This window comes from Acinetobacter genomosp. 15BJ (assembly GCF_000400715.1).
In the GTDB taxonomy this organism is placed as follows: Bacteria; Pseudomonadota; Gammaproteobacteria; order Pseudomonadales; family Moraxellaceae; genus Acinetobacter.
Map to the genome: position 1 here is coordinate 173015 of NZ_KE007346.1, position 115343 is coordinate 288357.

The following is a 115343-nucleotide window of genomic DNA, read 5'->3' on the forward strand; positions in this document are numbered from 1 at the left end:
GCCTTGGCAGCACTTCAAGTTGTTGTTGGTGGTCACTTGAAACCTGCTGCTGCTCCAGTAGTAGAAGTTGCTCCAGTTGAGCCAACTCCAGTTGCTCCACAACCACAAGAGTTGACTGAAGATCTTAACATGGAACTTCGTGTATTCTTTGATACAAACAAATCTGTTATCAAACCACAATACAAAACTGAAATCGCTAAAGTTGCTGAGAAGTTAGCTGAGTTCCCGAATGCGACAGCTCGTATTGAAGGTCACACAGATAACACTGGTCCACGTAAGTTGAACGAACGTTTATCTTTAGCGCGTGCTAACTCTGTTAAGTCTGCACTTGTGAATGAATACAACGTGAATGCAACTCGTTTGACAACTCAAGGTTTCGCTTGGGATCAACCGATTGCTGACAACAAAACTAAAGAAGGTCGTGCTATGAACCGTCGCGTATTCGCTGCGATTTCTGGTAGCCGTACTGTTTTAGTACAACCAGGTCAACAAGCTCAGTAATTTGAGTTTATGAACTGAAAAAAAGCGACTCGTCAGAGTCGCTTTTTTTATATGAGGGATTTAAGTCATAAAACATTGGGATTCTCCTTTCTATTTAATGGGTTTTAGGTATTTCAATCACTATCAATTATTTACCATATCTCTTTTTTTAACTGCTGCTTAGTATTTTGTCTTTCACGCCGATGCTGTGCTCGAGGCTTCTCAGTTTCATGAATTCCGCCTTTGTGTAATAAAGGTGAAAGCACTACAGGGTTACGGACTTTAATTTTTGGCATTTCTTTGAGTTTCATTTGATTATCCTTTGATACATAAAATTTGTTTAAGTGTATGTATGATTTCAATCAAGTCAGATTGGTTTGCCATGACTTGATCAATATCTTTATAAGCAGCTGGAATTTCATCAATCACTGCACTGTCCTTTCGACATTCGATGCCTTGGGTCTGCTGAATCAGATCATCTTGGCTAAACAGCAGTTTTGCCTTACTGCGGCTCATTTTTCTTCCTGCACCATGTGAACATGAGCAGAAGGACTCTGGATTCGCTTTACCTTTAACGATATAAGAACGAGCTCCCATTGAACCAGGGATAATGCCTAATTCATCCTGTCCTGCCCGAATGGCTCCTTTACGGGTGATCAGTAGTTCCTCACCGAAATGAGTTTCTTGACTGACGTAATTATGGTGGCAATTAATCGCTTCTTTGGTCATTTGAAAAGGAGGGAGTAATGGTCGTATTGCCTCTAAAATCAGACGCATCATTTCACGTCTATTTTCAAAAGCATATTCTTGCGCCCATTGCACAGCTTCAACATAATCATTAAGACTATTTGAACCTTCAGCAAAATAACTCAAATCTTTATCTGGCACATGTCCAAACCGATGTTGTGCTTCTTTCTTTGCCAGTTCAATGAAGTAGGTTCCAATCACATTGCCTAAACCACGACTGCCAGAATGCAGCATCACCCAAACATCCTGATTTTCATCAAGGCAGAGTTCGATGAAGTGATTACCACCCCCTAAAGTACCGAGTTGTTTTTGCCAAGTGGCATCAAACTTTCTGAGCATCCGAACCAAGCCGGGGTGCTTTTTGATGATTGGTTGTAAGCGCTTTTCTAGTGGAATAATGCTAGATGCTTTTGCTTTCACTTGTTTGTGTAACTCAAAGCCGACAGGGACCTTACGTTCAATGGCATGACGTAATGGCGCAAGGTTGTCTGGTAGCTGTGATGCTTTGAGGTTGAGTCGAATCGCATTCATACCACAGCCGATATCAACACCTACAGCGGCAGGAATGATTGCGTGCTTGGTCGGAATTACACTGCCTACAGTGGCACCTTTGCCAACGTGTACATCAGGCATGACAGCAATATGTGAATAAACAAATTGCAGTTGTGCCATCTTTTTGAGTTGTTCAATGCTTTCGCTATCAATATCGGTTGTGAAAATTTTCACTGGAACACCATATTGCGCATCGGCATTGAGTATTTTTTGTATGCCCATTTTTTTGTCTCGGGATATTTTAATATTTCGTCCGAATAGGCATAAAAAAACCTAGCGAATGCTAGGTTGAATAGAGCATTCGGACAAGTGATCAATCGATTTGTACACTTGTCCGTGAGTCGACAGTGCCAAATCTTATGGTGTGGATCCTAGTTGTAATGGCATGTTGTCGTCCTCCTATCATGTGGTGCCGTTGAAAATATGAGCGAGATTTTACTCATATTTTCAATTGGGTCAAGTAAAAAGCGGTTTTTTATTCGCCTTCTTTCACATTCATATCTTTATATGCAATCAGTTTGGTCTTGTGTTTCCACTTATAACCCAGCCAGATCGCCAAGAATAATGGAATACTAATATAGGTTGAAATTAAACCTAACCAGTCAATTTTTCCGCCAAGTAAAGCTTGGTAGTTTTGACCTAAGATGATGATTGAACAAAGAATAAATGCAAACCAAGGTGCAAATGGGAAGAATTTGGCACGGTAAGCCAGATCTTCAACTTTATAACCTTGAGCAATATAACCTTTACGGAAACGGTAATGTGAAATCGCAATACCTAGCCAGACAATGAAACCACACATCCCTGACATGTTGAGTAACCAGTTAAAGACTTGTTTCTCGCCAATAAAAGTGGTCAGGAAGCACAGTGCAGCAACCGCAGTGGTCGCATAGAGTGCATTCATGGGTACGCCACGGCCATCCAGTCTTGAGAACCACTTAGGTGCACGACCTTGTTTCGCCATATCAAATAGCATACGGGTAGAAGAATACATGCCCGAGTTACCTGCCGATAAGATCGCACTCAGAATAACCGCATTCATCAAACTTGCTGCAAAGGCAAAACCTGCTTTTTCATATAAAAGCGTGAATGGAGAGAGTGCAATATCTTCGCTCTGAGCTGCTTTTAATAGCAGTGGATCGTCATAGCTGACCAATGTACCGATGATGAAAATACATAGGATATAGAACAGTAAAATACGCCAGAAGATTTGTTTAATTGCTAATGGAATGGTCTTTTTAGGATCTTTAGATTCACCCGCTGCGACCCCTACCATCTCAGTTCCCTGAAAAGAGAATCCGGCAATCATGGCCACACCGATTAAGGCTTGCAAACCACCGACAAAAGGCGCTTCTTTATAAGTCCAGTGCTGAAATACCGATACATTGGGTGTCATCATGATTTTAAAAATCATCCAGATACCAATGATGATAAACACGATAATCGCAATCACTTTGATCAAAGAGAATAAGAATTCACTTTCACCAAACCCTTTTACGGTTAATGCGTTAATTCCAAAAATAATGGCAAGGAAAATGGCACTCCAGTAGAAGCCTGGAATATCAGGAAACCAAAACTTCATGATGAACTGAACAGCAACCAATTCAAAGGCAACAGTAATCGCCCAGTTATACCAATAGTTCCAACCTAAGGCGAAACCAAAGCCATCTTCGACATAGCGGCTACCATAGGTAAAGAATGCACCTGATGTTGGGTTGTGCGTGGCTAACTCACCTAAGCTGGTCATCAAGAAATAAATCATGATACCGATGAGAGCATAGGCCAATAACGCACCACCTGGACCTGCAGTGGCAATGGTTGAACCTGAAGCAAGGAATAAGCCTGTGCCGATCGATCCACCAATGGCAATCATGTTCAGGTGACGTGCCCCGAGCTTACGCTGTAGGTGTTGAGGAGCAGATGTATCGCTCATAAAAATTCCTTAAAATGTTTATTTTGCACAGGCATATAACACCTTGAATCCTTGTTGATCGGCTTTCACCAGACATTCACCAAAACTCTGTTCAATCAGAGGAGGGTAGTTTAGAAAACGATTTGCCACGATCCATAATTCACCTGAATTTTTCAGATGTTTTTTCGCACGTTGGCAAAGTTCCTCACTCGCATCGTAATTGGTATGAATTCCCTGATGAAAAGGCGGATTGCTGACGATCGCATCTAAATCATTCGGTGCATCTACAAAACCAGTGACAGCTTGGAGATTTAACTGAGTTAAATTCAGACCATTTCGTTGAAAGGTCAGCTCAGTAGACCGTAATGCAAATGCATCAACATCAAGTGCAAAAATTTGCCGATTAGAATCTAGTTTGGCCAAATAAGCACTAATAATTCCAGCGCCACAACCAAAGTCGGCAATCTTACCTGATTTTACTTGACTAAGGTAAGGGACTAATACGGCTGTTCCGACATCTAAATGATCTTGACTAAATACACCAGGCAAGGCACAGATATTTAACTGTTCTTGATCTATTTGAACTGTATAAGTTTTTAACCAATGTTCAAGTGGTTTTAACTGCTCGGTTTTTTCGATCTTCATTTGCCAAAGTTGGCAGTGACGTGCACTGTCAAGTTTCAGTGTTTTGCCATATTGCAATAATTGTTTTGCTGCCCGCTCAACGCCGCCCTTTTTTTCGCCAACCAGAAAAATATTTTGATCAAGTTTTAAATGGCTAACCACAGCGTGCAGAATATAATTCAGCAGTTCTTTTGACTTGGGAACGAAAATAACAACCTGATCAAACGGTGCTTGTGGGAATTCCACGGAAAAATGAGAGCGAATCCCAGAGCTGATAAAACCTTGATGATCAGCATAATTCCAAGTCCATACTGAGGCTTGGACTTTATTGGGTAAATTTTTGGCGAGTTGGTCATTTGGGGCATTAATCAGTAAAACTTGCCCGCTTAAATAATCTTGCTGTCTGATGACAACTTCACTACGTGGATCCATTTTGATCTCTCATCAAAAACAAAGCCCAGTCGTGAAACTGGGCACTTGTCATGGTTGGATGATTATTTATGTGTTTCAGGTAAAACAATATTTAAAATAAGTGCAGCGATACCGCCTGTTGCGACACCAGAACTGAAAATATTTTTAAATAGTTCAGGTAGATGCTCAAGAATCTGTGGTACTTGTGCAACACCGAGTCCGAGTGCGAGCGAAATTGCAATAATTAGCAAAGCGCGACGGTCGAGGTGAATACTGGAAAGAATATTGATACCAGAAGCAGCAACAGCCCCAAACATCACCATCACTGCGCCACCAAGTACCGCTTGCGGTACGGCTTGAATCACGGCGGCAACAGCAGGGAATAAGCCTAAAATCACCAAGAGTACGGCAATCCAAATCCCGACATAACGACTAGCCACACCAGTCAATTGAATCACGCCATTGTTTTGTGCAAATACAGAACTTGGGAAGGTGTTGAAGATACCAGCTAAGAAAGAGTTAGCACCGTTGACGAGTACGCCGCCTTTAATGCGTTGCATCCAAACAGGACCATCCACAGGCTGATTTGAAATTTTACTGGTTGCCGTAACATCACCAATTGCTTCAAGTGAAGTGACGAGATAGATAAATGCCATTGGAATGAATAAGCTCCACGAGAAGCTGAGTCCAAAATGCATCGGTGTTGGAATTTGAATTAAAGGCGCATCATTGAGTACTGAAAAGTTTAAATGCCCCATGAATCCAGCAAGAATATAGCCAATCACGAGTGCGATTAAAATTGCTGAACTTTTCACCCAAATAATTTTGATACGATTCAATAGAATAATAATGCCAAGTACGGTACATGACATAATGAGGTTGTCTGCATTGGCAAAGGTGTTGTCCTGCATTGCAGTATAACCACCGCCCATACTAATCAAGCCTTCTTTAATCAAAGTAAGACCAATCAATAGCACCACAATACCTGTAACTAACGGCGTAATCAGCTTTTTCACCCATGGCAAAATTCGAGAAACGCCCATTTCAATAAATGAACCTGCAATCACCACACCAAAAATGGCACCCATCACTTGCTCAACTGGCGTACCTGCAGCAACCATTGCGCTTCCAATACCAATAATTGGACCAATAAAGTTAAAACTTGTACCTTGGACAATGAGCAGTCCTGCACCAAAGGGACCAACCTTTTTACACTGTAAAAAGGTTGCAATTCCTGAAATGATTAAAGACATCGAAAGGATCATATTTGTGTCTTCACGAGAGACGCCAAGTGCCAAACAAATCAGTAATCCAGGGGTGACAATCGGGACTAAAATCGCCAAAAGATGCTGTAAAGCGGCTAAAAATGCAACAAAAGGTTTCGGTCGATCATTGAGTCCGTAAACCAGATCAAGCTGCTGCTGAGGTTGTGAATTCGACATGGGAGTATAAAAAGCGAGAGGCATTAGTGGAATATTCTAATAGAGTTAGCTCGCTTTACCAACGATTCTATGACACTTCGTCAGAAAAAAAGTGCACTGTCAATAAACTGTCACTACTAAAGTTTAGTATTTTTCTGTATAATTTGCCCTCAAATTTAAAGCGTATCGAATTTTACATGTCAGATATTAAAACTCTCCGTAACATTGCCATTATTGCGCACGTCGATCATGGTAAGACGACTCTAGTCGACAAACTTTTACAACAATCAGGTGCTCTTGGTGATCGCGCAGGCGAGATTGAACGTGTTATGGATTCTAACGCGCTTGAGTCTGAACGTGGTATTACCATTCTTGCAAAAAACACTGCAATCAAATGGTTAGACGCACGTACAAACACCGAATACCGCATTAACATTGTGGACACCCCGGGACACGCCGACTTCGGTGGTGAAGTGGAACGTGTAATGTCGATGGTTGACTGCGTATTGCTTCTTGTAGACTCTCAAGAAGGTCCAATGCCGCAAACTCGTTTCGTAACGCAAAAAGCGTTCGCGCGTGGTTTGAAGCCAATCGTGATTATCAACAAAGTCGACAAGCCAAGCGCGCGTCCAGACTGGGTAATCGATCAAGTATTTGATTTGTTTGATAACCTTGGTGGTACTGACGAACAGTTAGACTTCCCAATCGTTTATGCTTCAGGCTTACGTGGTGTTGCTGGTCCTTCACCAGAAGAATTAGCGGAAGACATGACGCCGTTGTTCCAAACCATCGTAGATATCGTTGAACCACCAGCAGTTGATGTTGATGGTCCATTCCAAATGCAGATTTCATCACTTGACTATAACAGTTTCGTAGGTGTAATCGGTGTTGGTCGTATCCAACGCGGTTCAGTAAAATTGAACACTCAAGTGACTGTAATTGATAAAGAAGGTAAGACTCGTAACGGTCGTATCTTAAAAATCATGGGTTACCACGGTTTAGAGCGTGTTGATGTAGAATCTGCATCAGCAGGTGACATTATCTGTATTACAGGTATTGATGCATTAAACATTTCTGACACGATTTGTGATCCGAAAAATGTAGAAGCTTTACCGCCATTGTCTGTAGATGAACCTACAGTTTCGATGACATTCCAAGTGAATAACTCACCGTTCGCTGGTAAAGAAGGTAAATTTGTTACTTCACGTAACATCCGTGAACGTCTTGATCGCGAATTGATTCACAACGTGGCATTACGTGTTGAAGATACTGACAGCCCAGACCGTTTCAAGGTTTCTGGTCGTGGTGAACTTCACCTTTCAGTATTAATTGAAAACATGCGTCGTGAAGGCTTTGAAATGGGCGTATCACGTCCACAAGTAATCATGAAAGAAATCGATGGCGAAAAACAAGAGCCATTTGAAAATGTAACTTTTGACGTTGAAGAACAACACCAAGGTTCTGTAATGGAACAAATGGGCTTCCGTAAAGGCGAAATGACCAATATGGAAGTTGACGGTAAAGGCCGTATCCGTATTGAAGCAACTGTACCTTCACGTGGTTTGATTGGTTTCCGTTCTGAATTCTTGACCATGACTTCTGGTACAGGAATCATGACTTCTAGCTTCTCGCATTACGGTCCAGCAAAAGCAGGTACTGTTGCGAAGCGTCAAAATGGTGTATTGATCTCTATGGTTCAAGGTACTTGCTTGGGCTATGCACTCTTCACACTTCAAGACCGTGGTCGTTTATTCGCTAAACCACAGTTAGAAGTATATGAAGGTATGATCATCGGTATTAACTCTCGTTCTGATGATATGGTTGTTAACCCAACTAAAGCGAAGCAGTTAACTAACGTTCGTGCATCAGGTACTGATGAAGCTTTGACTTTGACACCTGCAATGGAATACACGCTTGAACAAGCGCTTGAATTCATTGAAGATGATGAATTAGTTGAAGTAACTCCAAAATCGATTCGTATTCGTAAGCGTTACTTAACTGAAAACGAACGTAAGCGTAACCGCGATAAATAATTTTTCTTCACTGAAAAATGAAAAAACCGCTAAATTTATTTAGCGGTTTTTTATTGCATAAATCAGAGGGGAGGGACATGCTTAAACACATATTTTTATTAAAATAAAAAGTGTTGTTAAAGTGTGAAATAACTTTCTTTTTTTGATAAAAATATTAAATTAACAACATTATGTGAATAACTGCGGCTGTGTAATAAACAATGCAAAAACAGACCGCGATCAAGTTCAACTCTGGAGAGTTATAGATGAGTATTATTAAAGAATTTAAAGAATTTGCCATCAAAGGCAACATGATGGATTTAGCGATTGGTGTCATCATTGGTGGCGCTTTCGGTAAAATCATTGATTCATTAGTGAAAGATATCGTCATGCCAGTGATTTCATGGATCTTGGGTGGTGATGTTGATTATAGTAATTGGTTCCTTGTATTGGGAGACAATCCGAACAATGTGACGACTTTGAAAGCAGCACAGGATGCGGGACTTAATATCTTTGCCTATGGTAACTTCTTAACCATCCTGATTAACTTCTTATTATTAGCATGGGTTGTATTCTTGTTGGTGAAAGTCATGAACCGTATTCGTAAACAAGAGGCTGCTGCTCCTGAGCCAGAAGCAACACCAGAAGATGTTCAATTGTTACGTGAAATTCGTGATGAGTTGAAAAAACAAGGTTAATTTATCTTGAATAAAAAGCGGCATTTTATATGCCGTTTTTTATTGTCTAGTGGAATAGGATATTGCTGAATAATGATGTGAAAATAATTGTTATTACATAGAAAAGTTGCTGCTTTCATTTTAAGATGCTTTGCATATCGCGAGGGAATCAACAATATGAACCGATTATTTGTATATGGCACTTTATGCCCAAATCGAGAAAATGCACATATCCTAGAGGGAATTGGTGGAGGTTGGCAGCAGGCTTCGGTGCATGGAAGCATTCATATTCTCGATTGGGGGCCAGATCAAGGTTTGCCTGCGATTGTTTTGAATGACCAAGACCCGTTAGTTGAGGGGTATGTGTTTAGTACAGATAAATTAGAACAAAACTGGCAAATGTTAGATGACTTTGAAGGGATGCAATATCAAAGAACCGTTGTAGAAGTCAAATTGTCTTCAGGCGAAACAACCCAAGCATGGACGTATGTGATGAAAGAATAGCTCTAAGTTTTTGATCGGGATATTCATAAGTTATTTAATGTCATACCATTTATATTCATATTCTTCACCAATATAATCTTCTTTATCGTTCCATATTAGGTAACTATCCTTTAATTCGGAAAGCTTCCTAAAAAGGTTTCCTAAACGATTGATATCACTTGGTAGAGTGTGAATGTAAAACTCTGAGTTAGATGTATGAGGTGAAAGTAAGTTGTTACAAAATTTTATATGTATAGCCGATTGGCCAAAAGGGCTTGTTAAAAAAGCACGTAACAGAAAATAGTATGCAAAGTTATCTTCTTTCTTTTCAGAACCAATTTCATATAAGAAGAGATCGTTGGAATGGCGTGGAAAATTTTCTAGTCCTGACGCAATAGTAAGAAGATCATTCGAGTTATGGTATAACTCGAATTTTAAGCTTTGAATGTTGTTTGAAATGTCCCAATGAAGTTCCAAATGATAAGGTTCTTCATAGGGAATTCTTTTAATTTTGATATGATATGTCATCAAGCTCCTCCATGAGATTAAAACTGAAAAGAATTTATCTCAAACCATCCATACGGAATTTTACTTCGACCAGATGGAAGCCAAACTGACTTTTAATCGGACCATGTAAAATACGCTCTGCTGCGCTAAAGACCAGTTTATCGATCACAGGGACCAGCTGACCTTTTTTCACTTCACCGAGTTCACCACCACGTTTTGCTGAATTACAGGTTGAATATTGTTTGGCGACCTTACTGAAATCCGCACCCGACTGAATGCGTTTTTTCAGCTGCTCGGCCAAGTCTTTGTCTTTCACTAGAATATGTCGAACAATCGCAGTTTGCATGATGTGTTCCCCTTCGTACATCTCATAAGCTTACGCTTTTTTTAACTTCAGTGGCTGGCATTGTGGACAGAATACACTGGCACGCTGACCTAATTTCATGTTTTCCAATGTAGTTTCACAATTCACACACATTTCACCTGCACGACCATAGGCCAAAAGCGTTTGCTGAAAATAACCATTTTCACCCATGGCATTGCTATAGTCTCGTAAAGTTGACCCACCTAAATCAATTGCTTGTTTTAAGATGCGTTTAACCTCAATGACCAACTTTTCCACTTGTGTTTTGCTCAGCGTCGAAGCAGGTTGTGCTGGATGAACCCCGATGTTGAATAAACTTTCAGTCGCATAAATATTGCCGACACCAACCACCACATGATTATCCATTAAAGCAATTTTAATGCCGACATTCTTTTTACTCAGTTTTTCACAGAGATAAGCTGCATTAAAATCTTCGCTTAATGGTTCGGGGCCAAGTGTGTCGATCAGTTTGCTTTGATTCTGTTGGTCTAACCACAAAATACAGCCAAAGCGACGTGGGTCGTGGTAGCGTAATTGCAGATCTTCAAAATCAATCACCAGATGATCATGCTTTCTGAGTGCTTCATTGGGTTCACATAAACGAAAGCTGCCAGACATGCCCAGATGCCAGAGCATATGGTCTTGTTCAAATTCAGCTAAAATGTATTTAGAGCGACGTTTAAGTTGAGTTAAACGTTGTCCAACCAGTTTTTCGAGATCGTTCGGAATCGGCCAACGTAAACTTGCATTCAAGACTTTGACTGCTTGAACACGTTGTTGCAACAGCGGCAGCAGGCTGGTTTTGGTGGTTTCAACTTCAGGAAGTTCGGGCATAGAAAGCTCAAGTTGTTTCAACAACAATACAATGAGGGCAAATGTTTCACTTACAATTATGACGGTATTTAATTTTATTTACCAATGCCGATCAGTAACCAGATTATTGATGGTTTCGGCTAAAGTTAATGATGTAAGACAAATATAAAATAATCAGATGCTTACTTTTAAAAATCATCCTTTCGAAATTTTTGAGAAATAAGGAATCTTCATGCCTTCACTGAAAATTAACCTTTTATACGGTTGCGTCGCAATGTGTATGGGGGCGGGTAGTAGTGCTGTCTGGGCAGTTGAATCAGATGCAGATCAAGCAGTGCAGCTTCCAACGATCAAAGTTGAAGCGACACGAACCAATACCACTTATATGCAAACCCCTGCATCGATCTTTAGAGTAGATATGCCTCAAAATGATCAATCTGCGCAGGTGAACTTAACCGAAGTGGTGAAAGGGATTCCAAGTGTTCAATTACGCAATCGCGAGAATTATGCGCAGGACTTGCAGCTTTCGATGCGTGGTTTTGGTGCGCGTTCTACCTTTGGTGTGCGTGGGATCCGCTTATATACCGATGGTATTCCAGCAACAATGCCAGATGGGCAGGGCCAAACCTCAAATATTGATTTAAGTAGCCTCAGTCATCTTGAAGTATTAACCGGTCCATTTTCATCACTGTATGGCAACTCATCAGGTGGAGCAATTTTGGCGACAACTAGAGAGGGACAGGGTAAAGATTCGATTGAGATGAGTTATGCGGGTGGCAGCCATAACAAGAATCGTGCAGGTTTGGTACTACAGGGCGGTGCAAAACATCAAAATGAACCGAGCTATATCATCAGTTCCTCGTATTTTGATACCGATGGCTATCGTGAGCATAGCAGTGCAGAAAAAGTCTTAAATAATGCGAAACTGACGTGGAACTTGGATGATGGCAGTAAAATTAATTGGATCACCAACTATGTCAAGATTCATGCCGATGATCCCCAAGGCTTAAATAGAACTCAATGGCAGCAAAACCCGCGTCAGGTGAATGATGCGAATAATGTATATAACGTTCGTAAAGATATTGAACAAACACAAACGGGTGTGACTTGGTCTAAACCAATTAATGATCAGCATGAGCTGTATGCCATGGCTTATTTGGGCAATCGTCAGGTGACTCAATATCAATCAATTCCCCAATCCGCGCAAAGAAATCCTAATCATGCAGGTGGTGTGATTGATTTTGAACGTAATTATTACGGTGCTGATTTTCGCTGGACAGGCAAAGAACTGTTGCCGAATACCACTTTTAGTGCAGGGCTTGCTGTTGATAGCATGGATGAAGACCGTAAAGGTTATGAAAACTTTAATCTTATTAATGGCTCGCCGTCTTATGGGGTAAAAGGCTCATTGCGTCGTAATGAAGATAATACTTTGTGGAATGTTGATCCCTATTTGCAAGCCTCTTGGCAGTTTTTACCGACTTGGCGCTTAGATGCGGGTGTACGCTATAGTAATGTACATTACAAATCCAAGGATCACTATTTAAGTAACGGTAATGATAGTGATAAAACGGATTATAACAAGGTGTTGCCATCAGCTGCTTTAAGTTGGCAAATTGCACCTGAGTTATTGGCCTATGCTAGCTATGCCAAAGGCTTTGAAACACCGACTTTCACAGAAATGGCTTATCAAGCTGATCCTAAAAAGTCTGGGTTTAACTTTGATCTAAAACCATCGACCAGCGATAACTATGAACTCGGCGTAAAATCACAAAACCAGCTCGGCGATTTTACTTTGGCTATTTTCCAGAGCAAAACCAAAGATGATATTGTTTCAGCAGGTACTTCTGATGGTCGTTCAACTTTTAGAAATGCTGATAAAACAACACGTCAAGGTGCTGAATTCGCATGGAATAAAAAGCTCTGGAAAGACTTAGAAATGAATGCCAGTTATGGTTATTTGGATGCCAAATTTGATGCTGCTATTCCAGCGATCGGTGCTGTAAAGGCTGTTGAAAAGGGCAATGCAATCCCTGGTGTGGCTAAAAACCAAGCCTTTGTGGGATTGGCGTGGAAACCAGAGCAAGGTTTCTATGCAGGTATTGATGCTCAGTATCTAGACAAGGTCTATGTTGATGACATCAATAGTGATGCAGCACCAAGTTATACCGTTGCATCAGTCTACACGGGATATGCATGGAAATACGTAGATTGGGGTATTAATGGCTTTGCACGTGTCGATAACCTGTTTGATAAAAACTATGCGGGTTCTGTGATTGTGAATGATAGCAATAGCCGTTTCTTCGAACCTGCGGATGGGCGGAACTGGAGTGCGGGGATTAAAGTCAGCAAACAATTCTAAGTGAAAAGAGCAGCATTTATTATGCTGCTCTTTGTTTTCTACTTTTTAGTTGCTGCTTTTTTTGCTGCCATTGCTTCTTCAACCTTGGCTAAAGATTCTTTCGCATTGGGGTAGTTTGCTTCAGCTAAACGAGAAAAAATATTTTTTGCCTGCTCTAAATCTTGATCAATAATATTGCCATTAGCAAGCATGTTTCCCAAAATCATCAGAGATGGCGCATAACCTTTCTTGGACAGGTCTTTTAAGCTCTCAACAGCTTGTTGTTGCATGAATGGATTTTTATTCTTTACGCCAATGCCAAGGTCATATACTGCTTTTAAATTCTTCGCTGGATAATAGTCCTTTCGAAGTAAAGGGAGTAACCTCTGAATGGCAATTTGGTCATATTCAGGTTTTCCTTGTCTGAATAATAAATCAGCAAACTCAACAGTTGCTTCATCTGAGCCTTGAGTCGAGGCCTTATCTAAATACTCTTTATATTTTTGCGGATTTTTAGCAAGGCCAAGTGTACCTTTGTGATAGGCTTGAGCTAGGCTGAAGCTGGCTGGTCCATAACCTTTATTAGATGCATCTTGATAATATTGAATGGCTTTCTTTTCATCTTTTGCAGTACCTTGGCCCATTTGAGTCATATAACCAAGATTATAGACAGCTTGTTGATTACCCGTTGTGGCTAAGCGTTGCATTTCCTGAAAGGCAGCAGGGTAATCCTTTGCATCGTAGAGTTGAGTCGCTTTAGTAAATGCAGGATCCGGTTTAATCGTTGACGTTTTAGGGTCAGCTGCAAATGTTGTGTAGCTTGCAATCGTCATTAAACTTGCGATAAGCAATTTTTTCATGTTTATTTTTCCTTTCATGTTGATCTGCTTTCATCCTTTGCATAGCAGAACTCAATATGCTGTTCCCATCATAAAAGTTTGGTTAAAAATGTAAATAAGGATTTTGTATAAATCTTAGCAAATGGAAGAGACGGAACTGGAACTTTATTTTTATTTAGTTGTTTAAAGTTAATGTCTTACGTTGAAAAATATGAAAGAAGGCTTGAGGTTTTTTGTGGCAAAAAAGTCAACAAGCCTTCATATTTAATCTTTATTTTTGGGGGCTGGCTTCTTGTAAAAGTTGCTCAATCTGTTCTGCATTTTGAGGGCTACCTGAGAGTCGCATCCCATTTTGCAAAAATAAAGTTGGTGTTCCATCGATTTGTAATTTTTGACCTAGGGCGAGATTCTTCTGTATTGGAGTCTCACATTGTGCAGCATTTTTAGGTGCCTTACGGTGCAGCATATAATCTTCCCAAGCTTCATACGGATTTTTCGAACACCAAATTTTATTCGCAATCGTTTCTGCTTGAGGATGTAGTCTCTTTAACGGGAACAAGAACAGATACACGGTGACATTATCAACTGAAGTCATGTGTTGCTCGAGCTTTTGGCAATAAGGACAATCAGGGTCGCTAAAGACATAGAGGATACGTTCCCCATTACCTTTTACGTATTTAATTGCCTGATCGAGTGGCAGTTGTTTGACATCAATTTTACCAAATTCAGCTAAGCGCTCTTCGGTTAGATTCTTCTTATTTTTGACATCGAGGAGGTTACCAAAGAATAGGTATTTGGCTGTTTCATCGGTATAGATAATTTTACCCGCGGCATAGACTTCATAAATACCCGGTAAAGGAGAGGGACTGACTGATTTGACTGGAATTTCAGGGTAATTCTGTTTGAAGTTTCGTTCCAGTGTTTTGCTATCGGCATGCAGGCTTTGTACGCAGAGAAGGCTCAGGCTGAGTACAGATAACCATGTTTTGATCATTATTTTCATGAGAAATCGGTTGTATTGAGAATAGGTGAACAATAACCTTCATTTTGATTCTCGACAAGAATGATCGCTAAACTTTATTTCAAATAAGGCTGCATTGCCAATTGCAGCAATTCGATTAGTTCAGCATCCATGTAGTGATAGTCATCTGGAATATCGAGCACAAACACTTTCTTATGCATAAGTTGTTTGGAATATTGTTCTTTGATCTGTTGCTTGTGTCGAGACTCCATCACAAAGATTTGTTCCGCCCAAGCAATATCTTTTAACGAGAGGGTATGTTTGGCGTGACGGCTGGTTCCCGCTGAACGGGTACTTAGACCGTACCCTTGAGCGAAAATACGTTCGGCTGTAGGACTGCGCCATTGATTGCGGCTACAAATGAAAAGAGTGTTCAGTATGTTAAATCCAATAGTTGAAATCAGCTTCACGTAAATATTTTGCTTTGGAAATTCGAGGATATTCAATTCTTAATTGTCTGGCACGTGCAAGTTTGTCTTGTCGCGTATACAGATATTTCCATTGTTTAGGAGGCTTCCAACAGAAAGAACTATGCCTACAGTCTCGACCACGAAATAGAAATTTTTGTTTACGTCGCCACGCTCGATTACGTGGTTGTGGTACTTCATCCATATTAAAAAACTCATGAGTTGATCGGATTCAGCAACCGCGATAACACATGAGTTTTTAATATAAAATCAAGGCCTGATTTTTACAAGTATTTAGCTTGGTCTTGCTACATCACCATTAAGCGTTTCTGGTAAATCTAAAACGGTTACGCCGAGTTCTTCTAAAGCAGCGGGTTTTGCAATGACCAATGCTAAATAGCCTTCTTCATATCCAATACTATTCACCACCTCAACATCTTTATTAAGTTGAGTTGCAGAGGCAGGAAGATCACCTTTGGCTTGGATTAAATGAAGCCAGTGTTTTGGTTTGGCTTTAAACCAAAGACGTGCCACGATTTCCTGACCAAGGTAACAGCCTTTATCGAAATGCACACCGTCACGTTGATGTAAACGTAATTCTTGAGGTTGGAATAAATGTTCTGTTGTTTGGGTAATCCAAGCCTGTCCAGACTGGATTGCTTGAATTTGCCAAGTCGTGATATCTGTAGCTGTTGCAGAGAACTCGGTTTGTGTGTCGACAACAGTTGGATAAACTGTTCCAACTTCTTCTAACTTCATTTTAGAAAAAGCACCAAACTTTTTAATGTGTTTAGAAAACTCTTCAGCCTGATCTTGAGTAGTCACAAGTTCAAAACTTTCTGGATTTAATCTTTTAATCCATAAACCAAAATGAATACGTCCTTTTAAATCACAAATAGCAGTATAGCGACTTTCATTTTCAGGCAAGCGTTCTACATGAACCGTCACTTGACCTTGTAAAAATTTTTGTGCATCGACACCATTTAAACTAAAAGCAGTAAAACCAAGCTGACTCATAGATCAATCCTAAATCTGTGTTCTGAACACTAAAATATGGATTGTTATTTTGCGCCATTTTTCACAAAAAAGCAGCTTGAGATTCTCGATATTCGTGCTCAAATGAGCGATTGAAGGCATAGCTTTTGTACAATAAATCGCTATGATGAATCGATCCAACAGAATAATAGTGATATTGGAGAATAATAATGACAGGTACAGTTCGATTACATCGCGTATTTAATGCGCCACCTGCACGTGTGTATAACGCATTTCTTGATGCTGATGCATTGGTTAAATGGCTACCACCGCATGGATTTACCGCGAAAGTTCATCATTTAGATCCACAACAAGGTGGAACCTATAAAATGTCATTTACCAATTTCTCAACTGGGAGTTCGCATTCTTTTGGTGGAACCTATGTTGAGCTGGTACCCAATGAACTTCTACGTTATACCGATCGCTTTGACGATCCGAATTTACTGGGTGACATTCAAGTCACAATTCAATTGAAGCAAGTGCTTGTCGGTACAGAAATACAGATTACACAAGAGGGAATCCCTGATGTGATTCCTGTAGAGGCCTGTTATCTGGGTTGGCAAGAGTCACTTTATTTATTGGGCTTATTGGTGCAAGCAGATATACCAGATCAATAAGGAAAACAGCTTAAATCTTAAATACAGAGTTTTGATGATCATTACATCGGGGGATGCTATGTCAGAACAAGCGATTGTTGAACGCCGTGAACAACTTGCGCGTATTGCTATGCGTGAAGCTTTGGAAAATCAACAAGCCGAAGATAGTGTGGAGTTGTTTATTCAACACCATCTGGAGGAAGTGGAGCCAACATATTGGAAAAAGCATTTTGCAACTTCAACGCCATCACCTATACAGGTGTTAGAGTTTTTGGTGCTTGCTCATCAGTGGGAAGATGGGGACTTAGACAGTTATGATATGCTGGATTTTACCTTACCAGACGAAATCACCAACTATGTGATCTGTGTGAGCTTTGATGCAAAAGGGCAGGTCGTAGATATATCAATGGAAAGTTGAACGGATAAGGTGCTGGAGAGTCATGTGCAAATCGAGATCAAACGTATTTATGATCCTGTAGAGTCAAGCGATGGGCAGCGTGTACTGGTTGATCGTTTGTGGCCAAGAGGAATCTCTAAAGAGCGTGCGCATTTGGATGTATGGCTGAAGGAAATTGCACCTTCTACAGAATTGCGGCAAGCATTTTGTCATAAAGCTGAGCACTGGCTCAGCTTTCAAGAGGGGTATTATCAAGAGCTTAAAGATAATCCGTATGTGCACCAACTCCGAGAAATGGCAGCACAACAGCAATTGACACTGATTTATGCAGCGAAAGATCCTGAGCTGAATCATGCTTTGGTACTTAAAAATTATTTACTTGGCAAAGCGATTCAAGCCTAAATTTTGAAAAACTGCGTCTATCCATCATAATAGTCGTTTTGAGTTTCTTTTATGTCTTTTCCACGTTGTCCACAATGCCAATCAGAATATACTTACCAAGATGGCGACTTATTGATTTGTCCTGAATGTTCACATGAATGGCAGGAAGGGGAAGCATCGGCTTCGGAATTGCAAGACATTATTAAAGATGCCAACGGGAATGTATTGGCCGATGGTGATAGCGTTACGGTTGTTAAAGATTTAAAAATTAAAGGTTCATCATCTGTCGTTAAAGTGGGAACGAAGGTAAAAAGTATTCGTTTAGTGCCTGATGCCAGCGATGGCCATAACATTGATTGTAAAATTGATGGGGTAGGTGCCATGAAATTAAAATCTGAATTTGTGAAAAAAGTTTAAATTTTTATTTAGGAGCATGAAAATGCTCCTTTTTTATTAATTACATAAATTACCAAAAATGAACAAAATTTAATCTTCTTAAACGGCAATTGCTGATCTATATTGATGATATAACAAACAACAGTAACTCCAAAAATAGAGGTCTTTATGTCAGGATGGTTTGAAGTCAGTCAGGCGAGTGATGGGCAATATCGCTTCGTATTAAAAGCAGGAAATAGTGAGACTGTTTTAACAAGTGAATTATATAAAACCAAAGCTGCTGCATTGAATGGGATTGCATCAGTACAAAAAAATAGTCCTGATGATGGTCGTTATGAACGATTAACGTCTAAAAATGATAAACCATACTTTAATTTGAAAGCTGCAAACCATCAGGTGATTGGTAACAGCCAGTTGTACTCAAGTGAGCAATCGCGTGATAAAGGCATTGAGTCTGTGAAAAAGAATGGACCATCAGAAACCATTAAAGATTTAACTGCTTAAACTCAATAAAAAAGCCGTTTCAATGAAACGGCTTTTTTATGTTTAGAATTTAGATTAGCGAACAAGTTTTGCTAATAATTCTTCTTTATTGAGATTACTTGATTCAGCATCGCGACGACCTTTGTACTCGAAAGTACCAGCATCCAAACCTTTTTCACCAATCACGATACGGTGTGGAATACCCATCAACTCGAGATCAGAGAATTTCACGCCTGGGCGTTCGTTGCGATCATCTAGTAATACGTCATAGCCTTGTGCTTGTAATTCAGCATAGAGTGCTTCAGCTGCTTCAAGTGTACGAGGTGATTTATGCGCATTCATTGGCACAATTGCAACTTCAAAAGGTGCAATGGCTTGTGGCCAAATAATACCTTTATCATCAAAGTTTTGTTCAATTGCCGCAGCGACAACACGAGTGACGCCGATGCCATAACAACCCATGGTCACGGTAAATGGCTTGCCATCTTCACCTAAGACTTTACAGCCCAAAGCTTCCGAATACTTTGTACCGAGTTGGAAAATATGACCAACTTCAATACCACGTTTAATTTGGATCGTACCTTTACCATCTGGAGAAGGGTCACCTTCAACCACATTGCGCAGATCAAACACTTCTGTGAACTTCGCATCGCGGTCCCAGTTTACACCCGTTGCATGCTTATCGACTTCATTTGCACCCGCCACAAAGTCAGACAATACCGATGCAGCACGATCCACAATCACTGTTAAGCCTTTTTCAAGCAGACCTTGTGGACCACAGAAACCAGCTGTTAGACCGTGTTGTTGCAATTGTTCTTCAGTTGCAAATGCTAAAGGTGCTGCAATCAATGGATGCTTTTCAGCTTTAATATCATTGAGTTCATGGTCGCCACGGAGGAACAACGCAACAACTGGGGTATTGCCTTTGTCGTCAGTTGGACCTTGTACTAGTAATGCCTTAACAGACTGTTTTGCATCAGTATTTAAGTACTGGCAAACATCAGCAATGGTTTTTTGATTTGGTGTATCAACTAAGGTTAATGTCTGAGTTGCTGCAGCACGCTCACCCACTAAAAGTGCTTCTGCCATTTCAACGTTCGCGGCAAAGTCAGATTCTGTCGAGAATGCGATGTCATCTTCACCACTTGACGCAAGTACATGGAATTCATGCGATGCTGAACCACCAATTGAACCAGTGTCTGCTTGTACTGGACGGAAGTCCAAACCTAGACGGGTAAAGATACGGCTATAGGTGTCATACATGACATCATAGGTTTCTTGTAGTGATGCTTGATCCGCATGGAAAGAATAAGCATCTTTCATGATGAATTCACGCGAGCGCATCACACCAAACCGTGGGCGAATTTCGTCACGGAATTTGGTTTGAATTTGATAAAAATTCAATGGCAGTTGCTTATAGCTTTTCAGCTCGTTACGCGCCAAGTCGGTAATCACTTCTTCGTGAGTTGGACCAAGCACGAAAGGATTGTCATGACGATCTTTAAAACGTAATAACTCAGGGCCGTATTGTTCGAAACGACCAGATTCTTCCCAAAGCGCAGCAGGTTGCGTGACAGGCATGAACACTTCTAATGCGCCAGAACGGTTCATTTCTTCGCGAACAATGGCATCCACTTTCTTTAAAACGCGCGTTCCCATGGGCAACCAAGAGTATAAGCCAGAAGCTAATTTACGAATCATCCCCGCACGTAACATGAGCTGGTGTGAAATCACTTCAGCATCATTTGGGGTTTCTCTTAACGTTGCAAATAAAAAGCGGCTTGCGCGCATGGAAACTGTCCTAAAGTTAAGTGTTATTTAAAAGGTGCTATAAAATGAGCAAAATAATGCGCTTAGTTTTAAGCAATGAGCATTATGACATGAAACAGTCAATTTCGCGCAGTATATAGCACTGGCATACGGTTAAATATTGAAATTGTTTAAAAATTAATATTGAGATGGTAAGGGATTTATAGCAGATTTAGAGATTAGGTTGAGCCGAGTGTATTTAAGCGATTGATAATATCGCTATATTCAACTTCAGTCTTGTGATAGGCATTGCGTAGGCTTTCAACTGTTTTTTTGACGTTTTCAATATTTTGAGCATTGTTCTCAAGATTGCTTTTAAGCTGTGCTGGTAGCATTTCACCTTTGCGGTGATATTCCATTTCTTGACGCTTAAAACCAATCTTGTCTTTTTGCAATTGTTGTAATTGCTCTTGTTGGTAGTTTAGCTGTTTTTTCAAGTTGGCTAAAATTTGATCACGTTTTGCTGCTGCAATTTGCGGACTACCATAGGCACGTTTTAGCCTTAAGTCCTGTTCACGACGACGTGCGAGAGACTCGCGTTGAGCAGATTGCTGAACATCGGCAGCTGCATTATAAGCCCGATTGCGTTTAATCACTTGCATATTGCGGTCGAGAGCTTCATAGCCATATCGAATATGTTCAGGGCTGACAGAGGTACTGACATTAGCTACGCCGTTTTTGTCATAATAACGATACCAAACGGGTTTAACCTGTTCAGTTGCGGCAAAAGTGGAACTGCTGACAAAGAGCAATAGAAAAAAACAACAAATGTAACTACGAGTAATCGTTGTAAAGTGACGAATGCGGAAACCGCACTTTAACGAACCAGTCATTACATTCCCCGTAAAAAAGTTAATTAAATCACTTATTTTTAAATAATAATCAGTTGTATATTAGTGCTAATTTAGACATTTAAAAATAGTTATTCAGCAAAAAAAATAGGAATTTAATCAAAAGTGTGAACTGTTTGTGATTGTTAAGCGAAACTGATAGGTTGGTTCAAAAAACTTCATTGATAATGCAAGTAAAGATATGTTAAAAATATCAACTAATCTGTATAAAACAAATTAAACCAACCATAGTTTGTATTGAGTATTGGGGCAGGACAATAAATGGACGATAAATTTCAAAATTTAAAGGTGATGGTGATTGACGATTCAAAAACGATTCGCCGTACAGCTGAGACCTTATTACAACGTGAAGGTTGTGAAGTGATCACTGCGGTTGATGGCTTTGAAGCATTGTCAAAAATTGCAGAAGCCAATCCAGATATCGTTTTTGTAGACATCATGATGCCTCGTTTAGACGGTTATCAAACCTGTGCATTAATCAAAAACTCTCTAAAGTATCAAAATATTCCAGTAATTATGTTGTCAAGCAAAGACGGTTTGTTTGATCAAGCGAAAGGGCGTGTTGTGGGGTCGGATGAATATTTAACCAAGCCATTTAGTAAAGATGAATTGTTAAATGCGATTCGCAACCACGTTAGCGCATAAAATTTAAGATTGAGGAAAAAATGGCTCGTATACTTATTGTAGATGATTCACCTACTGAAACATTTCGCTTTAGAGAAATTTTGACGAAGCACGGTTATGACGTTATTGAAGCGACCAATGGTGCTGACGGGGTCACTATGGCTCAAGCAGAATTGCCTGACTTGGTGTTGATGGATGTCGTGATGCCAGGGATGAATGGCTTTCAGGCAACACGCCAGATTAGTAAGGGCAAAGACACACAGCATATTCCTGTTGTAATCGTGAGTACCAAAGATCAGGCAACAGACCGTGTATGGGGTAAACGTCAAGGGGCTTGCGATTATTTGACTAAGCCGATTGATGAACAGCAGCTTATTGATGTAATTAAACAATTATTAAGTTAATTTTTTGCTCAAGATGAGCCTTCTCAATACGGGATAGGGTATGGCAGCAAATGGATTTATCGAATTGCTTCGTTTATCCAAGCGAGGCAATAAACAATACACTTCAACTCAAAATGAAGTCAGCCGTTGGTCTGGTATCGCATTTGAGATGTTAGGGCAATATTTTGTTGCGCCTTTAGGGGAAATTTCGGAGGTAATTTATCCTCCGAAATATACACCAGTACCAAATACTCAGGCGTGGGTGCGTGGTTTGGCCAATATTCGTGGACGACTACTTTCAGTTTCTGATTTAACACATTTTATTTCAGGACAACGAAGTCAGTTTTCCCCAACGCAAAAAGTGATTTGTATTAGCCATCAAGACCATTATGTGGGGTTGGTCGTCGATCAGGTTTTGGGGATTCAACACTTTAATAAAAAGAGTTTTTTCTCTCAAAATAATGAGCTGGATAATAAATTGAAAGATTATTGCCAAGGTCATTTCCATCAACATAATCAACAATGGCACGTGTTTTTATTGAGTCGATTGCTCAGCAATCCACAATACATGAATGCATCAATAAAATTTATAAACTAATTTATACGCTACGGAACATAAACGCGTATTCAGGGGAGAAGCTGATATGGGCTTTAAACTTAAAAAAAAGAACGGCAATGGCGATAGTGCAGGGCTGAAAAAAGGTGGTGCGTTTTTAGATAATATTAAAGCGCAACTTGACCAGTTTTCACGCTTATTCGGTGAAACAGAGAAATCGAAACCGATTATCTATCGTGCTTTAATTGCTTTGGCCCTTGCAGTTATCCTCTTAATTTACTTATTCGTGAGTGTTCCGCGTTCAAACCAGTTGACCCGTAGTTTGGGTGAATTGCGTTTGTTATCGCAAACGATTTCGCGTCAAGCAACTGAAGCAACTGCATCTGGTACGCCAGAAGCGATGAAAAAATTGGTCGAGTCAGAGAAGCAGTTTGCTGAAAACCTAGACACTGTTGAGAGTGTGTACGGTAAAGGCTCTGATGAGTACAAGAAGGTCAGTGGCCTTTGGGATACTGTTGCCAAGAATATTGACCTGATTGCATCGCAACAAAAAGTTATTAACCAGCTTTACGATACCAACATCTCGATCAGTGAAACCATTCCTGAGATTCAGGCGGAATATAACTTGATGGTCGACCAGATGGTTCGTGAAAACATGCCGAGTAGTCAGGTAATTATCACCAAGAACCAAGTGTTCATTGCAGAACGTATTTTACGTTCGATCAACTCGGTATTGGTCGGTACGGACAACTCAAACGTGTCAGCGAATGACTTTGGTGCCGATATTGATACCTTTGGTGTGTATTTAAATGCACAGTTAAATGGTAGCTCAGAGCTTGGTGTAGACCGCATCAGTTCAGCAGCATTGCGCGAATCTGTAGACAGCATTAAATCTGATTATGACGCCGTATTGAAATCTGCGGCAGCAACGGTATTGCAAAACGCCAACCAGATTGTTCGTGTACGTCAGGCATCTTCACAAATTTTCTCTCAGTCCGATGAACTTTTAACTTCACTCAATGATTTATCAAATAAAGCCGAAGGCGGTTGGGATAACGTTGTTGCAGGTATTGTACTGATTGGCGCTTTGGGCTTACTTGTATTCTCAGCATTACAATTACTTGCATTACGTAGTAATACAGATAAAGAACGTGTAACGCGTCTACAAGACGAATATGACCGTAACCAAAACGCGATTTTACGTTTACTGGATGAGATCGCCGACTTAGCGGATGGTGATTTACGTTCTTACGCAACAGTATCGGAAGACTTTACCGGTGCGATTGCCGACTCGATTAACTTCGCGATTGACCAGTTACGTGACCTTGTATCTCGAATTACAGATACCTCGCAAGAAGTTGCACGTTATACCCAAGATACTCAGAGTATTACCAACCAGTTAGCAGAAGCTTCTGAACATCAGGCGCAAGAAATTGCAGGTGCATCAGCGGCGATGAACGAAATGGCATTGTCAATTGACCAAGTATCTGCCAACGCATCTGAATCTGCTGACGTAGCACAACGTTCGGTGCAAATTGCAACCAATGGTGCGCAAGTGGTAAACCGTTCGATCGAAGGTATGGATCATATTCGTGAACAGATCCAAGAGACTTCAAAACGTATTAAACGTTTGGGTGAATCTTCTCAAGAAATTGGTAACATTGTCTCGTTGATTAACGATATTGCCGACCAAACTAACATCTTGGCATTAAACGCAGCGATCCAAGCATCGATGGCAGGTGAAGCAGGTCGTGGTTTCGCGGTCGTAGCCGATGAAGTACAGCGTCTTGCAGAACGTTCTGCATCAGCAACCAAGCAGATTGAGAGCTTAGTAAAAACCATTCAAACAGATACCAACGAAGCCGTAATTTCGATGGAACAAACCACGTCGGAAGTTGTACGTGGTGCGAACTTGGCAAAAGATGCGGGAATTGCACTGGATGAGATTCAGACTGTATCCGGCGACTTGGCAAAACTGATTGAAAGCATTTCGGATGCAGCAAAACTTCAGTCTGCATCTGCCAGTCATATTGCAACTACGATGAATGTCGTACAGGAAATTACTTCACAAACAACAACTGCAACGTTTGATACAGCGCGCTCAGTTTCTGAGTTGGCAAACATGGCTGAATCATTACGTGAATCGGTAACTGACTTTAAGTTACCTGAGTAAACCGAATTGGAAAGGCAGATGGGGGTGTCTGTCTTTCCATTTTTAGAGATGTTGGATATCTCAACAAGGTGATGGCGAAATGTAACTACATCTTGTGTGATAGATAGGCGTAATTTTTACCCACGTTGGTGGATAAAAACGAAAGAAGCAGCTATGAAACAAATATTAAAAACGTTAGTTGAAACGATGACGCTTCCTGAAGACAGTTATCTTGAACAAGATGCAGAGATTCTTGAAATTTTTATTGAAGAATTAGATGAGATCTTTGTTGAGTTAGAACCATTATTAGTTCAATGGACGGAACAACCACATCAGCAAGATGTGCTCACCGATATTCGTCGCCATTTCCATACACTGAAAGGGTCTGGAAGAATGGTGGGGGCGAAGTCGTCTGGAGAGTTGGCGTGGACGGTTGAAGATACTTTAAATCGTGTGATTGCGGGTACGATTACCTTAAATACCGATATCCAACGCTATATACAAGCAGTTTTCAATCTTTACCGTTTTAAACTGATTCATGATTTTAAAGCAGTTCGAAGTCATCTCATCGATTTCAGACCACTGGTTTTATTGGGACAACAATTACAACAACAGCAAAGTCCTGAGCCAGCATTGGCCGAGTTATTTAAGCTTGCTACTGATCTGGCGCATGATGATGTACTGACAGGCCTTGAATGGGCTGATGCCGAATCAGTTGAAGAAACTGTTCCTGAAACTATCGCAGTCGAATCTCTTGCAACTGAGACAACAGTTCATACCGATGATGAGGTTCTTGCGAAGGAAACTTTGGCCATCTTCTTGGAAGAAGCCGAAGAACATCTTGCCACGATTGATCAATTCTTGATAAATGACCGCCCAAGTAATGATCACTATAATACATTGATTCGAGCATTACATACCTTACGTGGTAGCTCTGCCATGGCGCAGGTTGATCATGTGTTTGAGGCCAGCTCAAAAGTTGAGAATCTGTTTAAAACATTATTACAAGAAGAGCTGGATTCAAGCTCAGATGAAACGGCTCTGCTGACACATTATGCTCAATTTGTACGTGACTATTTACACACTTTGAAACAGCAAGCTCCACAGCGGAAATTTGATGAAATCTACCAGACCTTCAATGTTGCTTGGGATAGCTACGATTTCCAACTTGAAGAAAAGAATGGGAACACCGTTCGACCACAAGGTTTAGTCTCTGAGTTACTTGAACTCAATATTAATGATCTCTTAGACGTTGAGTTTGATTTTGAAAAACGTGCACGTCATGAGTTCCCTCAATATATTCAGTTACTCAGCCAGCAAGCTGAAACCTTGTTACAGCATACTCATCACCATGCAACGATTGGGATGTATCAATACACCAGTCAGTTGCGTTCTAGCTATCAAGATATTCTCTTTAAACCAAGTCTACTTAATCTTGATTATGCATTTGAGCTTTATCACCAAGTCCATCAACAGTTTATCCAACTGTTTGATACTTTGGCTGCAGGACAGCGTGTTACCTTAAGCAAAGCGCATGAGCTTGTTTTAAATGAATTAAGTTCATTCACTCAACAAAATGTTGAGTCTCTGGAAACACCTATTGTTGAAGTGACTGAGGCTGTTGAAGATACAAATACGGTCGGATTCCAAGAAGCAACTACGCCTGTTATTGCGAGTACCGATTTAGCCGCTCAATTTGCTTTAGATAAGCAGCAGTTACAATCAGATGATGCGAATCGAGATTTTGATCCTGACGTATTGGATATCTTCCTTGAAGAAGCCGACGAATTACTGGGTGGGATTGATACTGACCTGAATACATGGGCTGCGGACCATCAAAACGTCAATGCTTTAAAGAATTTGATGCGCTATTTGCACACTTTAAAAGGTGGTTCAAATATGATTCAAGCGCGTCATATTGGTTTGATTGCGCATGAATTAGAAACGATTTATGAAAAGCTGATCAACCAACAGATTCAAGCAACGCCACAGTTGATTACTGCGATTCGTTCAGTCCAAGATGATATTGCCGATCGTATTCAAACCATTCGTGATCAGCAGGTGGATTATCCATCGACACACACTTTGGTTGTGCTTGCCGATTTATCGAAAACAGCTACTGTGGCAGATCCAGTTGAAACTGAATCGGTACCAGCAACGCTACAAGATCCATCAGCTGTAATTGAAGATGTTGCTGAGTCATCAGATTCGATTATGACGGTTGTGCCAGTCCAAACTGAGTCTGTGTCAGCAACGATTGATGTCACCACATTCGCTGCTCAGTTGGCTCTGGATAAGCAACAGTTACAATCAAGTGATTCAAACCGCGACTTTGATCCTGACTTGTTGGATATCTTCCTGGAAGAAGCAGATGAGTTGATGGGTGGGATTGATGCTGATCTAATTACATGGACTGCCGATCACCAAAATATTAATGCTTTAAAGAACTTGATGCGTTATTTGCACACCTTAAAAGGTGGTTCAAATATGATTCAAGCGCGTCATATTGGCTTGATTGCACATGAGTTGGAAACGATTTATGAAAAACTGATCAACCAGCAGATTCAGGCAACGCCACAACTGATTGCGATCATTCGTTTAGTCCAAGATGATATTGCAGATCGTATTCAAACCATACGTGATCAGCAAACAGATTATCCATCAACGCATGTGGTACAACTACTGCAACAGGCCGATCAAACAGTTGCTCCTGCAACGTTTGAAACAGCTGCTGAGGATACGCCTGTAGATGAAGTAAATGAAACTGAGCGTGTTGATACTCAGGCAGAAGTACTTGAACTTGTCGAAGCTGAAATTGATGTGCAGCCAATAGCACTTGAAGAGCAAGTTAGCAATGTTGAAGTCGAAGACGAAGTGCTGGAAGATACTACAGCAGCCCAAACCATTGAGACTGAGACCGTATCGGCAGATGATGATGTTCGCTCTCTGGTTGAACAGACTTTCCTTGAAGAAGCGGAAGAATTAATAGAGCAGGCACAAGGCTTATTAAAACAATGGTTTGATCAACGCAGTAACCGTAGTTTACTGTTGCAGTTACAGCGTAATGCCCACAGTCTCAAAGGTGGTGCACGTATGGCAGAAATGGATGCGATTGCCATTATTGCCTACCACTTAGAAAATGCATTCGAGCAATTTGGTGTACATCATTTCAACTCGAATGTGTACGACAACCTACTCAACACTGCATTTGCATGGCTTGAGGATGCAATTTCTAAACGTCAATATGCAAACTTTGATGGTTTAAAACAAAGTTTAGAGAAGATGGAGTTTGTGGACGTTTCGGCACAACTTCCACAGAAACTCTCTGCCAAAGACATCTTTACTCCTGAATATACGATGGAGTTTGTTCAAGGGGATGGCACTGAGCCGCCATCAATGCTGGGTGAGTGGGAAACCGCTGAACGCATTGAACAGAATAATGAAATGATCCGTGTTTCTGCTGACGTTATTGAGAAGATGATTGATTTGTCAGGGGAAAACGCGATCAACCGTTCACGTATCGAGATGGACTTAGGTCAGTTGGGTGGTACGTTGACGGAAATGGAACTGGCGATCAAACGTTTGGCGGATCAGTTACGCCGAATGGAAGGTGAGTTAGAAAGTCAGATTATTGCACGACATGGTGGTGAAAACTCGCGTTATGCCGACTTTGACCCACTGGAAATGGACCAATATTCATCGTTGAACCAATTGTCCAAGTCTTTGGCAGAATCTGCATCGGATTTGGTTGACTTCAAAACTACGCTGTCTGAAAAGATTCGTGATACTGAAGGCTTGCTGCTACAACAGTCTCGTATTCAAGCGGAAATTCAAGAAAGCTTGATGCGTACCCGTTTGGTACCATTCTCTCGTCTATTGCCACGTTTACAACGTATTGTGCGTCAAACAGCATCGACCTTAAACCGCCCAACAGAACTGGTGGTGAATAATACTGAAGGTGAATTAGACCGCAGTATTCTTGAACGTTTGGTTGCGCCGTTTGAACATATGTTACGTAATGCGATTGACCACGGTATTGAAGACCGCGAACAGCGTTTACAAGCACAAAAGCCAGAAACTGGGCATATCGTGCTGAACATTGGTCGTCAAGGCACGGATGTTGTTGTGACCTTTAGTGATGATGGTAAAGGGATTGATGTTAAGCGCATCAAGGAAAAAGCGTTACAAACAGGTCTGATGACCAAAGATCAGAAACTGGATCAGGAAGAAATTCTACAATTTATCTTCCATCCAGGCTTTAGTACTGCGGCTCAAGTCACTCAAATTTCTGGGCGTGGTGTAGGTCTCGACGTTGTACAAAGTGATATTAAGGCATTAGGTGGTCACGTCAGTGTTGATTCTACTTTAGGTAAGGGCACAACCTTTACCATTCGCGTACCAACCACGGTGGCGGTGAGCGATGCCTTGATGGTAAAAGCAGGTGATCAACAGTTCGCGTTCCCATTGGCACAGATTGATCGTATTGTGCGCATCTCACCAATGGCCTTAGAACAGTACTTTGAAAGTCAGGATGATTACTTCAGCATTGATCAAGAGCGCTATCGTTTACGTTACTTGTCTGAGTTTGTTGCAGGACAGCCAATTCCACGATTGAGTGGTGTGGTGCATTCCTTACCTGTGCTGCTGATTAAAGGTGCTCAAGGTCAGACCACGGCATTACTGGTTGATCAGTTGATTGGTTCGCGTGGGCAAATTGTTGTAAAACCGGTGGGGCAACAGTTCTCAAGTATTGGTGTGATTGCGGGTGCAACGATTCTCGGTGATGGTCAAGTGTGTTTGATCTTGGATGGCCAAAATATTGCGCGACAAGCGCAGTCAACAGCACGCAGTAAGCAAGCGGATGAGACTTATACCAAGCAGCGCTATGATGAGCGTCGCTTGATTATGATTGTCGATGACTCGGTGACGGTACGTAAGGTGACTTCACGTCTGTTAGAGCGTCAAGGTTATGATGTTGTAACCGCGAAAGATGGTGTGGATGCAATTGAACAGCTTGAGACGGTTAAGCCAGACCTGATGTTGTTGGATATCGAGATGCCACGTATGGATGGTTTCGAGGTGTCGAATTTGGTACGACATCATGAAATTCACCGTGACTTGCCAATTATCATGATTACATCACGTACCGGTGAGAAGCATCGTGAACGTGCATTATCGCTCGGTGTAAACCAGTATATGGGTAAACCATTCCAAGAAGAGGCGCTCTTGGAAAATATTGAAAGCTTACTTGCGGTGCGCTAAGAGGTGAAAAATAATGGCTAAGAAAAGCGCAAACTCAGCACTGGGGCAGATTGACCAGCAAGAGTTACAACATTTAATTACGGTCTCAACGGGATTTATTGATGCATATATTATCCAATGTCATCAAAAAGTACCGATGCTGTTACCACAAAATATTGTGTTATCAGCAATGGATACCCAAACCAATATTGATCATATTGAATGGCATGATCTAAAACTTCCAGTCTATGCCGTGAATGATCCCAAACAGAAACAAGGGGTTGCATTGGTGATTGAAGGGGATGACGTTTCTGAACGATTTGCACTGGTCTGCGATGAAATGCCTGAATCGATTCGTGTGCGTATTTCAGAGATTGTGGATGAAGAGCGCGAAACCGATGACGACAAAGTCTTTAAATATGTAAAAATGGGAGAGCATGAGTTTTATGTTCCCCATTTGCAAAATATACAAACCCAGCTTGGGCTGTAATAAAAAAGGAACTCATTTGAGTTCCTTTTTTTGTATGTTTTTTTGGGTTAAGCCAGTAATTCAACCAAAATCTGTTCATAGATTTCAGCCAATGGTTCTAATTCAGCGACATTGACATGCTCATTGATCTGATGGATGGTTGCATTCAATACGCCTAACTCAAGTACTTGCGCACCTGTAGGAGCAATAAAGCGGCCATCTGAAGTACCGCCGCTGGTTGAGAGCACAGTATCGACACCTGTGACATTTTTAATCGCTGTTTTTGCAGCATTCACTAACTCACCAACAGGCGTAAGGAAGGGTAAGCCAGATAAAGTCCACTGGATGTCGTAATTGAGTTTATGTTGATCTAAAGTCTTAAGCACGCGCTGTTTCAGGATATCGGCAGTGACTTCAGTAGAGTAACGGAAGTTAAAGGTCACTTTTAATGTGCCTGGAATCACATTGGTCGCACCAGTACCTGCTTGGATATTGGAAATTTGGAATGAGGTTGCAGGGAAGTATTCATTACCATTGTCCCAAACGGTTTCACAAAGCTCATTCAGTGCTTTAGAGGCGGAATGAATTGGATTCTCAGCCAAATGTGGATAGGCAACATGACCTTGCTTGCCATGAACAGTGAGTACGGCATTTAAAGAGCCACGACGGCCATTCTTAACAATATCACCCAGCTGATTGGTACTTGATGGTTCGCCAACCAAGCACCACGTCATTTTTTCATTACGCGCTTCTAATGTTTCAACGACCTTAACTGTACCATTAATCGATGGACCTTCTTCGTCCGAGGTGATCAGGTAGGCGATTGAACCTTTATGATTAGGATGTTTTGCGACAAAACGCTCAGACGCAACCACCATTGCAGCCAAAGCTGTTTTCATATCTGCAGAACCACGACCATACAACTTACCATCGCGAATACTTGGTAAAAATGGATCTGAATTCCATGCATCTAAATGGCCAGTTGGTACAACATCGGTATGTCCTGCAAAACAGAATACTGGATTTTCAGTACCGCGGCGTGCCCATAAATTATCAACATCTTCAAAACGCATGTGTTCGATATTAAAGCCAATCTTTGCCAAGCGTTCTGCCATGATGTTTTGACAATCATGATCTACAGGCGTTACAGAAGGCTGACGAAGGAGTTGTAAACTAAGTTCAAGCGTATCGGAATGGTTCATGCGAGATGTAGCTAAATCTGGTGAAATGTGAACCGATATAATAGGGGAATATGCAGCAGAAAGGTATGGGAAAATAAACCTTATCTAGGTTTAGATAAGGTTTTGGTAAGTTGTTTTCAGTGATTACATTTTATCTTGTGTTTTCTCCGCAGTTTGTGTGACTTTATCACCTGCCTTAGACACATCTTTACCAATACCTTTAAATGTATTACAGCCAGTTAAAACAAAAGCAGTCATGATTGAAGCAACTAAAATTTTTTTCATCATCGTCTCCATTTCAATTTAATTATGATGTACTTAAGAGGCTAAAAAAGTTAACAGTAAATGACTATGTGGGTTTGATGGTAGATGTGTTATAAAATGTTAATTTGTAGAATAATAATTCACTTTATTTCATAAATAAAAGTGAAGGTTGGCGAAACATATAATAAGAAGGTGTTGGCTGGTTCTGATAATACAAGCCATTGCTCCACCAGACTGCTGTTTGTGATGATGGTTCTAAATCAGGGCAGAGCCATTCATGACGTTGTAGGCGGTAATAAGGCGTTTGTGGGATATAGGTTCCCCAATGTCCTAAACGCCGTGATGCATTGATCCAAGACGGTAAATTTAAGTTATTTTGTTCTTCAGGCAGATAGAGCTGGCCTTTCATTACTGCAAATTTTCTTTGAATTTGATGGTGATTGGCTTCTGAAAACTGAAATTGACGTTCAGTAAAATGTTTTAACTTTCGATGCAAGGTATCTTCTCGGTTTAGGCCGTACCATTGCGCTAAATCTAATTCGTTTTCACCCAGATAATATTTTAATGCAACTTCCCAATGCTCAATTTCATTTGTTCGTGTATTGAGTACAACAAAATCGAGTTCACCTAAGGTGATTGAACCTGTAATTTTTTGAATACTATGTCCCAGCAGTTGGTAGGGATGATAGTCATGATCCAATAACCAGAACCAGAGTAAATTCTCAAAACGTAAACCGAGACGAGTACTTTTGAGTTGTGCCAGAAAATCAATCAGTGGCTGAGGCTGTTGATCCAGCTGCTTTAATCGCTGTTCATAGTTTTGATAATGAGTGTACCAAATCGAATCGTGATGAAGCTCAAAATGATGTTTTACATCAAGATCATTGGGAATTTGAGCCAATATATTAGGGCTGGCAACACAAAATGCTAAATGTCGTACGATTGGGTTGTTAAACTGTAACCACGGTTCAAAATAACTGGAAGTGGTAATCAGGTTAGGCATGAATTAACTCAATCATTGAAATAATAAGTGAAGTTTAAGAAAGAACGATAAAAACACTTTATACTAGCACGGTTGTAAATCGGTGTTGGTTAATTGCTCAATGAAAACATTATTCTGGCGTAGTTTAGTCGTGATTTTTATTACGTTAGGAATTATTGGGGCAATTCTGCCTGGGATGCCAACGACAGTATTTTTGATTCTTGCAGCATGGGCTGCTTCGAAAGGCTGGCCTGAAATGGATGCATGGTTATTAAATCATCCTAAATATGGTCCGACCTTACGGAATTGGCGTGAGCATGGCACAGTCCCGCGTAAGGCGAAATGGATTGCCAGTATCATGATGCTGATCAGTGGTATTTTGATGCTATTTACCAATGCACCATTTTGGGTAAAAGTCTTTACCGATGTCACCATGTTTATCGTGGCTGTGTGGTTGTGGTTACGCCCCGAGCCTGAGCGAGGATAAACAAAGCAACGCTTTGTCCGAGCGCAAGACGAGCAGCTATGCTGCGAGTGGCGAGTTAAGCAAACTTAAAGCATCGCTTTAAGGCTTTGTCCGAGCGCAAGACCTTGCGCCAAATATGGCTCATATGCTGCGAATAGCGAAGATAAACAAAGCCTCATGTTCTAGCCTATCTAAATGATCAGAATAAAATCATACTGTTCTTTTATATTTAAAATACACCAATCATTAAAACTACTGAAAAGTACAAGAAAAAGCCGATAGTCTATGTTGAAATAAAGAGGTTCTATCAGTTATCGAGATAAAAATGAGCTATACCTTAGATCAGGCAGACATTGTCATTGACTTGGCACAACAGACCTTAAGTTTGCCAAAACATAATAAATTCTATGTGATCTCTTCTGGTAAGAATGGCATTGGTGAACAAGAGAATAGTGGCAAGACTCCAAGAGGTTGGCATCAGGTTGCACAAAAGATTGGTGGTGATGCGCCTAAAAATGCCGTCTTTATTGCACGCCAACCCACGGGTGAAGTGTATGACCAACAATTAGCACAGCAATTTCCACAACGTGATTGGATTTTGTCACGAATTTTGTGGTTGGATGGCTTGGAAGAAGGCTTTAATCATGGGGAAGGGCACGATACATTTAAACGTTATATCTATATTCATGGTACTCCTGATACAGAACCGATGGGAATTCCGATGTCACATGGGTGTGTTCGTATGAGAAATGATGAAATTCTTGAACTGTTTGAGCTCGTCTCTGAGCAAGCTTTGGTTTATATTTCTGAACAAGCCTTAGAAAATAAAGCGTGAAAATGCAAATAAGTGCTTAAATAAAATACGAAAATATCATTTTTTTGATAGAATTACTTATTTTTTAATCATTCGTACGGTTTTTTCGGAAAAGAGTGGCAAAAGCGTTTGACAGGCTGTAAAGATTCTCTATAATGCACCTCACAAACGATGAAGACGTTAAGGGCGCTTAGCTCAGTTGGTAGAGCGTCTGCCTTACAAGCAGAATGTCGGCGGTTCGATCCCGTCAGCGCCCACCAAGCCTTTACGTTAAAACTCAAGTGCAGCGGTAGTTCAGTTGGTTAGAATATCGGCCTGTCACGCCGAGGGTCGCGGGTTCGAGCCCCGTCCGCTGCGCCACTTAAGTTTTAATAATTGTTTGTCATGATTGCAAAATTATCGTGCAGCGGTAGTTCAGTTGGTTAGAATATCGGCCTGTCACGCCGAGGGTCGCGGGTTCGAGTCCCGTCCGCTGCGCCACTTAAATTTGCAAGAATGAACACCTTGGGATACAAGATGATAATTTTTATCTTGCGTCATAAAGATTGATAGTTAATCAGTTTTTATTCCTTAGGGCGCTTAGCTCAGTTGGTAGAGCGTCTGCCTTACAAGCAGAATGTCGGCGGTTCGATCCCGTCAGCGCCCACCATAATTTGTGACATTTACTTCTCATTATGAAGTAATACAGTGCAGCGGTAGTTCAGTTGGTTAGAATATCGGCCTGTCACGCCGAGGGTCGCGGGTTCGAGCCCCGTCCGCTGCGCCATTCTCTTGATATCAGTTTAAGAGAATGTTAGTTTTAACAAGTATCTTTATACTTGATCTCTGATTCGAGATGCCATTAGAAAAATCGAAGATTTTTCTCTTGCGCTCAGACAAAGCTTTGCTTTGTTTATCCTCGCTCAGGGCGCTTAGCTCAGTTGGTAGAGCGTCTGCCTTACAAGCAGAATGTCGGCGGTTCGATCCCGTCAGCGCCCACCATATATCTCCCTAAATCTCATATCATTGTAATCCATACAAAGTTATTCTATGATTAGCGTCAATAATGATTCTAATATTGAAGTACTTTATGAGAAACCCTTATCAACGCAAGGCTGCGTCGAAATCTCAAACTACACCTTCTGGTTCTTCACTCAAAGACGCTTACCGTCAGTTCATTCAAAATATTGTTATGCAACGTCATGTGATTGCACTGTATCACGATGGTTGGGCCTTATGCTCAACACCATCTGGACAGCATGCTTTATCAGTGTGGCAGAATAAAAGTTTGGCAAAACTGCTGATTAAAGACAATTGGGCGCAATACGAAATTCAGGAAGTACCATTACTGGCTTTTATTGAAAAATTGATTCCATTTTTAAAAGAAAATAATACGATTTTATCTCTAGATTTAACCCCAGAGGGAAATAATTTATTGGTTTCCCCTGATTCTTTGTTATTGGATATTAAGAATTTTTTATACCAAATATATTTACAACGTCCTGATGTCTTTGCTGAGTTAAAACTTCCTTTACCGCGCGATATTCGTTTGCATAACTCAGCTTCATCGTAGTATTGAAGGGTGAAGTCTTTAATAATCAATATTCATTTAAGATCCAACCACTGGCATAAGCAAAATATTCTCTTAACCATGCATTATAACGTGTTGCTAGAGGTGTGGTTGCTCCTAGCATGGTGATATTGCGATACCCCTGTTTCTTGGCAATTGCTGAGGCACGTAGGGTATGGAAATCACTGGTCACAATTGCAATTGGCTGTTGAATATTGATGTGTTGTGCTTGCAATAAGGTTTGGCTATTTTTGAGATTTAGCTCAGTGCTGGTACTTTTGTCTTCCAGAATGATTTGTGATGCAGGAATGTGATAGTGTTGTTGTACATAATGCGACATCACGATAGCTTCGCTGTCTGTTTCACCAAAATCAATACCACCTGTCATGACTAATTTTGCTTGAGGCTGAGCTAAAGCAACAGGTGCAGCACGATCTAAACGTTTTGCGAGCGTTGCAGATGGTTGTCCTTTCTCCACACCACTACCTAATACAATAATCGCTTTAACCGCAGGGATATTTTGAGTTTTGGTATTGTTATCTGAAAGATAATCAAAGAAATAGCCTAAGCTAACTAACCAAATCCAGAAACAGAGCCAGCCAAAGCGCCAGATTGAATGCAAACGGAAATGGTAGAAAAAGAAACGTTCAATATGATAATAGAAATAAGCATAGAGACAGAAAAATAGTCCAAGTAGCAGCGGCAGTACTGTTCCGATATGAATCTTTTTAAAAGCGATCAGAATTGCGCCATCTAAGAATAGAACTGAACCGATAAGGGCTAAAATAATACGAACCCACGAACTTATTTGCATAATCTTAATTGTGTCGATTTGAACCGTGCTAAGTGTATGCAAAATTCAGAGAAAGGCAAATCCTCTTATTGTCTTATAAAAAAACGAGTGGCTGGCACTCGTTTTTTTATAGAAAAGAATTAATAAACGTCTCGACGATAACGACCAGTTTGTCTTAACTCATCCAGTTTTTCTTCGCTGAGAATATCCATCAATGCCTGATCGACACCTGAAGCCATACCTTCAATGCTACCACAGACATAAATCACCGCGCCTTGCTCAATCCATTTGATCAGTTCATCAGCATTGTTGCGCAATACGTCCTGAACATAGATACGCTGTTCTTGATCGCGAGAAAAGGCGAGGTCTAAACGTTGTAATGTTCCCATGTTTAACCAGGCTTGAATGGTTTCTTGATAGAAGAAGTCATGTTCACGTTGACGTTCACCAAAGATCAGCCAGTTGGCAGTATAGTTTTGTCGATTACGTTGCTGTAACAAGCTCATCAGACCTGCGATACCAGTACCATTACCAATACAGATAATAGGGCGGTTATCGTCAATTAAATGAAATGATTCATTGGTCCGAATACGCAGGGCGATGCTTTGTTTCGGTTGTGCAAATTCGGTTAGCCAGCCAGAACCAAGACCGAGTTGATCATTTTCATCGCGTTTTTGGCGAATCACTAGTCGTAGTACTTGTTGAGATGGAATGCTGGCAATCGAATACTCACGTGCGGGTAGGGGGGGTAACTGCTCCAGTAAGTCTTCAAGTGTACTAAACGGCTGGATTTCAACCCGAAGATTTCTATCCCAAAGTGCTTGTTCAATATTTTGCTTCAATGATTCAACGATACTATGTGCTGGTGTTTGATACTTGATCAAGAAATTCTGAATATCAGTCAAACTATTGGCAGGTTGAATTTCTGCAATATCGCCAGCATGCCATGTCATATCTGAAGTCGTGCAAAGCTCAATATTATAGGCTGCTTGCCCTAAGCTGTCTGGATTGAGCAGGGTGCGTTCGCTTAGCGTCCATTGATCAAACACTTTCTCAATATTCATTGCATGTAGTTCATGCTTGGTCACTATCGAAAGAGCTTGATTCCATTGCTGAATGTCGTTGCTATTGGCGTTATCTACTTCGATCAAGTCGAATAATGGTTGCGCATGACATTGCTTTAACCATGCATCAACTGCATAACCGAAGCTGCAATAACTATCAGGGTATTCTTTAGAGCCTAGCGCGAGTACAGCATATTGCATTTGGCTAAGATCAAGCTTTTGTTGCATCAGTTTCTTGCTGAAACTTGCGGCCAGATCAGGTGCCTCACCTGTACCATAGGTACTGACGACGAATAAAACCTGTGGTGCCTGCAATAGCTCTTGCTCAGTCAGTTGTTGAATTGGTTTAACCGTGGTTGGCTGTTGTGCTTCTTGCAAGCTGGTCGCTGTACGCCAAGCCAGTTGTTCAGCCACACCAGTTTGCGTTGCATAAGTAATCAGCCAAGGCTTAGCATTTGGATCAATTTGCTGTGCGCTGAGTGACTGACGTGCCGCTTGAGTTAATTTCTTCTGTTTACGACGTTTTAGATACAGCATCCAACCTGTTACAAAAAACAGTGGCATGGCCAATGAAGCTAGCATGGCAATAAATTGATAGGTTGAACCAAAGAAACTACCGCGATGTACTGGCAGCATACTGCTCATGATTTTTTCATTGAGCTTTTTGTCTTCATAGAGTTCAAATTTTTCGAATTTATTGTCTTGATAATTATAGACTGCTTGGTTACGTGCGCGCTCATGTTGTGGAATAGCATCGACAAATGAAAGTTCAACTTTGGCATCATCACGTTTAGGAATATTTAAGGTCAGGCTAGAATATTCACGCCCAATCTGTGCATTTACCCCTGTCCATGTTTGCGTCAGGATGGTATTGACCTGCGTTTTTTCTAGCTCTGGTTGTTTATCTTTACCACGGTCATTATTTTGTTGATTACGTTGTGGTTGTTCAACTCCCATGACTTTGAACATGCCCGCACGCCACCAGTCATATGACCAATATAAGCCTGTACATGCAAACAGTAGATAGAACACAACCACCCAGGTTCCCACCACTGCATGTAGATCCCAAATAAAATTACGACCTTTCAGTTTAGGTTTAATAAAAAACCATTGTTTAAAGCTATGCTTCTTTGGAAAGCGCAGATAGATGCCACTCAATACAAAGAAAATCAGCATCAGGGTCGATGCCCCAGTAATCTGTGCGCCAAACTCACCCGCAGTTAAATTACGGTGTAAACGCTGAATAAATTGCAGCGTATCACGACCTTTAACTTCAGGTAATACGGCCGCTGTATAGGGGTTGACCATCATATTATAGCCACGACGCGCACCTTCTTTTTTAATATTGACGGTTGACGATTCGGTTGGATCAGCGGCGATAGTAATGCTGTTAATTTCAATTTCGGGTTGTTGTTGATTGAAATGTTGATACAGTTGGGCAGGGGTGAGTTTCGGTGTTTGGGCAACCTCAACGACATAGCTGTCTTGGTTGATCCATTTTAGGATCTGTGGTTCGTATGAATAGATTGCACCTGTTACCCCCATCAAAGAGAGAATAAGCCCCGCGGTAATCCCTAAAAACCAATGGATTTGGAAGAAAACTTTTTTAAACATGGTCAAAGAATGGAAAGATAATGGAATTCATGTAAAAAATTATAACCCAAGAATAAGAACATAATATGGATTTTGCAGGTAATATTGATTTTGATTCTCATTTATTTAATGGGTATTAAAAAACCTCCCATGTAGGGAGGTCTTTAAGTCAGAGACTAAAACTTAAATTGATTTAGGTGCACCTACTGTTTCATTCAGGTGTCTACGTACGGTATTGAAAGAGAAATTTTTCGAGTCCATACGCTTTGGCAAAATATAGGCGCCTTGTTGTTCTTCGCCTTTTGTTTTTACCTTAAAGTTCACCAAAATAAAGTCAGGCGAACTATACCATTCGTAAATGTCTTTCCAACCAATCGTTGCTGTACCTTCTTGCAAGCCCATCTTTTGGCGCATCACGATACCGTGGGGTTGTACACCTAAACGTAGACCTTTAATTTCCTGTACTGGGAATTCAGTCATCTTGCGTTTAACGTACCACTCCAGACCAAAACGTTTGATCAAATAGAACAGTACCACACTCACAATCACCACCCAACAAATCACGGTTGAGTAAGTGGAGTAATATTTAATAAGTCCTGCAGCAACCAATGAAAGCACAACCAGTGCAATCATAATCATCCATGCTTTGCGGCTGAATTTGTTGGTACTACGCCAAATCATCAGTTGAGCTTGACGTTGTTCAGCTTCAGAAACTTCGTAAGGAACAGGTTGTAGCGTATAAGCGTATAGCGTTTTGGCGGTCATAGTATAAAAAACGAGTATATAACGGGGTTAAGTTTAACACCTATTGGCATGCAAAGATATTATGCCAATGGCGAATCATGGGCGGCTATTGCAATCACAACAGCCATTAAAGTGAAGCAAATTCGGTACCATCTTCATTAGGCTCATGACTGAGGCTTTGTTTTAACATACTTAAACGTGTTAACACACTCAGCATCAGTGAAAGTTGCTGCAAAATAATCAGCGATTCTGGATCATTATCTTCATTGCGGCTGAGCCGATCACGGATGGTTTGCATTAGATTTTGTGCTGATAAATCAGGAACTTCATCTCTGAGCAACGCACCTTGAATGTCATCCAAAGCTTGATCGAGTAAACCCAATACTTCCTGATCTTGGATTTGCTCACGGTGCGCACCTAATGCCGCGATATAGCTTAAAAAAGTATGGCTCAGGCATAAAAATTCAAAAGCTAAACTTTTTTGATTTACATCAATATTTGGTTCGGTTGCAATGGTTGAAATCAGGGAAGCCACTTCGGCATCAGTATTGTGTGCAGCACGTCGAACCACGCGATAATTCAAGGCATTATTACGACCTTGATGATACTGCTCTACAACTTCGGCAAGATATTTACATTGCGCCTGTAGAGAACGTTGAATCGAGCGCGGTAATCTGCGGAATTTCCAGTCTGGCCAGATAAAGCTGACACCAAACCATGCCAAGGCACAGCCAATAACCGTATCAATAAAACGTGGCAAACCTGCTGCAAATGCAGAGCCGTCCAGATTAAAGTTGATTAAAGCAAGGATGGTAATGAATGCAGTGGCTTGCGCATATTGCTTACTGCGTAGCTCCAGAAACAGTACACCGCTCAGGATCAACATCACCAATTGACCTTCGATTGAAGGAATAAAGTAGATGATGGCGAGACCCACGATAATACCGACCAATGTTCCGACGATACGTAAATACAAGCGTCGTTTGGTGGCATTGAAGTTGGGTTGGCATACAAATAATGCAGTGAGTAAAATCCAGTAACCATACGCGATATTGGTGAGCTGGATAAACAGATAGCCAATAAAGAGGACGATGGATAAACGCACGGCATGACGGAATAACACTGACTCTGGTGTGAGATGCTGTTTCACCCTCACCATAATGTCATTCCAACCTTTTAGATCATCATCTTTTAATTGGCTTTCGGTATGTTGTGCATTGATCTTTTGCAGATTTCGTTCTGTTTCTAGGTTTTGTAATTGTGCATCAATCGATTTGAGGTTTTGATAAAGTGCAAATAAGGCATTAATCCTGACTTGATCATAGTGTCCATCTTTGCGCAGTTTTTCTAATGATAAACGCAAGTTCTCAAAACTATGCTTAAAGCGCTTGTTATGCACATAACGGGTACGACTTAAAATAGATTGAGCTAAATCCTGACAGGCTTTACCTTGGATCGATAAGATCCTTTGAAAGCGAAATAAAATATCACTATGTTGAAAGACCTTAGCTAGTTTTTGATAGTCAATATGTGCTGAATCGGCACGCTCATGAATATCTTGAGCGACAAAATAGTATTGCAGACTTCGTCGAGTTCCTTTCTGTCCGCGGTCACCTTTGAGGCGTGTCAACAGTGACATCCGCATATCGTTAAAGATTGCGACCAACTTGCCATTTTCCATGGCGATATCAATCATACTTTGTTGATAGCTAGAGGGTGTCATATCCACATCAAATAAGTTTGATTTAGCGAATAAGAAACTCCCTAAGGCGGTGTAGGATGCAGCCAGTTGATCTTGAACTTTACGTACGGGGAACAGCAGAAAGCTGATGGTTGAAAGTAAACCATACCAAGCCGCACCGACAACAAGAAGAGCGGGTTGCAGATACCATTGTTCAAATAAATGTACGCCCAACATGGAATAGACCGAAATGACGAGGCAACCATAGGAAATGGTGGCATAGCGACGACCTAAGGAACCCAATAAGATCCAGCCGATACAAGAGGCAATTAATCCAATTGCAAAGGCGATCGGATAGGGGAATAGCAGTTGAACCGAAGCCGCTGTAATGAAGAAACCGATATAGGTATAAATCAGGTTCATGATGCGCACAGAAAAGCGGTCATCAATATCACTAATGGCTGCTGCAACGACACCGAGTGTCAAGGGAATCGTTGCCAATTGATAATCTAAAAGATAGGGAACAAAAGCAGTCCCCGTAAAGGCGATTAACATACGCACGTTATACATAAACGTGGTGTTATAGGTTGCTTGTCTTAAACGTCCGAACCAAGGATTCAAAGTTTGTCCTTTTTGTATTCTGCAATCAATTTTCTGATTCTTATTATGCACAAATATGTTGAGGATGCTAAGCTTAGAATGGTGATTAACATGAAAAGTAGAGCATTATGCAGGCAGAGCAAACCAATCAGCGTCAATATTCAACAGCATGGATTTTGTTGCTTGCTTTGTTAACCGCATTAGGGCCGTTGTCGATCGATATGTATTTACCCGCTTTGCCGCAAATGGCAGATGAGTTCGGGGTCAGTACACAAATGGTTGCCAATACCTTACCCGCTTATTTTTTGGGACTGGCGATTGGACAATTGATTTATGGGCCCGTCAGTGACCGTATTGGACGTAAAAAGCCTTTATATTTTGGCTTGGGACTTTATGCGATCGCCAGTTTAGCCTGTGTATTTGCAACCAATGAGTGGGCTTTGATTGCAGCCCGTATCTTTCAAGCTTTAGGTGGTTGTGTCGGTGTGGTTATGGCGCGAGCAACCATTCGTGATCGTCTGGATATGCACGGCTCTGCACAAGCCTTTTCCAGCATGATGATTGTGATGGGATTAGCACCGATTCTGGCGCCAATCTTTGGTGCATGGATTCTTAATTTCTTTCCATGGCAAGCGATTTTTATCACTTTATCAATGATTGGGGTGATGTGCTGGCTCTGTGTACATTTCTTCTTTAAAGAATCACTGCCTGTTGAACGCCGTTTAAAATTATCAGCCTACCAAGTGACTACACTCTATGCTGCCATTCTCAAAGATGAAAGCTTTAGAGTACCAATGTTTGCAGGTTGTTTAACGGGTGCAGCCTTGTTCTGCTATATCAGCTCTGCTTCCGAAGTATTTATGGGACAATATGGACTGTCACAGCAGCACTTTTCTTATGCATTTGCGTTGAATGCTGCAGGGATCATGTTGATGTCCTCGCTGAATAAACATCTGAATACCCGAATGGGAATTTTCCAACGCCTACGTTTGGGCGGTTTAATTCAGTGTTTTGGGGCATTGATTGTGCTGAGTGCAGGGCTTATGGCAGATGCACCGTTATTATTGTTAATGTCGGGCTTATTCTTGGTGGTGTCAGGAATTGGTTTAACAGGGCCAAATGCCATGGCTTTGGCGATGTCTCAGCAAGGTGCGCGTGCAGGTACGGCGAGTGCCATTATGGGCAGCATGCAGTTTGCTTGTGGTCTACTAGCGGGAATTATCTTGAATTTCTTGGTATGGAAAGCATCTTTGAATATGGGCATCATGATGCTGTTATTTACCAGCGCAGGATTGTTTGCCATTTTAAAAGTCGGGAAACAGCAAAGCAGTCTCTCTGCTTAGAGAAACTGCTTGATCTACGTACATGTTTAATCGAGAAACACCGTAAAATTTTCAACGGGCTCGCGTGGTGTAATGAAAGTATTCACAATATGGTCTGGGTCGGCATAACCTAAAGCCACGGCACAGACCAGTTCTTCGTCTTCTGGTGCACCCAAAATATCCAGCACGATTGGGTGGAAGTGATTCCATGCCGCCTGTGGACAAGTATCTAAGCCACGTGCTTTGGCCGCCACCATGACATTTTGAATCATCATGGAAATATCCATTTTTGAACCGATGCCCATGACTTTATTGACGGTAAAATACAAGGCAACAGGTGCATCGAACAATTGGAAGTTACGCAGTTGTTGTGCTGCCATTTTTTCTTTTTCGCCTTTTTGAATACCGAGTAGACCGTAGAGCCCCCAACCATTGGCACGACGACGGTCAATAAAAGGGGAAATCCATGTTTCAGGATAATAGGCAAAAGTCTCTTGATATTGTGCTGCAAGTTCAGGTTTTTGTAGCAGTTCAATTTGGGCTGTACAAACACGATCAATCATCTCTGCACGTTTTTGCCCTGTAACCACATAGACTTTCCACGGTTGGACATTGGTGCCAGAAGGTGCACGACTTGCTACCGCTAAAATATCTTTGATGGTTTGTGTTTCGACAGGGGTATCTAAAAATGCACGGACTGAATGACGAGACTTAATCGCTTCATCTACATAGCGGACTTGTTCCGTGTTCATAAAAAACTCCTCATCATCTTGATCTTTTAATGTGTGCTGACTATAAATCAATAAATGGTTTTTGATGATAGTTTTTCACATACAACTTTAGGTGTGTATAAGAAACAAACAAAAAAAGAAGGCTGCAAGATAAGTTGTAGTATGTTTTATATGTTTTGTTTGGTTTGTGTGAAAAAGAAAACTATTAGTAACATAATGAAATCGAAAAACTATTTTTTTATTCACGTGAGAATGATGAAAACTCCTTAAATAAAAAGTACACACAATATTCGAAATTTATGCATAATACGCCCTTTTTAAAAAACTGATTGGGCTTTCCTTACTGATAAGGTGAGGGGAATTTTCTATTTCAGGCATAGCAAATTTATCCAATTCTATGCTGCTAGAAAATGTTGAAATATACACAGATACAAGGAGCTTCTCATGAGTGTATCTCTCATCCGTAAGCCGTTCGTACTACAAGGTTTAGCAATCACTGTTGCTGCCTTAATGATGAACAACGCGCACGCTGCTAGTGATCAAGAACAGATTCAACAACTTCGTGATGAAGTGAAGGAATTAAAAGCTTTATTACAGCAATATGTTCCCCAAGCAAAACAAAAAAATGACCTTGCTCCTGTACAGGAACATTCTAATTTTAAAGAAACACATCCAGATCATCCTGCAAATGTAGTTGTGGCACCCGCTGTCCCTAAAAAGTCGCAATTGGTGTTTAACACTGCTTCTGGCGCAGAAGTTAAATTACACGGTTTCTTACGTGGTGATGCTTCTTATCAATCGAAAGGTGGTGACGGGATATTTAACCGCATCAATAAGGTTGATTTAGAAGGTGCTGAAAAGAACAGTGATCGCTTCTACAGCACGGCAACAGTTACCCGTTTGGGGCTTGATTTTAAAGCACCAGTCGAAGGCGCTGAAGTGGGTGGTAAGTTAGAAGTCGATTTCCGTGGTGGTAGCAGCAATGACACCATTCGTATTCGCCATGCTTATTTAACAATGAATGACTGGCTATTTGGTCAAACCACCTCAACTTTCTTGGCAACAGACTTACAGCCAGAAATGCTTGATTTCAACTCACCTTTGGGTATCGGGACTTACCGTACACCAATGGTTCGTTATAGTGGTGCATTTAATCCAAATACACATTATTTTGTTGCCTTGGAAAAAGGCAATGACGATAACCGAGCACCTGCTTTAACTTCAAAATTAAAATATGATTTTGCTGAAGGTAAGGGTACGACTTCTGCACGAGCACTGATTACCGAAGCACGCAGTCGAGCGGCTTATAACAATGACAAACAACTGAGTGCCAACGAGTCAGAATTAGGTTGGGGTGCGGCTGTTGGTGCAAAATATAAGTTCACCGATGCATTGCAGGCGATGATCGACTATTCGCATGTGAAGGGCGATAGTAAATTCTTGTTGTATACCAATAATGCTTACAACGTAAACCCAAATAACTTTGGTTTAAATCTGAATGAGTTTGATGCTCTCACCGTAGGGGCGACTTATCAAATTAATCCTAAATTGCGTAGTACTTTGGCTTATGGCGCAATGTTTGCTGATGATAGTAATGACTTTGCTAAACAGGCTGTTATCGCAAAAGATGCTGCACAGAACAAAACTTTGCAACAAGGTTGGTGGAATATCATGTATTCGCCCGTTACACCAATTACGTTTGGTCTAGAGTATGTCTACGGTGAACGTAAAACCTTTGATGGACAAAAAGGTAAGGATAATCGTGTAGGGGCCATGGCTCGCTATAACTTCTAAGCCACCTATCCAATAGGTGTAAATCATCCGTGAAAACTGATCGACGAAATAGGCCTTAGTTCTTGCTTAGAACTGTATGCTTTTTATTAAGTTGATTGAGTTTTCACTCATTTTGAGAGTTACTATTTTATGCGTTTCAAAGTGGTGAAAAAACCATCGCTAGAACGAATAAAATAAACGGAAGAAGATATGGAATTTACTTTTAATGGTTTCTATACCCTAATTTCGGCGGTCATCGTCTTGTTATTAGGACGTTTGCTCGTTAATAAAATTGACTTCTTAAAACGCTATAACATTCCTGAGCCTGTGGCTGGTGGTTTGGTTGCAGCGGTACTTTCACTACTTGTACACTCGCTTTGGGGTTACAGTATTGTCTTTAGTAGTGAATTACAAACCAGTTTTATGTTGATCTTCTTTGCTTCGATTGGCTTAAGTGCCAATTTTATGAAGTTGAAAGAGGGGGGAATCGGTTTAGTTCTATTCTTGATCTGCGTCGCTTCATTTATTGTGGTGCAGAATGCTGTGGGTATGAGCCTAGCTACCATATTGGGTATTGATCCTTTAATTGGTTTGATTGCAGGTTCAATCACACTCACTGGTGGTCATGGTACCGCAGGTGCATGGGGTGAAATTCTTGAAACTCAGCATGGGATTCAAGGTGCGTTGGCTTTAGGTATGGCGAGTGCAACTTTCGGTCTGATTATCGGTGGTATTATCGGTGGTCCATTGGCGAAATTGTTGATTAACCGTTATAGCCTTGCTCAAGCCCAAACACCAGCAGAGATCAAAGATCGCGATACGCATTTAGATCAACATCCTGATGAGCTAGCACCATTTGAAAATCCACATCAGGTTCGTTTAATTACGGCTGATAATGCGATTACCACTTTGGGTATGTTTGCTGCTTGTTTAGCTTTTGCAGAATTCATGACAGGTTTCAGTAAGGGCACTTGGTTTGAGTTACCAACATTTGTTTGGGCACTTGGCGGTGGTGTGATCTTACGCAATATCTTAGAAAGCGTATTAAAAGTAGATATCTTTGACCGTGCAATTGATGTGTTTGGTAATGCGTCATTATCACTTTATCTTGCGATGGCATTGCTTTCATTAAAATTATGGCAGTTGGCAGATTTGGCTGGCCCGCTTGTCGTTATTTTAGGTGCGCAAACCATTACGATGGCATTATATGCAGCGTTCATTACCTTCCGCGTCATGGGTAAAAACTATGATGCAGCAGTATTGGCAGCAGGTCACTGTGGTTTCGGTATGGGGGCAACACCAACTGCAGTTGCAAACATGCAAGCGATTACCAATATGTATGGACCATCTCATAAAGCGTTCCTGATTGTTCCTCTTTGTGGTGCGTTCTTCGTTGATTTAATTAACGCAACAGTAATTCAATTAATTTTGAAATTCTTTGCCTAAGTCGGATCAAAAGCCCCATGCGGGGCTTTTTTGATTCATCCATTGTTATCGTATATGTACGGATGTACATAAAATATTTAAAAGCGAATAAGTGATGAATGAAAAATTAAATGACACCCTGATGGCTTGGGTAAGTTTTTTCAATGATCCTTTATGGGACTTCCTCGTTGTTTTTCTGCTTGCTGTAGGTATTTTCTATACTGTTGCGACCAAAGCTGTACAGATTAGAATGTTCTTCCACAGTATCAAGGTCATGAAGAGCAGTCGAAGCAAAGGTGACGAGAAAGACTCACATGGACTTACACCTTTTCAGGCTTTTGTAACGGGGTTAGCAAGTCGTGTTGGTGTAGGTAACATTGCGGGTGTTGCAATCGCGATTGCGATTGGTGGACCAGGTGCAGTGTTCTGGATGTGGTTTACTGCGATTCTCGGGATGAGCTCAGCATTTATCGAATCTTCGCTCGCGCAGTTATTTAAAGTCAGAGACAGTAACAGTAAGCAATTCCGCGGGGGACCAGCTTACTATATTACTCAAGGCTTACGTAGCAAAACCTTTGGTGTGATCTTCGCGCTTGCACTGATTTTTACCTATGGTTTTGTATTTAACTCAGTTCAAATCAATGCGATTGCCAATGCTTCTTCTCATGCTTGGGGTTGGGACAAAGCAAATCTGATTGCACACTTAGGCGGTGTTGATTTAGAAATTTCATGGGTTGGTCTTGCGCTTGTCGTGATGGTTGCATTGGCAATTTTTGGTGGTATTAAACGTATTGCTAAATTTGCAGAAATGTTCGTACCGTTAAAAGCAGGTCTTTATCTTGCAGTGGCGATGTATATTGCAATCAGCAATTACGAACTTCTACCAGGTATTTTTAAACTGATCTTTACTGAAGCATTCCAGTTTAATGCGGCAGCGGGTGGTTTCTTTGGTGCAATGATCTCTATGGCAATGATGCAAGGGATTAAGCGAGGTTTGTTCTCAAACGAAGCGGGTATGGGTTCTGCACCGAATGCGGCAGCAGCATCGGATGTAAAACATCCGGTAAACCAAGGTTTGGTGCAAATGCTGGGTGTATTCGTAGATACCTTTATTGTATGTACTAGTACGGCAATCATTATCTTGGTGTCGGGTGTTTACCACGATGCGGGTTTTGTTGGTGTTGAACTGACACAGCGTGCACTGGAGACACAAGTAGGTAGCTGGGGCGGTGATTTCCTTGCTATCTTATTATTCTTATTCTGTTACTCAGCTGTTCTAGGCAACTATGCTTATGCAGAAAGTAATGTGCAGTTTATTAATAACAATCCGAAAGTCATGTTCATCTTCCGAATCTTTGTATTGGTGATGGTGTATTTCGGTGCGATCGGCAGTGTACCACTGGTTTGGTCGATGGCTGACTTGTTCATGGGGATCATGGCAACCATCAACTTGATCGCAATCTTGCTGTTAACGCCAATGGCGCGAACTTTGTTAAAAGACTATACCTCGCAGCTTAAGAAAGGTATTAAAGAACCTGAGTTTAAGATTGATAATTATCCAGAGCTGAAGAAAAGAGTCGACTCTGATATTTGGTAATTTGATTTAACTCAAGCTGAGTCATATTAAAAAGCTCCTTTCGAGGAGCTTTTTTTATGAAGTTTTTATGAAAAATACAAAAAATTGATACAGCATTTAGGCTTGGCAAACGCTAAAATTTAGCCAAGAAATATCGTAGATATGGCAATTGTTGCGTATGAAACAGCTTAGATTATTGGCGTTTGGTCTTTCAATGGCAGTTTTGGCTGGTTGCCAAAGCACATCACATTTGAAACCTGTCATTGAAGATGCGCAAGCTCAAGCTGTGAGCCAACCGTTTAATGCCATAAAACAACAGCACAAACGTCCTGTGATTGCATTGGTGTTGGGCAGTGGTGGTGCACGTGGTTATGCACATATTGGTGTGATCGAAGTATTAGAGCAGCAAGGTATTCGCCCAGATTTTATCGTGGGCACCAGTGCAGGCAGTATTGTCGGTTCAATCTATGCCAGTGGTAAAAGCCCTGCCGAATTACGTGATATTGCGTTAAAACTCAAAGCCAATGATGTTCGCGAAGTGAATGTCAGTTTAAAAGGCTTTTTTGATGGTAAGAAGGTTGAAGACTATATCAACGAGCAAGTCCATAACATGCCATTAGAAAAGATGAAAATCCCAATGTATGTAGTGGCGACCGAATTAAAAGATGGCACCAGAACCGTCTTTAACTACGGCAACACAGGACAAGCAGTGCGTGCTTCTGCATCAATCCCAAGTATGTTTGTGCCGACCAAGATTCATGATGTTGAGTATGTTGATGGTGGCTTGGTTAGTCCAGTACCTGTTCAAGTCGCGCGCGAGCTGGGTGCAGATGTGGTCATCGCCGTGGATATCTTGGCTCAGCCGATTCATACTGAAACCAGCAATGTCTGGGGCTTGTTCAATCAGAATATCAATATTATGCAAGGGCGTTTGGCTGAGGAAGAGCTAAAAGAAGCCGATATTGTGATTCAGCCTGACCTACGTGAGAAAGCGCATATCTTTGATGTCAAAGGTCGTGAGATGACTATGCAGGCAGGAGTGGATGCCGCCAATGAAAAACTCGCCGAAATTCAATGGGCAATTCAAAGCAAGAGCTTCCCAACACAAAGCGAGCAACAGGATATTGCCTTAAAAATGAGCACCTCAGCACCACGCTAAGCTCTTGTGTTATCAGTCCTGTAATGGACTTAAGTGATTGAGTCCATTTACTAAACTTATATTCGCGGAAAAACAAATTGTAAATCATCTACAAAAAGCTATTAAAAAGTGAGAAAAACAGGTAAATAACTACAAATCATCAAACTTTTTATCAGATCATTTTAAGTTTTAGGTCATAGGATGACCTAATTAAATGAATCACTACATAACAAGGATTGTTAAACACAATGTTTAAGTCTTTCTTTCCGAACCCACGTCTGTTTTTTATTTCTGTCATCGTATGGTTATCCCTCAATATGTTGCTGTGGTACACCGGTGGGCATAGTTGGGGTGAATATCTTGGTTTTGCCAAAGGTTATGCTAATGCAGAGTTGCCAATTGGTGTCAGCCGTTTTTGGGCACCTTCTTCTCTTTGGTTTTATTCTTGGTTTATTGCCGCAACAGCACTATTTGCTGGGTTTTGGCGGATATTTTCAGCCAATAAATGGCAGCGTTGGTCGATTTGGGGCTCTGCATTTATCTTATTTAATATCTGGTTTGCTGTACAAGCGAATGTTGCGATTAATGCATGGTATGTTCCATTTTGGGATTTAGTCCAAAGTATGCTCTCTACAAAAGGAGGGAATATTATGGCTCTTTATAATGAATTGACGGTTTTTTTATGGATTGCTATGGTCTATGTAACCTTGGGAACGATCAATGTATTCTTTACTAGCCATTATGTTTTCCGTTGGCGTACAGCGATGAATGAATATTATGTCGAGAATTGGGAAAAATTGAGACATATCGAAGGTGCCTCACAACGTGTACAAGAAGATACTATGCGTTTTGCAACGATTGTCGAGGACTTGGGCGTAGAATTTATTAAAGCAATTATGACGCTTATTGCATTTTTACCATTACTTTTTATCTTATCAAATCATGTGCCTGCATTACCGATTATTGGCGAGGTTAAATATTCATTAGTATGGGCAGCTGTGTTATGGGCCGTCTTTGGAACCATACTTTTAATGGTTGTTGGGATAAAATTGCCAGGTCTACAATTTAATAATCAGAAAGTCGAGGCTGCTTACCGTAAAGAGTTGGTTTATGGTGAAGATCATATTGAATATGCCCAACCTGCGAAGTTAAAAGAGTTATTTAATGAGGTAAGAAAAAACTACTTTCGTTTATACTTTCATTATTCTTATTTTAATTTGACTGCAAATTGGTATGGGCAACTTGATATTTTGTATAAATTAGTCGTGTTATTTCCATCTATTTCGGCAGGTTTGTTAACACTTGGTTTATTTCAACAGATCTCGAATGTTTTTAGTAATGTTCGAGATTCTTTCCAATATCTGATTAGTTCATGGAAAACCATCATTGAGTTACTATCGATTCATAAACGCCTTAAAGCCTTTGAAAAAATATTAGATTAGTTTGAACAGTTGAGATTAAGGAAGCCTTGGCCCGATGCTAAGGCTTTTTTATTGCCAAGGGGTTTAACGAGTTTGTGGTTTTTATGTGAAAAGTGAATATATATTGCAACGAAAATGACTTTATTTGACGAAATTCCTTCACTATAGTCTCTTGATAAAATTAATGATCTCTCATTTTTCGCTTGTATTGCTTAAAACCTAAATAAATAGGATAAATCATGAAACCTGTATTGCTCAAAAGTGCATTAGCGCTTGCACTGACTGCTTTTACTGCAAATGTATGGGCAGACCAAGCAATTGAATCCTCCCCAACTCAAAAAATCTCAGGCATAGACCAGCAATATATCGATCCAAGCGTACCTGCCAATAATGATTTTTATGATTATGTGAATGGAAAATGGTTAAAAGACACTGAGATTCCCGCAGATAAATCACGTTGGGGCGCATTCAATGAGTTACATGAGCTATCGACCAATCAATTGCACAGTATTGTTGAAGAGCTGAGCGCGCAAAAATGGGCAACAGGAACGGTTGAGCAAAAAGTTTCGAGTCTGTATGCCAGCTTTATGGATGAAAAAGAGATTGAGGCAAAAGGAATTAAACCTTTACAGCAGGAACTGGCACAGGTTGATGCAATTCAAAACAAACAAGACCTTGCTCAATTAATGGGACATTTCTCACGTATTGGGGTCAGAACACCGTTTGATATCAGTATTGACCAAGATATGAAGCATTCCGATGTGATGATTGCAGGCCTAGCACAGCGTCGACTAGGTTTACCAGATCGAGATTATTATTTAAAAGATGATAAAAAGTTTGTTGAAACGCGTGCCAAATATCTCAAGCATATTGAACGGATGCTACAGCTGTCAGGTGATCAGCAAGCGGCACAGCACGCAAAAGAAATTCTGAAACTTGAAACAGACTTGGCCAAGATTCAGTGGAGCAATGTACAAAATCGTGATTTATCTAAGCGCTATAATATTTACTCACTTAAAGATTTGAATAAGTTGAGTCGTAGCTTTGATTGGGATAGCTACCTTAGTACGGTTGGCGTTAAGGATAAAATTCAAACCATCCAAGTACATCAATTAAGTTATTTCAAAGCACTTGATCCTGTGATCAATAAGACTCCTTTAAATGTCTGGAAAGCTTATTTTAAATGGAACTTGATCAGTAATTTTTCACCGTTCTTAAACAAGGCTTTTGTGGATGAAAGTTTTGAATTTTACGGCAAAACTTTACGTGATGTTGCAGAGCAGGAAGTACGCTGGAAGCGTGGTGTACAAACCGTGAATGCAGTGTTAGGTGATGGACTAGGTAAGATCTATGTGGAAAAACACTTTTCTGCTGAGAAAAAACAACGCATGGATGCCTTAGTGCAGAATCTGATCCAAGCCTATGATCAAAGCATTAGTCAATTGGACTGGATGAGTCCTGCAACGAAAGTACAAGCCAAGAAGAAATTAGCCAGCTTGTCGATTAAAGTCGGTTATCCAAACAAATGGCGTGATTATTCAGCACTGGACATTAAAGATGGTGATTTGATTGGTAACGTGATTCGTGCCAGAGAATTTGAACATCAAGATGATTTAGATAAGCTCGGTAAGCCTGTGGATCGTGATGAGTGGTTTATGACCCCTCAAACCGTGAATGCCTATTACAATCCATCATCAAACGAAATTGTTTTTCCAGCTGCAATTTTGCAACCGCCGTTCTTTAATATCGATGCGGATGATGCAGTCAATTATGGTGGAATTGGCAGTGTGATCGGACATGAAATCAGTCATGGTTTCGATGATCAGGGTAGCCAGTTTGATGAATTGGGCAATATGCGTAATTGGTGGACAGCACAAGATCACAAACGCTTTAAAGCCAAAACACAGGCTTTAGTGGCACAGTACAATGCTTATGAGCCAATTGCTGGTTATCACGTCAATGGTGAACTGACCTTGGGTGAAAATATTGCCGATAACTCAGGTTTGTCAATTGCTTATAAAGCGTATCAACTTTCTTTGGCTGGCAAACCTGCACCCGTGATTGAGGGACGTACGGGTGAGCAGCGTTTTTATATGGGGTGGGCGCAAGTTTGGCGTGCCAAAACCCGCGAAGCACAAGCGATTGTGTATTTAAAAACTGATCCGCACGCACCAGATAAAGTTCGTGCCAATGGTGCATTAGTCAATCAAGCACCGTTCTATGATGCTTTCAAGATTAAAGCGGGGGATAAAATGTATTTGGCTCCTGAAAAACGCGTTAGCATTTGGTAATTCGAGCATCAATAAAAAACCTGCATCAAGCAGGTTTTTTATTGATGCTTAAAGCTTAAAGGAAAGCAATTCCAAGTCCAGCACCCGCAGCCATGACCCAAAGCGGGTGAATCTTTTTAAACATGCCAAGGATTGCGGTGACAATCACGATCATCACCAGAAGCAGGCTTTGTGCAGATGCATCGGCAATCAACCATGCACTAACCAGAACCAAACCCACGGTAATCGGTTTTAAGGCTTTTTCAAAACGTGCCCGTAACGGATTGTCTTTAAAGCGCTCCCAGAATTTCAGTGCATAAATGGTGATGATTGAAGATGGACCGAACTTCGCCAACGAAGTCACCAACAAACCTGCTGGGCCTGCAACATGCCAACCGACCAAAGATACAATCATCATATTCGGACCTGGGGCAGCCTGAGCCATGGCAAACAGCGAACTAAACTGTTCTGCGCTCATCCATTGATGCACGGTCACCACTTGGTGCTGCATTTCAGGCAGGATGGCATTACCGCCACCAAAAGCCAGTAATGAGAGTTGAGTAAACACGACAGCAAGGGTAACTAAGATCATGACTTTTTCACTCCTAAAACTAACATGTTAATGGCAAGTAGAATGGCTAAAGTCAGTGCTAAGGGGAGCTTGATCGAGATCATAAACACAAAGGTCAGGCCTATGGTAAAAATGGTCAGATAGCTTTTTAAAATCGGCTTGAGCATCTTAAATCCAGTCGCAAACAGCAAGCCTGCGGCGGCAGCGGCCAAACCTTGAATCATGTGTTTGACTGCGGGAAGGTATTGAAAATGCTCATAGACCTGATAGATGATCAGTACAATTGCAGTCGGGGCGGAGATCAAACCGAGGACTGAACTGATCGCACCTTTCACGCCTTGGAATTCCATTCCAATGGCAACTGCCATATTGATGATGTTGCCGCCCGGCAATAACTGGCACACGCCAAGTAAGTCGGTAAATTTGCCAGCATCAATCCATTTATGTTCTTCAACGATAATGCGATGTGCCAGTGGCAGCACGCCACCAAAACCCATCAATCCCAATTTCATAAATCCCGTAAAAAGTGCCTTACAATCAGGAGCAGTCGCTAGTGGTTCACTCTCTATTGATAGGGCTTGGGCTTTCATTGGATTACCTTTCTGTTCAACCTTTTGAGCTATAGCATGAAAGATTTGTGGTATATTCACAAATGCTATTTTTGCCATTATCTATACTTTCAGGGTATGTATGATTGATATTCATAAACTCAATGCATTCGTTGTTGTGGTGGAAGAAAGTAATATTTCCAAAGCAGCAGTCAGGCTGCATATGCAACAGCCGCCACTGACCCGACTGATTAAAAGTTTGGAAGAAGAGCTGGATACAGCTTTGCTCAAACGTCTGCCACGAGGTGTGGAGGTCACGGAAGCGGGTAAGGCTTTATATCAGGAAGCGATTACCATTTTGGCGCACGCTCAGTCGATTCCGAAACGGGTCAAAAACATTGCACAAGGCTTGGAAGGTCAGATCAATATTGGCTTTACCAACTCCGCAGGCTTGCATCCTTTTTTGCCTGCTGTGTTACGTCAATTTAGGGAGCAGTTTCCTGCGGTGGCGATTCATCTGGAGGAAGACAGCAGTACCGCCTTAACCGATGCGGTGATCAATGAAAAACTGGATATCGTCTTTCTACGTAAACCTGCACCGATTCATGCCGAAGTACAAAGCATTCATGTACTGGATGAGCCCTTGATTGTCGCTTTACCGAGTAATCATCCTTTGGCTGAGCAAGAGGGATCAATCCGCTTACTCGATTTAGAACCGTATGAGTTTGTGTTGTATCGCCGTATTGCAGGGCAGGATTTGTTTGATAATATTTTGGCGAATTGTTATCAGGCCGGGTTTAACCCCAATATTGTGCAGGAAGCCCCACGTTTAACCTCGAGCCTGAATCTGATTGCAGCGGGGATTGGGCTGTCAATTGTCCCAGCTTCAATTCAGGACTTCTGGAATAAGCAGATTGTGTACAAACCGCTAGAAGCGAAAAAACCATGTATCGCCCCGATCTATGCAATTTGCCGTGCCAAAGGCAATAGTGTTCGGGTCGAACATTTCTTGAGTTTACTCAAAGCCAGTCAAGCGGTTTGAAACGGTTCAATGGTTAAAGTGATAAAAATTTAAAATTGGCCCAACCAAGTGCTGTTGTGATTTATCCAGCGTCACGATGATTTCTCTAAAATTGAAGGTGTCCTCGTCATGGTATTTCGCGACGCCATGAGTTTTATTATTCAGGTTTGGGATTTGATAGCTAAAGAAAGCCACTTGTTTAGATGGATGGACCACGGTCACCAATTTTTGTGGATCTTTATAGCCACCAAACTCATTTTGAATACTCTCTTTTAACAGATTGGGAAAGTAAAGCGTGGCATTCGGCATACCGCAACCGACACAGAACGATGAATCGTATAATTCTATGGCCTGTTTTTGATTTGGACTCATCAGTAGGGCTGAACCCGTACCATTTGCACCTGCACTTGCCTCCACATCGTGCCAATCTTTGGGTACAAGCACTGCACCAATTTCAGGTAGCGCAACTAATTTGAGTTGCTTGGCCTGATTTGTATCCAGCTTAAAATCGAAATGGCAGCTTTTTGCTGTACAGCTTTTAAAGTCTTTTAATAAGCCTTCATCGGCTGGATTCAGCGCAGTGACCCCATAATAGGGAACACGGACATCGTTGGCAAAGGACACTTCACCCAAGGCATAAATTTGGTTTTCGGTTTTTCGCTGTTGGGCTGTATTTGAAAATTTAGGAAAAATAGGTTTGAAGCTACTGACCTCTGCATGAGTTGAAGTAGCTGATAATGCGAATAAAATAGCAAGAATGGAGATTAACGTTTTCATTTTTAGTATGGTGTTTTTGGGTTGAGTTCAAATTAACATATTCTTGAATACAAGAACCTACAAAGTGGCTCATTTAAAAGATTTAGAATATTTTTAACAAATAATAAAATTGATGAGACAGAGCACAAGTCTTATGAAAAAAATTCTTTCCGCCTGTTCCCTCATTGTCCTGAGTTCTAGTGCCTTTGCTCAAGACATTAAAGGGATTTCATTCTCGCATGAAGATTGGGAAATTTACTGTAGCAATACGGGCACTTGCCGAGCAGCAGGTTATTACAATGAATATAGTGATGATGAACCTGCATCGCTGTTATTGACCCGTCAGGCAGGGGCACGTCAGCCTGTACAGGTTGAATTTGCATTGGCTCGTTTTGAACAACCTTCTATGCCAGCAGCAAAGCTTAAAAATCTTCATTTCTATGTGAATGGCAAAAACTTTGGACAGGTGCCTGTCGATGGAACAGAATTCCCACTGATGGGGCAACTCTCTACAAATCAAGTCAATGCCTTATTACAGCAATCCAAGAAAAAGACCGAAATCGTGTTTAAAAATGCCAATCTACATTGGCAAATCTCAGATAAGGGAATGACTGCTGTATTACTGAAAATGGATGATTTTCAAAAGCGTATTGGCACAGTGGGCGCTTTGATTAAAAAGGGCAAGGCAGATGAGTCGACGGTATTGGTGGCTCAACCTAAATTTACCGTCAAGCAGATCAAAACATCCAGTAAGCCTTATCTGACATTGCGACCAACAGACAAGCGCTATGCTGCACTCTATCAAAACTTGATGGCTGCCCAGCCAATTCCGAAACAAGAAGGCTTTTGTGAAGGAGCTTATGATGGTAATCAAACAGCACCTCAAGCAATTGATCTCTATAAATTAACCAATAAAAAAGTTTTAGCCGTCACGCTATGTTGGCGAGGTGCATATAACGAAGGTTATGGTGCATGGGTATTGGATGAGCCACTGGCTAATAAAGCTATTTTCGTGACGGAACATTCCTCTGAGTTTTATAACGGGATTCTCAGCAGTTCGCAGAAAGGGCGTGGTATCGGTGATTGCTGGTCAAGTGATGAATGGGTTTGGGATGGGCAGAAGTTTGTGCATACTTTAGATCGCTGGACAGGGATGTGTCGAGGCCTTGCCGCAGGTGGAGTGTGGGAACTTGATCAGATTGAAGTAATCGTCAAATAATATTATGAGTATAAAAATAGCCTAAGGAAACGCAATGCTTAAATATAAGATGGGTTTAGGTGGAATGATTTTAATGGGTGCATCTGCCTATTTTAGTGCATCTGTTTTTGCTGCACCTTTACAGATTCTTGACTTTAAAAAGGGGCAACTGAGTGCAACGGAACAGACGCAACTCTGTGAACAAGTCAAAGAGCTATGTCAGCAGCGAACACAATTGCAGAGCCTGAAAACACCTGATCAAACCTTATGGTTATTATCTGAGGGAAATATTGCCCAGTTTGCGACATCGACCACAGGTTTTAAATTGTTAAAGCAGTGGCGTATTCAGTTGGCGGCTACGGAGGAAATGGCACGATCTAGCCAATATATTTTCCCTAAACTGTTTCCAATGGATCAAAACCGTTATGCCGTTGCAGTGATTGATACTTTTTCAGAAATGTATTCAGGTGGTGGAGCTGGAATTGAACGTGCCAGCTTTTATGAGTTAAAGGATTCAGGCAAGACGCATCGCTTTATTGAAAATTATCCTTTTAGTTTTAACCGTATGATTCGTGCCTGTTTCTCTGAACAGGACTATGAAAGCTCTAAGGGCAAGTGCCATGATGAAGATGGTTTAAGTCTGGATATTCGTCCTATCAAGCCGATGCTTTGGCAGTTCCGCTATCGCTACAGTTTGGATGTATCACCTGCGTCAGACTCGGGTGAGAAATCATTTAAGGGCAGCCGCAACCTGAATATTGATTTAAATAAAGCACCTGAGCAGCCGAATATTCCAGCAGAGTGGGGTTATGAAGGTGCAGGTTGAGTGATTTGGCATCTTCATGGTTTTTTACACTTTCCCAAAGCTTTAAGGGCGTGGGCTTACGTAATTTACAGCGTCATAACAGATGATCTAGACAGAGCATGGTACAAAGGGGAAGATTGCAATTTGGAACTGTGCTTATGTCTCGTGTTTATACTTCTGCCCGCCGTAAATTTTCTCATTTAAGTCGTTCTGTGCTGATGGCTGCGGCTGTGTTGGGTACAACCCAAGTGGCAATGGCAGGGCCAACAGTCGATCAACTGAGTGATTGTTTAGTCAAAGCTACGACGGCAGCGGATAAGACCACGGTTTTGCAATGGACCTTTAGCGCTTTGGCAGCACATCCTGATTTAAAGTCTTTTAGTAATGTTACACCTGAGCAGAAAACTCAGTTAGATCAGAAGTTGGCTCAGGTGTTACAGCGTGTAATTGTGGAGCAGTGTTCGACACAGACTAAAGCCGTGATTCAGGCTGAAGGAATCCAAGCAGTTGGACAGGCTTTCCAACAGTTAGGTCAGAGTGCAGGGCAGGATATTGTTAAAGATCCAGCGGTTAGACAGCAGTTGCAAGGCACGTTGCGTTATATTGATTTAAATAAATTGGTCACGACTTTTTTAACACCTGATATTTGGAATAAGCTGGGTGTGTTAAGAGGTGAGTAACCTCTCCCTAGCCTTCTCTAAAGAAGTGGGAACTTAGCGTATTAAATGAATCACCTGGCAATGTCTCCCTTTTTTAAGAGGGAGGCTTGGACGGATTTAGAAATTATGCATAAAAAGGACTTTGGAGACCGAATACGACCAAAGTCTTCGAGCTTTGCTATAGGATATATTCTTGGAAAGTTATTTTTTTCTGAAAAGTTACAGTTAGTGTGATTTATAGAAAACTGTTAATAAAGTATACTCATTAAGAGTAAATTTTAATATGGTTGATTATAAAAATTGTATGAAAAAAAGTAATATAAATACTATATTAGCTTTTAATAAAATCCAGCCCAAAGGCGAGAAAAGATTACATTCTTTAGTCTCAAATGGGGGGCTTAATAATGGGTATCCAATTTTGGATTTATTAAGTGTTTTTGATGGAACCTTTAATAAAGGGCACAGCAAAAAAGTTATAGATGAATACCTAGGAAATTTTTCTTTTGTTAAAAAATGGATGCTTTTTAGTGACTATGCTTTATATGATAAAAGTAAAAAAAATGATGTTATAAGTTTTGTTCTTATTCCTAACTTAGTAGGAATGGAGCAACTTGCTACAATTATTTCTAATATTCGAGTTAAAGATTTAAAGAAAACAAGAAATATTAATGAGTTTTTTTTGAGTTTTATTAATAATTTTCCCTTGTTGAGTTTTAATTTTGTTTTGGAGAATGATAGGTATAAAAAAAAGAAAGGATACGATGTAAGTAAAATTTTGAATAAATTTATTGATGTAGGGGTGAATCAAAATGTGTTTCTCACTATTGTGGATTATAGTAAGTTGGCGAGATATAATAAAGATATCATTCAACTTAAGAAATTTAAAAATCTACTTTTAAAAAATAATATAAGTAAAAACAAGATGCTTGATTTGATTTTTTTAGGACAAATGGCCGGTTATATGGTGTCTAATTTGGCTGTTCGCCATGGGAAAATAGAAACATTCTGTTGGATTTCCGATAAAGATGCTTTTTTTGAGATTAATCAATCAAATTTTGGGACTGATAATCCTTTGATAATAGATGTTTTTGGAGCATCTAATCATTATTTTAATGAGTTTTATGAGTATGCAGATGTTTCACCTTATGAATTACTCATTGGGACCACTAAAAATATTGAATTTTTAGATGAGATTATTAAAATTCCTGATTATTTAGCAGGTGCTTTAGCAGATTGGGATTACAAAAATAATTCTACTTCTAGTATTAAAATTAATCGTATTTTAGAAGAGTTGCACGCTAATTCAACAAAACATTTATCTTATAAACTGGATATCTTACCCGAAGGTGGGTGTAACTGCGGATTAATGGATATTATTAAATTAGAAAAAAACCCGCTCTAAAGCGGGTTTTTTTTTGAAGTTAGATGGTATTAACCAATCAATTTCTTCATTAATTCATTTACTTGAGCTGGGTTAGCTTTACCTTTTGCAGCTTTCATGACTTGACCAACGAGACCATTAAAGGCTTTTTCCTTACCCGACTTGTACTCTTCGACCATTTTTTCATTGGCTGCAAGTACTTCTTTGATAATCGCTTCAATCGCACCCGTATCGGTTTCTTGCTTTAAGCCTTTCTCAGCAATAATGTCATCCGCAGATTTATCCTCTGCTTCCCACATAAAGCCAAACACTTGCTTCGCAATTTTGCCGTTAATAGTATTGTCGACAATACGTGCAATCATGCCACCCAACTGTTCAGCAGAAACAGGAGAGTCCGCCAATTCTAGGCCCGCTTTGTTTAAAGCACCTGAGAATTCACCCATTACCCAGTTTGCAGAGACTTTACCTTGCTTCGCACCGCCCGCAGCAGCCACAACCGCTTCGTAGAAGTCCGCCATTTCGCGTGACAGCGTCAATACATGCGCATCATACTCAGTCACAGCAAAGTCAGCGATAAAGCGTGCACGGCGCGCTTTAGGCAGTTCTGGAAGGGCAGCACGTGCCGCTTCGATCTGCTCGTCAGCAATAATTACTGGCAATAAATCTGGATCTGGGAAGTAGCGATAGTCGTTCGCTTCTTCTTTCGAACGCATTGAACGGGTTTCCATCTTGTTCGGATCGAACAAACGAGTTTCCTGATCAATCGTGCCGCCGTATTCCAAGATTTCCATTTGGCGTTCAATTTCGACATTGATCGCTTGCTCAATGAAACGGAATGAGTTGAGGTTTTTCAACTCGCAGCGCGTACCAAAAGGTTGACCTGGACGACGCAACGATACGTTACAGTCAGCACGGAATGAACCTTCTGCCATGTTACCGTCAGAAATACCTAACCAACGCACTAGGGTGTGAATAGACTTGATATAAGCAACCGCCTCTTCAACTGAACGCATATCTGGCTCAGATACGATTTCTAACAATGGTGTGCCCGCACGGTTTAAGTCGATACCCGACATACCTTCGAATTGGTCATGGATCGATTTACCAGCATCTTCTTCAAGATGGGCACGCGTTACGCCAATACGCTTCACAGTGCCATCTTCAAGCTGGATGTCAATATGACCCAAGCCCACAATCGGATTGTCCATCTGGCTGATCTGGTAGCCTTTTGGCGAATCTGGGTAGAAGTAGTTCTTACGTGCAAACACAGAGGCTTGGTCGATATAGGCATCGATACCCAAACCAAAGCGAATCGCAAGATCAACCACCTCAGCGTTCAATACTGGCAATACGCCCGGCATGGCTAAATCAACAAGGCTGGCTTGTGTATTTGGGTCTTGACCAAATTCAGTCGATGAACCTGAAAAGATTTTAGACTTGGTTGCCAACTGAGTGTGGATCTCGATCCCGATAACGACTTCCCAACCGTCAATTAACTTTAACTTTTGAGCTTCAGCCATTATGCATTCTCCTCAGCAATTGCCGCACGTTTGGTATGCCAGTCTGTATTTTGTTGATATTGATGCACAATCGAAAGCAATTGTGATTCTGACCAATAGTTACCAATCAACTGTAAGCCCACAGGCAAGCTGTCTTTATCAAAACCAACAGGTGCGTTGATGGCTGGTAGACCTGCCAAGTTCACAGCAAGGGTATAGATATCACCTAAATACATTTCAGTCGGGCTGAGGTTCGCACCGATCTTATAGGCTGTGGTTGGTGCAGATGGCGCAGCAATCACGTCGACATTTTCAAATGCTTTGAGGAAATCTTGCTGAATCAAACGACGCACTTTTTGAGCTTTGACATAGTAGGCATCGTAGTAACCTGCAGAAAGGGCATAAGTCCCGATCAGGATACGACGTTGTACTTCAGCACCAAAACCTTCTGAACGTGAACGTTTGTACAAATCCATCAAGTCCACAGGATTTTCACAACGGTAGCCATAACGTACGCCGTCAAAACGTGACAGGTTTGAAGACGCTTCCGCAGGTGCGATCAGGTAGTAAGTCGGCACATAGGCTTCAGTCATGTTGAGATCAATCTCAACCAAGATTGCACCCATCTCTTCAAGCTTTTTCAATGACTCTTCAACGCGTGCTTTTACATCAGCGTCTAAACCAGCCACATTGAAGTATTGCTTTGGAATACCAATGCGTAAGCCTTTCACAGCTGTGCCATTCAAGTTAGCAACATAATCATCAACGTCTTTCTTGATTGACGTTGAGTCTTTGGCATCATGACCTGCAATCACATTCATCAAATAAGCACAGTCTTCCGCAGAACGTGCCATTGGACCGCCTTGATCCAATGATGATGCATAAGCAATCATACCGAAGCGAGACACACGACCATAGGTCGGTTTTAAACCCGTTAAGCCACAGAATGAAGCAGGTTGACGAATTGAACCACCTGTATCGGTTCCTGTTGCGATCGGCGCAAGATCAGCCGCGACAGCTGCTGCAGAACCACCAGATGAACCACCCGGAACATGATCCAGTGCCCAAGGATTCGAGGTTGCACCGACATAAGAGTTTTCAGAAGTTGAACCCATGGCGAATTCGTCCATGTTCACCTTACCTAAAGTCACGAGACCCGCAGCTTTGGCTTTTGCAACCACAGTTGCATCGTAAGGTGAAATGAAGTTATCCAGCATTTTTGAACCCGCAGTGGTTTTAATGCCTTGGGTACAAAAAATATCTTTGTGGGCAAGGGGAATACCTGCCAGCGCGTGTGCATTGCCTGCTTTCAGTGCTGCATCGGCCGCATTCGCTTCAGCAAGGGCCTGTTCTGCGGTGACCGTCACATAACTTTTTACTTTCGGGTCAATTTGGGCAATACGCTTTAAATAATGTTCAGTCAATTCGCGTGATGAAAATTGGGCTGTTTTTAAGCCTTCAGAGAGTTCACGGATTGATAAGCGATGTAAATCTGTCATATGAAAAATTTCTTTACATTCTAAATATAAAATATTGACTAATCGAATAAATCTTATTCAATTACGCGAGGTACGAGGTACAAACCGGCTTCTGTAGCAGGCGCGACCGCTTGATATTCATCACGATGGTTGCTTTCAGTCACAACGTCAGCGCGTAAGGGTTGCGGGTTGTCAAATGGGCTCTTTAAAGGCTCAACATCATCGGTATTAATGCCTTTCAAGCTTTCCATCATGCCAAGGATTTTATTTAAACTTTGAGCATATTCAGCAGATTGCGTGTCATTGAGAGATAAACGTGCAAGGTGTGCAATTTGCGAGACCGTTTGCGCATTTAAGTCTGTTGTCTGCTGAGCATCTGATGATGTAGACATAACTTTACCTAATTCAGTATTAAAAAATTTCAAAATATCGTGCGTTATAATAAGCGATTGACTTGTTCAAATCATCACATTTAGTTAAAGTTGCCACCTTGTATTCACACAAAGTTTAATTGAGAACGCCCCCGTGATTCTAAAACGACTAATTGGCTTGTTTTCGCCGGATTTAGCCATTGATTTAGGTACTGCTAATACACTTATTTATGCACCAGGCCGTGGCATTATATTAAATGAACCAACTGTTGTGGCAATTCGCCATAGTGGTTCACAAAAAATTGTTGCCGCTGTAGGTATTGATGCTAAACAAATGTTAGGCCGTACACCAGCGAATATTTCAGCAATTCGTCCGATGAAAGACGGTGTGATTGCTGATTTCGAAGTCACTGAAACCATGTTGAATCAGTTCATTGGCAAAGTGCATGAAAAGCGTTTATTCCCGCCAGCACCGCGTGTTGTGGTCTGTGTACCTTGTAAATCGACCTTGGTTGAGCGTCGTGCGATTCGTGAGGCTGTATTCAATGCAGGTGCGCGTGATGTACGTTTAATCGAAGAGCCAATGGCTGCTGCGATTGGTGCGGGTATGCCTGTTGAGCAAGCATGTGGTTCGATGGTGGTCGATGTCGGTGGTGGTACCACTGAAATTGCAATCATTTCATTACAAGGTTGTGTCTACGCTGATTCATTACGTATCGGTGGTGATGTATTTGATGAGCAAATCATCAATTATGTGCGTAAAGCACACGGTTGTGTGATCGGGGAAACTACAGCCGAAGTCATTAAAAAAGAAGTGGGTATGGCTGTTGCTGATGGCAAGACCCTAGAGATCGAAGTTCGTGGTCGTAACTTGGCTGAAGGTGTCCCTCGCGCGATTACCGTGACTTCTGATGAAATTACGCAGGCCATTTCTGATCCGTTACAAAGCATTGTTAGTGCAGTTAAATCTGCATTAGAACAAACGCCTCCTGAATTATCTTCGGATATTGCAGAGCGTGGTATTGTGTTGACAGGTGGTGGAGCATTATTGCGTAACCTTGATAAATTACTTGCGCAAGAAACAGGTTTACCTGTAATTGTTGCAGATGATCCTTTAACTTGTGTCACTCGTGGCGGCGGTAAAGTATTAGAGTTCTTTGACAATCCAAACCACGACATGCTTTTCGTTGGTTAAATCATAAGGACTAGGCGGTGCAACCGAATCTTTTTTCAAGACAACCGCCATCTTTTCGCTCATTTGTCATTGCGGTGATTACATGTTTGGTGGTGCTTTTCTTTGATTGGCGCATGCCTTATGTGATTCAACCTGCAAGGGATGTCTTGTACGCCGCGTATAATCCAATTTATGCGCTGGCAAGCTATCCTGTACTGTCGCGAGAATGGCTTAACCAACAAACCAAATCTGAAGCGCAATTGCGTCGTGAAAACACCGCAATGCAAGCTGAACTGCTACAAGCACAAGTCCGTCTTCAAAAACTTTCAGAACTCTCTGCGGAAAATAACCGTTTAAGAGGGCTTTTGGATACGCCGTTAATTATTGATGGACGTATGCAAATTGCGGAAGTGATTGGAACGGATGCAGACCCATTACGCCATATTATTATCATTAACCGTGGTTCTGTGGATCATTTAAGTGCTGGACAAACTGTTCTAGACGATAAAGGGATTATGGGGCAGATCATTAATGTCTATCCACATAGTGCCCGTATCATGTTGCTGTCTGATAAAGAGCATTCGTTGTCTGTGCGTTTAGAACGTACGGGAATGCGTGCGATTATTTCGGGTACTGGCGATTTAGGTCAACTCAAAATGGAATATGTGCCCACCAGTGCCAATATTCAGGTTGGGGACAAAGTGTTTAGTTCAGGTTTAGGTGAACATTTCCCAGCAGGTTATTTGGTGGGGACTGTGTCTAAAGTCAGTCGTCATACTTCAGGCGAGTTTGCTGAAATTGATGTTACACCTGCAGCTCAACTTGCCAGTGGTCATCATGTTGTGGTGCTATTCTCTGAATCCTTAGCGCAGGAGCAACCATATGCCGATCGCTAAGCTCAATTATGAGAAACGCAAAGATCCGCTATGGATGATTATTCTATCCATCGTGATTGGCTCTGTATTGATGGTTTATCCGATGGCCTATGAGGCCTCGGGTTGGAGACCATCCATCATGCTAATGATTATGCTGTTCTGGATCCTCTATCAGCCTGTTTGGTGTGGTGTCTGGTTTGCTTTTGGCATGGGCCTTTTTGCCGACCTGCTGCTCGATGCACCATTTGGTTTAAATGCGCTGAGTTTCGTGCTGATCAGTTTTGGTATTCGCTATTTAATCCGTGAGCGTCGTATTCTCACTTTTGGGAATTCGTGGGTCATTGCGGTGATTGCGATTGTTGCACATATTACTTTTTTATGGATAAGCCAGACCATTGCAGGTACACATTTTTCGATTGCGCGCCATTGGCAGCCCGTTGTGACAAGTGTACTGGCATGGCCATTGGTTTATTATTGCTTACATAAATGGCGCATATAATTCTCGCATCAAGCTCGCCTCGTCGGCAGGAGCTATTACAGCAGTTGGGTTTGGACTTTGAAATCTATAGCCCAAATGTCGATGAGGCGGTGCATGATGGAGAGGCTGTTGAGCATTATGTTGAACGCTTGGCGCGAGAGAAGGCACAAGTTGTTTTAAATAAATATGCTGACGCAATTGTGATTGCGGCAGATACCAGTTTAAGTTTTGCTGGGCAGATCATTGGTAAGCCAGAGTCAAAGCAACACGCTATTTCCATCTGGTCGATGCTTTCTGGGCAATGGCATGATGTCTATTCCGGAATTTGTGTCGCAAGTTCTGCTCAGATGTTGAGTCGTGTGGTGAGAACGCAAGTTGAGTTACAGCAACTCAGTCATGCGGAAATGGAAAAATATTGGGCAACGGGCGAACCGATTGGTAAAGCAGGTGCTTATGCGATACAGGGAATTGCAGCACAATATATTCCACAAATTCGAGGCAGTTATAGCAATGTCGTCGGTTTGCCTTTGCATGAGATCGCACAGTTATTAGAAAGCGTTAAAGCCTAAGTATTTCAATACAGGGAACGACACTTTCGGGTATAAGAATTTTTATAAAATTTTGAGTTTGTTATGGCAGAAGAGTTGCTGATTAACGTCACGCCGATGGAATGTCGTGTGGCATTGATTGAAAATGGTACGGTCAATGAATTATTCGTTGAGCGAACTGTAAAACGTGGGTTAGTGGGTAATATCTACAAAGGTAAAGTGGTTCGTGTACTACCAGGTATGCAAGCAGCCTTTGTCGATATTGGTTTGTCTCGAACCGCTTTTTTGCATATTAACGATATGGTTTGGTCGCGTTCGCAACCAACACCAAACGTTTTTGAGCTGTTACATCCCGGGCAGATGCTCACTGTCCAAGTCATGAAAGATATGTTGGGGACTAAAGGTGCTCGTCTAAGTACTGATCTTTCTATCCCATCGCGCTATCTCGTTCTCATGCCGTATGGCAATCACATTGGTGTGTCGCAGCGAATTGAGTCTGAAGAAGAGCGAGACCGCCTACGTAGCATCATTGAGCATATTCAGGCAGAACATAATTTACCAGGTAGCGTTATTGTTCGTACTGCGGCAGAAGGCGTCGATGAAGCTGCGATTGCACAAGATATGTGTTATCTCAGCAAACTTTGGGAATTTATTCAGCGCAAACAAAAAGAAGCGGCAACGGCTGAACTGATCTTTGAGGAGCTCCCTTTACCGCAACGTATCATTAGAGATTTAGCCAGTGATGAAACGGCGAAGATCTATGTCGATTCTCGCGAGATTCATGGCAAGCTCAGCGAGTTTGTAGATGAGTTTGTTCCGACGATTCAAAATCGCTTAATTCATTATCCTGGTGAAAAGCCGCTTTTCGATTTGTATAACGTCGAAGAGGATATTCAAAAAGCGTTGCAGACCCGAGTCGCACTCAAGTCTGGTGGCTATCTGATGATTGATCAGACCGAAGCGATGACCACGATTGATGTCAATACAGGCTCATATGTGGGTGGGCGCAGTTTAGAAGACACGGTATTTAAAACCAATATGGAAGCGACTCAAGTGATCGCAAGACAACTGCGTCTGCGTAATTTGGGTGGTATTCTGATTATTGATTTTATCGACATGCAAGAAGCTGAACATCGTGAAGAGGTGATGCGTCAGTTTGAACGCATGTTGGAACGCGATCATGCCAAGACTAAAATTACCCAAGTTTCGGAGCTAGGTTTAGTTGAAATGACACGTAAACGGACCCGTGAATCATTAGAGCATTTGCTTTGTGAATCATGTCCAACTTGCCAAGGGCGGGGTTATGTGAAGACAGCAGAGACAGTATGTTACGAGATATTTCGAGAGATCATGCGTTATGCGCGTGCATTTGATTCCAAGGGTGGCTTTACTGTCGTTGCGCATCCAGCCGTGATAGATCGTCTATTAACAGCGGAAGCCCCAGCTGTCGCGGATTTAGAACATTTCGTAAATCGAGTGATCAAATTCCAAGTGGAAAATCTATATACGCAAGAGCAATACGATATCATTTTGACCTAAAGTTGTAACAAGATTTCGCTTAAGCCTTGTTACAACTGAAATTTTACTTTCTATCACGAATTTTAAATACTAGAACCATAAAATGAGCCATAGGTACTTTTGGGTCCCTTAGCAAATAATATGAGGTATATAACGATGAATGTGAGCGAAAGATTAGTGAATCACGGTTTCAAACATGTTTTAGACAGTAACCCTGTAAATACATGTTATATGGTGGATAGCCAAGGTAAAGAAGTTCAGATTACTACGGCAATGATCCGTTCAGCCTGCCATCAACTGTTACAACGTTGTCGCACAATTAAAAAATAAGGGGCTATTCGAAGCCCCTTAATTTTTTCTCTACAATTAATTCGCAACTTTCTGTTGTGGCAAGTTTTGAATGGCTTGTTCAAACCGTTGAATTTCTTCTTCCAAATGGGTCAGTAAATTTTGCATTTTTGGCAAAGCATTACGACATGCAATTAAGCCCACTTCCAATTTATCTAAATAACTGGTCATGGTGATATTAAGAGCTTGCCCATCCATCACAATTGATGCCGGGTAGAGTGCATCTAACTTTGCGCCATTCCAATATAAAGGTTCACGTGGGCCTGGGACATTGGAAATTACAAGGTTAAAGGCTTGACGTTTAGGTAACATCCCAGAAGCGATATTCAAGCCTGCTGGGCCATACACAACTGCACTATAATTCAAAATCTCATTGGCAGTCATACGACTAAAACGTTGTTTCGAGTTTTGCACACTACGGCGAATAACCTCTAAACGCTCAATTGGATCTTCAATATGGGTCGCAAGATTGGCCAAAATCATGGTAATACGATTGCTGACATCTGAGTCATCGGTACGCAGTGATGCAGGAACCATCGCAATCAGCGGTTTTTTTGGCAAACTGTTATGACTGATCAGGTATTCACGTAAAGCACCTGAACATACCGCTAAAATCACGTCATTGAGCGTTACGCCCAAAGATTTGGCAATACGACGGAAACGACCGAGTTCAAAGGATTGTGCGGCAAAACGACGTGAAGAACTCACGCGCTGATTCAGAATCGAAGGCGGTGCTTGAAAGGTCGAAACATAATCTGGATTTTTGCCCATCTCTTTAAAAATGGTTTGCGACAGCTCTTGCATGACTTTAGGGGCAATTTCAAGCTGAGATTTAATCCCTTCCATCACACCTTTAATTTTACTTACCGTTGGTGGTTTTGGTGCTTTTAAACGCTTGGTCCGTTTACCTTCAACACACCACAACGGCACCACATGCTTTTCATTTGGATCTTGCGAAAGTGACTTTTCAATCAGACGCATACCCGCTACGCCGTCCACCATCGCATGATGAATCTTGAAATACATGGCAAAACGGTTGCCTTCAATGCCTTCAATAATGTCGCATGTCCAAAGTGGCTTGGCACGATCAATCAAGGAGCTATGCTGTTGTGAAATATACACAAGCAATTCACGGATACGTCCTGGATTTGGTAGCGCAATGTGGCGGAAATGATGGTCTAGATCAAACTCACTGTCTTCTCCCCAAAACAAACCATTCAACTGATTGTTAAATGGTGGAACAGGGATACTTTTTGATTGGCGAATTTCATTGACTAGATCGTGCACAAACGTAGGTGAAGCATTCTCTGGAAGCTCGAATAAAAACAATCCACCTACATGCATAGGTTGTTGCCTTTTCTCTAGCGAGAGAAAGATAAAATCAATTGGGTGTAGTGGGCGCATAGCAGACCTAGCCTCTCATCGCATTTTTTCTAAGATACTCTCATGGAGCTCTTATTAGAATTATTGGAACCGTTCTGCGCAGTATATACTGTTTGTTCTGGTTAAAATATGACTTTAGACAAGCGAGTCATAAAAAACAAAACCACTGACGAATCAGTGGTTTTGTTTTAATGGAAAGGGGATTTAGTGGTTTAGATGCAAACCGCATTCGCGATGCTCTTCACCTTTTGTCGGATCAAAATAATCTTCATTATCAGGTAAATTATGCTTTTGCATATATTCCCAAAGGTCTTTTGAGGTCCATTTTAATAATGGCGCAACTTTGATCAGACCATCTGGATTAAGACTTACAGGATCCATTTCTGCACGAACGGCTGTGTCTGTAGCGCGTAAAGCTGTAAACCAAACTTTGGGTGCAGTCTCGCGTAATGCACGCTCGAAAGGTTCTAATTTTACTTCTGCGGTAAATGCCTCATGTTTTGGATCGTCCAGTGCTGGAACAGGTCCTTCCAATGCTTCGCGATGTGCACGTGAACGTTTTGGCAAATAAGTCAGAAGATTAAGATTCAACAGTTTTGTAATCTCATCAACATACTTATAGGTTGTTTCAGTGTTGTAGCCATTATCCATCCATACCACTTGGATATCAGGTTTGACACGGGTCAACATATGTAAAATGACAGCTTCAAATGGACGAAAATTAGTTGTCACAATAGCTTTTTCATTTAAGCTCAATGCCCATTCAACTAGCTTTTCAGCATCATTGCCAAATTCTGTATTGATTTGATCCAAGTTTAAAGTCATAACGCGTTGCCTTTTATGATCATCGGTCTTTATCGTATACACGACACACTACGCCATATAGTAATGCAATTATGTCGAGTCGGATATGTTCATCAAGCAAATTATTATTCAAAAAATCTATGGTTAGACCATGAAAAAAGGGCGATTCTTGAACAGCTCTCCATGTTAAACTAGCGCAATTTTTAACACATAGGATAGTTGGATAAGCATGGAAATCATATGCCTAGATCTTGAAGGGGTTTTAGTTCCAGAAATTTGGATCAACTTTGCAAAAAAAACAGGGATTAAAGAACTTGAAGCAACTACACGTGATATTCCAGATTATGATGTGTTGATGACACAACGGCTGAATATCCTAAAACAACATGGTTTAGGCTTAAACGATATCCAAGCTGTGATTGCAGATATGGGGCCATTTGAAGGGGCAAAGGAATTTGTTGAGTGGGTACGCACCCATTTTCAATTGATTATCTTGTCTGATACTTTTTATGAGTTTGCACACCCGCTCATGAAACAGTTGGGATGGCCAACGATTTTCTGTCACAAGCTTGAAACTGACGAAAATGGAATGATTACAGCGTATAAGTTGCGTCAACCTGATCAAAAACGTCAGGCGGTAAAAGCATTACATGGCTTAAACTTCCGCGTGATTGCGGCAGGTGATTCGTATAACGATACCACTATGCTGGGAGAAGCAGATCATGGTTTCTTGTTTGATGCGCCGGACAATGTGATTGCTGAGTTCCCACAATTCCCACCATTACATGGTTATGAAGCGTTAAAACAGGCGATTCGTTCTGTTTCACAACGTGATATTCCAGAATAATGAATCCTCCCCAACCCTCCTTTAGAAATGGAGGGAGCTTCCCCTCTTTTTTAAAGAGGGGTTAGGGGAGATTTCTTAGAATTTATAACCAATCTTTAAGCCGTAAGCGATGGCATTGTTATTTTCAAATTCAGCCACATAGCTTGGTGTGTTGAATTGTGAACCAGATTGAGCTTTCGCATCGCCAAGCCAGAAGTATTTTACGCCGCCAGCAATAAAAGTTGCAGGAGTAGGGCTATATTGAACACCAACACCGACATTCCAGTAACCTTCAGTTGGGCCTAATGTCGTGACTGGGTTACCTGCACCAGAGTCCCAACCCACAGATAAATTACCTGCCCATTGATCATTTAGTTTACGACCAACACCTGCGGTAATTGAGTATTGATCTTCAGTATATGCAACCAGATCAAAACCGTCTTTTTTACCTGTTGAAGCAACGATTGGAGGTAGCGTTGAAGCAGCACCAAATTTATATGGACGAATGGCAAAGTCTTTCCAGTTTACCCAGCGTAAATTCGCAAACGCAACGGTGTTTTCCATAATCCCTGTTTGGAAATCAAGATTAACCGATTGAGGGGTGGTGATTTCAGTTGTACCTTCTGAATGATTGATTTTATTTAAAATCGCATCAAAACCAGCATTGCCTGTCATGCCTGCAATGCCATGCGTTTCATAAGCATTCATTTCATGCTTGATTTTGGCACGATAGGTCAAAGAAGTTTTGAGTGCGATTTCAGGAATTTGATAAGCAACCCCTGCTAACCAACCGACTGCTTCATCACGACCTGTTTTAAAATCATAACCACTATAAGCACTATAGCTCTGGCCACGTAATAACACGGTACTGTCTAAAGTTTGATAAACCGCACCCGCATAAAGGTTCCAGTTTTGTGTTGGTTGATAACCGAATAGCAGGTTTAAATTTTCAGTATCGACTGTAACTGATGTACCACCTTTAAAAGGTAAAGGACGGCTTTCAATAAAGTTGCTTTTGCCTGTGTATTCTGCATCAGCACCATACGGTTGGTCATAGATCAAACCAATCGAGAATTTATCCGTTGCTTGAATTTTTAGGGCAGCATTAGGCGAGTAGTAATGATTCGCCATATTCCCTGTATTGTTTTGAGATGTGTCCTTACCTGATACATTGGGATCAAGAACAGTAAGACCTGCTTCAAAATAGTTATTTGGTTGTAAAAATGCTGCAATTGATTGTCCTGAGCGATCCAGTGCTGCGGCAAATGTTGTCGTTGTTGGAACTAAGCTAAGTAGAAGAGCCGTTTGAATAGCATTCAGCTTCATTAATATGTTCTCTCAAATCACTTTGTAACAGAATGGCGCGAAAAGTATCATAATTTTTATGCGCTTAAATATTTTACAAATGTCAATAAATGAACTGATAAAGTCACGAAAAACGCTTGAGTAGAATAGATTTATCCTAATGTGATTAAGATAAAGAAGGGGTGTGTATTTATTGATCTATTAATTTGATTTTATTGATTAAAGCATAATAAAAAAGGCCATCAGAAGATGGCCTTTTTTATTATCAATGATTAGAAACGGTAACCAATTTTCAGACCGTATGCGATTGCATTGTTGTCTTCAAACTTCGCAACGTATTCATTGCCACCAGCTTGAGCACCAGTTTGTGCCTTAGCATCACCTAACCAGAAATACTTCACGCCACCAGCAATAAAGGTTGCAGGAGTCGGGCTAAATTGAACACCTACACCAACGTTCCAGTAGCCTTCTGTTGGGCCTAAAGTTGTCACAGGATTACCTGCGCCAGAGTCCCAACCGACAGAAACGTTACCAGCCCATTGTTCACTCAGTTTACGACCAACACCTGCGTTTACAGACCATTGGTCATCCGAATATTCAACTAGGTTAAAACCATTTGGACGACCGACTAAGCCACCAATTTGTTGAGATAATAAGCCAAATTTATACGGTTGGATGGCGAAGTCTTTCCAGTTCACCCAACGAACGTTTGCAAATGCAACAGTGTTCGCCATGATGCCTGTCTGGAAATCTAAGTTTACAGATTGAGGTGTTGTAATTTTAGTCTTTTTACCAGCACTACCTTCTTCAAGTGCTTGAGCTTGAGCTAAAGCTTGAGCTGGGGTAATACCAAGTAAGCCTGCTAAAACTGCTGGGTTACTTGTCAATGCAGAAGTTACAGAGAAATTCTCATTGATATTTACTTTATGGTCAATTTCAGAGCGGTAAGTTACAGATGCTTTAAGTGCAATTTCAGGAATTTGGTAAGCTGCGCCCACTAACCAACCAGTACCACCAGTCTCTTTGATATTAGCATCATAACCGTTATAAATACTGTATGCAGTACCACGTAGATTTACATTACCCTTAACTGTTTGATAAACGCCACCTGCATAAAGATTTATGTTTGGTATAGGTTGATAACCAAATACCAGTGAAATATTTTGTGTATCCACTTCCACAGCAGTGTTACCAACACCTAAAGATGCATTTGCATCTGCAAGACCTTTTTGCATTGCAAGAAGAGGTTTGCTTGCTTCAGCCAAAACAGCTTGAGTTGCTGCTTGCTGAGATAAGCCTTGAGACATTAATGTCCCAATTGCTTGTTTTGCAGCATCAGATTGCATATAAGCTGCTACTTTAGCCTTACCTGCATTGGCTAAAGCATCTAAACGATCTTGTGGTAAAACAGTATCAGCACCAGGGTTCGATACAAAAACGTTGTTGCCACTATATTGAGCATCGGCCCCATAAGGTTGGTCATAAAGAAGACCAAAAGAGAATTTATCAGTCAGTTGCAGTTTTAATGCTGCGCTAGGGAAATAATAATCATCACCCATATCGCCAATTTTACGTGTAGTTGCTGATGTACCAGCTTCCTGACCTTTAACTGTTGGGTCTAAAACCGAAAGACCAGCTTCAAAATAGTTACCCGGCTGTAAAAATGCAGACATAGATTGACCTGAACGGTCTAACGCTGCTGCAAAAACTCCAGTTGCAGGTAGCGTTGCTAAGATCATGGCAGTGCTAAGATGTTTTAATTTCATTGTAATCTTTCCTTGAACTTCAAGATTCTTAAGTGTTAAGAAGCTATGATCTGACAACAAAAAAGTTATCTATCGTGATTGGCTATAACTTCATGTAACAAAAATACCATAATTAAAATAAGAGTAAATGTTCTAAATGAACTAAGCAGTACGCTAGATTAGATGAAAATGGATAAAAATAAATCTTAAAAAATTTATATACATATGTGTTTTTATTTGTAAAATAATGATAAATATAAATTATTATTTTAAAATAATAATCGTTCTTTTTTGCATTTTTCCCAAAAAAGTTTTTTATTTGGTCAAAGATTTTTTGTAAAAAATGAGATTTATTTCTCCATATTTTCTTTTTAGGTAAAAATTTCAGCGCATTAGAACACCGTTGAATAATTTTACGCAGAATTTACGTTTACTGGTTTTTTCAATATAGAGAATTTACGTCCTTCATTTCCATACTAAAGCTGACCTATTTTTAAATGGCATATGCTATGTGGGAATTTATTTCTGTATTTGTCCTTTCATTGTTGTTGGCTTATCCGCTAGGTGCTTATCTTGCAGATGTGATGCAAGCAAAGCCAATGAAAAGTGACGCATTCTTTAAATGGATTGAACAACCCATTTATGCTGTGTTGGGTGTCAAGCGTAGTGGAATGAATTGGCGACAATATTTAACGGCATTTGTGCTCAGTAATATTTTACTGCTTGCTGCAAGCGTCACCATTTTAATGACTCAAGCATGGTTACCACTCAACCCTGATCATATTCCGAATATGAATTGGGATCTGGCTTTACATACCACCATTTCATTTCTAACCAATACCAACCAGCAACATTATTCAGGACAGGCTCAACTGTCTTATTTATCACAAATGACCGTAATTGTTGGATTGCAATATTTGTCTCCAATTATTGGGCTGGCTTTATTGGTTGCAATGTTAAGGGCTTTATTCCTGCAATCACGTCAAGCGGAAGATTCAGATCAAAAGAATTGGAATCATATTAATCTAGGTAATTATTGGATGGATATCATTCGACCATTATTTCGGTTCTTTATTCCATTAGGTCTTATTTTTTCTTTGCTACTGACCTTTCAAGGTGTCCCAGCAACACTATCCGCAGGTCCAACGGCGCAGGTGTTGGAACAAAGTACAGAAGTACAAACCCAACATATTCCGCTTGGTCCTGTTGCACCCATGGTTGCAATTAAACAGCTTGGTAGTAATGGTGGGGGGTGGTATGGCCCGAACAGTAGTGTGCCGTTAGAGAACCCGACACCTTTTTCCAATGTGATTGAAATGATCGCGATCTTACTGATTCCGTTGTCGGCAGTATTTATGGTTGGGCGATTTATTCAACGTAAGAAATTGATGTGGATGATTTTTGGCACCATGTTGCTGATGTCATTGGCTTCAACCTCACTGACTTTCTGGACCGAAAAATCATCTTTAAGTGTTAATGCTGGGTTGATGGAAGGCAAGGAAGTCCGCTTTGGTACAGAGGCATCGGCATTGTGGGGAAGCTTGACCACGCAAGTGAATAACGGTTCGGTCAATATGATGCATGATTCTGCATCGCCACTGACGGGATTGGTTGAACTATGCAATATGTTGATCAATGCCATTTGGGGTGGCATCGGGTGTGGGCTATTACAGTTCTTTATTTATCTGTTTTTAGCGGTATTTATCGCAGGTCTGATGACGGGACGTACACCTGAGTTGTTTGGCCGAAAAATTGAAGTGACTGAAATTAAGTTATTAGCACTGGTGATTCTATTACAGCCTGTGGTGATTCTTGGCTTGACTGCCATCGCAATTGCTTTCCCATCCATTACAGGGAATTCAAATCCAGCATTTCACGGCATCAGCCAAGTATTTTATGAATATGTCTCTGCCTATGCCAACAATGGCTCAGGTTTTGAAGGCTTAGGTGATAACACCTTATGGTGGAATCTAAGCGCTAGTATCGCTTTATTGGCAGGCCGTTACAGCGTGTTAATCATTCCAGTTTTGATCGCAGTCAGTTTGGCAACCAAACCCCAAGCAGCCGAAAGCAAAGGTTCTTTACATATTGAGTCACCGACATTTGCACTGACCTTGATTGGGATCGTGTTGATTCTGACCTTATTGCAATTCATGCCAGTGTTGGTGATCGGACCAATTGCTGACTACTTGTCTATAAAAGTTTAAGTGTGGAGCAAGCACAATGAAACATTCAAATGCGACACAACAGATGGATATTTTGAATAAAGAAATTATTCAACAAACCTTTCATAAGTTGTTGCCACAGTACGCTTTTAAAAATCCAGTGATGGCATGTGTCTGGGTGGGAACAATCTTAACGATTGTCGCAACCTTGATGGGCAGTACCAGCTTCGGTTTTGGTTTGGTACTGAGCTTGATTTTATTGGTTACGGTCTTATTTGCGAATTATGCAGAAGCGGTTGCAGAAGCTAAAGGTCGCGGACAAGCCGCATCATTGCGTCAGGCACGTGAAAACTTAACCGCAAATCGTATCCTCGATTTAAATGCCGTACCAAATACGATTTCTGCCAATCTACTTAAAAAAGATGATCTTGTCGTTGTTAAAGCAGGTGAGATAGTCCCTGCAGATGGTGAGATTATTCAGGGTTTTGCCACAATCAATGAATCAGCTGTTACTGGTGAGTCTGCGCCAGTATTGCGTGAAGCTAATACTGACCGTTCAGGAGTGATTGGTGGTACTAAAGTTTTGTCAGATGAAATTATTATTCGGGTAAGTAATGAGGCAGGTCACAGTTTCCTAGACCGCATGATTGCCTTGGTTGAAGGCGCCAACCGCCAAAAAACACCAAATGAGATCGCGTTGAGTATTTTACTCAATATCATGACCATTACTTTTATTGTGGTGGTGGCAAGCTTACCTTTTATTGGTTCAATGGTCGGGATCAAAATCAGTATCGTCTTGTTGATTGCACTGTTGGTCTGTTTGATTCCAACGACGATTGGGGGCTTGCTCCCTGCGATCGGGATCGCAGGGATGAACCGTGCGTTGAAAGCCAACGTCTTAGCCAAATCAGGTAAAGCGGTCGAAGTTGCGGGTGATATTGATGTGTTGCTCCTAGACAAAACAGGCACGATTACCTATGGAGACCGTCAAGCTACAGCCTTTTATCCATTGGCGGGTGTGAGTCCAAGTGAGTTGCGCCAAGCTGCAATGCTGACCTCTTTTGCCGACCCAACCCCTGAAGGTAAATCGGTGGTGAGTTTAGGTAAAGAAATGGGTGAGAGCATTCGTGAGCCTCAAGATGCCGAATTCATCCAGTTTAGTGCGTCAACACGTTTATCTGGGGTGGACTTGGTAACAGGACAAAAGATTCGAAAAGGCGCTGTCGATGCGATCCTTAAATTTACCCATCAAGAGATCAAAGACAATGTCGAACTGAAAACTCGTGTCGAACAAGTCGCCTCTAAAGGAGCAACCCCTCTAGTCGTGGCTTCAAATCACAGTATTTTAGGGGTGATTGAACTATCCGATGTGATCAAACAAGGCATTAAAGAACGTTTTGCACTGTTACGTGAGATGGGTATCAAAACCATTATGGTCACAGGCGACAATCCGTTGACTGCGGCAGCGATTGCTGCGGAAGCTGGGGTGGATGATTATATTGCTGAAGCAAGACCTGAAGATAAATTGGCCTGCATTCGGAAAGAGCAAGCCGCTGGTAAATTGGTGGCGATGGTCGGTGACGGAACCAATGATGCGCCAGCTCTGGCACAGGCGGATATTGGTTTAGCGATGAACTCTGGTACACAGGCTGCCAAGGAAGCAGGCAACATGGTGGACTTGGATTCCGATCCAACCAAATTGCTGGATGTGGTAGAAATTGGGAAGCAGCAATTGATCACCCGTGGCGCCTTAACTACTTTTTCCTTGGCAAATGATGTATCCAAGTACTTTGTGATTTTACCTGCACTGTTTGCAGTGGCAATTCCACAACTTGGGGTACTCAATGTCCTACAGTTAAGTAGCCCTAGCAGTGCGGTAATTTCAGCATTGATTTTTAATGCACTGATTATTCCAATGTTGATCCCATTGGCATTAAGAGGGGTGCAATTTAAGCCAGCCAGTGCGTTGCAATTGTTACGCCGTAATATGCTGATTTATGGTGTAGGTGGAGTGATCTTTCCGTTTATTGCCATCAAATTAATTGACCTTATTGTGTCATTGTGGATTTAGGAGTGAGAGATGAATACTTTATTGAATCATGAGCAATTGAATCAACAGGATCTAAAATTATCCAATCCAGTACATTCGATCTTACGTCCAAGCGTTGGTTTGATCTTGGTGGGGTTCCTTGTCGCAGGTGTGTTGTATTCTACTGTGAGCGTATCAATTGCCCAGTTGATTTTTCCGAAGCAGGCCAATGGTAGCTTAATTGAACTTGATGGCAGAATTGTTGGTTCAAGTTTGGTGGGACAAAATTTTGTTGGTGCACAATATTTTCATGGTCGCCCCAGTGCGGTAAGTTACAATGTTGATGGGATGGCGGGAAGTAATTTGGCGGTCTCTAATCCTGATTTACAAAAACAAATTAAGGAAAGAACAGTGCAATTTGCCCAGAATAATCATATTTCAGAGCAACAAGTACCGAACGATATGGTCACAGCATCAGGCAGTGGAATTGATCCTGATATTTCACCTGAGAGTGCATTATTACAAGTGAAACGGGTGGCCAAGCAACGTCATTTAGCAGAGCAGCAATTGCGAGATTTAGTGCAGCAACAGATTAAGCCTGCTCAGTTCAATCTCTATGGGCAAGCACGAGTCAATGTGCTACAGCTGAATCTAGCCCTAGATCAATTGTCATCTACACCTCGTTGATAGAGTCTAATTTATGCAGATTGACCGTAATAACAAAGCAGATGCATGGTTGGCTCATAGTCAACGTGAACAATCTGGACGTTTAACCATTTTCTTGGGTGCAGCACCAGGTGTAGGTAAAACCTATGCCATGCTGACTCGAGCACATGAACTGATGCAGCAAGGGCAACATGTGATGGTTGGGATTGTAGAAACCCACGGTCGATCTGATACTGAACGTTTGATTCAAGGACTCAATGTTATTCCAAGAAAGGCAGTGGAGTATCAAGGCCGGATGCTGGAAGAGATGGATCTTGATCAAATCCTCAAATTAAAGCCTGAAATTGTGTTGGTGGATGAACTCGCACATCGTAATGTACCAAATAGCCGACATGAATATCGCTGGCAAGATGTGAATGAGTTATTAGATGCAGGCATTGATGTCTATAGCACTTTAAATATTCAGCATCTAGAGAGTCTGAACGATGTGGTTTATCAAATTACAGGCATTCGGGTTAGTGAAACAGTTCCCGATGCATTATTAAAACGTTTGAAAGACATTCGTCTGGTTGATTTGCCTGTTCCTGAATTATTAGAACGCATGAATCATGGCAAGATTTATTTCGCTGATGTTGCTCCTCAAGCATTACAAGGATTTTTTAAACCCGCACATTTAACTGCTTTACGTGATCTGGCGATTCAAACGGTTGCAGGGCAAGTGGAAATTGATTATCGGGAGAAGTTTGTTGCGCAAGGGCAGATCATCCCGATCCAAAATCATGTGATGTTGGCGATTGATGGTTCAGAGTTTTCTGAAGATCTGGTACGGCGGGCACATCGTATTGCAGAAAGACGCAATGCAATGTGGAGTGTGATCTCGATCCAAAAGAGCCAGAAAACCACAACACAGACATTAGCCGTGACCAAAGCATTCAACTTGGCACGTAAGCTGGGTGCCGATACCTATTTATTACATAGTAATCATATTGCATCGACCATTTTACAGGCGGCCTATGATTATGGTGCATCCAATATTTTACTCGGTAAAAGTCCTAAAAAGTCACTTTGGCAACGTCTGTTCTCAGATCATATTGCCGACCAACTCTTAGAAAAACAGCATCCTTTTGAAATTACTTTTGTGCAACCGTTAAAAGCGAAAGCGAATGAAACCAAGCTACAAACTGATCGGGTTGGTGCTGCTTGGTTGGAACAAGGCTTGGCTTTTAATCCACGTGAGATTATTGAGAGTATTCTGATTGTCTTATTGGGCTTAATTGCGGCAACGGTGAGTGATCACTTTATTGGTTATAGCGAATTGGCTTTAATTTTTGTGGTTACCGTGCTGGTGGTTGCGATGCGGGCGAGGATGTTGATTACCATTTTGAGTGTGGTGATTTGCTTCTTGCTGTATAACTATTTCTTTATTGAACCGCGATTTACACTTCGAATTAGTGCGGAACGTGGTGTGATCACCATTGTCATCTTTATTGCTTCGGCCTTGTTAGTGGGGCGCTTAGCCAATCAGTTACGCGCTCAGGTGCTCAGTTTACGTGCTGCCAATTCAGTGTCTTTACAAATGCAGGAGTTGGAGCGGAAATTATCCAGTTGTGTTGATATTGAACAGGTTTTAAATATTGCCAAGCAACATCTAGAAAGTTCTCTAAATGCAACGGTGTGGTTGAGAATTGGTACACAGGAATTAGGCGATAGCAGTTTATTAAATGAAAAAGACCAGATCGCGGCCAATTGGACTCAGAAAAATGCCAAGCCTTGTGGGCGCTTTACCAATACGCTAACTCAATCCGAATGGTGGTTTAATCCACTGAATCTGGTGGGAGGTTATGGGGTGATTGCACTTCGGTTTAATCAAAAAACCGAAATCATCAGTTTTGAGCAGCAGCGTTTGGCTGAACTGATGATCGATGATATTGCGCAAACCACTTCACGGGTGCAACTGTCTTTACAGCTAGAAAACTCCCGCGTGGTTGCTGAAACTGAAAAGTTACGTTCAGCATTATTGTCATCGGTCTCCCATGATTTACGCTCACCTTTGGCTGCTATGATTGGCTCGGCGGATAGTCTGAAATACTATGGTGAGCAGATGTCAGCGGATGATCGTGAAAGCTTACTGGATACCATTCATGTTGAAGGTGAACGGCTGGATCGCTATATTCAAAACTTACTGGATATGACCCGACTCGGTCATCAAGGTTTGAGTCTAAGTCGCGACTGGATTGGGGTGGAAGAACTGATTGGTTCTGCGACGCAGCGACTGAAACGCTATCAGCCCAAGGTTACTATTGACGTCGCAATGACAGATGACTTGCCGCAATTGCATGTACATCCTGCCTTGATTGAACAGGCCATTTTTAATGTGCTGGAAAATGCAGCCAAGTTTTCACCCGATGATGTACCGATTGAGGTGAGGATTCGACAACAAGATCAGTTTTTGCAAATTGATATTATAGATCAAGGGATTGGAATTCCAGAAGATGAGCGAGAGCAAATCTTTGATATGTTCTATACCATGCAACGTGGTGATCGCGGTAAAACAGGAACCGGATTAGGTCTTACGATTGTCAAAGCGATTATTGGGGCACATATGGGAAGTATTGAAGCTTTGGCCGGTACATATGGTCACGGCACCTTAATTAGAATACGATTACCACTGCATCAGGATTAAAATTATCATCTATGCCACAAACATTAAATTCTCAAGCATCTATTCTGATTATTGATGATGAGCCCCAAATTCGGAAGTTTTTAGACATCGCCTTACGTGCACAGGGCTATCAGGTACATGTGGCCGAAAATGGGATGAAAGGGTTGGAGAGCTTGGCAACGCGTGGAGCAGATTTGTTGATTCTGGATCTGGGCCTGCCGGATATGGATGGGCAGGCGGTATTGCTTGAGTTGCGACAATGGTCAGATACTCCTGTGATTGTATTGTCAGCTCGTCCAGATGAAAATCAAAAAATTAAACTGTTAGATGCTGGAGCGAATGACTATGTCACCAAGCCATTTAGCATTCAGGAGTTATGTGCTCGTATTCGTGTGATGTTCCGCAATAAGCCACAACAGGCAGAACACAATCTGATGTTTAATGATGGACAGCTTTGGGTTGACGTGGCTGAGCATGCAGCCAAACTGGCAGGTGAGGACATTACTTTAACCAAAAAAGAATTTCAGTTGCTGACTTTATTGATTCGTCATCAGGGCAAGATTGTCACACAAAAACAAATCATGACCGAGTTATGGGGCATTACTCATGAAGAGGATACCCATTATCTTCGCATCTTGGTGAAAAAGCTTAGAACCAAAATCGGCGATTCTGCTGTTACGCCAAAGTATATTTTTACCATTGCGGGCGTAGGGCTGCGGTTTTGCGAATAATCTGGATTAAGTTGAGCTAATTATTTGGATTATAAAATTATTTATAATGATTTAAAGCTAAAGCTTGAATCGTAAAATGTTAGATAGTTCACATTTTTTAAGCTATAATTTTCAAGTTTTTTAATCTTTATCTTGGTCAAGCGACAATGAAAAAATTATTAGCGGTTACAGTATTCAGTGCTTTCGGCTTAATGGCCTGCTCAACGACAGAAACATCTAAATCAATTCAAAGTCCTCAAGTGACGGCAGCAGTTCAACAAATTAAATATAACGGGGTGAAAGTACCTGTTTCGATTGGTAAGTTTGATAACCGTTCAAGTTATATGAGAGGCATCTTCTCTGATAATGTTGACCGTCTTGGTGGACAGGCAAAAACTATTTTAGAAACGCATCTACAGCAAACGGGTTATTTCTCTGTTTTAAATCGCGACAATTTGTCTGAACTCAAACAAGAAGTTGGTTATAGCAATACTGCCCAAACCATTAAGGGTGCTCGATATGTGATTACTGGTGATGTGTCTGAATTTGGTCGCAAAGAAGTGGGTGATCAGCAATTATTCGGTATTTTAGGTCGCGGTAAACAGCAAATTGCATATGCCAAAGTGAATCTGAATATTGTGGATGTAAAAACCTCAGAAATTGTACATTCCGTGCAAGGTGCGGGGGAATATGCATTGAGCGCACGTGAAGTACTCGGTTTTGGTTCTACCGCATCTTATGACTCAACCTTGAATGGTAAGGTGCTGGATTTAGCGGTACGTGAAGCGGTCAATAATTTGGTGACTGATATTCAGAATAATCGTTGGACTGCGCAATAAGGCTGGACCGCTGTAAAATGAAAAAAATTCTGTTCAGCAGTCTGATGACGATCGGCTTGGTTGGCTGTGCCGCGGGACCTCAACCTTTATATAGTTGGGGTTCTTATACACAACAGACTTATCTGATGTATAACCAGCCAGAAAAAGCCACTCCGAGTGCCCAAATCATTAAGTTAGAAGCGGAAATTGAAAAAGCCAAAGCGAAAAATCTGGCTGTTCCACCAGGCTTATATGCACATCTAGGATGGTTATCTTTACAAGTGAATAATGCGCAAAAAGCAGCTGAATATTTTCAATTGGAACGACAAGTTTATCCTGAATCTACGGTATTGATGGATCGGTTGTTGCGGAAAATGAATGCCAATGTGGGATCGACGCAGCCATGATCAAGACCTTTTTAGTTGCAACCCTTCTCCTCACGGGTCTGGTATTAACGGGTTGTGCTTCATCTCCAGCGGTGAATAAGGATATGACTGTTTATAAACAGCATATGCCGAAATCTATTTTGGTATTACCACCCGTCAATGATTCCCCTGATGTAAAGGCAACCTATAGCTATTGGCCGACAGTCGTTATGCCTGTTGCAGAAGCGGGTTATTATGTTTTTCCAATTTCTGTTGTGGATTCGATGTTTAAAGAGAACGGCGTGACCAATGGTCATGACGCTCAAAGCATTTCGCCGCAGAAATTACAGGAAATCTTTGGGGCTGATGCAGCACTCTATATTCGAATTAAAGAATATGGTTCTCAGTATCAAGTGATCCAAAGTGTTGCAACAGTCAGTGTAGAGGCAAAACTGGTCGATTTAAAAACCAATGAAACGCTTTGGTCGGGTGAAAAAAAAGCCGTTCAATCGAGTAATAGTGGTAACAATGATTTACTCACTGCGCTGGTTGGGGCATTGGTTGAACAAATTGCGGGTAGCTTAAATGATCGTGCTTATCCCTTGGCCACGGTAGTGAATACGCAACTCTTTACCCCGACGCAGCATAACCCTGGTCTGGGCTTGCTTTACGGACCTCGTTCACCGAAATATCAACTAGATGGTGTTGTGAAGTAATTCATTTTTCATCTGCATAATAAAAAAGCCTCTTGATGAGGCTTTTTTATTATTGAAGCTTATTTGATATTTGGGTCACCTTGTTTCAAGAAGAAACGTAAGGCTAGTTTCTGTACCCAAGTACCATAAGGTGGATAGAACAGTTGGGTTGGGAAGAAGCGATGACGTGCAAAGATGGTTTTAGCATGGGAAAGCTCTCGGAAACCTTCTTCACCATGATAGGTTCCCATGCCTGAGTTCCCAATACCACCGAATGGCGCATCGTGGTTGACCACATGCCAGCCCCAATCATTCAAGGTCACACCACCTGAATGGGTTTGTTTTAAGACATAATCACGTTCATTTGCATCGTGAGTAAAGAGGTATAAAGCTAATGGTCTTTCACCTGCTTGAATATAATCAATCGCGTCATCCACTATACCGTAAGCAACCACAGGTAAAACTGGGCCGAATAGCTCTTCTTTAAGAATTCGCATATCTGCTGTGCAATTCAGGACGATATGTACAGGCATACGACGTGCATCTTTGTCACGGTCATATTCACCACAAGTAATAATTTGAGCGCCTTTGGCTTTGGCATCATCTAAGATATCGAGCAAACGTCTTAGATGACGATCATTGACAATCGAAGTGTAGTTTGTGTTTTGGCTAATATTATTGCCATACATCGCAGTGAAACTCGCTTGGCACTCTGCAACGAATTGATCGATTTTTTCTTTTGGCACCAGAGCATAGTCAGGTGCAACGCAGATCTGACCACAGTTGGTCGCTTTGCCGTGTAAAACGCGTTTTGCAGCATCAGCCAGTGGATAATGACGGCTGACTAAAGCAGGGGATTTCCCGCCTAACTCCAAGGTCACAGGGGTAAGGTTGTCTGCAGCTGCACGCATCACCACCCGACCAATCGCAGGTGAGCCCGTAAATACAATATGGTTGAAGGGGAGTGAGGTGAATTGTGCTGGATCAAGGATCTCTTCACCAAAAACAGCCACCTCATCTTCATTAAAGATTTCAGCCAGCATTCGTTTAACCACAGTATTGGTTGCAGGAGTCACTTCTGGCAGTTTAATCATCACTCGATTGCCTGCTGCAATTGCGGCAATTAAAGGACCTAAGGCCAAGTAAACAGGGAAGTTCCACGGAACAATAACACCCACTACACCTTTAGGCTGATATTGCACCCGTAAACGATTCGATAAAAATAGCAATTCAGTGCTACGTTTACTTGGTCGCATCCAACGTCTTAAATGACGAATTGCATGTTCTGCTTCAAGTACTGAACCGAGCAAATCAAGCAGTTTTGATTCATCTACCGAGCGTGAATTAAAGTCGGTATTAATTGCAGTCGCAATCACATCTTGATAACGGATAATTTGTTTTTTTATTTGCAATAATTTGGTGCGTCGATCATCGAGATCTGGGTAGGGCTGAGCATCAAAAGCAGCACGCTGTTGATTAAACACCGAATACATATGTTCGGTTGCAGGATCACTGAATTGTTGTGAAGTTGAAAGTGTCATTGTTGCTCCTTTCATGCTTATTAGTAGAATAGACTTTATGATTGATGAGATTTGTAGTCGATGTTAAATTGAGACAACAAAAGGTAATTTAGTGCCATTATGCATCATCACTCAAGGGATGAGGTGAAAAAATGCGTAAACAGGATGTGAACCCGATGTTGATTGAAGCGCGTTATGATCAAAATCAATTGGGTCAAGGTACGCCGATTTTAGGTCTAACCAGTTTGCTGGAAGCCATGCAACAGCAAGGTTATCGCTTGGATGAAGTTTTAGCGGGCACTGGAATTTCTCAAGCTGCACTGAATAGTGCAGCTTCTCATATCTCTCCCTATCAAAAATTACAACTTTTTCAAACGATTCAGCGTTTATCTAAAGATCCGCTGATTGGCATGCGGGCTGGGCAAAAACAGCGGTTATCGGACTTTGGGGTTTATGGTTATGCACTGTCTTCCTCTCGTAATTTCCAACAGGCGGTAGAGTTTGGTATTCGTCATATCAAACTCGCGGCACCCGTACTCAAGAAAACCTTTTCTATTCAAAAGCAAGTCGCCATTTTTGAAGGTCATGAAATTATTGCGCTGGGTCAATTATTGCCTTTGGTGTGTGAGTTTTGGTTTAGTTCCATGCAAACCCTGATTGAATGTGTATTAGAGGCACCATTTCAAGCGGAAAAACTGTTACTGCCTTATCCAGCACCTCAATATGCAGATGAATATGAAAAAGTATTTCGTTGCCCTGTGGAGTTCGATGCAGAGGTGATGCAGTGGCATTTTGATCTTGATTGGCTAGAGAAGCCGTGCCCGAATGCCAATCCGATTACTGCGGATATGTGTCGGTCTTTTTGCGAAAGGATGTTGGGTAGCGATGATGATGAACAAGAACCTGATTTAGTCCGCACGATCCGTCTGATCTTATTAGATGCGGTTGGCAGCTTTCCAAGCGCACAAGAGATCGCAGATCAATTGCATTTATCCAAGCGAACTTTATACCGCCGTTTGTCAGATGCGGAAGTCAGTTATCAAGAGATTTTAGACAGTACTAGAAGGCGACTTGCAGATGAATATTTGGCAACAAGTTTAAGCATTGATGAAATCGCAGAACGCTTAGGATTTTCTGATACCTCAAATTTTAGAAAAGCCTATCGTAATTGGGTTGGGATTTCACCAAATGAATATCGAGCGGATAAAAATAAGATAATTTAGTTTAAAAAATAGGTTTTATTCTCAAAATATGAATTTTTTAATTTAATTTTAATATCCTACGATAATAATAATTATTATAATTGTCGGAATGGTCATAAAGAGATATTTATTTTAAATATGATAGAAGTTTTATAAATGAATGATATTTGTTTTAATTATCATTCAATTAAACATGTTATTTTTTAATCAAAAAATGCACCACAATATTGCATTAAGTTTTTAAATATATAGCATTTTGATTACTTATTATTCATGTTTTTGATCGATTGATCTATATGTTTTAATAAAAATATATTAATAATTATGATCTTATGTTTAAAGGTATATTTGTATACTTTTAAGGTATTTTTCATGTGAATGGCTGTGTTCACTATATAATTAAATTAAATGAATTACCTGAAGTTAAATCGCATAGAATCTGTGCTGGATTAGGGTAGGTCTACCCATTAAAAAAACTTATTATGCTAAGGATTGCATTCAATGCTGACTTTTTTAGGTATCAGCATGATCATGTGCTTTATGTATTTGATCTAATTTACGCACTGTTTACGTTACTTCTAGCAAAGCCTCAACTAAGCTAAATTTATCTATATAACTTGAGCTTTTAGCTATGAGTGCTGTACTTGTTGAGATCAATCATCCATCTGCGCTAAAAAAGTATATTCATACCGCAGTCTCGAAAAATGAGGTTGAAGGTGTTGCGCAAAAAAAACAATTTATAGAAGAAGTTGAAACCTATTTAAAACATTATCCACAGACTCAACACGTTGATATTTATCTATGTGACTTAAATGGACATTTACGCGGTAAACGTATAGATGTCGGTTGCCTCAAAAATCTGAGTAAAGGTTGTTATTTCCCATTGTCGATTTATGCCATGAGTCTGGATGGCAAAGTGATTGAAGAGACAGGACTCGGTAAATATATTGGAGAACCTGATCATTTATGTGAACCTGTTTTAGGGACATTGAAACCACATGCACTTGAGCCCGAAACAACAGCTCAGCTACTGCTCAGTATGAAAGATGATCATCAGCAAGATTGCGTATTTGAACCTAGAAATATCGTAAAGAAAATCCTCCATCAATTGCAGCTAAAAAACTACTTTCCCTGTATCGCTGCCGAAGTCGAGTTCTATTTACATCCTTTAAGTGAGGCTAATGATGCCGAACAAACGATGTCACAATGCTTTGATATAAATACCACTGATCATTATCAAAATATTCTGAATGAGATTGAAGCAGTTGCAAAACGACAGAGCATTCAAATTACAGGAATCGTTTCCGAATCATCTTCAGGTCAGTATGAGATTAATCTGCAACATACAACGGATCTCTTGACTTTATGTGACCAGATTATGTTGTTGAAAAGAACCATCAAACAGGTTGCGAATAAGCATGGACTACGTGCGAACTTCCTTGCTAAGCCTGATATGCATAAAGCGGGCAGTGGTATGCACTTTCATATGAGTCTTTTAGATCAGAATCAGCAGAATCTTTTTAGTTCGGCGCAAGAGAAAATCTCTGATAATTTATTAAAAGCTGTGAGTGGTTTACTGTTATTGATGCCAGATTCGATGGCGATTTTAGCGCCCAATCTGAACTCTTTTAGACGTTTTAAGTTGGGTCATCATGTGCCCTTGGAGGCAAATTGGGGGCTCAATAATCGTAATGTGGCGATTCGAATTCCATGTTCAGATTCCGAAAATCAGCGTTTAGAATATCGTGTTGCAGGGGCAGACTGTAATCCTTATCTAGCGTTGGCAACGATTCTGATTGGAACTCTGCACGGTCTAACGCATCAGCTAGCGGTTCCGAAACAAGCGCATCAATTAAAACTGAAAAGTGAGCATGTATTATTACCAACTGAGCAAACGGAAGCATTAAAACTGCTCAAAGCCAATCAGTTATTAACTGAATATTTTGGCAGAGCCTTTGTTGATATCTGGTGTACGGTAAAGCAGGCAGAGTACCAAAGTGTTTATAGCCAGATTACTGCCATTGAAAAGAATTGGGATATATAAGTACCCTGATCATTTACTGCTGTCATATAACCAAAATAATCATGGGTTATGCGCTCAGCGGGACTCGAACCCACGTCGGTCGCTTAGGAGGCAACTGCTCTATCCAGTTAAGCTATAAGCGCATAATTTTATGATTATAAACAAAAAAGTGATTGCAGAAGCAATCACTTTTTAATGAAACCGATCAACTGTTAATTTTCAGTTTTGCCATTTAAAAACTTATAGAAAATAAACATGGCGACGATCCAGATCGGAATCATCAGTACAGATTCTTTAAAGCCTTGTTGCCACATGATATACAGCACCACAGCAATAAAAGCCAATACCAAATAGTTACTGAATGGAGACCATAAAGCTGGATAAGAGGTTTTAATTTGAGCTTTTTTAATATGACTTCTATATTTTAAATGAGTCAAGCTGATCATTGCCCAGTTTAAAACAAGCGCACCAACAACCACATACATCAAATGTCCAAGCGCATCTTCAGGCACGAAGTAGTTTAACAATACACAGCCAAAGATTAGGAACGCAGAGAGGAGTACTGCTGGAACAGGGACACCTTGTTTATTGGTTTTGGTAAATACTTTAGGTGCATTACCTTGTTGAGCTAGACCAAACACCATACGACTATTGGCATACATACCACTGTTATAAACTGACAATGCAGCAGTCAGGATAATAAAGTTAAGTAGATGTGCCGCCCAACCGATTCCCATTTGACTGAAAATCATCACGAATGGGCTCTTATCTAAACCACCTAGGTCCAACTGATTCCAAGGTACAAGTGACAATAGAATGGTAAGAGAACCCACATAGAACACTAAAATACGAATGACCACTTGGTTAATCGCTTTAGGAATGGTGGTCTTTGGATCTTTAGCTTCTGCTGCCGCCATACCAATCAGTTCAATGCCCCCAAAGGCAAACATCAAGAAAGCCAGCATATAGAACAAGCCATCAAAGCCATGCGGGAAAAAGCCGCCATGTGACCACAGGTTGCTAAAAGAGGCTGTTGAATTCGCATCCGCAGTGAAAAGCAAGAACAGACCAAACAAGATCATGGCAACGACAGCAGTCACCTTGATGATTGCTAACCAGAACTCAGATTCACCATAGAATTTAACATTGGTCAGGTTCACTGCTGTAATCACGACAAAGAAAAATAATACAGATTGCCATGCAGGAATTTGCGGCCACCAGTAATTAATATATTTACCTACCGCCGTTAGCTCAGTCATTGCGACAAGGATATACAGTACCCAATAGTTCCAGCCTGTGATAAAGCCTGGAAATTTACCCCAATATTTATAAGCAAAATGGCTAAATGAACCTGCAACAGGCTCTTCAACAATCATTTCACCTAAATGACGCATGATTAGAAAAACAATCAAGCCGCCAATCGCATACCCCAAAATAATAGATGGTCCAGCAGACTGGATAATTTGCGCAGAACCTAAAAATAAGCCCGTACCAATCGCTCCACCCATCGCAATGAGTTGGATATGGCGGTTTTTTAGTCCACGCTGAAGTTGAGAAGAATCGTTGTTCAAAGGACTGAGCTCGACGAGGAATTAACTGGATTATTCTAATAGATTGAAAGATTTTCGCCTAGTAAAAGTACAGCGATGCTATGACTGGAAAGTTGTTTTTAAAAGTTATTTAAAATCTTATATTTATATGAATATTAAAATGAAATATGCTGTAATTTTATACAGTTGAAAAATCCTCTAGTTTTTCCCGACGGATGGATTGCTATTTTTGCCATTGTGAAAGTCTTGGAATCTACTCACTATAATGCGCAGATTTTACGCATTATGACCAATCCCAAAACCATTGGTCGTATGGTATTTTTGACGGCAGTGCAGTACCTTTAGATTCAAAATTGATCTGTACCAAGAATATGATAAAAGGAAGACATTGACATGAGCTCAGTACCGCAAATAAAAGTCCCTGCAACCTATATGCGTGGAGGCACAAGTAAAGGTGTGTTTTTCAAACTGGATGATTTACCTGAAGCGGCACAAGTAGCGGGCAAAGCACGTGATCAACTTCTTCTCCGTGTGATTGGAAGTCCAGACCCTTATGGCAAACAGATTGATGGTATGGGGGGAGCAACCTCAAGCACCAGTAAAACCGTAATTTTGGCAAAAAGTTCTGAGCCAGAACACGACGTTGATTATTTATTTGGTCAAGTATCAATTGATCAGCCATTTGTCGACTGGAGTGGTAACTGTGGCAACCTAACCGCAGCAGTGGGTTCATTTGCAATTTCAAATGGTTTGGTTGATGCAGTGCGTATTCCTGAAAATGGCATTTGTACGGTACGGATCTGGCAGAAGAATATTCAAAAAACCATTATTGCACATGTCCCTGTGACCAACGGTCAAGTTCAGGAAACAGGTGATTTTGAACTGGATGGTGTGACCTTTCCAGCAGCTGAAGTTCAGATTGAATTTTTAGACCCAGCTGATGATGGTGAAGAAGGCGGAGATATGTTCCCGACAGGAAACGTTGTGGATCAACTGGTTGTTCCTGAAATCGGCACATTCCAAGCCACATTTATCAATGCAGGTATTCCGACCATTTTCCTCAATGCAGAAGATATTGGTTATCAAGGTACAGAATTACAAGATCAGATTAATGGTGATGCAGCAGCTTTAGCAAGGTTTGAGAAAATCCGTGCCTATGGTGCAGTACACATGGGGCTGATTAAAGATATTTCTGAAGCAGCAGCACGTCAGCATACCCCTAAAATTGCTTTTGTATCACAACCAAAAAGCTATATCTCATCAAGTGGTAAACCTGTTGAGACGGGTGATGTCGATTTATTGGTTCGCGCTTTGTCGATGGGTAAACTACATCATGCCATGATGGGAACGGCAGCAGTTGCGATTGGTACAGCCGCAGCTATTCCGGGAACCTTGGTGAATTTGGCAGCTGGTGGTGGTGAGCGTGAAGCCGTTCGTTTCGGTCATCCATCTGGGACTTTGCGTGTGGGTGCTCAAGCTGAATTGATTGATGGTAAATGGTCTGTGAAAAAAGCCATTATGAGTCGTAGCGCGCGTGTACTGATGGAAGGCTGGGTCCGTGTACCAGGTGATACCTTCTAGTTTATTTTATTTTTGAATTTTATAGGTAAGGCCTTCATTTGAAGGCCTTATTATTTTGGGTCTATTAAAAATACAAACACAATTTGATGAGATAAATAATGTTATGATGTTGAGATTCTGACAAGTCTTGTCATTTTACTCTTCCATTCAGATTTCCTGAGGCAACAACTGTGTCATCTATCTCTCAAGTTAATGCGGATGTTTTAAAACAAGCTCAACAACGTATTCAACAAGATTTATTGACAGCATTGGCTGCATTTTCAATTCCAGAACCTTTAAAAGCAGCCGTTCATCATACCGTGATGTTAGGTGGTAAACGGGTTCGTCCTGCACTCTGTTATGCAGCAGCGTCATTACAGCCGAATCAAAACTTTGCAGCAGCGCGCCGTGCCGCAGTTGCAGTTGAATTGATTCACTGTTATTCGTTGGCACATGATGATTTGCCATGTATGGACAATGATTTACTGCGTCGTGGGCAACCCACTTGCCATGTCGCATTTGGTGAAGATACAGCGTTATTAGCTGGTGATATTTTGCAGTCGATGGCTTTTGAAATATTGAGCAGCCGTTTGTTTGATGAGCAAGGGCAAGGAACTGAAGCGGCTATTGTCTTAAAACAAGTGCAAATCTTAGCAACAGCAAGTTCAAGAATGGTTTGTGGGCAGGTATTGGATTTACAGGCTGAAGGGGAAGGGAAACAAGTTGATCAAGCTGAACTGGAAAATATTCACCGCAATAAAACAGGTGCTTTGATTCAAGCAGCAATTATGATGGGTGCGGTGACCATTTTTAATGGGACCGATCAAGCAATTCCTAAATTACGCCAATTTGGGCAAACGATTGGTTTAGCATTCCAAGTTCAAGATGACATTCTGGATGTGACTTCAAGCACTGAGACCTTAGGCAAGACTGCTGGTAAAGATGAACAAGTACAGAAATCGACTTATCCATCGTTGATGGGTTTAACGCAAGCACAGGCCTATGCACAAACTTTACATGATCAAGCCTTTGAAGCCTTGGCTTATTTTGGTGATGATGCCAAAGAGCTGGTCAAAATTTCCCAGTTTTTACTAGCACGGAAAAGTTAATCTTTCGTCAACTTTGATCAATGATTAAATGTTATAAAAGACCATCCTTGTATGGTCTTTATTATTAGTGGATATACGCCTTAATACGATCAACAGAATAGATTTAAGCGGTTTATAAATCATTGTTTTAATATAAAAGTGAATCTAAGATAAATAGATGATCATAGAAATAACAACAGAGCATCGCTTTATGAATGACGATCAATTAGAACAACTCGCGCTTGAATATGGACAACAACTGGCTTTTTCAATCCAGTCACAACCTTTTGGGCCAGACTGTGAGGTCTTTAAGATCTTTGACAAGGTATTCATGTTGATTGGTGCTTATTCAGGTAAGCCGCTAGTGACGATTAAATGCGAGCCTGAGAAAAGTTTGGAATATCAGGAGCTGTATCCTTCAATTTCGGCAGGCTACCATATGAATAAGAAACACTGGATTTCGATTGCAAGTAGTCCAGAGATCACCGCAGATTTGCTACAAGACCTGATTAAAGATTCTTATGATTTGGTGGTAGGAAAACTGCCCGTTAAAGATCGAAAACGGATTCAGAATGTTTAAAAAAATAAAGCAGCGTTAACGCTGCTTTATTTTTACTGGAAAGTGGACTTAGTGTTTGCCCATAATTCCACGAATGGCATTGAGTACGTCCGCTGGAAGTACCACAGTTTTTGCATTGCTTGATTTAGAAAGATCCTGCATTGCTTTCACATATTGCTCACCGAGTAAGTAAGCAACAGGGATTTCTTTATCACCTACAGCAGTGGTGACCATTTCAATCGCACGTTGTGAAGATTCAGCAAGGACCACCTGTGCTTCTGCATCACGACGCGAAGCTTCCAAACGACCATCCGCTTCTAAAATCGCAGCTTGCTTTTCACCATCTGCTTTGGTCACAGTCGCACGACGTTGACGTTCAGCCGCTGCCTGTGCTTCCATTGCAGCTTGCATGGTGTGAGATGGTTGAATATCTTGGATTTCAACCGTTTTTAGGGTAATCCCCCAATCTGAAATATCATCAGAAATGGCTGCTTTTAACTTCGCTTTGATATGATCACGAGATGAAAGTGCATCATCCAAGTCCATTTCACCAACGATTGAACGGAGTGAAGTTTGAACAAGGTTTTGAATGGCCCAAGTATAGTTTTCAATCCCGTACACCGCTTTTTCTGGTGTTGTCAGGTTGATATAAGCTACGGCATTCATCACCAGTACCGCATTGTCTCGGGTAATTACTTCTTGTGAAGGAATATCTAAAACAATATCTTTAGTGGTAATTTTATAAGCAACTTCGTCTACATAGGGGATAACGAAATTGAGACCAGGATTCAACGTGGTATGGTATTTACCTAAACGTTGAACAATCCATTTATAACCTTGGGGAACAATGCGAACCCCTTTAAAGATGGTTATAGCGATAAAAGCTAAAAATGCTAAAACAACAATAGTACCGACAGACATTGAAAACCCTCTTTTGTGTTTATGACGTGCTATGCGGTTGAACGACTAAATCATTACCCAAAATATCAACTACTCGAACGCGATCGCCGACTTGTACAGGTACGGTACAACGACAATTCCATTCATCAGAACCTAAAACAGGCATCGAAAAGCGTACAATGATTTGTCCATGCTCAAGACCAGTCTGGATCACCATCCCGACTTGACCAATGGTTGCTTCACGAGGAAGTCCTGCTTTGGTTTTATCAATGGAAAGCGGTTTGATAAATTTGAACCAAAGAATCGTGCATAAAATAGATAAAATTCCCCAAGTAATGACTTGGGTCGTAAAGCCCATCATCGGGAAAAGCCACAGTAAAATACAGACCATGACTGCTGCTATGCCAAACCATAATGCAGCAAAAGCAGGCAAAATTAACTCTGAAAGAATCAGTAAAATCCCTAATACAAACCAGTGCCAAGGTTCAACTACAAATTCCATAGATTTGCTCGCATCATTAAACGGAGTGGAGGTGAAAAAATATTCACCTTTAGCACTCTAGCAGATCATTATCTTTATGAATATACAAAGATTGTTTTTTTAGAATTTGGGGCTGATGGTCATGAGAAATCTTGCTTAGATTGCAAGTCGTTACGCAGATCAACAGCCCCTGAGGAGAATTTTTAGAATTTAGACTTTGGCGCAGGCTTAAGGGCAGCAGGGGAGTTTTTAAATGTAGTAATCGCATTTCGAATCGCAGTGATCTTGGCTTGAGCAGCTTTTTCACCTTCCAAAATTGCTTCATTACTTGATTTAAGATCAAGTGCACCGAGATGACCGACTTTAGGTTGAATCACGACAGTGGCTTGATTGAGCTCTTCATTTATACTTTGTTGTCCCATAATATTAATGGTCTGATCCAATAAGCCCCACATGCTTAAAGGTTTACCACCGACTGGACGTGCAGAGATATCCACTGCAATCACAATATCGGCTCCCATATCTTTGGCTGTTTTCACGGGAATAGGGCTGACTAAGCCACCATCTACATATTTGGTATTGCCAATCACCGCAGGCACAAACACGTTTGGAATACTACAAGAAGCACGTACGGCTTGACCTGCATTGCCTTTAATAAACTCTGCTTTTTTTCCATTATCTAAGCGGGTTGCGACCGCAGCAAAACGAATTGGGAATTGCTCAATCGGTTTATTGCTCACTTGCGTATTTACATAGTTTTGTAGCTTTTGGCCAAGGATAATACCTTGACTATTTAAAGTTAAATCACGTAAATCAGATTCTTGCAGTTTTAAAGCCAGATTCTGCATTTGATAAGGGGTTTGACCACTGGCATAAATACTGCCCACGAAGCTCCCTGCACTGGTGCCCGTCACGATTTTGGCTTTAATGCCATGCGACTCTAACACCTTGATGACACCAATATGGGCAAAGCCTTTGGCGCCACCACCACCCAACGCGAGTGCAATGACGGGTTCACGTGCTTTAATCGCCGTAGTTTGAGGTGTTTTCTTTGCTGTTTGATCACAACCAAATAAAGCGAGACTTAGAACAGCCAAGCAAGACAGTCGAGCAATTTTCATATCAGGTGCAGATAAAATGTACAAAAAGATGGGCACATCAGAGCAGATTTGCCCTTAACTTTCTAGTTTTTTTTCACAAGTTTTTGTAAGGGTTCTGCCAGCCAATCAGGGTTCTTGGGCGAGAAGTGCCCGACATAACGTTGCATGATATGCTCTAAGTCTTGTTGATAGTGACCTGTTGGGGTAAAAGCACCTAAGCAGTAAATGGTTTTGTGGTCGTAATCAAAAGCAAACATGACGATGGGAATCCCAGCGGCATGGGCAATATGATAGAAACCACTTTTCATTTTCTCTGCTTTTTTACGTGTTCCTTCAGGCGCCATCCCGATCCAGATTTTATCGTGCGCATGAATCGTGGCAACGACTTGTTCAGTCAAACCATGAGCACTATCACGATGAACAGGAATGAGTCCTGCCCAGTTTAAAAGTGGCTTCAAAGCTGGTTTAAATAAAGTATCTTTACCTAGAACCGTAATTTTTAAACCCAAGCCACCGATAGCGAGAAAACCATACCAACCATCAATGTTGGACGTATGTGGTGAGATAATGGCAACAGCTTTAGGTAAATTGGGAATTTCACCAACAACAGTCCAGCCTTGGCCGAGAAAAAGTTTTTTACACAATGCACGACTATAAGCTGTACCACGTTGTGGAACCAGCGGAGGTAAATCTGGAAAATGCTGTGGCATAAATCACGATATGTAATGACAACTACAATTATGTTAAACACTCATGACAGCGCCTGCATTGGCAAAAAATAAGATTTTATTGCCTTACAGATGAAAGGATTGGATACTTGATCGACCTTATTGTGCTGCCATGGAAAACGCGGAATGCCTAATCTTCGACAGATTTACATTTTATTGTTTTCTTTGTATTGGGCACAAGGCTTGCCTGTAGGCTTTATGACGCATGCATTGCCTGTGATTTTAAGGGCACAGGGAGTGTCGTTGGCGCATATTGGTGGTTTCGGCTTATTGATGTTGCCTTGGTCGATTAAGATTTTTTGGGCAGCTTATGTGGATCGGTTTGCCTTATCTAGATTCGGGCACTACCGTAGCTGGATCATTCCGACGCAACTTTGCAGCGTTGTTATTCTGATCGTTTTATCTTTTTTTCCTATTCATGCCTTGGATCAACCCAATTATCTACTGATTTTCTTTAGCTTACTCTTGCTGATGAATTTAACTGGTGCAACCCAAGATATTGCTACAGATGGTTTGGCAGTCAATTTACTCAAAAGTGATCAGCAGCATTGGGGCAATACCTTCCAAGTGATCGGATCACGCTTGGGTTTTATTGTCGGTGGCGGAGCTGTACTTTGGTGTTTGGATTGGCTAGATTGGCAAAGCACATTTCTGGCTTTGGCAGGTTTGGTATTGATCAATACGCTGCCTGTTTTGTTTTATCGTGAACCACAACATGCAAGTAAAACTGTACTGAAGAATGCAACCTCACAATCCTTTATGCAGGCGGTCACAAGCTATTTAGATTATTTCCAGTCTTCTTCAGAATTAAAAGCATGGCTGTTGGTATTGATCAGTTTTAAAGTGGCGGATGGTTTAGCTGGACCTTTATTAAAACCTTTAATGGTGGATATGGGATTGAACTTTACCCAGATTGGGGTATTTATTACCATGTTTGGAGCGGTTGCTGCATTATTGGGGGCGGCTGTCGCTGGACTATTATTAAAATACTTCTCGAGAACATATTGTTTAATCGTATTCTCGTTTCTGAAAATTATAAGTTTGGGTGCTTATGCCGTTTTAGGCTATGCCTATGAATCTCATTATCAAATTGCTCCACTTTGGTTGTATGTAGTAAATGCTGTTGAAGATGCCTGTTCTGCAATGCTGCTGGTGGTGATGCTGACACTGGTCATGCAATATAGCCGTAAACAATTTGCAGGAACGGACTTTACCTTTCAGGTATCGATCATGGCAACGGTGAGTGGTTTATTGTATTTATTCAGTGGTGTGGTGGGCGACTGGCTGGGCTATGCGGATTATTTACTGGTGATCTGCGTCATTTCAATCCTGTGTTTGAGTCCGATCTTTTATTGGAAAAATAAAGCAAGATAAGGGTCACTTTTTATTACAATTTTTGTGTTTAAACGATGCATGTTGAAACAAATAATCTGGGTACATGACTCAGCTTATATAGGAATGGAATGATTTTCATCGGATTTTATCATTTTCTGAATATAGAGAAGTTTGTGAATAAAAATAAAGAAATATTACGATAGTTAATTGATATTTAAATTAATTTAATCATAAATAAAAGCGTCCAAGGCTTCAGTAAAAACAATAAGTATGTGTATAAAAATTAAACTTTAGTCGAAATAGGAATAAATTAATAAGATTTTAATCGTTTTGTCATATAGAGTTAATGTGTAGGATTTGTTACAAATTTAACCAGGATGTAAACAATGAAAATCAAAATTGTAACAGCAGCAGTGCTTAGTTTACTTGCAACAACCACTTTTGCTGCACCAACACTTTATGGCGAGATTGATGCCAGTGTTGATTATTTACCAGAAAAAAATGCAACTAAATCAAATAAAGATGTTTGGGAAATTAGCTCAAACAATTCATTCCTTGGGATTAAAGGTGATGAAAAACTGACTGAGCGTTTAAGCGCTGTCTATGCAATTGAATGGGCATTTAATGCAGATGGTGATGGTGATGACTGGAATAAGCGTAATCGTTTTGTCGGCTTAAAAGATACGCAATTAGGGACAGTGAAAATTGGTGCGCATGATACGCCATTAAAGCAATTATCAAGTACCGTAGATACATTCAATAACTATATTGCTAACAAAGCGGATATCGCAGGCATTTTCACAGGTGAAAACCGTGTATCCAATGTTATTGTGTATGAATCTCCAGCGGTGAAATTACTTGATGGTGCCTTTAAGTTGAATGCCTTACTCGCAACTGGCGAGTCAAGTGGTATTAAATCAGATAAAGGCGTTGTTAAAACCGCGGGTCGTGGTTTAGGTGATGCATGGTCAGCTTCAGTAACTTATGAAAATCCACTGGTAACTGCTGGTATTGGTTATGACAAAGCGATTCCAAGTACCTTCCTTGGTCGTGGTTTCTTGAATGCTGCTGAACCTGCAATTTCGGGTGGTAGTCTTTTTGCTGCGGCAAATACGGTACGTGCGATTGGTAAAGTCACACCACTTGAAGGTTTGGCATTAAAAGCACTTTATCAGACTTCTGAAGTAGAAGCGGCGGCAGGTAATGCGGTTGGTTCAGAAAATATTGATGATACACAAGGTTGGTTGTTGGGTGCAGAATATAATATCCCTCAAGCGAAGAACTGGACGGTGAAAGGTCAATATAGCCAGAATGATACAAGTTTTAAAACTAATACTGCTGACTTTAAAGCAAAACAAATTATCGCTGGGGCAGATTATGCATTTAACAAACAAGTTAAGACTTATGGTTATGCAGGTTATCTAACGCTTGAGCAAGCAAGTAAAAAGGATAAACAACCTGTGGCAGGCTTAGGTTTAGAGTTCAAATTCTAATCTGCTTTTATTTAAAAAAATGCCCTTTAAGTTTGCTTAAAGGGCATTTTTGTTTATATTGTTTTTTCTTTAAATAGAATCATTTATTTTCATAAAACGCTAGGCTACAAGGATGGAGGGTTGCTTCAACAAGGATCTATAAAAATAGGACGTTATTCATACATTAATTAATTCAATTCTTAATTAACTCAATTTTTAACCTGTCATTTTGTTGGGTTGCTATTGTTTTGTTTAAGTCATTTTTAAGTTTTTATTCTTATCTTAAAAAAAGCTAAGAAATTTATTTTTAGATTGTGATGCTTATGTTGCTAAAAAGACTCAAAACCAAGACCATTTCATTACTCACCTTCAATGTGTTACTCGCAGTTTGGTTAGGGGTTTTTCTCAATTTTGCATTCTATGAAAAGATGCAGACACTGACCCCTTATACAGGTTTTAAAGCAGGACTATTTGTTTTAGCATCAGTCGGTGTGGTAACTGCATTCTATACTTTTCTTTTTCAAGTTTTGAACTGGAAATGGACAGCAAAACCAATTGCAATCGCCTTAGTCTTTATTGGTGGTTTTGCTTCTTATGCGGTCAATACTCTAGGGGTCTGGATCACCTCAGACCAAATTCAAAACCTGATGCAAACGGATATCGCTGAAGCAAAAGATACATGGTCTTGGCATTTGCTGGTTTGGATCATTGGTATGGTGATTGTGCCGATTATTGTAATTTTGCTGATTAAATTAAAACCTGAACCTGTTATTCGACAAATTTGGAAAAAAGTGCTGGCTTCACTTGTTTCTTTAGCTATGGTTGGTGGTTTGCTATTTGTCTTTTATGTCGATTTTGCTGCAATCTTTCGTGAAAACCGCGATTTAAAGGGCATGATTTCTCCTCAAAATATGATTGCTTCATTTGTATCGTATTATAAAAAGAAAGCACCTAAGGAAAATCTTCCTCTGGTGACTTATGGAGAAGATGCTCAAGCAACTCAATTATCAACAGGTGTACCAAAGTTGATGGTGTTAGTGGTTGGTGAAACAGCGCGTGCAGAAAATTTTTCTTTGAATGGTTATGCAAAGGACACCAATCCTAAGTTATCCAAACAAGATATTTTAAATTTCTCTCAGGTGAGTTCGTGTGGTACAGCAACGGCAGTTTCAGTCCCATGTATGTTTTCTGGTATGCCAAGAGAAGATTACGATGAACGTCTCGCGAGTCATCGAGAAGGCCTACTAGATATTGCAAAGCGAGCGGGTTATCAAGTGACTTGGATTGATAATAATTCAGGTTGTAAAGGGACTTGTGACCGTGTTGAGCAATTTAAAATTCCTGAACCAATTCAACAGAAATGGTGTAAGGATGGTGAGTGTCTGGATGATATTTTGATTGACAGCCTCAAAGCTTATATCGAAACGATTCCGAAAGATGATACTCGTCCACATCTAGTTGTATTGCATCAAATGGGCAGTCATGGACCAGCCTATTATAAGCGGGTACCTGCTGAATACCGTGTATTTAAACCAACTTGTGATACCAATGCGATTCAGGGCTGTACTCAAGAAGCACTCGTGAATAGCTATGATAATACTTTGCTTTATACCGATTATGTTTTAGATTCATTGATTGAAACATTAAAAAATACAACGAAATATCAAACTGGTTTGTGGTATTTGTCTGATCATGGTGAATCAACAGGTGAGAGTGGGATGTATTTGCATGGTGCGCCTTATGCGATTGCACCCACGCAACAAACCCATGTACCCATGGTGATGTGGTTCTCTCAGACATGGCAGCAACAAGCCGCGAAGCAAATAAAATGTTTGGCACAACAAAGTAAAAATAAGCTGAGCCAAGATAACTTGTTCCCAACCATGCTGAGTTTGCTTGATATCAAAACCAAGGTAATTAATGCTAAAAATGACATGTTGCAGACATGTCCTAACCCATAAGGTGAAGTGAAATCATGACTAAGATCTTGATGATAGAAGATGATTTTATGATTGCGGAGTCAACATTGACTTTATTGCGATATCATCAGTTTGAGGTGGAGTGGGTTAACAACGGGGTTGATGGGCTAGCTTTGTTAACCAAACAGCCGTTTGATTTAATCTTGTTGGATTTAGGCCTACCTTTAATGGATGGGATGCAAATCCTTAGACAGATTCGTCAACGTAGTTCGATACCTGTGTTGATCATTTCTGCACGAGATCAGCTACAAAATCGTGTGGATGGTCTCAACCAAGGGGCAGATGATTATCTGATTAAACCGTATGAGTTTGATGAACTACTTGCGAGGATCAATGCTTTATTACGCCGTGGCAGTGTAGAAACAGCACAGTTGAAAAGTCAGTCACAATTGTTAAAAAGTGGTGAGTTGACTCTCGATGTTGAACAGCACTTGGCGACATTTAAAGGACAACAGATTGAACTTTCTAATCGGGAATGGGCCATTCTGATCCCGATGGTTTCTCATCCAAACAAAATTTTCTCGAAAGCTAATTTGGAAGACAAACTTTATGATTTTGACAGTGAAGTGACCAGTAATACCATTGAAGTCTATGTGCATCATTTGCGAGCCAAACTTGGAAAAGACTTTATTCGAACCATTCGTGGTCTAGGTTATCGTTTGGGGCAAGCTTAAACTTATGAAAAAAACTCAGCATTATTCACTCAAGAAAAGACTGATTTGGGGAACCTCTATTTTCAGTATTGTGCTGGGTTGTTTCTTGATTTTAGCCGCATATAAAATTTCATTACATGAAGTCGATGAAATTTTAGATACCCAAATGCAGTATATGGCGGAACGTTCAAGCTCTCATCCTGTAACGCCAATGGCAAGTCGAGTGGAATTACATCGAGCGTATCACGAAGAAGATTTGCTGATTGATATTTGGGCTTATAAAGATCAAAGCCATTTGTGGCATCAGACCCATCTTTTGGTTCCACCTGTGAAACAAGCAGGTTTTTATACCCAAAACACACCGCAAGGAAAGTGGCGTGTTTATGTGATTCCATTAAAAGACTATCAGATTCAAGTTAGTCAGCAAGAAGAGGTTCGCCATGCGTTTGCGTGGGAGTTGGCTGGGAGTATGTTTGTCCCTTATCTGCTGTTATTGCCGATTGCGATTCTGGTTTTGGCGTTTATTATCAGTCTGAGCTTAAAACCTTTAGATGACTTTAAAACAGAACTGACCCAGCGTGATTCGGATGGATTATCGCCTATAGATGTGAAAGACTATCCACAAGAACTGTTGCCCACCATTGAAGAAATGAATCGTTTATTCGAACGGATTCAGCATGCACAGACTGAACAAAAACAATTTATTGCCGATGCTGCACATGAACTTAGAACACCTGTGACTGCGCTAAATTTACAAACGCGAATCTTGATCAGTCAGTTTCCAGAACATGAGGCTTTGCAAAATCTGAGTAAAGGCTTAGCCCGTATTCAACATTTAGTCACCCAGCTTTTGGCATTGGCTAAACAGGATGTTGCACTGAGTCTGATTGAACCTAATACTAATTTCAGATTGAACGATGTTGCGCTTAATTGTGTTGAGCAATTGGTGAATTTAGCTATGCAAAAGGAGATTGATTTAGGTTTTGAGCGTAATGATCCGATTGAAATGCAGAGTCTTGAATCAACGGTACATTCAATTATTTTCAACTTGATTGATAATGCAATTAAATACACGCCAAATCAGGGCATTATTAATATTTCAGTGTATAGCGATGCGGATGATTTTGCCTATATTCAAATCGAAGACAGTGGTAATGGGATTGATCCTGAACAATACGACAAAGTCCTGAAGCGTTTTTATCGCGTACATCATCACTTAGAAGTGGGCAGTGGACTTGGACTTTCAATTGTGGATAAAGCCACCCAACGTTTAGGTGGGGTTTTGACTTTATCTCGGAGTATTGAATTAGGTGGTTTGAGCGTATTGGTCAGATTACCAAAGAAACTTGCGCATCATGAACAGCATTGAACATAGATGAAAGATTTTCAAATTAATGGGGTTCAGTATGGATTTCTGAGTGCTGTTTCAGGTCGCGCAGGAATAACACACATTTCTGGATGCGTTTACCATCATTGCCGACTTTGCTGACATTCAAGCGTAATACCCAGTTTAAACGTTTACCAACTTTACAAATATCTTTATAGACTTGAGGTTCATCCAGTAGAGCTTGATAAAGCAGTTGGCTGGCTGGCTCAAGTCGTTCAAATTCAAAATGATAGGCTGTCGAGAAGATAAACAGTAACCAGTCACGAACAAAACAATCATGCAGGCTGAGCACATCTCGCGGATCCGTTTCAAAATCAATAAAAGTAAACTGATTTTGTTCATCGACAAGAATGTTCCGCGCAAAGGCTTCACTTAAATAACCATCATTCGCATGCAACTTGCGAATGGCCTGAATGGCTTGATGAAATAAGCCGAATTGTTGTTCTGGATGATCTTTAAGGCTTGCAATTTTCTGGTCTAGTTGGCTGACATGGCTTTGACGTTGTGAGCCGACATCTTCGAGCAAAATGCCTTTTTTTGAGAGCGCCAATACATTCGGTGTTGAAATCCCTAATGCTTTGAGCTGCTGAATACGTTTGAATTCACATTGAATCGCAGCTGATCCACCTTGATTTGGAACTGGGGTAATTGAACCGAGATTAAATATTTTTGCTAGCCATTTTAGAGGCGTATATAACCACAAACCATGACGTTCAGATGCTTTTTTAAGCCATACTTTACGTGAATCTAGTTCATAAGACTGAATAGAGTCGGATTGCGTTGCTAAAGTGGATTCCAAAAAAGTTTGATAGTCAGACATACGGCAGCAAAAATAATCCTAGTGTGAGCGTCAAACGTACTCGTTCTTTGAGTACGGGCGTTCACTTTACCACATCAATTGTCGATAAAGGTATAGAATTACGATTTGTAATGGCTTGGTGGCGCTTATAAGTGAGTGCATACAACACAAGGTTCACAGCAACACAAACCCATGCAGTCCACAAGTTATGACTCAGAAAATGAGCGCCGCGCATCATCTGTGCCCAACCCATCGCAAAGCCAATGATCATCGCTGCAACTAGATAAAACCAAGCACGTTGTGTTTGATGCAAACGATAGACAAAGTAGCCTGTGACCAATGCGAAACCAGTACTGGCATGTCCGCCCGGAAAGCAGTGTCCAGCGGTTGCAGAGAAATCCCAGATAAAGCCTGTTGGGGTTTCATGGGTCATATACCATGGACAGGCATGATAAGAGTGAGCTTTGAGTAGACCAACGATACCAGTACAGAGCATGCTGACCCAAAACATATAACCATATTGCCAACGTTGCGATTTTAGCTTTTCAACTTTAAAAGAGGCACACCATAAAAAGAAAAAAATCACATAAACAAGTGTTAACAGTTGTTTAACGTAAGTATGGTTAAGTTTATCGAGAAACCAATCATTTTTATAAGGAAAGCCACCATGTTGACTGACCCAAGGTTGAATCAGTTGCAAGTCAATGGTTCCACCGACTGGAAACACGAACAACAAGATGAAAAAGCTGACCAATAATAGAAAGCTCATCAATACGAAGAAAGGTGTTTTCAAAATCATGGAACGTATTATTAAAATCAGATGACAATTGTGTTATTTAATGTGAATAAGCTTAATTGGCTCTTAAATCATCATAAAAAAGTGTTAGTGGAGAGTAGTTAAAAATAAGCGCAAACTTATTTTTTCAAGCATTTGAAATTATTTATTTTATTTTTTATTTAAGTATATTTTATGATTTTTGGTTGTTCCATTTCAGCATAAAGCAGCCATTTGGCTGCTTTATTTCTGCTGTAAACCAGAACTGATTAGTGCAGGATTTTATTCAGGAATTGCTGTGCACGTTCTCCGCGCGGTGTACCAAAGAATTCATCTTTAGAACAGTCTTCTACAATTTTTCCTTGATCCATAAAAATAATCCGATTGGCTACCTGACGAGCGAAGCCCATTTCATGGGTCACACACATCATGGTCATGCCTTCTTTAGCCAATCCCACCATCACATCGAGGACCTCATTGATCATTTCAGGGTCAAGCGCAGAAGTTGGCTCATCAAATAGCATCGCAATCGGGTCCATACTGAGGGCACGCGCAATTGCAACTCGCTGTTGTTGTCCCCCTGAAAGCTGGGCGGGATATTTATTGGCATGGGCACTGAGCCCAACCCGATCCAGATAGGCTAGTCCTTTTTTATTGGCTTCCGCTTCTGAACGTCCAAGCACTTTGATTTGTGCAATCGTGAGGTTTTCGGTAATGCTGAGATGAGGAAACAATTCAAAGTGCTGGAACACCATACCGACACGGCTGCGTAGTTTAGTCATATCGGTTTTGGGTTCGTGAACTGGCACATCATCGACAAAGATCTTACCTTGTTGAAATGGTTCTAGCCCATTTACGGTTTTAATTAGGGTTGATTTTCCTGAACCTGATGGACCACATACCACCACCACTTCGCCTTGACAAATTTGAGTACTGCAGTCGGTCAGTACCTGAAATTGATCGTACCATTTACTGACATTTTGGAGGTCAATCATTACTTTATTGTCGCTCATACACTTAACCTCCTTTGTAAACGTTTCACTGCGAATGTCGCTAAAGTACTGATGGTAAAATACACCAGCCCTGCAAATAAAATATATTGGGTGAGTAGAGACATTAAATCGCCACGAACATAATTTGTTCTAAAAAAGTCAAGCAAACCAATAGCATAAACCATGGTTGAGTCTTGAAATAGGATAATCGTCTGCTGAAGCAGTAACGGAGTCATTTTTCTGAATGCCTGCGGCAAAATAATCAGTCGCATGGATTGACCATAGCTCATGCCCAATGCAGAAGCAGCAGCAGCTTGCCCTTTGGGAATGGACTGAATCCCTGCACGGACAATTTCAGAAAAATAGGCTGCTTCAAACAGCATGAAGGCCACAATACTTGAAACCAAAGCGGTATCAATGGTCAGATATTGTCCTGTGATTGCGGTATAAAAAAATGGCACAGCAAAATAGAACCACATCAATACCAGCAGCAGGGGAATGGAGCGAAACAGATCGACATAGGCCTGAGCGATCCAATTTAAAATTTTGATTGATGACAGGCGCATCAGGGCCACTAGGGTACCAATCGCAATACCGCCAATGGTTGCAATTACCACGACTTTTAAGGTAATGCTGAATCCATACCAGAGTGCAGGTCCAGACTGCTGTAAGTCACTGAGAAAAGACGTTAGCCATTCCATACTATTTTCCTCCTGATATTAAACCAGGAATACGCAGACGTTTTTCCAACAGGTTCATGCTAAAAATAAGACAGATGTTAATCAGAATAAAAATGAGCGTGACATAGGTGTAAATTTCGATGGTATTCTGGGTGTATTCACTGATGGTTTTCATCTGCGAAATAATTTCTGCAACACCGACCAGAGAGGCGACTGAGGTGTTTTTGACACAGTTGGTCAACTCTGAACTTAGTGGCGGTAAAATAGTGCGAAATGACTGCGGCAGAATGACATAGCGATACAGTTGCGCCGTGGAAAAGCCCATGGCATAACCTGCATTAATTTGTCCCTTAGGTAGGGCTTCAATCCCTGTTCGAACCTGCTCACACACCCGAGCAGCAGTGAACAGTCCGAGTCCAATACTGGCCGAAATCAGGGCGGTGGTATTGGCCCCTAGATCATTCATCCACCAGCTTTTAATCGGTGCTGGCAGAAAGTTGGGAACCACATAAAACCAGATAAATAATTGAACCAGTAACGGTACATTTCTGAACAGGGTGACGTAAGCGGTACCAATGGCTCTGGCGGTTTTATTGGGGAGTGTGCGCATAATTCCGAGGATACTGCCCAGCAGCAGGGCAATACTCCATGCGATCACAGCAATCACAACCAGCCAACCCAGACCTGTGACGATCCAGTTCAGGTAGGTGGTATCTCCGATACCTGTTGATTGCCACAAAACTCCCCAGTTCCAGCTATAATTCATAACAACTCCTGAGTAGAATCGGGATAACATCCACTGTTTCCCGATCCCACAATACTATGCTTGCTATAAGGGGAGCGAATTACTGATCGCGATCATGTGGATTGCTGATTAAGGCTTTGAGCTGATCCGACATGGCAAAATTCAAATTAATATTTTTCGGTGGAATCGGTTGCTGGAACCATTTTTCATACATCTTGTTGATTTCACCAGAGGCATAGGTTGCTTTAATCGCATCGTCAACCACTTGTTTAAAGCCTGTATCACCTTTACGCAGCATACAACCATAAATTTCATGGATTGGTGCTGTGCCGACGATATCCCATTGATTCGGGTCTTTGGCTTTGGATTTTTCACCTGCAAGCAGAATATCATCCATCATAAAAGCGACAGCACGGCCATTTTGCAGCATTAAGAATGATTCAGCATGGTCTTTGGCGGAAATAATTTCGCCAATGCCAAGTTCTTGCTGGTGTTGACGAATATAGCGTTCAGAGGTGGTTCCGGCTGTAGTGACCAGCTTTTTGCCTTTTAAATCGGCGAAGTCTTTAATGCCCGAATTTTTAGCAGTCAGCAGCCGAGAACCCACTTCAAAGAAACCGACAGAGAAATCGACTTGCTGCTGTCGTTCTTTATTGTTGGTGGTTGAGCCACATTCCAGATCGACGGTGCCATTCGAGACCAGTGGAATACGGTTCTGACTGGTGACTAGGTTATAGCGAATTTTTAGGTCAGGCATATTCAGTTTCTGCTTCACGGCCTCAACAACTTTAAGTTGCAGATCATGCGCATAACCGACAGGTTGGTTTGGGGTAGATGCAATATAAGAAAAGGGAATTGATGAATCTCGATAACCCAACACAATCGTGCCAGAGCTTTTGATTTTGTTTAATGTTCCCGAAGTGGAGGCACCAGCTTCAGTCGCTTTGTCGCCAGCAGCCGGCGCTTTGTTGTCACTACAAGCACTGAGTCCGAATACCAATGTGCCTGCACAAAGCAGAGAGGTCATGGTGCGTTTATAAATCATGTACAAAACTCCTTTTGTATCGTTATGATCGCATGCGTCATTGTTGCGGTTTAACCGTTCATTTTTATGAAAAATAATGTGTTCTTTTTGATGTATTAAAAAACATTATTTTTCATCTTAATAGAGTTCAATACACATGCTCAAGCGATATTCTTTACGGTTTTGTTAATCGTAATAGTGGATGAGTGGCGTAATTTAAAAGCTGTAAATTACAGTAAAAATTGCAAGAAATATAAAGCATGATATGTGCCATGATCGCTTGGCACTCTTTAGGGCAGAATCGGTTATACAGGTGTTTTATTTCAGTATTAAAACCGCTATTTATCGATAGCATCGATGAGAAGAGAAAAATAAAAGCTAATATCTGTGTCATTGAAATAAAAAAAGCGACGTTTCCGTCGCTTAAAAAAGTTTGAAAAATTAGAACATAGATTCTTCAGAATTGGCTGAAATTTTGTGAATCGAAAGGTCCGCACCACGATATTCATCTTCTTGTGACAGGCGAATACCCATAGTGGCTTTTAACAGACCATAAACAATAAAACCGCCAACCAAGGCAATGATAATGCCAAGGCCTGTACCAATGATTTGTGAGATGATGGAGACACCACCTAAGCCACCTAAAGCTTGTTGACCAAAGATGCCTGCTGCAATTCCACCCAATGCACCGCAAACACCATGTAAAGGCCATACCCCAAGCACATCATCAATTTTAAGTTTGTTTTGGGTGTAGGTGAATAGGTAAACAAACAGTGCACCTGCTGTACCGCCAATTAATAGTGCACCAATTGGGTGCACAATATCGGAACCCGCACAGATTGCGACTAAACCAGCCAATGGGCCATTATGTAAGAATCCTGGGTCATTACGACCCATAAAGTTGGCTGCCAAAGTACCACCAACCATTGCCATCAATGAGTTAATTGCCACTAGACCTGAAATCGCTTCAACCCGTTGTGCGCTCATCACGTTAAAGCCAAACCAGCCCACGATCAGAATCCATGAACCTAAAGCAAGGAATGGAATAGATGACGGTGGATGGGCACTGACACGACCATCATTTTTATAACGACCATGACGGGCACCGAGTAAAATCACTGCGGCGAGAGCAATCCAGCCGCCCATGGCATGCACCACAACTGAACCGGCAAAGTCATGAAAACTTGCACCAAAAGAGTTCTCTAACCACTTTTGCAGACCATAGTTACCATTCCAGATCATGCCTTCGAAGAAAGGATAGATCAGTGCAACCAAGATCAGTGTGGCAATGGCTTGAGCACGCATCTTGGCACGTTCAGCAATCCCGCCCGAAATAATCGCAGGAATTGCAGCAGCAAAGGTCAGCAAGAAGAAACAGCGCATCAGGTTATAGCCATGATCGGCTGCTAAGGTGCTGCCAGCATGGAAAAAGTTTTGACCATATGCAATCCAATAGCCTACAAAGAAATAGGCAATCGCTGAAATGGCAAAATCGGTGAGGATTTTACTCAGTGCATTGACTTGGTTCTTATGGCGTACTGTGCCCAATTCCAAGAATGCAAAGCCAGCGTGCATTGCTAATACCAGTACTGCCCCGAGCAGTAAGAAAAATAGATCTACGTTTTGCATAGTGGTGCTCAAAAAAAGTGCTAAATTTTATTTTGGTGCAAATATTTGATTCGTTTTATGCACCAAAATGGATTTAGTAAATCTAAATACTCAAGCTGTATTGAAACAACTCAATTTGATGGAATTTATAAAGCAAAAAACGCACCAATTTAGAAATTAAATTGTAATTTTGATGAAAAGTGGTGCAATTTACCTAAAAATAGCACAGTTCTGGGCACTTCTGAATGAAAGGCTGTGGGTGATTTAAATGAAAATCGGTAGAGGGTTCTTTACTGTGTTCAAGAATAGCTCACGCCACTTTTCATATCCGTATTGCTGGATACAAAAAGTAGCGTTGCGTGATTGTTGTTGGTTTTACATCACAGGTGGGCTATAGCTGAGGGTGCGTCCTAAAATCCACAATAAGAACAGTACTAAAGGCAGATGGAACACCAATTGAGTGACGGTAAAACCAATCACGTCTTTGGCTTTGAGTTTTAAAATCCCCAACATTGGCAGCATAAAGAAGGGGTTGATCAGATTTGGTAAAGCTTCAGCCGCATTATAAATCTGCACTGACCAACCTAAATGCACTTGTAAATCATTGGCTGCCTGCATCACATAAGGCGCTTCAATAATCCATTTGCCTCCGCCAGAGGGGACAAAGAAACCCAGTACCGCAGAGTAGATGCCCATCACAATCGCAAAGGTTTCTTTGGATGCAATCGAGACAAAGAATTCAGCAATATAATGCGACAGTGAAAAATCCTGACTATTTAGCGCTTGGGTCATAATAAAGGCAATACTGCCGTAGAGTGGGAACTGAATCAGAATACCCGAGACAGCAGGCACCGCCTGACTCACTGCATTGAGAAAATTACGCGGGGTGCGATGTAGCGCAAGACCCAGCATCAAGAATACAAAGTTATAGGTATTGAGACTGGAAATGGCAATGATTGGATTGGTTTTAGAAAATTCGATAAACATCCAGATCAAGCCTAATGCCACCACAATAATGGTCAAAAGCGGTGAGTTCTCCAACCAATCTCCCGCTCGGGTCGATTTGACCTCAGCTTTTTCCTCTTCTTCAAAGTTGAGTTCAAAATCCTGCATGGTTTTGACATTATCGCCTTTCGGTGCAGACCAATAGGCAATTGCAATCGAGACAATCACCAAAATCAAAGTCATTAACATGGATTGCCACAGGAAGATGGTTTCTGTAAATGGAATCACACCAGTTAAATTATAGATTGACTCAGGTAGACTGGCTTTATTGGCCTGTAATTGTGCTGCAGAAGAACTGATGCCGAGTGCCCACGTCGCCCCCATGCCAATAATGGCAGCAGCGGCGGCAGCACGATAGTCCATCTGTAGCTCTTTACGTTTGGCTAGCGCAATCACCAATAACGCGGTCAAAATGGTACTGACTGCCCAATTGACCAAAGAAATCAATAAACTAACTGTGGCTACCAAGACGATGGCACTGCGTCCCGAATGAGGGATACGTGCCATCTTTTGAATCAGTTTTTTCACAGGTGCAGAAACAGAAACCACATAGCCAACAATAATCAGCATGGTCATTTGTAAGGTGAAGGGGATTAGACTCCAGAAACCGTTACCAAATGAGCTGGCAACATCTTGTACCGATGCACCAATGCCGATGGCAGCAAAGGAAACGATAATCACACCGAGCAGGGCAAAAATATAGGAGTCAGGAAACCATTTTTCCGACCAGTTACTAATATGCAGGGCAAACCGTTCTAACAAGGCAGGTTGTTTATTCATCTTGAGCATCCATTTTTAATTTTGTTGTATCTGATTCATTTGTCCTAAATGAATTTTTGCTGTTATGAAAACAGCGAAAAGTGATGCCATTACAGCATCACTTCAATGAGAAAAATAAAAGCGTGTGTAGAATTAAGCTTTGGCTTCAATCAAAAGCTCAATACCTGTGGCATCTTGAATTTGTTGTTCAGTGACATCCGGTGCTAACTCCACCAGTTTGATGCCTTCTGCGACAACATCTAAAACACCCAAGTCGGTAATGATACGATGTACGACTTTTTGACCTGTGAGCGGTAAGCTACACTGTTTAACGATTTTAGCGGTACCGTCTTTGGCATTGTGTTCCATCAGCACCACCACACGTTGAACGCCTGCAACCAAATCCATCGCGCCGCCCATGCCTTTGACTTTTTTGCCCGGAATCATCCAGTTTGCGAGGTCACCCTGTTCAGAGACTTCCATAGCACCCAGAATGGCGATATTGACGTGGCCACCACGGATCATGGCAAAGGATTCGCTGCTTGAGAAAAATGCCGCACCTGCACGAGCAGTGACGGTTTGTTTCCCTGCGTTGATTAAATCAGGGTCGAGTTGCTGTTCTGTAGGAAATTCGCCAATGCCGAGCAGACCATTTTCCGATTGCAACCACACATCCATATCCTCAGGGATGTAGTTGGCAACCAGTGTTGGAAGACCAATACCGAGATTGACGTAGAAACCATCTTGTAATTCTTGCGCGGCACGTTGTGCCATTTGTTCACGTGTCCATGCCATGATTATGCGTCCTGTGCTTTGAGGGTTTTTTGTTCGATCCGTTTTTCTGGCGTGGCATTCAACACAACACGATTAACATAAATGCCAGCCAAATGGATTTCATCTGGATCAAGTTCGCCAATTTCAACAATCTGCTCGACTTCAGCAATGGTAATTTTCCCAGCCATTGCACATTCAGGATTGAAATTTTGAGCGGTTTTACGGAATACCAGATTGCCGGCTTTATCCGCTTTATAAGCTTTGACCAAGGCCACATCTGCGGTCAGTGATGGTTCAAGGATATAGGTACGACCATTAAATTCGCGTTGTTCCTTACCTTCAGCCACCAAGGTGCCTGCACCTGTTGCGGTATAAAAAGCAGGAATACCTGCACCGCCCGCGCGTAGTTTTTCTGCCAATGTGCCTTGAGGCGTGAGCTCAACCTCGAGTTCGCCATTCAGGTATTGGCGTTCAAATTCTTTATTTTCACCCACATAAGACGAGATCATTTTTTTAATTTGTCGGGTTTTAAGCAAGACACCTAAGCCAAAATCATCGATACCTGCATTATTTGAAATACAAGTTAGGCCTGTTACCCCTGTTTCTTTCAGTGCTTGGATCAATGCCTCAGGAATACCACATAGGCCAAAACCGCCAACCGCAAATGTTTGTTGATCTTGCACCACATCTTGCAGTGCCAGTGCTGCGGTTGAATAGACTTTATTCATTTTTTTCACCTGTAAATTCCTTGGTTTCTAATAGTTTTAGCACTCAGGGATTATTTACAGAAGTTTAAATTTTTAAAGGATTAATGAGGGAAACTCATTAATACAATAAATTTCATCTATTTCACTCAAAAGGGCAGGATGACGG

General features: G+C 41.1%; 105 protein-coding genes and 7 tRNA genes (1 of these 112 cut by a window edge). 62 read left to right on the forward strand and 50 right to left on the reverse strand.

The window, feature by feature from the left end; translation table 11 throughout:
• A protein-coding gene (omp38, locus tag F896_RS15825; RefSeq protein WP_004802880.1) for an outer membrane protein Omp38 crosses the window boundary here: on the forward strand, positions 1 to 501 show its final stretch. It extends 600 nt beyond the left edge of the window; only the last 501 of its 1101 coding nucleotides appear in the window; its start codon lies beyond the left edge, outside the window; the stop codon is at positions 499 to 501.
• A 131-nt stretch (positions 502 to 632) separates the two neighbouring features.
• Here the strand turns inward: omp38 and F896_RS20985 are convergent, their stop codons facing one another.
• From F896_RS20985 to F896_RS15805, 5 genes are all read right to left on the reverse strand, one after another.
• On the reverse strand, positions 633 to 791 hold the full coding sequence (locus F896_RS20985) for a hypothetical protein (RefSeq protein ID WP_016162675.1): 159 nt from the start codon (positions 789 to 791) through the stop codon (positions 633 to 635).
• Positions 792 to 795: 4 nt separating this feature from the next.
• A complete protein-coding gene (locus F896_RS15820) occupies positions 796 to 2001 on the reverse strand; it encodes an RtcB family protein (protein ID WP_016162676.1) in 1206 nt (401 codons plus the stop codon).
• A 253-nt stretch (positions 2002 to 2254) separates the two neighbouring features.
• A complete protein-coding gene (locus F896_RS15815; RefSeq protein WP_005206090.1) occupies positions 2255 to 3712 on the reverse strand; it encodes an amino acid permease in 1458 nt (485 codons plus the stop codon).
• Positions 3713 to 3730: 18 nt separating this feature from the next.
• Positions 3731 to 4747, reverse strand: coding sequence for a class I SAM-dependent methyltransferase (locus tag F896_RS15810; RefSeq protein WP_016162677.1), 1017 nt, complete (start codon positions 4745 to 4747; stop codon positions 3731 to 3733).
• Between the two features lie 62 nt (positions 4748 to 4809).
• The gene (locus tag F896_RS15805; protein ID WP_032882028.1) at positions 4810 to 6168 is read right to left on the reverse strand and encodes a uracil-xanthine permease family protein; all 1359 of its coding nucleotides are present in this window, start codon (positions 6166 to 6168) and stop codon (positions 4810 to 4812) included.
• Positions 6169 to 6344: 176 nt separating this feature from the next.
• On the opposite strand from F896_RS15805, the gene typA reads away from it, so the two are divergent.
• The 3 genes from typA (at position 6345) to F896_RS15790 (ending at position 9340) form a co-directional block, all read left to right on the forward strand.
• Complete coding sequence (gene typA / locus F896_RS15800) at positions 6345 to 8180, forward strand: translational GTPase TypA (protein WP_017402215.1); 1836 nt, start codon at positions 6345 to 6347, stop codon at positions 8178 to 8180.
• A gap of 245 nt (positions 8181 to 8425) precedes the next feature.
• Complete coding sequence (gene mscL / locus F896_RS15795) at positions 8426 to 8857, forward strand: large conductance mechanosensitive channel protein MscL (protein WP_016162679.1); 432 nt, start codon at positions 8426 to 8428, stop codon at positions 8855 to 8857.
• A gap of 156 nt (positions 8858 to 9013) precedes the next feature.
• Positions 9014 to 9340 carry a gamma-glutamylcyclotransferase family protein gene (locus F896_RS15790; RefSeq protein WP_016162680.1) on the forward strand — a complete coding sequence of 109 codons (327 nt, stop codon included), beginning with the start codon at positions 9014 to 9016 and terminating at the stop codon, positions 9338 to 9340.
• Positions 9341 to 9370: 30 nt separating this feature from the next.
• Here the strand turns inward: F896_RS15790 and F896_RS15785 are convergent, their stop codons facing one another.
• Genes F896_RS15785 through mutM form a run of 3 tightly spaced genes read right to left on the reverse strand, consistent with a single transcriptional unit; the run spans position 9371 to position 11024 of the window.
• Complete coding sequence (locus F896_RS15785) at positions 9371 to 9847, reverse strand: hypothetical protein (RefSeq protein ID WP_016162681.1); 477 nt, start codon at positions 9845 to 9847, stop codon at positions 9371 to 9373.
• Positions 9848 to 9881: 34 nt separating this feature from the next.
• Positions 9882 to 10172: a peptidylprolyl isomerase gene (locus F896_RS15780; protein ID WP_004802898.1), complete on the reverse strand. Its 291-nt coding sequence runs from the start codon at positions 10170 to 10172 to the stop codon at positions 9882 to 9884.
• Between the two features lie 30 nt (positions 10173 to 10202).
• Positions 10203 to 11024 carry a bifunctional DNA-formamidopyrimidine glycosylase/DNA-(apurinic or apyrimidinic site) lyase gene (gene mutM / locus F896_RS15775; protein ID WP_016162682.1) on the reverse strand — a complete coding sequence of 274 codons (822 nt, stop codon included), beginning with the start codon at positions 11022 to 11024 and terminating at the stop codon, positions 10203 to 10205.
• A gap of 211 nt (positions 11025 to 11235) precedes the next feature.
• Between mutM and F896_RS15770 the strand changes: the two genes are divergently transcribed.
• The gene (locus F896_RS15770; protein ID WP_016162683.1) at positions 11236 to 13365 is read left to right on the forward strand and encodes a TonB-dependent receptor; all 2130 of its coding nucleotides are present in this window, start codon (positions 11236 to 11238) and stop codon (positions 13363 to 13365) included.
• Positions 13366 to 13403: 38 nt separating this feature from the next.
• Here the strand turns inward: F896_RS15770 and F896_RS15765 are convergent, their stop codons facing one another.
• From F896_RS15765 to F896_RS15745, 5 genes are all read right to left on the reverse strand, one after another.
• A complete protein-coding gene (locus F896_RS15765; protein WP_016162684.1) occupies positions 13404 to 14204 on the reverse strand; it encodes a tetratricopeptide repeat protein in 801 nt (266 codons plus the stop codon).
• Positions 14205 to 14454: 250 nt separating this feature from the next.
• Positions 14455 to 15177 (reverse strand): DsbC family protein, encoded by a 723-nt coding sequence (locus tag F896_RS15760; protein WP_032882031.1) that lies wholly within the window; start codon positions 15175 to 15177, stop codon positions 14455 to 14457.
• Between the two features lie 83 nt (positions 15178 to 15260).
• On the reverse strand, positions 15261 to 15581 hold the full coding sequence (locus F896_RS15755; protein WP_032882063.1) for a low molecular weight protein tyrosine phosphatase family protein: 321 nt from the start codon (positions 15579 to 15581) through the stop codon (positions 15261 to 15263).
• A 4-nt stretch (positions 15582 to 15585) separates the two neighbouring features.
• Positions 15586 to 15816 (reverse strand): hypothetical protein, encoded by a 231-nt coding sequence (locus F896_RS15750; protein ID WP_016162687.1) that lies wholly within the window; start codon positions 15814 to 15816, stop codon positions 15586 to 15588.
• 89 nt (positions 15817 to 15905) lie between these two features.
• On the reverse strand, positions 15906 to 16628 hold the full coding sequence (locus F896_RS15745; protein ID WP_016162688.1) for a CAF17-like 4Fe-4S cluster assembly/insertion protein YgfZ: 723 nt from the start codon (positions 16626 to 16628) through the stop codon (positions 15906 to 15908).
• Positions 16629 to 16810: 182 nt separating this feature from the next.
• On the opposite strand from F896_RS15745, the gene F896_RS15740 reads away from it, so the two are divergent.
• The 5 genes from F896_RS15740 (at position 16811) to F896_RS15720 (ending at position 18920) form a co-directional block, all read left to right on the forward strand.
• On the forward strand, positions 16811 to 17263 hold the full coding sequence (locus F896_RS15740) for an SRPBCC family protein (RefSeq protein ID WP_171069647.1): 453 nt from the start codon (positions 16811 to 16813) through the stop codon (positions 17261 to 17263).
• Positions 17264 to 17297: 34 nt separating this feature from the next.
• Positions 17298 to 17660, forward strand: a complete 363-nt coding sequence (locus tag F896_RS15735; RefSeq protein ID WP_016162690.1) for a DUF2004 domain-containing protein — start codon at positions 17298 to 17300, stop codon at positions 17658 to 17660.
• A 24-nt stretch (positions 17661 to 17684) separates the two neighbouring features.
• A complete protein-coding gene (locus tag F896_RS15730) occupies positions 17685 to 18041 on the forward strand; it encodes a DUF488 domain-containing protein (protein WP_016162691.1) in 357 nt (118 codons plus the stop codon).
• 51 nt (positions 18042 to 18092) lie between these two features.
• A complete protein-coding gene (locus tag F896_RS15725; RefSeq protein WP_016162692.1) occupies positions 18093 to 18437 on the forward strand; it encodes a zinc ribbon domain-containing protein YjdM in 345 nt (114 codons plus the stop codon).
• Between the two features lie 147 nt (positions 18438 to 18584).
• Positions 18585 to 18920 carry a YegP family protein gene (locus tag F896_RS15720; RefSeq protein ID WP_016162693.1) on the forward strand — a complete coding sequence of 112 codons (336 nt, stop codon included), beginning with the start codon at positions 18585 to 18587 and terminating at the stop codon, positions 18918 to 18920.
• A gap of 54 nt (positions 18921 to 18974) precedes the next feature.
• Here the strand turns inward: F896_RS15720 and F896_RS15715 are convergent, their stop codons facing one another.
• Both F896_RS15715 and F896_RS15710 read right to left on the reverse strand, forming a co-directional pair.
• Positions 18975 to 20690 carry a proline--tRNA ligase gene (locus tag F896_RS15715; RefSeq protein WP_016162694.1) on the reverse strand — a complete coding sequence of 572 codons (1716 nt, stop codon included), beginning with the start codon at positions 20688 to 20690 and terminating at the stop codon, positions 18975 to 18977.
• 197 nt (positions 20691 to 20887) lie between these two features.
• Complete coding sequence (locus F896_RS15710) at positions 20888 to 21541, reverse strand: hypothetical protein (protein ID WP_016162695.1); 654 nt, start codon at positions 21539 to 21541, stop codon at positions 20888 to 20890.
• 279 nt (positions 21542 to 21820) lie between these two features.
• Here F896_RS15710 and pilG point away from each other — a divergent pair, with 279 nt between their 5' ends.
• From pilG to F896_RS15680, 6 genes are all read left to right on the forward strand, one after another.
• The gene (gene pilG / locus F896_RS15705) at positions 21821 to 22204 is read left to right on the forward strand and encodes a twitching motility response regulator PilG (RefSeq protein WP_016162696.1); all 384 of its coding nucleotides are present in this window, start codon (positions 21821 to 21823) and stop codon (positions 22202 to 22204) included.
• Positions 22205 to 22224: 20 nt separating this feature from the next.
• Positions 22225 to 22587: a response regulator gene (locus tag F896_RS15700; RefSeq protein ID WP_004652355.1), complete on the forward strand. Its 363-nt coding sequence runs from the start codon at positions 22225 to 22227 to the stop codon at positions 22585 to 22587.
• Positions 22588 to 22627: 40 nt separating this feature from the next.
• Positions 22628 to 23164 (forward strand): chemotaxis protein CheW, encoded by a 537-nt coding sequence (locus tag F896_RS15695; protein WP_005206065.1) that lies wholly within the window; start codon positions 22628 to 22630, stop codon positions 23162 to 23164.
• A gap of 46 nt (positions 23165 to 23210) precedes the next feature.
• The gene (locus F896_RS15690) at positions 23211 to 25295 is read left to right on the forward strand and encodes a methyl-accepting chemotaxis protein (RefSeq protein WP_016162697.1); all 2085 of its coding nucleotides are present in this window, start codon (positions 23211 to 23213) and stop codon (positions 25293 to 25295) included.
• A 153-nt stretch (positions 25296 to 25448) separates the two neighbouring features.
• Entirely contained in the window at positions 25449 to 30536 is a 5088-nt protein-coding gene (locus F896_RS15685; protein WP_016162698.1) for an Hpt domain-containing protein, read from the forward strand.
• Between the two features lie 13 nt (positions 30537 to 30549).
• Entirely contained in the window at positions 30550 to 31005 is a 456-nt protein-coding gene (locus F896_RS15680) for a hypothetical protein (RefSeq protein ID WP_016162699.1), read from the forward strand.
• Positions 31006 to 31052: 47 nt separating this feature from the next.
• Here the strand turns inward: F896_RS15680 and dapE are convergent, their stop codons facing one another.
• The 3 genes from dapE to F896_RS15665 form a co-directional block, all read right to left on the reverse strand.
• Positions 31053 to 32186, reverse strand: coding sequence for a succinyl-diaminopimelate desuccinylase (dapE, locus tag F896_RS15675; protein WP_016162700.1), 1134 nt, complete (start codon positions 32184 to 32186; stop codon positions 31053 to 31055).
• A gap of 123 nt (positions 32187 to 32309) precedes the next feature.
• On the reverse strand, positions 32310 to 32453 hold the full coding sequence (locus F896_RS15670; protein ID WP_016541456.1) for an entericidin A/B family lipoprotein: 144 nt from the start codon (positions 32451 to 32453) through the stop codon (positions 32310 to 32312).
• A gap of 121 nt (positions 32454 to 32574) precedes the next feature.
• The gene (locus F896_RS15665; protein WP_016162701.1) at positions 32575 to 33432 is read right to left on the reverse strand and encodes a DUF1853 family protein; all 858 of its coding nucleotides are present in this window, start codon (positions 33430 to 33432) and stop codon (positions 32575 to 32577) included.
• A gap of 100 nt (positions 33433 to 33532) precedes the next feature.
• Between F896_RS15665 and F896_RS15660 the strand changes: the two genes are divergently transcribed.
• The 9 genes from F896_RS15660 to F896_RS15620 all read left to right on the forward strand — a co-directional run bounded on the left by F896_RS15660 (position 33533) and on the right by F896_RS15620 (position 36243).
• Positions 33533 to 33898, forward strand: a complete 366-nt coding sequence (locus tag F896_RS15660) for a YbaN family protein (RefSeq protein WP_005150086.1) — start codon at positions 33533 to 33535, stop codon at positions 33896 to 33898.
• A gap of 304 nt (positions 33899 to 34202) precedes the next feature.
• Positions 34203 to 34712, forward strand: coding sequence for a cell wall-recycling L,D-carboxypeptidase ElsL (gene elsL, locus F896_RS15655; protein WP_016162702.1), 510 nt, complete (start codon positions 34203 to 34205; stop codon positions 34710 to 34712).
• Between the two features lie 163 nt (positions 34713 to 34875).
• Positions 34876 to 34951: transfer RNA gene (locus F896_RS15650), tRNA-Val, on the forward strand.
• Positions 34952 to 34974: 23 nt separating this feature from the next.
• Positions 34975 to 35051: transfer RNA gene (locus tag F896_RS15645), tRNA-Asp, on the forward strand.
• Between the two features lie 43 nt (positions 35052 to 35094).
• Positions 35095 to 35171 (forward strand) — tRNA-Asp (locus F896_RS15640).
• Positions 35172 to 35264: 93 nt separating this feature from the next.
• A tRNA-Val gene (locus tag F896_RS15635) sits at positions 35265 to 35340 on the forward strand.
• 40 nt (positions 35341 to 35380) lie between these two features.
• Positions 35381 to 35457: transfer RNA gene (locus F896_RS15630), tRNA-Asp, on the forward strand.
• 139 nt (positions 35458 to 35596) lie between these two features.
• Positions 35597 to 35672, forward strand: a tRNA-Val gene (locus F896_RS15625).
• An 88-nt stretch (positions 35673 to 35760) separates the two neighbouring features.
• Entirely contained in the window at positions 35761 to 36243 is a 483-nt protein-coding gene (locus tag F896_RS15620; protein WP_004802944.1) for a DUF2750 domain-containing protein, read from the forward strand.
• A gap of 25 nt (positions 36244 to 36268) precedes the next feature.
• Here F896_RS15620 and F896_RS15615 read toward each other — a convergent pair whose 3' ends face one another.
• The 4 genes from F896_RS15615 to yccS form a co-directional block, all read right to left on the reverse strand.
• On the reverse strand, positions 36269 to 37054 hold the full coding sequence (locus tag F896_RS15615; RefSeq protein WP_016162703.1) for a YdcF family protein: 786 nt from the start codon (positions 37052 to 37054) through the stop codon (positions 36269 to 36271).
• Between the two features lie 119 nt (positions 37055 to 37173).
• On the reverse strand, positions 37174 to 39711 hold the full coding sequence (locus F896_RS15610; RefSeq protein ID WP_016162704.1) for a PepSY domain-containing protein: 2538 nt from the start codon (positions 39709 to 39711) through the stop codon (positions 37174 to 37176).
• Positions 39712 to 39873: 162 nt separating this feature from the next.
• Positions 39874 to 40455 carry a YcxB family protein gene (locus F896_RS15605; protein WP_004802952.1) on the reverse strand — a complete coding sequence of 194 codons (582 nt, stop codon included), beginning with the start codon at positions 40453 to 40455 and terminating at the stop codon, positions 39874 to 39876.
• A 106-nt stretch (positions 40456 to 40561) separates the two neighbouring features.
• Complete coding sequence (gene yccS, locus F896_RS15600; protein WP_016162705.1) at positions 40562 to 42736, reverse strand: YccS family putative transporter; 2175 nt, start codon at positions 42734 to 42736, stop codon at positions 40562 to 40564.
• A gap of 107 nt (positions 42737 to 42843) precedes the next feature.
• Here yccS and F896_RS15595 point away from each other — a divergent pair, with 107 nt between their 5' ends.
• Positions 42844 to 44058: a multidrug effflux MFS transporter gene (locus tag F896_RS15595; protein ID WP_005192829.1), complete on the forward strand. Its 1215-nt coding sequence runs from the start codon at positions 42844 to 42846 to the stop codon at positions 44056 to 44058.
• A gap of 26 nt (positions 44059 to 44084) precedes the next feature.
• On the opposite strand, the gene F896_RS15590 is transcribed toward F896_RS15595, so the two are convergent.
• A complete protein-coding gene (locus F896_RS15590; RefSeq protein ID WP_016162706.1) occupies positions 44085 to 44789 on the reverse strand; it encodes a nitroreductase in 705 nt (234 codons plus the stop codon).
• 423 nt (positions 44790 to 45212) lie between these two features.
• On the opposite strand from F896_RS15590, the gene F896_RS15585 reads away from it, so the two are divergent.
• From F896_RS15585 to F896_RS15560, 6 genes are all read left to right on the forward strand, one after another.
• The gene (locus F896_RS15585) at positions 45213 to 46562 is read left to right on the forward strand and encodes a DcaP family trimeric outer membrane transporter (RefSeq protein ID WP_016162707.1); all 1350 of its coding nucleotides are present in this window, start codon (positions 45213 to 45215) and stop codon (positions 46560 to 46562) included.
• Between the two features lie 189 nt (positions 46563 to 46751).
• Entirely contained in the window at positions 46752 to 47987 is a 1236-nt protein-coding gene (gene gltS / locus F896_RS15580) for a sodium/glutamate symporter (RefSeq protein ID WP_005192821.1), read from the forward strand.
• 94 nt (positions 47988 to 48081) lie between these two features.
• A complete protein-coding gene (locus F896_RS15575; protein WP_016162708.1) occupies positions 48082 to 49563 on the forward strand; it encodes an alanine/glycine:cation symporter family protein in 1482 nt (493 codons plus the stop codon).
• A 157-nt stretch (positions 49564 to 49720) separates the two neighbouring features.
• The gene (locus F896_RS15570; protein WP_016162709.1) at positions 49721 to 50701 is read left to right on the forward strand and encodes a patatin-like phospholipase family protein; all 981 of its coding nucleotides are present in this window, start codon (positions 49721 to 49723) and stop codon (positions 50699 to 50701) included.
• Between the two features lie 227 nt (positions 50702 to 50928).
• The gene (gene sbmA / locus F896_RS15565) at positions 50929 to 52122 is read left to right on the forward strand and encodes a peptide antibiotic transporter SbmA (protein ID WP_016162710.1); all 1194 of its coding nucleotides are present in this window, start codon (positions 50929 to 50931) and stop codon (positions 52120 to 52122) included.
• Between the two features lie 218 nt (positions 52123 to 52340).
• Positions 52341 to 54392 (forward strand): M13 family metallopeptidase, encoded by a 2052-nt coding sequence (locus F896_RS15560; RefSeq protein WP_016162711.1) that lies wholly within the window; start codon positions 52341 to 52343, stop codon positions 54390 to 54392.
• 55 nt (positions 54393 to 54447) lie between these two features.
• On the opposite strand, the gene F896_RS15555 is transcribed toward F896_RS15560, so the two are convergent.
• On the reverse strand, positions 54448 to 54963 hold the full coding sequence (locus F896_RS15555; protein WP_016162712.1) for a chromate transporter: 516 nt from the start codon (positions 54961 to 54963) through the stop codon (positions 54448 to 54450).
• Positions 54960 to 55532: a chromate transporter gene (locus F896_RS15550; RefSeq protein WP_032882064.1), complete on the reverse strand. Its 573-nt coding sequence runs from the start codon at positions 55530 to 55532 to the stop codon at positions 54960 to 54962. Before F896_RS15550 ends, F896_RS15555 begins: the two co-directional genes overlap by 4 nt.
• Before the next feature lie 100 nt (positions 55533 to 55632).
• Between F896_RS15550 and F896_RS15545 the strand changes: the two genes are divergently transcribed.
• Positions 55633 to 56532: a LysR family transcriptional regulator gene (locus F896_RS15545; protein WP_016162714.1), complete on the forward strand. Its 900-nt coding sequence runs from the start codon at positions 55633 to 55635 to the stop codon at positions 56530 to 56532.
• Between the two features lie 6 nt (positions 56533 to 56538).
• Here the strand turns inward: F896_RS15545 and F896_RS15540 are convergent, their stop codons facing one another.
• Positions 56539 to 57288 (reverse strand): DUF4850 domain-containing protein, encoded by a 750-nt coding sequence (locus F896_RS15540; RefSeq protein WP_016162715.1) that lies wholly within the window; start codon positions 57286 to 57288, stop codon positions 56539 to 56541.
• 133 nt (positions 57289 to 57421) lie between these two features.
• On the opposite strand from F896_RS15540, the gene F896_RS15535 reads away from it, so the two are divergent.
• From F896_RS15535 to F896_RS15520, 4 genes are all read left to right on the forward strand, one after another.
• Positions 57422 to 58486, forward strand: coding sequence for a DUF1176 domain-containing protein (locus F896_RS15535; protein ID WP_016162716.1), 1065 nt, complete (start codon positions 57422 to 57424; stop codon positions 58484 to 58486).
• Positions 58487 to 58520: 34 nt separating this feature from the next.
• Positions 58521 to 59291 carry a hypothetical protein gene (locus F896_RS15530; protein ID WP_016162717.1) on the forward strand — a complete coding sequence of 257 codons (771 nt, stop codon included), beginning with the start codon at positions 58521 to 58523 and terminating at the stop codon, positions 59289 to 59291.
• 137 nt (positions 59292 to 59428) lie between these two features.
• A complete protein-coding gene (locus F896_RS15525; protein ID WP_016162718.1) occupies positions 59429 to 59950 on the forward strand; it encodes a hypothetical protein in 522 nt (173 codons plus the stop codon).
• Positions 59951 to 60212: 262 nt separating this feature from the next.
• Entirely contained in the window at positions 60213 to 61331 is a 1119-nt protein-coding gene (locus F896_RS15520; RefSeq protein ID WP_016162719.1) for a hypothetical protein, read from the forward strand.
• Between the two features lie 29 nt (positions 61332 to 61360).
• Here the strand turns inward: F896_RS15520 and gatB are convergent, their stop codons facing one another.
• The 3 genes from gatB to gatC are packed head-to-tail and all read right to left on the reverse strand — an operon-like array spanning position 61361 to position 64679.
• A complete protein-coding gene (gene gatB, locus F896_RS15515) occupies positions 61361 to 62830 on the reverse strand; it encodes an Asp-tRNA(Asn)/Glu-tRNA(Gln) amidotransferase subunit GatB (protein ID WP_016162720.1) in 1470 nt (489 codons plus the stop codon).
• Complete coding sequence (gatA, locus tag F896_RS15510) at positions 62830 to 64308, reverse strand: Asp-tRNA(Asn)/Glu-tRNA(Gln) amidotransferase subunit GatA (RefSeq protein WP_005208653.1); 1479 nt, start codon at positions 64306 to 64308, stop codon at positions 62830 to 62832. The genes gatB and gatA overlap by 1 nt, the downstream gene beginning before the upstream one ends.
• A 53-nt stretch (positions 64309 to 64361) precedes the next feature.
• Entirely contained in the window at positions 64362 to 64679 is a 318-nt protein-coding gene (gatC, locus tag F896_RS15505; protein WP_004652310.1) for an Asp-tRNA(Asn)/Glu-tRNA(Gln) amidotransferase subunit GatC, read from the reverse strand.
• Positions 64680 to 64812: 133 nt separating this feature from the next.
• Here gatC and F896_RS15500 point away from each other — a divergent pair, with 133 nt between their 5' ends.
• From F896_RS15500 to F896_RS20735, 6 genes are all read left to right on the forward strand, one after another.
• Complete coding sequence (locus F896_RS15500; protein ID WP_004652309.1) at positions 64813 to 65853, forward strand: rod shape-determining protein; 1041 nt, start codon at positions 64813 to 64815, stop codon at positions 65851 to 65853.
• Positions 65854 to 65870: 17 nt separating this feature from the next.
• Complete coding sequence (mreC, locus tag F896_RS15495; protein ID WP_004802987.1) at positions 65871 to 66728, forward strand: rod shape-determining protein MreC; 858 nt, start codon at positions 65871 to 65873, stop codon at positions 66726 to 66728.
• Entirely contained in the window at positions 66715 to 67206 is a 492-nt protein-coding gene (gene mreD / locus F896_RS15490; protein ID WP_016162721.1) for a rod shape-determining protein MreD, read from the forward strand. Before mreC ends, mreD begins: the two co-directional genes overlap by 14 nt.
• Complete coding sequence (locus F896_RS15485) at positions 67194 to 67754, forward strand: Maf-like protein (protein WP_016162722.1); 561 nt, start codon at positions 67194 to 67196, stop codon at positions 67752 to 67754. Before mreD ends, F896_RS15485 begins: the two co-directional genes overlap by 13 nt.
• Positions 67755 to 67817: 63 nt before the next feature.
• Positions 67818 to 69272, forward strand: a complete 1455-nt coding sequence (gene rng, locus F896_RS15480; protein WP_004802994.1) for a ribonuclease G — start codon at positions 67818 to 67820, stop codon at positions 69270 to 69272.
• Between the two features lie 135 nt (positions 69273 to 69407).
• Positions 69408 to 69581: a PA1571 family protein gene (locus F896_RS20735; RefSeq protein ID WP_004775299.1), complete on the forward strand. Its 174-nt coding sequence runs from the start codon at positions 69408 to 69410 to the stop codon at positions 69579 to 69581.
• A 36-nt stretch (positions 69582 to 69617) separates the two neighbouring features.
• On the opposite strand, the gene F896_RS15475 is transcribed toward F896_RS20735, so the two are convergent.
• Together F896_RS15475 and F896_RS15470 are read right to left on the reverse strand one after the other, a co-directional pair.
• Entirely contained in the window at positions 69618 to 71003 is a 1386-nt protein-coding gene (locus F896_RS15475; protein ID WP_016162723.1) for a WS/DGAT/MGAT family O-acyltransferase, read from the reverse strand.
• A 183-nt stretch (positions 71004 to 71186) separates the two neighbouring features.
• Positions 71187 to 71807 carry a phosphoadenosine phosphosulfate reductase domain-containing protein gene (locus F896_RS15470; RefSeq protein WP_016162724.1) on the reverse strand — a complete coding sequence of 207 codons (621 nt, stop codon included), beginning with the start codon at positions 71805 to 71807 and terminating at the stop codon, positions 71187 to 71189.
• Between the two features lie 208 nt (positions 71808 to 72015).
• Here F896_RS15470 and thrH point away from each other — a divergent pair, with 208 nt between their 5' ends.
• A complete protein-coding gene (gene thrH, locus F896_RS15465; protein WP_016162725.1) occupies positions 72016 to 72633 on the forward strand; it encodes a bifunctional phosphoserine phosphatase/homoserine phosphotransferase ThrH in 618 nt (205 codons plus the stop codon).
• 75 nt (positions 72634 to 72708) lie between these two features.
• Here the strand turns inward: thrH and F896_RS15460 are convergent, their stop codons facing one another.
• Positions 72709 to 73938, reverse strand: coding sequence for an OmpP1/FadL family transporter (locus F896_RS15460; protein ID WP_016162726.1), 1230 nt, complete (start codon positions 73936 to 73938; stop codon positions 72709 to 72711).
• A 251-nt stretch (positions 73939 to 74189) separates the two neighbouring features.
• Positions 74190 to 75683, reverse strand: coding sequence for an outer membrane protein transport protein (locus F896_RS15455; protein WP_016162727.1), 1494 nt, complete (start codon positions 75681 to 75683; stop codon positions 74190 to 74192).
• A 488-nt stretch (positions 75684 to 76171) separates the two neighbouring features.
• Here F896_RS15455 and kdpA point away from each other — a divergent pair, with 488 nt between their 5' ends.
• The 8 genes from kdpA (at position 76172) to F896_RS15415 (ending at position 85793) form a co-directional block, all read left to right on the forward strand.
• A complete protein-coding gene (gene kdpA / locus F896_RS15450; RefSeq protein WP_032882034.1) occupies positions 76172 to 77869 on the forward strand; it encodes a potassium-transporting ATPase subunit KdpA in 1698 nt (565 codons plus the stop codon).
• A gap of 16 nt (positions 77870 to 77885) precedes the next feature.
• Positions 77886 to 79898: a potassium-transporting ATPase subunit KdpB gene (gene kdpB / locus F896_RS15445; protein WP_016162729.1), complete on the forward strand. Its 2013-nt coding sequence runs from the start codon at positions 77886 to 77888 to the stop codon at positions 79896 to 79898.
• A 9-nt stretch (positions 79899 to 79907) separates the two neighbouring features.
• On the forward strand, positions 79908 to 80543 hold the full coding sequence (gene kdpC, locus F896_RS15440) for a potassium-transporting ATPase subunit KdpC (RefSeq protein ID WP_016162730.1): 636 nt from the start codon (positions 79908 to 79910) through the stop codon (positions 80541 to 80543).
• Positions 80544 to 80556: 13 nt separating this feature from the next.
• Positions 80557 to 83205: a sensor histidine kinase gene (locus tag F896_RS15435; protein WP_016162731.1), complete on the forward strand. Its 2649-nt coding sequence runs from the start codon at positions 80557 to 80559 to the stop codon at positions 83203 to 83205.
• Positions 83206 to 83216: 11 nt separating this feature from the next.
• The gene (locus F896_RS15430; RefSeq protein ID WP_016162732.1) at positions 83217 to 83915 is read left to right on the forward strand and encodes a response regulator; all 699 of its coding nucleotides are present in this window, start codon (positions 83217 to 83219) and stop codon (positions 83913 to 83915) included.
• A gap of 146 nt (positions 83916 to 84061) precedes the next feature.
• On the forward strand, positions 84062 to 84733 hold the full coding sequence (locus F896_RS15425) for a CsgG/HfaB family protein (RefSeq protein ID WP_016162733.1): 672 nt from the start codon (positions 84062 to 84064) through the stop codon (positions 84731 to 84733).
• A gap of 17 nt (positions 84734 to 84750) precedes the next feature.
• Positions 84751 to 85119 (forward strand): DUF4810 domain-containing protein, encoded by a 369-nt coding sequence (locus F896_RS15420; protein ID WP_016162734.1) that lies wholly within the window; start codon positions 84751 to 84753, stop codon positions 85117 to 85119.
• Positions 85116 to 85793 carry a DUF799 domain-containing protein gene (locus tag F896_RS15415; protein WP_016162735.1) on the forward strand — a complete coding sequence of 226 codons (678 nt, stop codon included), beginning with the start codon at positions 85116 to 85118 and terminating at the stop codon, positions 85791 to 85793. Before F896_RS15420 ends, F896_RS15415 begins: the two co-directional genes overlap by 4 nt.
• A gap of 59 nt (positions 85794 to 85852) precedes the next feature.
• Here F896_RS15415 and F896_RS15410 read toward each other — a convergent pair whose 3' ends face one another.
• Entirely contained in the window at positions 85853 to 87313 is a 1461-nt protein-coding gene (locus tag F896_RS15410; protein ID WP_016162736.1) for a coniferyl aldehyde dehydrogenase, read from the reverse strand.
• Positions 87314 to 87444: 131 nt separating this feature from the next.
• On the opposite strand from F896_RS15410, the gene F896_RS15405 reads away from it, so the two are divergent.
• On the forward strand, positions 87445 to 88515 hold the full coding sequence (locus tag F896_RS15405) for an AraC family transcriptional regulator (protein ID WP_016162737.1): 1071 nt from the start codon (positions 87445 to 87447) through the stop codon (positions 88513 to 88515).
• 610 nt (positions 88516 to 89125) lie between these two features.
• On the forward strand, positions 89126 to 90538 hold the full coding sequence (locus F896_RS15400; protein ID WP_016162738.1) for a glutamine synthetase family protein: 1413 nt from the start codon (positions 89126 to 89128) through the stop codon (positions 90536 to 90538).
• Between the two features lie 49 nt (positions 90539 to 90587).
• Here F896_RS15400 and F896_RS15395 read toward each other — a convergent pair.
• Together F896_RS15395 and F896_RS15390 are read right to left on the reverse strand one after the other, a co-directional pair.
• A tRNA-Arg gene (locus F896_RS15395) sits at positions 90588 to 90660 on the reverse strand.
• 69 nt (positions 90661 to 90729) lie between these two features.
• Positions 90730 to 92088, reverse strand: a complete 1359-nt coding sequence (locus F896_RS15390) for an amino acid permease (protein WP_016162739.1) — start codon at positions 92086 to 92088, stop codon at positions 90730 to 90732.
• A gap of 372 nt (positions 92089 to 92460) precedes the next feature.
• Between F896_RS15390 and prpF the strand changes: the two genes are divergently transcribed.
• The 3 genes from prpF (at position 92461) to F896_RS15375 (ending at position 95295) form a co-directional block, all read left to right on the forward strand.
• Positions 92461 to 93648, forward strand: coding sequence for a 2-methylaconitate cis-trans isomerase PrpF (prpF, locus tag F896_RS15385; RefSeq protein ID WP_016162740.1), 1188 nt, complete (start codon positions 92461 to 92463; stop codon positions 93646 to 93648).
• A gap of 170 nt (positions 93649 to 93818) precedes the next feature.
• Complete coding sequence (locus tag F896_RS15380) at positions 93819 to 94736, forward strand: polyprenyl synthetase family protein (protein WP_016162741.1); 918 nt, start codon at positions 93819 to 93821, stop codon at positions 94734 to 94736.
• A gap of 190 nt (positions 94737 to 94926) precedes the next feature.
• Positions 94927 to 95295 carry an MmcQ/YjbR family DNA-binding protein gene (locus F896_RS15375; RefSeq protein WP_016162742.1) on the forward strand — a complete coding sequence of 123 codons (369 nt, stop codon included), beginning with the start codon at positions 94927 to 94929 and terminating at the stop codon, positions 95293 to 95295.
• Between the two features lie 48 nt (positions 95296 to 95343).
• On the opposite strand, the gene F896_RS15370 is transcribed toward F896_RS15375, so the two are convergent.
• The 4 genes from F896_RS15370 to F896_RS15355 form a co-directional block, all read right to left on the reverse strand.
• The gene (locus F896_RS15370; protein WP_004803045.1) at positions 95344 to 96195 is read right to left on the reverse strand and encodes an SPFH domain-containing protein; all 852 of its coding nucleotides are present in this window, start codon (positions 96193 to 96195) and stop codon (positions 95344 to 95346) included.
• Between the two features lie 19 nt (positions 96196 to 96214).
• Entirely contained in the window at positions 96215 to 96676 is a 462-nt protein-coding gene (locus F896_RS15365) for an NfeD family protein (protein ID WP_004803047.1), read from the reverse strand.
• 182 nt (positions 96677 to 96858) lie between these two features.
• A complete protein-coding gene (locus F896_RS15360) occupies positions 96859 to 97776 on the reverse strand; it encodes a patatin-like phospholipase family protein (protein WP_016162743.1) in 918 nt (305 codons plus the stop codon).
• 62 nt (positions 97777 to 97838) lie between these two features.
• Positions 97839 to 98465 (reverse strand): 1-acyl-sn-glycerol-3-phosphate acyltransferase, encoded by a 627-nt coding sequence (locus F896_RS15355; RefSeq protein ID WP_016162744.1) that lies wholly within the window; start codon positions 98463 to 98465, stop codon positions 97839 to 97841.
• Positions 98466 to 98609: 144 nt separating this feature from the next.
• Here F896_RS15355 and F896_RS15350 point away from each other — a divergent pair, with 144 nt between their 5' ends.
• The 5 genes from F896_RS15350 to F896_RS15330 all read left to right on the forward strand — a co-directional run bounded on the left by F896_RS15350 (position 98610) and on the right by F896_RS15330 (position 105291).
• Positions 98610 to 99857 carry an MFS transporter gene (locus F896_RS15350; protein ID WP_016162745.1) on the forward strand — a complete coding sequence of 416 codons (1248 nt, stop codon included), beginning with the start codon at positions 98610 to 98612 and terminating at the stop codon, positions 99855 to 99857.
• A 347-nt stretch (positions 99858 to 100204) separates the two neighbouring features.
• The gene (locus F896_RS15345) at positions 100205 to 101311 is read left to right on the forward strand and encodes a porin (protein WP_016162746.1); all 1107 of its coding nucleotides are present in this window, start codon (positions 100205 to 100207) and stop codon (positions 101309 to 101311) included.
• A gap of 302 nt (positions 101312 to 101613) precedes the next feature.
• Entirely contained in the window at positions 101614 to 103251 is a 1638-nt protein-coding gene (locus F896_RS15340) for a phosphoethanolamine transferase (protein ID WP_016162747.1), read from the forward strand.
• Positions 103252 to 103265: 14 nt separating this feature from the next.
• Positions 103266 to 103943, forward strand: coding sequence for a DNA-binding response regulator PmrA (locus tag F896_RS15335; RefSeq protein ID WP_016162748.1), 678 nt, complete (start codon positions 103266 to 103268; stop codon positions 103941 to 103943).
• Between the two features lie 4 nt (positions 103944 to 103947).
• Positions 103948 to 105291, forward strand: a complete 1344-nt coding sequence (locus F896_RS15330) for an ATP-binding protein (RefSeq protein ID WP_016162749.1) — start codon at positions 103948 to 103950, stop codon at positions 105289 to 105291.
• Between the two features lie 22 nt (positions 105292 to 105313).
• Here F896_RS15330 and F896_RS15325 read toward each other — a convergent pair whose 3' ends face one another.
• The 10 genes from F896_RS15325 to F896_RS15280 form a co-directional block, all read right to left on the reverse strand.
• On the reverse strand, positions 105314 to 106129 hold the full coding sequence (locus tag F896_RS15325) for a lipopolysaccharide kinase InaA family protein (protein WP_016162750.1): 816 nt from the start codon (positions 106127 to 106129) through the stop codon (positions 105314 to 105316).
• 61 nt (positions 106130 to 106190) lie between these two features.
• Positions 106191 to 106907, reverse strand: coding sequence for a phosphatase PAP2 family protein (locus F896_RS15320; protein WP_016162751.1), 717 nt, complete (start codon positions 106905 to 106907; stop codon positions 106191 to 106193).
• 245 nt (positions 106908 to 107152) lie between these two features.
• On the reverse strand, positions 107153 to 107878 hold the full coding sequence (locus F896_RS15315) for an amino acid ABC transporter ATP-binding protein (protein ID WP_171069650.1): 726 nt from the start codon (positions 107876 to 107878) through the stop codon (positions 107153 to 107155).
• 14 nt (positions 107879 to 107892) lie between these two features.
• Positions 107893 to 108576, reverse strand: coding sequence for an ABC transporter permease subunit (locus F896_RS15310; protein ID WP_016162753.1), 684 nt, complete (start codon positions 108574 to 108576; stop codon positions 107893 to 107895).
• A gap of 1 nt (position 108577) precedes the next feature.
• The gene (locus F896_RS15305; RefSeq protein ID WP_016162754.1) at positions 108578 to 109321 is read right to left on the reverse strand and encodes an amino acid ABC transporter permease; all 744 of its coding nucleotides are present in this window, start codon (positions 109319 to 109321) and stop codon (positions 108578 to 108580) included.
• A 79-nt stretch (positions 109322 to 109400) separates the two neighbouring features.
• A complete protein-coding gene (locus F896_RS15300) occupies positions 109401 to 110345 on the reverse strand; it encodes a transporter substrate-binding domain-containing protein (RefSeq protein WP_016162755.1) in 945 nt (314 codons plus the stop codon).
• A 420-nt stretch (positions 110346 to 110765) separates the two neighbouring features.
• Entirely contained in the window at positions 110766 to 111953 is a 1188-nt protein-coding gene (locus F896_RS15295) for an ammonium transporter (RefSeq protein ID WP_016162756.1), read from the reverse strand.
• Between the two features lie 354 nt (positions 111954 to 112307).
• The gene (locus tag F896_RS15290) at positions 112308 to 113717 is read right to left on the reverse strand and encodes a short-chain fatty acid transporter (protein ID WP_016162757.1); all 1410 of its coding nucleotides are present in this window, start codon (positions 113715 to 113717) and stop codon (positions 112308 to 112310) included.
• A gap of 132 nt (positions 113718 to 113849) precedes the next feature.
• The gene (locus F896_RS15285) at positions 113850 to 114491 is read right to left on the reverse strand and encodes a CoA transferase subunit B (RefSeq protein ID WP_016162758.1); all 642 of its coding nucleotides are present in this window, start codon (positions 114489 to 114491) and stop codon (positions 113850 to 113852) included.
• 2 nt (positions 114492 to 114493) lie between these two features.
• Entirely contained in the window at positions 114494 to 115198 is a 705-nt protein-coding gene (locus tag F896_RS15280) for a CoA transferase subunit A (RefSeq protein ID WP_004652254.1), read from the reverse strand.
• Positions 115199 to 115343: the final 145 nt, after the last annotated feature.

What these genes read in the sequence shown, in the direction of transcription:
- F896_RS15620 (WP_004802944.1), top strand. Translation starts at nt 35,761, where the DNA reads ATGAGAAACCCTTATCAACGCAAGGCTGCGTCGAAATCTCAAACTACA.
- F896_RS15575 (WP_016162708.1), top strand. Translation starts at nt 48,082, where the DNA reads ATGAATGAAAAATTAAATGACACCCTGATGGCTTGGGTAAGTTTTTTC.
- F896_RS15535 (WP_016162716.1), top strand. Translation starts at nt 57,422, where the DNA reads ATGAAAAAAATTCTTTCCGCCTGTTCCCTCATTGTCCTGAGTTCTAGT.
- F896_RS15540 (WP_016162715.1), bottom strand. Translation starts at nt 57,288, where the DNA reads ATGAAAACGTTAATCTCCATTCTTGCTATTTTATTCGCATTATCAGCT.
- F896_RS15720 (WP_016162693.1), top strand. Translation starts at nt 18,585, where the DNA reads ATGTCAGGATGGTTTGAAGTCAGTCAGGCGAGTGATGGGCAATATCGC.
- F896_RS15345 (WP_016162746.1), top strand. Translation starts at nt 100,205, where the DNA reads ATGAAAATCAAAATTGTAACAGCAGCAGTGCTTAGTTTACTTGCAACA.
- F896_RS15410 (WP_016162736.1), bottom strand. Translation starts at nt 87,313, where the DNA reads ATGACACTTTCAACTTCACAACAATTCAGTGATCCTGCAACCGAACAT.
- mutM (WP_016162682.1), bottom strand. Translation starts at nt 11,024, where the DNA reads ATGCCCGAACTTCCTGAAGTTGAAACCACCAAAACCAGCCTGCTGCCG.
- typA (WP_017402215.1), top strand. Translation starts at nt 6,345, where the DNA reads ATGTCAGATATTAAAACTCTCCGTAACATTGCCATTATTGCGCACGTC.
- F896_RS15300 (WP_016162755.1), bottom strand. Translation starts at nt 110,345, where the DNA reads ATGATTTATAAACGCACCATGACCTCTCTGCTTTGTGCAGGCACATTG.
- F896_RS15545 (WP_016162714.1), top strand. Translation starts at nt 55,633, where the DNA reads ATGATTGATATTCATAAACTCAATGCATTCGTTGTTGTGGTGGAAGAA.
- mreD (WP_016162721.1), top strand. Translation starts at nt 66,715, where the DNA reads ATGCCGATCGCTAAGCTCAATTATGAGAAACGCAAAGATCCGCTATGG.
- F896_RS15405 (WP_016162737.1), top strand. Translation starts at nt 87,445, where the DNA reads ATGCGTAAACAGGATGTGAACCCGATGTTGATTGAAGCGCGTTATGAT.
- F896_RS15790 (WP_016162680.1), top strand. Translation starts at nt 9,014, where the DNA reads ATGAACCGATTATTTGTATATGGCACTTTATGCCCAAATCGAGAAAAT.
- F896_RS15425 (WP_016162733.1), top strand. Translation starts at nt 84,062, where the DNA reads ATGAAAAAATTATTAGCGGTTACAGTATTCAGTGCTTTCGGCTTAATG.
- F896_RS15735 (WP_016162690.1), top strand. Translation starts at nt 17,298, where the DNA reads ATGATCATTACATCGGGGGATGCTATGTCAGAACAAGCGATTGTTGAA.
- F896_RS15470 (WP_016162724.1), bottom strand. Translation starts at nt 71,807, where the DNA reads ATGACTTTAAACTTGGATCAAATCAATACAGAATTTGGCAATGATGCT.
- F896_RS15315 (WP_171069650.1), bottom strand. Translation starts at nt 107,878, where the DNA reads ATGATTGACCTCCAAAATGTCAGTAAATGGTACGATCAATTTCAGGTA.
- F896_RS15305 (WP_016162754.1), bottom strand. Translation starts at nt 109,321, where the DNA reads ATGAATTATAGCTGGAACTGGGGAGTTTTGTGGCAATCAACAGGTATC.
- F896_RS15455 (WP_016162727.1), bottom strand. Translation starts at nt 75,683, where the DNA reads ATGAAATTAAAACATCTTAGCACTGCCATGATCTTAGCAACGCTACCT.
- F896_RS15435 (WP_016162731.1), top strand. Translation starts at nt 80,557, where the DNA reads ATGCAGATTGACCGTAATAACAAAGCAGATGCATGGTTGGCTCATAGT.
- F896_RS15310 (WP_016162753.1), bottom strand. Translation starts at nt 108,576, where the DNA reads ATGGAATGGCTAACGTCTTTTCTCAGTGACTTACAGCAGTCTGGACCT.
- F896_RS15785 (WP_016162681.1), bottom strand. Translation starts at nt 9,847, where the DNA reads ATGACATATCATATCAAAATTAAAAGAATTCCCTATGAAGAACCTTAT.
- F896_RS15290 (WP_016162757.1), bottom strand. Translation starts at nt 113,717, where the DNA reads ATGAATAAACAACCTGCCTTGTTAGAACGGTTTGCCCTGCATATTAGT.
- F896_RS15430 (WP_016162732.1), top strand. Translation starts at nt 83,217, where the DNA reads ATGCCACAAACATTAAATTCTCAAGCATCTATTCTGATTATTGATGAT.
- F896_RS15375 (WP_016162742.1), top strand. Translation starts at nt 94,927, where the DNA reads ATGAATGACGATCAATTAGAACAACTCGCGCTTGAATATGGACAACAA.
- F896_RS15570 (WP_016162709.1), top strand. Translation starts at nt 49,721, where the DNA reads ATGAAACAGCTTAGATTATTGGCGTTTGGTCTTTCAATGGCAGTTTTG.
- F896_RS15400 (WP_016162738.1), top strand. Translation starts at nt 89,126, where the DNA reads ATGAGTGCTGTACTTGTTGAGATCAATCATCCATCTGCGCTAAAAAAG.
- F896_RS15610 (WP_016162704.1), bottom strand. Translation starts at nt 39,711, where the DNA reads ATGTTTAAAAAAGTTTTCTTCCAAATCCATTGGTTTTTAGGGATTACC.
- F896_RS15615 (WP_016162703.1), bottom strand. Translation starts at nt 37,054, where the DNA reads ATGCAAATAAGTTCGTGGGTTCGTATTATTTTAGCCCTTATCGGTTCA.
- gatC (WP_004652310.1), bottom strand. Translation starts at nt 64,679, where the DNA reads ATGTCTACATCATCAGATGCTCAGCAGACAACAGACTTAAATGCGCAA.
- F896_RS15815 (WP_005206090.1), bottom strand. Translation starts at nt 3,712, where the DNA reads ATGAGCGATACATCTGCTCCTCAACACCTACAGCGTAAGCTCGGGGCA.
- F896_RS15760 (WP_032882031.1), bottom strand. Translation starts at nt 15,177, where the DNA reads ATGATCAAAACATGGTTATCTGTACTCAGCCTGAGCCTTCTCTGCGTA.
- F896_RS15695 (WP_005206065.1), top strand. Translation starts at nt 22,628, where the DNA reads ATGGCAGCAAATGGATTTATCGAATTGCTTCGTTTATCCAAGCGAGGC.
- F896_RS15770 (WP_016162683.1), top strand. Translation starts at nt 11,236, where the DNA reads ATGCCTTCACTGAAAATTAACCTTTTATACGGTTGCGTCGCAATGTGT.
- F896_RS15530 (WP_016162717.1), top strand. Translation starts at nt 58,521, where the DNA reads ATGCTTAAATATAAGATGGGTTTAGGTGGAATGATTTTAATGGGTGCA.
- gltS (WP_005192821.1), top strand. Translation starts at nt 46,752, where the DNA reads ATGGAATTTACTTTTAATGGTTTCTATACCCTAATTTCGGCGGTCATC.
- F896_RS15805 (WP_032882028.1), bottom strand. Translation starts at nt 6,168, where the DNA reads ATGTCGAATTCACAACCTCAGCAGCAGCTTGATCTGGTTTACGGACTC.
- F896_RS15665 (WP_016162701.1), bottom strand. Translation starts at nt 33,432, where the DNA reads ATGCCTAACCTGATTACCACTTCCAGTTATTTTGAACCGTGGTTACAG.
- F896_RS15605 (WP_004802952.1), bottom strand. Translation starts at nt 40,455, where the DNA reads ATGACCGCCAAAACGCTATACGCTTATACGCTACAACCTGTTCCTTAC.
- F896_RS15295 (WP_016162756.1), bottom strand. Translation starts at nt 111,953, where the DNA reads ATGCAAAACGTAGATCTATTTTTCTTACTGCTCGGGGCAGTACTGGTA.
- F896_RS15745 (WP_016162688.1), bottom strand. Translation starts at nt 16,628, where the DNA reads ATGAGTCAGCTTGGTTTTACTGCTTTTAGTTTAAATGGTGTCGATGCA.
- F896_RS15350 (WP_016162745.1), top strand. Translation starts at nt 98,610, where the DNA reads ATGCCTAATCTTCGACAGATTTACATTTTATTGTTTTCTTTGTATTGG.
- rng (WP_004802994.1), top strand. Translation starts at nt 67,818, where the DNA reads ATGGCAGAAGAGTTGCTGATTAACGTCACGCCGATGGAATGTCGTGTG.
- F896_RS15710 (WP_016162695.1), bottom strand. Translation starts at nt 21,541, where the DNA reads ATGACTGGTTCGTTAAAGTGCGGTTTCCGCATTCGTCACTTTACAACG.
- F896_RS15320 (WP_016162751.1), bottom strand. Translation starts at nt 106,907, where the DNA reads ATGATTTTGAAAACACCTTTCTTCGTATTGATGAGCTTTCTATTATTG.
- F896_RS15460 (WP_016162726.1), bottom strand. Translation starts at nt 73,938, where the DNA reads ATGAAGCTGAATGCTATTCAAACGGCTCTTCTACTTAGCTTAGTTCCA.
- kdpC (WP_016162730.1), top strand. Translation starts at nt 79,908, where the DNA reads ATGAATACTTTATTGAATCATGAGCAATTGAATCAACAGGATCTAAAA.
- F896_RS15585 (WP_016162707.1), top strand. Translation starts at nt 45,213, where the DNA reads ATGAGTGTATCTCTCATCCGTAAGCCGTTCGTACTACAAGGTTTAGCA.
- mscL (WP_016162679.1), top strand. Translation starts at nt 8,426, where the DNA reads ATGAGTATTATTAAAGAATTTAAAGAATTTGCCATCAAAGGCAACATG.
- F896_RS15370 (WP_004803045.1), bottom strand. Translation starts at nt 96,195, where the DNA reads ATGTCTGTCGGTACTATTGTTGTTTTAGCATTTTTAGCTTTTATCGCT.
- F896_RS15700 (WP_004652355.1), top strand. Translation starts at nt 22,225, where the DNA reads ATGGCTCGTATACTTATTGTAGATGATTCACCTACTGAAACATTTCGC.
- F896_RS15820 (WP_016162676.1), bottom strand. Translation starts at nt 2,001, where the DNA reads ATGGGCATACAAAAAATACTCAATGCCGATGCGCAATATGGTGTTCCA.
- F896_RS15420 (WP_016162734.1), top strand. Translation starts at nt 84,751, where the DNA reads ATGAAAAAAATTCTGTTCAGCAGTCTGATGACGATCGGCTTGGTTGGC.
- gatB (WP_016162720.1), bottom strand. Translation starts at nt 62,830, where the DNA reads ATGGCTGAAGCTCAAAAGTTAAAGTTAATTGACGGTTGGGAAGTCGTT.
- elsL (WP_016162702.1), top strand. Translation starts at nt 34,203, where the DNA reads ATGAGCTATACCTTAGATCAGGCAGACATTGTCATTGACTTGGCACAA.
- F896_RS15365 (WP_004803047.1), bottom strand. Translation starts at nt 96,676, where the DNA reads ATGGAATTTGTAGTTGAACCTTGGCACTGGTTTGTATTAGGGATTTTA.
- F896_RS15680 (WP_016162699.1), top strand. Translation starts at nt 30,550, where the DNA reads ATGGCTAAGAAAAGCGCAAACTCAGCACTGGGGCAGATTGACCAGCAA.
- F896_RS15285 (WP_016162758.1), bottom strand. Translation starts at nt 114,491, where the DNA reads ATGGCATGGACACGTGAACAAATGGCACAACGTGCCGCGCAAGAATTA.
- F896_RS15685 (WP_016162698.1), top strand. Translation starts at nt 25,449, where the DNA reads ATGAAACAAATATTAAAAACGTTAGTTGAAACGATGACGCTTCCTGAA.
- F896_RS15550 (WP_032882064.1), bottom strand. Translation starts at nt 55,532, where the DNA reads ATGAAAGCCCAAGCCCTATCAATAGAGAGTGAACCACTAGCGACTGCT.
- F896_RS20735 (WP_004775299.1), top strand. Translation starts at nt 69,408, where the DNA reads ATGAATGTGAGCGAAAGATTAGTGAATCACGGTTTCAAACATGTTTTA.
- F896_RS15485 (WP_016162722.1), top strand. Translation starts at nt 67,194, where the DNA reads ATGGCGCATATAATTCTCGCATCAAGCTCGCCTCGTCGGCAGGAGCTA.
- F896_RS15660 (WP_005150086.1), top strand. Translation starts at nt 33,533, where the DNA reads ATGAAAACATTATTCTGGCGTAGTTTAGTCGTGATTTTTATTACGTTA.
- F896_RS15555 (WP_016162712.1), bottom strand. Translation starts at nt 54,963, where the DNA reads ATGATCTTAGTTACCCTTGCTGTCGTGTTTACTCAACTCTCATTACTG.
- F896_RS15330 (WP_016162749.1), top strand. Translation starts at nt 103,948, where the DNA reads ATGAAAAAAACTCAGCATTATTCACTCAAGAAAAGACTGATTTGGGGA.
- F896_RS15415 (WP_016162735.1), top strand. Translation starts at nt 85,116, where the DNA reads ATGATCAAGACCTTTTTAGTTGCAACCCTTCTCCTCACGGGTCTGGTA.
- kdpB (WP_016162729.1), top strand. Translation starts at nt 77,886, where the DNA reads ATGAAACATTCAAATGCGACACAACAGATGGATATTTTGAATAAAGAA.
- kdpA (WP_032882034.1), top strand. Translation starts at nt 76,172, where the DNA reads ATGTGGGAATTTATTTCTGTATTTGTCCTTTCATTGTTGTTGGCTTAT.
- F896_RS15810 (WP_016162677.1), bottom strand. Translation starts at nt 4,747, where the DNA reads ATGGATCCACGTAGTGAAGTTGTCATCAGACAGCAAGATTATTTAAGC.
- F896_RS15560 (WP_016162711.1), top strand. Translation starts at nt 52,341, where the DNA reads ATGAAACCTGTATTGCTCAAAAGTGCATTAGCGCTTGCACTGACTGCT.
- F896_RS15670 (WP_016541456.1), bottom strand. Translation starts at nt 32,453, where the DNA reads ATGATGAAAAAAATTTTAGTTGCTTCAATCATGACTGCTTTTGTTTTA.
- F896_RS15725 (WP_016162692.1), top strand. Translation starts at nt 18,093, where the DNA reads ATGTCTTTTCCACGTTGTCCACAATGCCAATCAGAATATACTTACCAA.
- F896_RS15360 (WP_016162743.1), bottom strand. Translation starts at nt 97,776, where the DNA reads ATGAAAATTGCTCGACTGTCTTGCTTGGCTGTTCTAAGTCTCGCTTTA.
- F896_RS15595 (WP_005192829.1), top strand. Translation starts at nt 42,844, where the DNA reads ATGCAGGCAGAGCAAACCAATCAGCGTCAATATTCAACAGCATGGATT.
- F896_RS15525 (WP_016162718.1), top strand. Translation starts at nt 59,429, where the DNA reads ATGTCTCGTGTTTATACTTCTGCCCGCCGTAAATTTTCTCATTTAAGT.
- F896_RS15355 (WP_016162744.1), bottom strand. Translation starts at nt 98,465, where the DNA reads ATGCCACAGCATTTTCCAGATTTACCTCCGCTGGTTCCACAACGTGGT.
- F896_RS15780 (WP_004802898.1), bottom strand. Translation starts at nt 10,172, where the DNA reads ATGCAAACTGCGATTGTTCGACATATTCTAGTGAAAGACAAAGACTTG.
- F896_RS15765 (WP_016162684.1), bottom strand. Translation starts at nt 14,204, where the DNA reads ATGAAAAAATTGCTTATCGCAAGTTTAATGACGATTGCAAGCTACACA.
- F896_RS15325 (WP_016162750.1), bottom strand. Translation starts at nt 106,129, where the DNA reads ATGTCTGACTATCAAACTTTTTTGGAATCCACTTTAGCAACGCAATCC.
- F896_RS15280 (WP_004652254.1), bottom strand. Translation starts at nt 115,198, where the DNA reads ATGAATAAAGTCTATTCAACCGCAGCACTGGCACTGCAAGATGTGGTG.
- prpF (WP_016162740.1), top strand. Translation starts at nt 92,461, where the DNA reads ATGAGCTCAGTACCGCAAATAAAAGTCCCTGCAACCTATATGCGTGGA.
- F896_RS15340 (WP_016162747.1), top strand. Translation starts at nt 101,614, where the DNA reads ATGTTGCTAAAAAGACTCAAAACCAAGACCATTTCATTACTCACCTTC.
- F896_RS15335 (WP_016162748.1), top strand. Translation starts at nt 103,266, where the DNA reads ATGACTAAGATCTTGATGATAGAAGATGATTTTATGATTGCGGAGTCA.
- F896_RS15715 (WP_016162694.1), bottom strand. Translation starts at nt 20,690, where the DNA reads ATGCGCGCAAGCCGCTTTTTATTTGCAACGTTAAGAGAAACCCCAAAT.
- F896_RS15690 (WP_016162697.1), top strand. Translation starts at nt 23,211, where the DNA reads ATGGGCTTTAAACTTAAAAAAAAGAACGGCAATGGCGATAGTGCAGGG.
- F896_RS15475 (WP_016162723.1), bottom strand. Translation starts at nt 71,003, where the DNA reads ATGCGCCCACTACACCCAATTGATTTTATCTTTCTCTCGCTAGAGAAA.
- F896_RS15750 (WP_016162687.1), bottom strand. Translation starts at nt 15,816, where the DNA reads ATGGATGAAGTACCACAACCACGTAATCGAGCGTGGCGACGTAAACAA.
- F896_RS15520 (WP_016162719.1), top strand. Translation starts at nt 60,213, where the DNA reads ATGGTTGATTATAAAAATTGTATGAAAAAAAGTAATATAAATACTATA.
- pilG (WP_016162696.1), top strand. Translation starts at nt 21,821, where the DNA reads ATGGACGATAAATTTCAAAATTTAAAGGTGATGGTGATTGACGATTCA.
- dapE (WP_016162700.1), bottom strand. Translation starts at nt 32,186, where the DNA reads ATGAACCATTCCGATACGCTTGAACTTAGTTTACAACTCCTTCGTCAG.
- F896_RS15590 (WP_016162706.1), bottom strand. Translation starts at nt 44,789, where the DNA reads ATGAACACGGAACAAGTCCGCTATGTAGATGAAGCGATTAAGTCTCGT.
- thrH (WP_016162725.1), top strand. Translation starts at nt 72,016, where the DNA reads ATGGAAATCATATGCCTAGATCTTGAAGGGGTTTTAGTTCCAGAAATT.
- sbmA (WP_016162710.1), top strand. Translation starts at nt 50,929, where the DNA reads ATGTTTAAGTCTTTCTTTCCGAACCCACGTCTGTTTTTTATTTCTGTC.
- gatA (WP_005208653.1), bottom strand. Translation starts at nt 64,308, where the DNA reads ATGACAGATTTACATCGCTTATCAATCCGTGAACTCTCTGAAGGCTTA.
- F896_RS20985 (WP_016162675.1), bottom strand. Translation starts at nt 791, where the DNA reads ATGAAACTCAAAGAAATGCCAAAAATTAAAGTCCGTAACCCTGTAGTG.